The following is a 113,268-nucleotide window of genomic DNA, read 5'->3' on the forward strand; positions in this document are numbered from 1 at the left end:
CGCCGGCAGCGACGGCGGTCACCGTGGTGCTGGGCGGCAGAGCGACCGCGACCGGCGTACTGCGGTCAGCGAGAGTCCCATCACCCAACTGACCAAAGGAGTTTTCGCCCCATGCCAGCACAGTGCCGGCAGAAGTCAACGCCACACTATGCTGGCGGCCAGCGGCGACAGCGGAGACCGCTACCCCTGCAGGCAGGGTGACCGCAACCGGCGTCAAGCTGTCAGCGCCAGTCCCATCACCCAACTGACCGCGCGAGTTGTCGCCCCAAGCAAGGACGGTGCCGGCGGCGGTCAAGGCCACACTGTGGGCGTCACCGGCGGCGACGGCAGTGGCGTCTGCGGGCAGGCTGACGGCGACAGGTGTGCTGCTGTTGGTGGTGGTCCCGTTGCCCAGTTCGCCGAAGAAGTTACTGCCCCAGGCGAGGATGGTGTTCGAGGCGGCAACGGACGGTGCTGGCGTGTCCTGCGCGACGGCTGGCCACATGGTGACCGCCTGCGTGAGCATCACCGCTGAGACCAGAAGGAACCAGCCGCTGATCGTCCGGCCTGCTCGGCCGGCGCCATCGCCTGCCCATCGGCAGAGTCTCCCCACTGTTCCTACCTCCACGCCGGCGAAGACCGTCAATAGGGCAGGTGCAATTTTCCGTCAGCTATCGGCAGTATTGGTGGAGAAACACCCTCAATGAGGTATTCACCTTACGGCCGGTGTGCCGAGGAGGAAGCCCAGCCTCGGCGAGCAGCCCTCGGCAGCCACCCGGGTTAACCGTGGTGGTGACAGGGGTTGGGTCGCTGATTAGGCGTAGATCAGTCCAGGCCCATGATCTGCCGGGCCCGGGCGTGGAATTCGTCCTGGGCAGCCGACGGGGCGTCGAGGTCAACATGGTGCAGGTTGTAGTCGCTGCCCGGTGTCGGATGCTCGTCGGGGTGAAACGCCGCTGTGTCGGCGTGACGTGCCACCCATTCGCGGTGCCAATCCCCGAGTTCGGTCAGGCGGTGGACCCGGTCGGCGGAGGGCCGGACCGGGCGGCGGCGCGGTCGGGGCATGCGCGGGTCAGGGCCTGTCATAACCACTTCATCCTTCCCAGTCCGAACCAAGCATGGCGTACGTCTACCGAACCAGTCGCCGCCGGCGGCGGATGGGCCCATTGCCTCCCCTGTGGATGATCGACTTCATCGGCTATGGCCTGCTACCAGGGTAGACGCTGTGGTGCCAGTTGGCACCGGCCATACCGATCGATGGATTTACGGTCGGGGTACGGGACGTGGCGGTCCGTGACACAAGCCTCCAGGCCGCTGCACCCGGACCCGTTGGCGAACGCGAAGGAGTAGTCATGGAGCGCACACTCGATCCCGCGGCCGTTGGTACCCGCGCCGCAGAGATCCTGAGCCAGATGCAGGCTCATGATCTTTGGGAGCGGTTCACGACCAGCAGCATGAAGTACAGCCCGTGCTGGGCGACGTACACGGGCATGCCCTCGGTCAGCCGGTTCAACCTGGACTCGGACGGGCAGCCGCTGCTGGTCGAGGCCATGCGGGCGCTCGCACTCAAGGCTGCCGTGTTCGAGCTGTCGGGCGGCGACGAGCAGGCCGCCGAACTGTTGCTGCCGCTGCCTGTCGACGACATGCTCCACGCCGTCCTGGCCCAGCACACCGTCATGTCGTGGATCGAGCGCGATCTCGGGGTGTTGTTCCCGCACGACACCGACCTGGAGGACTTCACTTACACCCGTGGCTGCGTCACCGACGTGTACTACGCCGCGGCCGGCTGGGGCGAGCAGCCGCTGCGCTACTGGCTCGACTCCCGCGAGACCAACCGGCGCATCGCTCACCTCAACGAGCTGTACGGCGCCGTCGGCATCACGGCGGGCGGCCGGTCACACGACATCGACTTCGACACCATGTTCACCGATGACCCCAAGCCGGCGGCCGTCTAGACCCTGGCCATTTCGACCGACAGCACCCGGCGCAGGATCTTCACAACCTCGCCGGGTGCGAACCTTTCCCCAGCAGCCCGCTCCAGCCGAGCCACCGTCCTGAAGATCCGATCCGGATCGGTACTCCGCAGATGCGCCACCACCCACGCACTCAGATCATCCAGCGAATCGGGCAGCACCAGCGCTTCCTCCGGTGGCTCAAAGACGTGCAAATTCGCCAGGTCGGGCACCCGCTCACCAGCCGACGCGTACGCCCCAGGCGGCATCCCCACCCGGTACGGGTGCACGCACACCGGGGTCCCCGACGGGGTTGCCCGCCAGCCGAGCTGCCGATTGAACGCCAACTCGGTCGCCGGCCGGGCGACGACATGGAACCGACCGGGCGCGAGCGTCTGCGCGGGGCAGATCCCGCACGTCTCCTCGCACCAGCGCTCCAGCGGACCGTCCCACTCCACTCCCACATCGTGCGGGCTGAACAGGAGGTATTGGCGATGACGATTCTCGCGCCGCCCCGGGCGCCGATCAGAACGCCCTGGCCGTGGCCAAGCAATGGTGCGCGGGGTGCACGATCGACGACCGGCCTGCACTCACCCACGCCGCCAGAGTCGCCGTCACTGTCGGCGAACACCGACCTGACGTGGATGTCGATGTCGTGGCCGCCGCGCTGCTACATGACGCGCCCGAATTCGCGCCCATGTCCCTTAAGCTCGACCAATTCCTTGAGTACCGGTTCAGCCCGGAGGTCCGCCGACTGATTCGGGGCATGCAGTCCGAGCACGACGCCATGGACCGTGGAACGCCGTTCATCCCCGACCTCGCTGACAGCCACCTCATGCTGCTGTCAACAGCAGACATCGTGGCGCTGCGGTCGCTGCTGCGCCGAGCCGACCTATTCGGCGATGTCACGGCATTCTTCGCCCGCCGCCGCCCGCTGCTTGACCTGCTCGCCTTCTTCCACACCTACCAGCACACGAGCATCGGCGCCGTGCCCACAACCCTCAGCTTGGCCCTCGACGATGCCCTGGCCCACCTGGCCCAGGCAACGGCGACGGTCCCCAGGCCATGAGCCCACTCAATGCGCCCCAGCTCGACGCGGTCTGCGAGGACCTGTGTCAGCGTGCCGGCCTCGCCATCCCCACCATGCGTGCGGCTATCCGGGTATGGGAACTGTCCGGAGTGCAACGGCTCACCTTGGTCGACGGCCACACCGTGATCGTCAAATACGCCATGGCGCCGTACATGGGGGAGGCCCAGGTACTGACGGCCGCAGCCCACGCCGGTGTGCCCGTGCCCGCCGTACACGCCGCAACAATCCACAACAACCGGCTGATCATGATCGTGGAAGATCTCGGAGAGCCCGTCCGCGAGCCCAATGACATCGACGGTGCCGCAGCTGCCGTAGCCTTGCATCAATCGACGATCGAGCCCGGTGGCCTGCCCGTGTGGGGCGAAGCCCAACTCGCAGACATCCCGTCCAGTGCGGTCGCACTGCTGACCGGATTGCGCGCCGGTGGCCGGTTCGCCACCGCTGTGGACCTCCTGCGGCCCCTGGAACTTCTCGCTAGGGATGCCCCACGCCTGGCGGCCGGTGCCGAAACCCCGCCGTTCGGCGTCGTGCACGGCGAGTTCCACCCCACCGCGCTGCACATCGGGAGTGCCGGCCTACGCGTGATTGACTTCGCCATGGCCTTTGTCGGACCAGGCATCTTCGACCTCGCGGCCTGGCAAGGAACCCGACAGCCATCCGATCCCGCCCGAATCGACAGCCAGCTCCACGCCTACATCAACGCGGGTGGTGACCCACGTGTGCTCGACCCTCGCGGCGGACGACCCGCCGGTGTCTGGGCACTGGGCTGGCACCGCCTCTGGAGCACCGCATGGTTTCTACGCCAAGCCACTGGCGCCGCCAATGACAGCGATGACGTCCGCGTGGAACAGATCATCCGCCGACAGGTCACCAGCGCAGCCCGGCTGCTGAGTGACGACGAGCGCGCAGCCGGGAGGAGCGCTTGAGCAGGGGCCGAAAGGTGGGCTGGCCGCCCAGCCTGGGACTGAAGAACCAGTTCTCGGTGATGCCGCCGGCATCACCGAGAACTGGTTGCATTCGCGCCGCCGGCCGCCGGGACCGAGTCTCGCCTCGCTTCGGCCGCCGTTTGGGAGTCGCTGCAAGACGTGGCTACTGGGATAGGAGTGGCATAACGTGTGGGGTAGCTTTCGGCCATGGCTACGGCGCAGGCGAAGGCTGGTCGCCGCGAGTGGACCGGGCTCGCGGTACTCGTCATGGTGACACTGATCATCAGCATGGACCTGACCGTGCGTGGCCGGAGGCATCGACCCGGTTGACCTCGCCCCGCGCCCGCCCACGGGTACGCCGAGGCGTTCTGCTGGACGCCGACTCGGCGGTCGCGTCGGCACGGAAGTATCTCGCTCCAAACCTCCCGCTGCGGGGATATCCGCAGCGCCGATCCGCAAGGGACCAGTGATGACGGCAACGTTTGAGAGCGACCTCTGGGTACGGCGATTCCATCCGGCGCCGTCCAGCGCGATCCGGCTGGTGGCGCTGCCGCACGCCGGCGGTTCGGCCAGCTACCTGTTTCCGGTCTCCAAGGCCCTCTCACCCTCCGTTGACGTGCTGGCGATCCAGTACCCGGGCCGGCAGGACCGCCAGCATGAGCCGGTGCTGGATTCGGTCACCGACCTCGCCGACGGGGTGTTCAACGCGCTGCGGCCGTGGCTGGACCGGCCGGTGGCGCTCTTCGGCCACAGCATGGGCGCGGTGCTCGCCTACGAAGTGGGGCTGCGCCTGCAACTGCGGACGGGCCGGGCGCCGCGGCGACTGTTCGTCTCCGGCCGCCGGGCTCCGTCCCGGGTCCGTGCCGAGCGGTACGTGCACACCCAGGACGACGCCGGGGTGCTGCGGGAACTGGCCCGGCTCAGTGGCTCGGACCCGCGGCTGCTGGCCGACCCGGAGCTGCTACCGATGATCCTGCCCGCGGTGCGGGGGGACTACAAGGCGGTGGAGACCTACCGAGCTGACCCGGATCAGCGGCTGGACGCCCCGATCACCGTGCTCACCGGCGACGCCGACCCGTTGACCACCCTGGACGAGGCGCACGACTGGTGTCGGCACACCACCGCTGACTGCGACGTTCGGGTGTACCCCGGCGGGCACTTTTATCTCAACGACCATGTCGGCGACGTAATCCGGCTGATCGGGGCCGAGTTGGAGCGGCTGCCGCCCAGCGAGCCGACCAGACCCACCACGCCGGGTCACTAGCTCCATGGCGTGGCGGCCGCTCGATCCACACCGTGCACACGTACCCACCGCCGATCGGCGGCGTTTGCTGCGGGGAGCATGAGGTGAACAGGAATCAGGACCGGCGGACGTCGGTCGACGGCGTCGACGCGGTACGGCTGGACGACGTGCGCAGGACGTACGGGCGTGGCGGCAACCAGGTGCAGGCGCTGCGGGGCGTCACGATGAGCTGTACCCGGGGTAGGGTCACCTCGCCCAGGTGTACGAGTGTCCCAGTTCAGGGTGTATTTGGATGAGGTCGCATGGCTTTAGCCAACGGCCGCCAGGTAGTCCGAGTAGAATACTCCTAGGCCCATCGCCAGGCAGACACCGGCCACGGTCCAGAACCGGACCACAATGTTGACTTCGCTCCAGCCGCCCAGTTCGAAGTGGTGGTGCAGCGGCACCATCCGGAAGACCCGCTTCCCGGTGGTGCGGAACGAGACAATCTGGATCACCCAGGTGACGGTGATGATGACGAAGAGACCGCCGATCAGGATCGACAGCAGCGTGGTGCGGGTTGCCACCGCGAGTCCGCCGATCAGGGCGCCGAGCCCGAGCGCGCCGACGTCGCCCATGAAGATCCGCGCCGGGGACGTGTTCCACCACAGAAAGCCCACGCAGGCGGCGGCGGCCGCAGCCGCGATCATGGCTATTTCTAGCGGATCACGGACCTGGTAGCAGTAGTCGTTCGTCCGGACGTACGCCTCGTCGGCGCACCAGTGCCGGTACTGCCAGAACCCGATCAGCGCGTATGCGCCAAGCACCAGGGCGGACACGCCGGTGGCCAGGCCGTCGAGGCCGTCAGTGAGATTCACGCCGTTCGACATCGCCGTGATCACGAATACGAACACCATCACCGAGCCAACCTTGCCGACGTCGAGCCAGCTAATGTCTCGGACGAATGAGATGTGCTCGCTGGCCACGGTCTCGCCGTTCGAGCTCGCCACGTAGAGCGCGGCGACGCCAAATCCGGTGCCGATGATCGCCTGGCCGAGCAGTTTACCCCTGGCGGACAGGCCGTCGGAGTTGCGCTGGCGGACCTTGATGAAGTCGTCGACGAAGCCGAGCGCGCCGCAGAAGACGAAGAGGCCGAGCAGGACGAGGGCCGTCATGGTCGGCTTCACCTGCGCGATTTGCCCCTCGGGCAGCGTGACCAGTGCTAGATGCCCGGCGACGTAGGCGATGACCGTCGCCACGATGAACACGACGCCACCCATCGCCGGGGTGCCCTTCTTGCCCTCGTTCGAGGCGAGGCCGAGGGAGCGGATCGGCTGTCCGGCCTTGAGCGCGGTGAATACTCGGATCGCCACCGGCGTGCCGAACAGGGAAATGATGAACGCGACCGCAGCCGCGACGACGACCGCCCTCATGGGCGAGCCTCGACGAGATCAGCGTCTCGCACGGCATTCCCATTGTGCGACGGCCGAGGTCGTACTCGGACAGTCCATTGAGCTTGCACGGCGCCGGGCGAATCAACCGGAGCTTGCCGTGCCGGCAGTCCCTTCGCGAATTCATCGGTCACGGGACACGAGCTTGCCATCCGACAGCGAGCGAAGAACACTCGGGACCCCGGTCAGGTCACGTGCTCGTAGAGCACCCCGTGCTTGCTCCGCATGAGGGCTTCGATCGACGCGGCGAGGTTGGCGTCGTGCACCAGCAGCCCCAGTTCGATGTCGGTGTTCTCGGCGCTGTAGGAGAAGTTCACGCGGGTAAGCAGCGTGATCATGCGGTCGACGACGATGAACTTGGCGTGGCTGACCAGCGGATGGTGGCCTCCGGGCGAGGTCAGCGTCCGGAGTACGGTCGCCTTCGGTAGCTGGGCCGCGACGGCCGTCGGGGAGCCGGCGTGGGCGCCGAGGTACACCATGACGCTCAGGCCCGGTCGCACTGCTGCGCTCCTGAGGGCAGTCCACATGCTTGAGTGCGGCGTGAAGTTGAAGCTAGAGCAGACGATCGACATCCGTGCGTCGTCGATGATGCGCTGAGCTTCGCTGGTGAGACGGCCGGTCGTGGCTTCGGCGCCGGGCATGGTCCAGACAGGGGAGATGGCAGTCCGGACGGATCGTGCCACGGCGGGCCGCGTGTACTTCTTTCAGCGCCTGGCCCGTGGTGCCGCCCGCTCGTAGGACGGTGGCTGCGCTGGCTCGCTGGGTTCGACGTGTCGCTGGTGGGTGATCAGGTCTATTTCGTGGCGTTGGCCTGGACCGTTGCCCAGGTTGCCGGCGCCAGTGGGGCCGGATTGGTCTTGGCCACCGCGTCGGTGTCCCGGCTGGTGCTACTCCTGCTGGGCGGGGCGGTGGTGGACCGATGGGGTGCGCGGCGGCTGCTGCTCGGCAGCGACACGCTGCGCTGCGCGGTGCTGCCTGGCAACAGTGGCGGTGTCCCCGCTCGGCCGTCTTCCCCGCGCTGGCCTGCTCGTTGGCCCACTCGCCGTGCTGACCGGGGGCGCGCTCACCGCCGGGTTCGCCGCTCTGTCGAGCCCGGCGCTGCGCCGTGCCGTGCTCGTCGCGCATTGACCCTGCTAGCGGCGGTGCCTACTTCCGATCCAGGACGTACTCAGCCCAGCTGCTGGGCGTCTCCGAAACTCGGACAGCCGTCAGTCGACCCCCTACTGAATCCGTCAGGTGATCTTCCAGCCATCGCGCCAGATGACGCGCCAACTGCTCACTGGTTGGTGGTACATCTTCACCCAGCACTTCATTTAGGTATCGATGATCGAAATTGCTTTTGATGTACTGTTTGAATGGATCCAGGTTGCCGAAGTCGGTAACAAATCCGGGCCCAGTCAGTGAGTCATCCTCGAGTATGATCTCAACGGTGTAGGTGTGCCCGTGCAGGCGACCGCACTTGTGACCCTCGGGTAGCCCCGGTAGGCAGTGCGCAGCACTGAACGTGAACTGTTTCCCGATTCGCCACATATCGCTCACCGTCTCTCCGGTTCGGTCGGCTTGAGTCACGCTCCCGACCCTTGTTCGCGGCAGACTTCACAGCTCGTACGGCGAGTTCCCGCTCAACGCCGCCTCAATCGTGACCACCGTGAGTGTCGCCGCCGTTGCCCTACCCGGCGGTGGGGTGCTCGACGCGTCGGCACGTCCAGCGACACGATCGACTCCGTACGCGCACTGACGAATACCGGTACAGCATTCATTGAACTCAGGGGTTCAGTGTTCCATAAGGTGAACTGAATGGTTCACCAACATGTCCTGGACCAGGTGTTCGCCTCGCTGGCCGTCCCGACCCGCCGCGGCATTCTGATCCGGCTCGGTGATGGCCCTGGCGTCGTCGAAATTGAGGTCGATATTCGGGTTGGTGGACGGCGGTCGTCAGGTTCCACCACCAGCGCCCTGGCCGCCGCCGTTGCCGACCGACGCCGCGTCCTGGTCACCTACGGCGGCGAGAGCGGCGAGGAGCGGGACGCTGAGGTCGACCCGTGGGCAGTCGTCGTACGGCACGGACGTTGGTACCTGCTGGGTCACTCACATCGCGCGGGCGCGATTCGTACGTACCGTAACGATCGGATCTTGGCCGTGCGACAGTTGCCGCACAGCTACACGCCGCCCGACGACCTGGATCCAGTCGCCGTGCTTGAGGAGAGTCTCGGCACGGGCTGGGAGTACCCCACCCGTGTGGTGTTCCACGCGTCACGGGAGCAGGTGGCACCGTGGATCCGGCCGCCGATGGGCCGCCTCGAGCCGGACGGCGACCGCTGCATCCTGGTCGGCAGCACCCGAAACCCCACGATGTACGCCCAGGAGTGGCTGGCCGCTGTCCCCTTTGACTTTTCAGTCGAGGAAGGCCCTGAACTACGCGCCGCCGTGGCGACAGTCGCGGCCCGCTTCAGCACCGCACGTTCTCCCGTACGGCCCGAGACCCGGCCCGGTGACTAGCGCTAACAGGACGGAACAGGTCAGTGCAGAGGGTCATGAGGTTGCCGATTGTGGCGGGGTTGGCGGCTTTGATTTCTGAGGGTAGATCGTCTCGTGGCGGGCCAGCATGGCAACGAACTCGCCGATTTTGCGCTCGCGGGTCTGCGTCCGCTTGACGGCAGCTAGGCGTTGAATAAGAGCGAACCGGTTGGTCCTGGTGAGCACGTCGAACATGGCTTGGGCGGCTGGGTTGGCGGTGACGGCGGCGAGTAGGTCGTCCGGCACCTCGGCCTCCGACGACGGGGCATAGGCGGCCGCCCACCGCCCATCTGCCTTGGCAGCCTCCACCGCGACTCGGCCGGAGGGCATCATTCGCCCCTGCGCCTCCAGCCGGGCCACATGGCCGACGTTGCGTTGTGACCAGGAACTGCGGGGCCTGCGCGGGGTATACCGGATCCAGGATGTTTCCCGATCCCGCTTCCGGCCCTGCCCGTCAATCCAGCCGAAACACAGGGCTTCGTCAACCGCCTGCTGCCACGTCAGCGTGGTGGCGGTGCCGCCCTTCTTGGTCAGAGCGAGCCAGACACCCGGCGACGTGGCATGGTTGGTCGCCAACCACATGCGTAGTGCCTCGGCATCCTCGACAATCAACTCGTCCAGTTCAGCGCTCGCCATGACCGCAGGCTAGCCCGACTCGCCGGGCTGCCGGCGCGCCGGCCACTCGCCGGACGGTCAGGGCAGGGTGATCCACCCCAGACGCCGGACCGGGTGGATCATGGCGAAGCTGGACTGCGCCAACCGAGTGCAGGTGGCGATCCTGGTTCACCAGGCTCGGGAGTGAGCAGCGAAGAAGTGCTCGCCTGCGACGAGGCAGAGGTTGGAGGCTGTGTTTGGTGCGGACAGCAAGCAAGGGTTCCCGGCCAGCGAGGGGGGAACGCTGGCCGGGAACCGGTCAGTAGCGACGGAGCGTGCTCGTCGCCTACTTGAACTGGATGATCTGCAGGTAGTTGCCATCTGGGTCGCTGAACGTCCCGAACCGGCCGGAGGGACGGTCTGCCACAGGGGAAAGCCATTCCACACCGGCAGCTTGTAGCTGCGCCTCCACGGCATCGAAGTCATCCACATGGAAGTTGAGGATCATACGTCCGGGTTCATTGTTCTTTGTGTCGACGTCATCGCGGTTCTCGATAACCAGGAGGAAGCCGCCGAGGTTGATCGGCCCCTCCCCGTTGTAGTCCGGGGCAAGTGCCTTGCGGTACCACTCCTTGAGCTCATCTGGCCGGGTGGTGCCGAGCAAGATGCTACTTAGCTTCGATGTGATCACTGTAGATCTCCTTTGTCGTCTGGTGACGGTGCTGTCATCATCAGCCGCGCGGCCACGCACGGTAGCTGGCCGAGTCGACACGCCTTGCTGGCGGCGCTTCGCTCAGTGAGCTCAGTCCACAGACGCCGCCAGATGCTGACTAGGGTTCTGCTCCGTGGCGGGGTTCACCACAGTAGCTTCGCTGCCACCTCCCCGGGGGCGTAGTCCGAACCAGATGAGGACCACACTAACCAGGGTGACGGCGACGTTTACGCCCAACGCTAGGTGGATACCAGTCAATTCGACGCTCTGTGTCGCCGCGATCGAGACCATGATCGGAGCACCGATGGTAAGCGCTACCTGCTGGGTCATCGATGTCAGTCCGGTGGCTAGGCCCTGCTCCTCGTTCGGTAGACCGGACGTACCGACCACCGTGTACGACACGATACAGGTGACGTGGACGAAGAACCCGATGAACAGCGCGGGGATCAGGACCACGAGAGCGATTCGGTCGGTGCCGAGGAAAGCCAGCGGCAGGATCAAAAGGCCCTGCAGGGCCAGCCCGATACTAAGGACGTTGCGGCTACCGTAGCGCCCCAGGATGCGACCGGCGATCGGCCCGGCCGCCACCGCGGCAAGGCCCGGCACGCCGAAGGCGAGCCCCGTGGTCACCGGCGAGAAGTCCAGGACGTTCTGTAGGTAGAGCGTCATCAGAAAGATCATGCCGGTCTCCATGGCGAAGATCACCAGACCGGCGTAGTTGCCCCACTTGACGGTCGGCCGCTTGAGGAAGCGCACTGGTACCAGGGGAGCGGACGACCGGCTCTCGACGATCCAGAACGCGACCAGCAGCAGCAGACCGACGATGCCCCAGACAATGTTCTTCTCCATGACGGCGTAGACGACAGCCAGCAGACCACCGGTCATCGTTACCGCGCCTGGGATGTCAAGCTTCACCCGGTCAGGGATCCGGCTTTCCTTGATCAATATCGGAGTGACCACCAGAATCGCTGCCGCGATGGGGACGTTGACGAAGAACGCGGCTCGCCAGCTCAGCAGGCTGACGAGAGAGCCACCGAGCAGCGCCCCGGCGGTGAAGCCGCCAGACAGAATGGCGCCGTTGAGACCGAGCGCTCGCTCGCGCATGCCGCCTTCGGTAAAGGAAGTGGTGATCAGCGACAACGCCGCGGGCACGGCCATGGCGGTGGCAGTACCCTGCAGGGCCCGAGCGGCCAGCAGCATTTCGGGGTTCGTCGCGAAGCCGCCGAGCAGCGATGCGGCAGCGAGTAGCACGATGCCGGACAGGAACAGCCGACGACGGCCGAACAGGTCGGCCATTCGACCGAACAGAAGCATGAAGCCAGCTGCTGGCAGGGTGTAGGCGGAGACGATCCAGGGCAGCCCGGTAAGTCCCAGCCCGACGCCCGCACCAACCTCGGGCAGTGCGACGTTGAGGATTGAATAGTCGGCGGCGAATACGAAGGCGGCGGCCAGTAGGACCAGCATGATCAATCGTTGCCGGCTACTGAACCGTTGCGGTGCGGATGCCTCTGTAGTCAAGATGTGATCCATTCCTCGAGAAACGGAATTTTCGGCGATCAGCACGCTCTCCAGACTTGCCTGATGACTCAGCTGCGACCGCGGCTTACAGCACCACAGATCCGGAGAGCGTGGATCGGTCTCGCGTTGCGAGGCTGGCTACAGGCCGGCGAGGAACTTCAGCAGCTCCGCGTTAACCTCCCCGGGTGCCTCCTGCTGCGTCCAGTGACCAACGTTGGGCAGCACGGTGGTGCCCGTCAAACCGGGAACCAGATACTTCAGGTTTGGAATGAGCTGATCCATCCCTGGGAGCTGAGTGCTTCCGTCTCGGTCGCCATGGATGTATGTCGCCGGCGGCGTCATCGGTGCGCCCTGCCAGGGCGCGGTCAGCTCCCAGCTCAGGTCGATTGTCCGCCACCAGTTCAGGCCTCCGGTGAAGCCGGTCCGGCTGAACTCGGCCGTGTAGTGGTCGAGGTCGGTCTCGGTCAGCCAACCGGGCAGCGCCGCCCGCTCGGGCATGAGGTCGAACAGCTTCCCGTTGGCCGGTACAACCGGCATCACGGGTGTCGCCGCCTGTGGTGAGTTGCCGAATCCCCAGTGGAAGATGCGGAGGAGGGAGGATCGCACGTTCTGCTCCAGCTCGGCCTCGGCGATGCCGGGCTGCTGCAGATACTGCATGTAGAAGCCGTCCCCCAGTGCTCCGCGCATCGCGGTCAGCGCACTGACCGGTCCCCGCGGCAGGTAGGGAACACTCAGCGAGACAACACCGCGAATCCGATCGGGACGCATCAGGGCCGCGTTCCACGCCACCGAGGTGCCGAAGTCGTGGCCGACCAGCACCGCCTGCCGCTCCTCCAACACATCGAGCAGACCGATGACGTCGCCGACCAAGTGCAGCTGAGAGTACTGCTCTGCCGCGATCGGTCGGTCAGTCTGGCCGTACCCACGCAGGTCGGGAGCGACGGCGCGATATCCGGCGGCAGCCAGAGCGGGGAGCTGGTGGCGCCACGAATACCACGACTCGGGGAAGCCGTGCAACAGTACGACCAGCGGGCCCTCGCCCTGCTCGGCGATGTGCATCTGAATTCCGTTGGTCTGCACGGCACGGTGCTGGATTTGGTTCGCCACATTCTGACCGTTGGCGGACTGTTCGTTGCTCACGGTGCACCCTCCTTCTCGGCTCAACAGAGTGCCTTCAACGAAGAATCCTCCCTTCTGGGTCACCCTTGTTCCACTTCATTCTTGCCCACGCCGATGCCGCTTCGCCCAATCGCAACCGAGTCACCAGAAGCGAATCCCAGCCACGTGTTCGAGGCCGATTGTGCAGCGTGTTATGACACAGAGCCGAGGACCGTTGACACCCTGTTGCGACCTATTCCTTCGGTCAGTCAGGTGCGTAGGGACTGAGAACTACTGCCGGGTACGCGTGCTGTGTGCCCTCATACCCGGCAGCGGTAATGACTGATGCTCGTCCGCGTCGTTTTGTCCTGTCGACGGGGCACGATCACCGGGTCAGTTGTGTTTCTCTTCGGCTGATTCGGCTACTCGTTTGATGGTGGCCAGCCGTCGATCCCAGTTCGCGGCGATAGCGGTCATCCACTGTACGGTCACGTCCAATGCGGCTGGTCGTACGCCGTACCGTACCTCGCGGCCCACCCGGCGCCCGGAGACCAGTCCGGCAGCGTCCAGAACAGCGAGGTGCTTGACCACCGCCTGCCGCGATACGGGTAGCTGTTTGGCAAGGTTCGTCGCGGTGACCTCGCCCTGCGTAGCCAACAGGTCGAGTAGATGTCGCCGGGTCGCGTCAGCTAGCGCGACGAGAACGCCGTCGACGACATCAGGTTCGCCACGACGTTCTGTCGTCACACAGATGCCTCAGCGCGCTTCTTGAACGCGGCGAAGACCTGGGGCCAACCATTGTCGTTGTTCTTCAGGGCCTCGCTGCGCTGCTCCTCGGTGGCGGCCAGCGCGGCGAAGCCACTCTCCACCACGCGGAGCCGGGTCTTGTCGCCCTCGGCGGACAGGGTGAACTCGACCAGAGTGCTGTTGTCCTCGTGTAGATCCTCGCCGGGGAACGCACTCGCCCAGCGGTACGCCACGTAGGTCGGCGGCTGCACCTTCTCCACCCGGACCGGAAAGTCGCCGTACTCAGGGTTGCGAGCCGTCATGGACTCTCCCTCCTTGGCCACGGTTCCAGCAACCGTCGCCTCGTCGGCTACCCAGAATCCAGGCTGGGCCACCAGTGACCAGACCCGTTCCATGGGTGCAGCGATCAAGGTTTCCCGCTCAATCCGGTCCTCGCTCATCGGTGACTCCTGAACTCCGTCGGTGATTGCCACCACATAGTTGCACGTCACCCTAGGTCGCGCAACCAGTTGGTTGCGCGACACGCGGCATCCCACCAACTGGCGCGCATGCCATGTCGGCTCGGGCCTCATGCTTCTGTTGTCGTGACATGATCTCTGTGTCGTTGGCCGTGCTTCGCGGAGTTGATCTCGAATGAACTGGGGAAGCTTCGAACGTTGATCAACAGTGCTGAGGTGTCGCTGTGGTCGTTACTCTGAAGGCGGATTGTGTCGTGGCATGCCGAAGGTCGAATGAGGGAGGACCCCGCGGCATTGGCCGGGAAACCGACGCGGGCCCGGATCCAGGCCCGCGTGTTGGCGCTGAGCCGAACAGCCCCATCGACCAGCAGCGGCTGTCGCACTGGCTACGGCTCGTTGATCGGTGAAACGGCTCGGACTCGTGGTGGCCCCGACATAGGCGATCCCAATCGGGATCGACCGAGCCGGACACCGCCCTGACTACGCTGTCGACTTTCGATCAGCATCGACGACCGCGGGCGTGCTGACTTCTTCCATAGTGCCCACTACTCGGGTAGGCGAAGCGGGACACAGGCAACGGGCGAACGTTGCCGGATCTGGCAAGCCCGGCCAAAGCAGGACGCCTGCTGGAGTGGACATCGCTGGTGAATTCGGCCTGGGCAATATTTGCTGATCCGGCTAGCCGGAGGGTCGAAGTGATAGCTGCCGACAGTAGGCCAGTTGGGCTAGGCAACTTCAAAGAAGCGCCACAGATCTCCACTTGTGATGCTCGAACCGCGGCGGGCCCACAGGAGGCTGAACAGTCGACATCGGATTGTTCACCCAGGGGCCATGGTTGCGCGCGCCCCCTATTTGCCCGACTGACCGGAAAGAGGATCGAGATGATGGTGCTGGAGACCGTGAACCTTGAGATGGACGGCCCGGTGGCCACCATCTTTCTGAACCGACCGGCTAAGAAGAACGCCATGAACCCGCAGATGCACCGGGATATGAATCAGGTCCTCGACACGATCGAGGAGGCCGGCAACGTCAAGGCGGTCGTGGTGACCGGCATCGGCGACAGCTTCAGCGCCGGGATGGATCTCGAGGAGTGCTTCCTGCAGCCGTTCGACGACCCGCAGCTGTTCTACCGGACGAATCTGGTCGCGCTGAACTGGTTCAAACGGCTGAAGGCGTTTCCGGCGGTAACCATCGCCAAGGTCAACGGGTTCGCGTTCGGCGGCGGTGTCCTGGTTACCGGAATCTGCGACTTGGCGGTGACGACGGATACCGCACTGTTCGGCCTTTCTGAGATTAACTTCGGGATCTTCCCCGCCGGCGGTGCCACCTGGGCGGCGACCCATAACTTGCCCCGCAAGCAGGCGCTCTACTACATCCTGACCGGCGACACCATGACCGGCCAGCAGGCGCAGGAGTACGGCCTGGTTAACAAGTCCGTGCCGGCCGATCAGCTGGACGCCGAGACCGACCGGATCGTACGGAAGATTGTCAAAAAGAACCCGGTCACCCTTGAGCTGGCCAAGCAGGTCTACGAGCGGACCACCATGATGGACTTGCCCACCGCCATCGACTACGACCAGGCCAAGCTCTGGGAGCTGTCCCGGCTCAGCGGCAACGAATGGGTCAACGTCGCCCTCAAGCAGTTCGAAAAGCGCGCCTACCAGCCGGGGCTGACCACCTACAGCCGGGCCGAGGCCAGGTCATGACCGGGACGCCGAGGACGATCGGCATTCCGGATCTGTCGCTGCCGGCATTCGTGCTGCAGCAAGCCGAGCACTACGGCGATCGTATGGCGCTGGTTGACGTGTCAGGTGGGGACGGCTACACGTACCGCCAGCTGGTCGCGACGGTGCACCGACTGGCCGCCGGGCTACACGCGCGGGGCTTGCGCAAGGGCGACGTGCTGGCGGTGCTCGCGCCAAACGTGCCGGAGTACCCGATCGTGGTGCTAGCGGCCTCGTTGGCCGGCGGCACCGTCGTCGCGCTCAACCCGATCGACACGCTGGACGATCTCGCCGGCCATCTCACCGACGCGGGCGCGAAGCTGTTGGTGACCGTGCCGTCCGAAGTGCCCAAGGCTACGGCGCTGACCACCCGTACCACGGTCGAGGAGGTCGTGGTCATCGGCGCGGCGGACGGTGCTAGCTCGCTGTCCGAGCTGTTCAGCGAAGACCCGCTACCGGAGGTGACCATCGACCCTGCCCAGGATGTCGCGGTACTGCTGCACTCCAGCGGTAGCACCGGACATCCGAAGGGGGTCATGTTGACCCACCGCAACATCGTCGCCACCGTGCTGCAGACCAGGACGGTCACGCCGCTCGGCGCGGACGAGAAGGTACTGGCCATGCCACCGTTCCACCACGCGTTCGGTTTGATCATGGTGATGAGCGCCAGCCTGCTGCAGGGCGCGACCATCGTAACGATGCCGAGGTTCGACCCCCAGGGATACCTCGAGGCGATCCGCGACCACCGGATCACCCGCCTCTACATCGTCCCCACCCTCGCCGTCCTGTTGGCCAGGAGCCCGCTGCCGGACAGCTACGATCTCTCGTCGATCCGATCGATCGTCTCTGGCGGGGCCGCGCTCGACCCCGAGATCGCCCGGATCTGCCGGGAACGTCTCGGTTGCCACATCGCCCAGGGGTACGGCCTCACCGAGGCGATGACGTCGTTCATGCAGCTCGAGGAGCCATTGGTGCCCGCTTCGGTGGGCCGGACCGCGCCCAACGTCGAGTGCCGGGTCGTCGATGTGACCACCGGGGACGAACTCGGTGCCAACCACCAGGGTGAGATCCTGATCCGGGGACCGCACGTGATGAAGGGGTACCTCAACGCGGCCGAGGCAACTCGAAAGGCGCTTCGGCCGGATGGGTTCCTGCGCACCGGAGACCTCGGCTACCTCGACGACGACGGCGAACTGTTCCTCGTCGACCGGATCAAAGAGCTCATCAAGTACAAGGGACAGCAGGTGTCCCCGGTCGAGCTCGAAGCGGTCCTGATGACCCATCCCAAGGTGGCTGACGCCGCGGTCATCGGCGTGCCGGATGAGGACGCGAGCGAGATCCCGAAGGCTTTCCTCGTGACGAAGGAGCCGACCACACCAGAGGAGATCATGGCCTTCGTCGTTGACCGGGTGGCTCCGTACAAGAAGATTCGACAGGTCGAGTTCATTGACCAGATTCCCCGTACTCCGGTGGGCAAGATCGAGCGGCGCAGGCTGAAAGAGCGGACGTTCGTCCCGTAGCCGGTGCCGGAAAGCGGGAAGAAGTCCCGGGGACCAGTTACCTGTCATTCTGACGATGGATAGTTCCGGCTGAAGTTCTGAGGAGATCTGATGAACCCCCCAAAGGTTGTCTCCCGAAAAGAATGGCTGACGGCGCGAACCGCCTTGCTGGAAAAAGAAAAGGAAGTCACCAAGGCGCGGGATATGATCGCGGCGGAGCGCCGTAATCTCCCGATGGTCCAGGTAGAGAAGGAATACCGATTTGAGGGGCCGGACGGAGCCCTGAGCCTGCTGGACCTTTTCGAGGGGCGACGCCAGCTCGTCGTGCGACACTTCATGTATGCCCCCGGCGACAAGGAGGGCTGCATCGGCTGCTCGATGCAGGCGGACAGCGTCGGGGAACTGTCGCACATGTGGGCCCGGGACACCACCTTCGTGATGATCTCCCGGGCTCCGCTGGCCGATTTCCAGGCGTTCAAGGCGCGCATGGGCTGGGAGATCCCCTGGTACTCGTCGTTCGGCAGCGACTTCAACTACGACTACGAGGTCTCCACTGAGCAGGGCGAGTCGCCCGGCGTCAGTGCCTTCTACCGCGACGGCGACGATGTCTACTTCACCTACTCGATCTTCGATCGGGGTGGCGAGATATTCAAAAATTTCTACAATTACTTGGACATCACGCATCTCGGCCGGCGTGAGGACGAGCTCGAGCACCCGTGGGACTGGTGGCGCCACAAGGATCGGTACGACGTGGAGGACGCGACTGGTCCGGGAAGCAACTGGTGGAACGGCACCAGATTTAAGAAGTAGCCGCTGATCCCGGCAGGACGGCTCCGGCTTCTGGTGAATCCACGGGATCACCGGAAGCCGGAGCCGTGGGCCTGTCTCGGCGTTCGCGTCGATTGAGCCCGCCCAGCGTGCCGAAGCAGCTATTCACCAGCCACACTGTCATCCCAATCCGAGGGAGGAACCATGAGTGACATGTCGGGCCGGACCACGATCGTGGTCGGCGCGAGCCGCGGCCTGGGCTATGGGATCGCCACCGCATTCGCCGCCGCCGGCGCGCCGGTGATCGCGGTGGCCCGCAGCGCGATGGACTTCCAGGCACCTGCCAACGGTGCCGGATCGATCAGCCCCGAGGTCGCCGACGCTGGCGAAGCTACAGTGCCGGCCACTCTGATCGACGAGTACGAGCCGGAGGTGGTCGTTCTGGTCGCCGGGGCAACTCCGCATATGCGCCCACTGCAGGAGCAGACCTGGGAGACGTTCTCGGTCAACTGGGAGACCGATGTCCGAATCACCTTCCACTGGTTGCGTGAGATGCTGCTCAAGCCGCTACGCGCCGGTAGCCGGGTGATCGTGGTCAGCAGCGGGGCCGTACTCGCCGGATCGCCGCTCAGCGGCGGCTATGCCGGTGCCAAGGCGACCCAGCGTTACCTCACCAGCTACGCGCGAGGCGAGGCGAGGCGGGCCGGCCTGGACATCACCTTCACCACGGTGCTGCCGAGGTTCGCGCCGATGACCGGGGTTGGCCTGCCTGCGGTGCGGGCGTACGCAGCCCGGGCCGGCACGTCGACGGACGACTTCGTCAACCAGATCGGGCCGGTGCTGACTCCGCAGATCGCCGGTGCCGCCCTGGTGGATCTGGTCCGGGCCGATGCCACCACTGTCGCCTCGGACTACCAGCTCGACGGCACCGGGCTCCAGAAGCTGTCCTGACCCCGGGTATCCGAGGTACATGCCCCGCGGGTAGCGCGCTACCCGCGGGGCATGTGCTGTCACCCTGGTCGGTGCCGGCGGTCAGGACGTGTGCAGCCAGTCGGCGAGCCGTTCACCGATCATGATTGAGGTCAGGTTGGTGTTGCAATTGACGATTGATGGCATGACACCGGCATCGCCCACATACAGGTTTTCCGTGCCGTACACCCGCAGCCGTTCGTCAACGACGGCGTCGGCGTCGTCGGCGGTGCCCATCCGGGTGGTGCCGACCGGGTGGTAGCCGCTGTCCAAACTGAGCCGGACGTAGTGACCAAGGATGTCGTCGTCGGCGACCATGTCCTCGCCGAGCACAACGAATCGGTCGCCGCGGTCGACGATGCCCGGTGTCTGCATCAGTTGCCAGCAGGTACGGACCGCGTCGACCAGGATCGCGATGTCCTGATCGGTGGCGAGGAAGTTCAGGTCGATGTCCGGTGGTGAGGTCGGGTCGGCCGAGGTGAGCACCAGCCGTCCCCGGGACTGTGGCCGTTGGTGTACCACCATCACCCCGAAGATGGTCTTCGCCGCGGCGAGCATCCGCAACTCGGGGAAGAGTGTCAGATCGAAGTGATTGATCATGTAGTACTGCAGGTCATTGAACTCGGTCGAGCCCGGGGCGGTGGTGCGCACCATGCTCTGCAGGAAGGCGTCCTGCGGGTTGAACGTGCCTTCCTTCGGCACCATGAACGCGCCGGTGCGCGGGTGGTCGATCAGGGTGCCGCCGACCCCTGGGCGATCGAGCAGCACATCGATGCCGAGCCGGCGCAGATCGGCGGCCGGACCGATGCCCGACCGCATCAGGATGGCCGGCGAATTGACCGCCCCGGCGGCCAGCACGACATTGCGTCCATGGATCTCCTCGATGCCGCCGGCTGGATTGGTCACTTCCACGCCGTGTGCCCGGTTCCCGGTGAACAGCACCCGGTTGACCTGCGCTCCCGAGTAGATGGTGAGGTTAGCTCGACCGCGGGCCATGCCCAGATAGCCCATCGCGGTGGAGAACCGGGTGCGGGTGTCGTTGCGGTTCGACGGGATGGGACCGACCCCGGTGGCCTCAGGGTGGTTGTGATCTTCCACGTCGGGGAAGCCCGCCTTGAGCGCGGCTTCGTGGAAGACGCGCTGCACCGGGGCCAGCTCCTCGGGTCGCCACCGGCGGATCGGAATCGGGCCGTCCTGACCGTGGTACTCGTTAGTAAAGTCCAGGTCGTTTTCAAGCCGCTTGTAGTACGGCAGAACCTCGTTCCAGGCCCACGCCGGATTGCCCAACGACGCCCATTCGTCAAAGTTATTCGGCGTGCCTCGCAGGGCGATAGTCGCGCCGACGGCAGACGACCCGCCAGTCAGTTTTCCACGCGGGAAGATGATACGTCGGCGATCGGTGATCTCGGCATTGAAGTGCCAGTCGTACGTGGACATCGACATGGCGCTGCCGTCGAGAATCTCGGCCGGTGTCTCGGCGACCGCGGCGTAGTCCGGACCCGCTTCCAGCAGCAACACCCTGCGCTGCGGGTCCTCGCTCAGACGGGCGGCGAGTGCGGCGCCGGCGGATCCGGCTCCGACCACCACATAATCGAACTCGTTCATCAAAGGCATCCTTTGGCAGTGTCGAGTAGGCGATCCTGCTTGTCACTTTCGTAGGAGTGGATGCGCATCCGTCACAGGACCTTCACGTCTCCCGATGAGCATCACATTCCGCCAATTCGCGGTGCTTCTCCGCCGTTGCTCAGGGCGTTGGGGCGGGGCTGTCTCGGTCGCACACGGGGCCACTACCAGCGAGGCGCGGGCTGCCACCGGGCCTGCCCCATCCGACCGGACGATCGGTGTCGGTGATGCCCACCGCCGACACCGATCAGTCGGCTGGCACAGTCAGGGGATGGGGAAGAACGCGCGGACGAACCGGTCCCAGTTCCGATCGCCAATCGCCGCTCGCATCCGGGTCAGTAGCCGGGCAGGCACCCCGAGTCGGTACCGGATTCGTGGGTTGGGGTGGGTGACGGCGGTCTCGATTACCTTGGCGACGTGCTCGGCGCGAACCGCCATCTTGCCGCGCAGCGGCGGGTTGTCACTAAGTCGATACGCCTGGTGCCACTGTACGAAGTGGTCCCAGAAATTCTGGTAGAGCGCCGGGTTGCCGTGCGACTGCATGCCGAGGTCGGCGACGCTGTCCGGAACGAAGCCGCCGAGAATCGGCGACGGCTCGATCAGCACCACCTTGATGTCGAACCGGGCCACCTCGTGCCGCAGTGAGTCGCCGATCGCCTCCAACGCGTGCTTGGTGGCCTGGTAGTAACCCCGGCCCGGGGTGGCGAACATCCCGAAGATCGACGACATCAGCACCACCCGGCCGCTACCCTGCTCCCGCATCCCGGGCAGGACCATCTGGGTGAGCCGGCACAGGCCGAAGACGTTCGTCTCGAACTGGGCCCGTACCTCCTCCATCGGTGTCTCGCCGATGGTGCCGTTGAGGCTGTAAGCGGCGTTGTTGATGAGTGTGCCGACCGCGCCGTGTTTCTCGGTAATTCGTTTGACCGCGGCGGTCATCGACTCCTCGTCGGTGACATCGAGATGCATCACGGTGATGCCTTCGGCTGCCAGATCAGCCAGTGCCTCGACGTTGCGGCCAGTGGCGTATACCGGCCAGCCGGCCCGGTGTAGGCGCAACGCGGCGGCCCGGCCAGAGCCCGACGACATGCCGGTCCCCGACGACGCGCCGGTCAACAGGATCGCGCGGGATCGTGTCACGACCGGACTCCCTTCCGACCGGAGGTCACTCGTCGCCCTGGCGGGCGATTCGGCTGCGGTCGGTTGATGTGCCCAACCCGGTCGCGTCGACTAGCCGGTTGATGAAGGCGAACAGGCTGGCGCAGAAGACCGCTTCGAGGATCTCCGCGTCGCTCCAGCCGGCGGCGGAGGCGCGTTCCCAGTCCGCGTCGGTGATCTTGTACGCGCCGGTGCTCACTTTCTCGACCAGCTTCATCAGTGGCCGGGTCCGCTCGTCCACCGGCAGTTCCTCGGCGGTGGACGCGACTGAGACGGCCTCGACCAACTCCTCGCTGCCACCGAACTCGCTCAGGAACCAGCTGTGCGTGCCCACACAGTACGGGCAGCCGTTCAGCTTCGACGTCCAAGCCGAAATCAGCTCTTTGAGGTCGCGGGGCAGGGTATCGCCGTTGAATACGCCCCCGTAGCCGGCGACGACCACCTCGAGCAGCCGGGGGTTTGTCGAGGTAAGCCGGAACATGTCCGGTACGAACGGCAGCCGGGTGACTGCCTTGATCTGGTCGTAGAGTTCAGCGGTGCGGCCCTCCGCATGCTCCTCGTCAATCAGCGGGACCCGGATTCCCGGCTGCTTTGTCGTCGTTTCCATTGAGTGATCTCCTCAGTGGGTGAGCGGGTGCCCGGGTCTGCCTGCGCGTCGACTATTTCCACATCAGACCCGAACTGGGGACGACGCCGCCCGTGCCAGCCGTGCTCCACGACGTGACAGGCGGCATCTGCGGCAACGGTTGACAGGCATTTTGGTCGCCTCATGATGACATACACGACAGGGGCTCCTTCTCTCCCGTATTGCCTATTCGGGGCGCCATTTTTGAAGACGAGCGAGAGATGAGTTCGGTCGGTCCAACCACATGGCGGTAGCCACCTACGCCGTCCTAAACAAATGAAACGGATGAGGTCATGATGCTGGGAAGTCTGTTGCGTCCGATGCTGAGCGGCCTTGGGCTGACTCAGATTCGCTACGTCCCCGCAGTGCAGCGAGGGAGGGCGAGTGGTCTCGTGTCCCGGGGTGATGCTCCATGAGTCGCTGGTCGTGCCCGGATGGCGTCCTGGCCGGCTGAGGAGGCGGTGGCCGCAGCGGTGGCGGCCGGCAACGCCTGTCCGTACTGCACGGTGTTCCACAAAGCATGCTTGCCGCCCTGGGGCTGGGTAGCCCGAACAGGTCCACCTCGGACTGGACGCCGTCGTCGAGTAGGCGATATCAGTACATCACCTGGAATGATTGGACAATCCATGGATCTCGGCCGAGCAACTTCCCGACCTGGCCGGCGTCGCCGTGCTGCTGCACTACCTCAACCGGGTGACCAACGTGTACCTCCATGACATGCCACCCACGGTGCCGGAGCTCGCCCTGCCGCCGGTGTTGGGGCTACTCGACCTCCCGAAGGCCGCCACTGCCCGCAGAGCGCACGCACCAGATGTGGCGCTCGGACTGCTTCCCGTCGCTGAACCGCCTACCGACCTGTCCTGGGCGGTTGGCAACGAGGGTGTCTTACAGACGGTGGATCCGATGGTTACTGAGCGCCGTCGGCAGGCTGGTGTCGATGACCGTACGCTGCTCGAACTCTCCTTCTGGGCGGCGATGGCAGCGGCCCGTCGGGTGGGTAGTTTGCTCCCGATGCGGGGGTAGGTCACTTTCCGTTCGGACAGAAAGGGAATCGTTGAGTGTTGCGGGGTTTTCGCTACGGATGGCACTCGATGGTCAGTCATTGATTGAGCAATAATGTCGAGATCTCGCCGCACTTACTGTTCTCGATTACTGGTATGATCTGAAGTCATCCAGACCGGTCAGAGCCTAGATGTGGAGCATTGTTCAATTCATTACTTGCCCACGGTGAGTCGACACGTAATGAGCGGAGTGTAAGCAGTTACCTCAGTGCACTGTCCACGGCACTCTCATGTAAGGCGGAGAGGCACGTGGTGACGCTCCTTTCTTAGTGAGCGGATGATGTTAGTGCTTCCGGGAAATGCGTTGGAGTGGGTGACCAGCGCGCGAGCGCACTATTCGAGAGGCGACTTGGTCGCCTATAGCCGAATGGAGTTGAATCGCATTGCCTGACGCCGTCGAACGGGCTATTTCCATCATGTGGGACCGCTATCACGAACCACTCTCACTCGATGCTATGGCTGATTCTGCTTTTCTGAGTCGTTTCTATTTTTCTAGATTGTTTCGGTCTAAGACGGGCACATCGCCCGGCCGCTTCCTGACAGCGATCCGGCTGTACAAGGCGAAACACCTGCTGCTGGAGACCAACATGAGCGTCACCGACATCGCCTACGCCGTCGGATACAACAGCTTGGGCACCTTCATCAGCCGGTTCACCCGTAGCGTCAGGATCTCGCCGGCACGCTACCGATGGCTCGCCGAACACGGTATTCCGCAGCTCTCCCAGCCCCGTTCAACCAGCAGCCGGCGATCCGCCACGATCAGCGGAAAAGTGGTGCTGCCGCCGATCGACGTTCCGGTCAAGGTCTATGTCGGAGCGTTCGACAGCCCCATCGTGCAGGGGATGCCGGTGGCCTGCGACATCCTCGAGTCGTCCGGCGACTACCTGCTCACCGATGTTCCGGAGGGTGAGTGGTACCTGCGGGCGGCGGCGATCGCGCTGGAGTACACACCCACGCCACCGTCGACCCGCCGTCCGTTGGCGGTCGGCGGACATGAGCCGCTGTCGATTACGACCGACACCGAGCTGGCCGTGAACCTGGAACTACACGCGACCGGGGTCTTCGACCTTCCCATCCTGATCGCACTGCCCGAGCTCGACGGAGGCGTCCCCGGCGGCGCCCCGAGCCGTCGGTCCCGGGGCCGGGACGAGCGCCGGGCCAGCGGACAGACCCGGGCGATCGGCGCGATCAGGTCGTGACCCCGGTGGCTCACGGTCGCCTGGTCAATGGCGTACGCCGCCGGCCAGGCGACCGGTGGGTTCATTGTGCGGGGACGACGAACGGTCCCCAGGTGAATGCCCGAATCCAGGGTGTCGGGTCCGCGCTCCAGCGCAGCGTACGAATGCGCTCCTCGGTGAGCCGTCCGGACATCGCCAGGTAGACGTCGTACCAGGAGCCGGCGACGGTGGCCGCCGGATCACCCTCACCCACCAAGAACCGGCCAAGATCAGTCTCTACCTGTATCGCAGGTAGTCCGTGGCCACGGGTAGACGCGGAGAGTCCCTTCACCAGAATGCCCATCGCCACCGGTCGTGCCGGGTGGTCCGGTGAGGGTGGTGCCAACCGCAGCGCCCGACGCAGGTCCAACTCATGGGTGTACGCGTCCATGACCAGAATGCCGCGCCGGATACTGAACGGCTCGCCGAGAAGCTGCTCGACCGGCCCGCTCAATCTGGCCCAGTCGTCAAGGAGGGCGCCGATCCCGCCAGCCGGAAGCGGCGCGGTCGCGCGGTCCGCCGGCAGTAGCGAAAACTGGACGCCGGCCGGTCCGGCACCTGGACTCTCCGTAGTCGCGCTACCTGAGACGACCCGGTCGTGCACTCGCGCGCAGACCTGGACCAGGTGACTGGCCAGGTCTCCCACGGTCCAGTCCGGGCAGCTAGGCACGACCACCGTCAGGTCCGTTGAGTCGGTGAGGAGATCGGTCATGTTTCGGCGGACCTGCCGGTAGCCGGCTGCGGCCGGCTCAGCGGCCGTGGTGCCGGGTGCGACGCGTGGGCTGTCGCCTTCGGACATCCTTGCCTCCCTGTTTGGCCGTGTCACCACGGCAGTTCACTGCTGTTGGCAGCTGCCTACGTGCACGGTTCGGTCAACACGCGTCCGGCATTGCCCGCGGAGAGCCGACCGGTCCGGTGCAACCAGCGCACCGTGTCGGCGACCGTCCAGTCGAACGGACGGGCGGCCGGCCCGTGCGGCGGTACGTCCTGCGGCGGTCGTACCGCGCAGGCGCAGACGTAGCAGGCGCCATACTCGGCCGGGATATGCCACGGCCACACCCGCTGCGCCAGGTCGGTGAGTCGTGCGAACGGCAGCATCGCCCGAGCCGGCAGAAACAGCGTCGGTAGCCGTCGGCCGGTGACCGTACGGACAGTGGCTACATAGTCGCGGGTGCTGACGTAGCGCCCCGGTCCGAAGTATCGGTCCAGACCGTCGCTTGACGCGGTGAGCAGCGCCGCGTGCAAGGCGGCGGTGTCACGGACGTCACCGACCGGAAAGCCTCCGGTCGGCCACACCGGCATCATGCCGCGCAGCACGGAGCGCAACCGGGTGGTCTGGTCACCGAGCTTCGGATCGTCCGGACCGAGCAGCGCCGGCGGGTAGGTGATCACCACCGGTGCGCCCTGCTCCTGGTGACCGCGTGCGACCCGCTCAGCGGCGGCCTTGCTGGCCAGATAGGGTTCGCTGGCGGTGCCCACCGGCGAGTGCGGACCGATTGTCGAGGCCGTCGCCGGCAGCAACGCGCCGACCGTGGACACGTAGACCGTACGGGCCACCCCCGCGGCACGGGCCGCCGCCAGCACCAGTTCGGTGCCGCGGACGTTGGTCCGCCGGGTCGCGGCGTGCTGCCGGCTGTCGAACGAGTAGACCGAGGCGGCGTGCACCACCGCATCGGTGCCCCGGACCGCCCGGTCGACCGTGGCGGGATCGGTGACGTCCCCGACCACCACGTCGACCGCGTCGCCGGCAACCTTCAGCGGCGACAACGCTCGGGCCACCCCGCCGGGGTCACGGGCCAGTACCCGGACCCGGTGCCCGGCGGCGACCGTGGCCGCGATCGTATGCGCGCCAACGAAACCGGTGCCGCCAGTGATCAGGACCAGCATTCGGTCTCCCTTAACTCTGCGGAGTACACGGGGCGATAGTCGGGATATCGCCCTCCGTCCCACCAATGAGGTACGGCTGAGCGAAATGAAATTGATCCGATCGTCTCCCGCCAGGCACCGTCGGGTCTTCTTGCATAGTGCCGATTTGGATGGCCCCAATAGTGTAAGTCAGAGGGCAATCGAGGAGTGGCTATTCTACGGGCCGTAGCGGGACGATCAATGATGATGCTTGTCTGATCTGGATGAATGGGAGCAACAGTGTCCGGAATCATCCGAGGGTTCAGGCGCCGACTCCTGACCCCTGACATTTCACAGACCCGGGTATCCGTCCGTGGCTTCCATGTCAAAGGACCGGAATCACGTGACGTTCTGGAATCTGTCGGTGCCTCGTTTCTGGCCGGGCTCTCCTCGGCCGCTGGTGCCCGGCGGGTCACCGACATCGGCGTCGAGTTCGCTGGGCTACCGGCCCGTTTCCAGGGGTTCGCGTACGAGGGTGCAGCTATGGGCTTCGCGATGGTTGACGCGATCAGCCCCGGTACGCCCCGGCGTAGCCCCGAGTTCCTCGCCGGGAGCGGCGATCGGCACGTCTACATGGCGTACGTCGGAATCGGGTGGGCGATGGCCCGGCTGCCTCGGTTCTTGTGGGGCCGGGCCAGTGCGGGGGCCACCGACCCGCTGCTGCGCTGGCTGGTGCTCGATGGGTACGGCTTTCACCAGGCGTACTTCCGTACAGCCGAGTACGTGACCAACCGACGGTCGGTACGTGGCTTCCCCTGGCCTGCCGAAGGCCCGACATGGTACGCCGACCGGGTCGTCGACCAGGGTATTGGGCGGGCGATCTGGTTCGTCGCCGGATCCGACCCGACGCTCGCCGCCGATCTGATCGACGCCTTCCCCGTCACCCGGCACCAGGATCTGTACAGCGGTGCCGGCCTAGCCGCGACATACGCCGGTGGTGCCACCGCGGCGGAACTCGCCCTCTTCCTACGCAGATCCGGTGAGCACGCCCCGTTCGTCGCCCAAGCCAGCGCGTTCGCGGCCCAGGCCCGGGTCCGCGCTGGGTTGCTGACGGCGCACACCGAACTGGCCACCGACGTGTTCTGCCGGACCAGTGCCGTCGAGGCCGCGCGGATCACCGACGAGGAGATTCCGCCGGTCACGGCGGAATCCGACCTGCCGGCGTACGAGGTGTGGCGGCGCGCGATCGCGGCCCGGTTCCGCGTCGATGCCGGGGCGCAGTCGTGACCGCGCTCGCAGACCGGCCGAGCCGGCTGTATCCCCCCGGCCCGTCGCCATGGTCGGCACCATGGCTGCTGGCTCGGATGGCCCGCAACCGGCTCGACGTGATGCGCTCGGTGTCGGCCCGCTACGGAGACGCCGTCCGGCTGCCGCTGGGGCCGAAGACGTTGTACTTCTTTAACCATCCAGACCACGCCAAGCACGTACTCGCCGAGAATCCGGGCAGCTATCACAAGGGAATCGGTCTGGTCCACGCTCGTCGTACCCTCGGTGACGGCCTGCTGACCAGCGAAGGCGAGCTGTGGCGCAAACAGCGTAAGACGATCCAGCCGGTGTTTCAGGCCCGGCGTATCGCCCGGCAGGCCGGCGCGATCGCCGAGGAGGCGGTTGGCCTGGCCGATCGGCTGCACACCATGGTCGGCCGCGATGAACCAGTCGACATCCGGCACGAAATGACCGATCTGACTCTCGGTGTACTGGGCCGGACGCTACTCGACACGGATCTGGGAGAGTTCGGCGGCATCGGCGATGCGTTCGAGTCCGTCCAGGATCAGGCTATCTTCGAGATGATGTCGCTGGGGGCGGTGCCGACCTGGGTGCCGTTGCCCCGGCAACGACGGTTCCGTCGCGCCCGTGCCGAGCTGCAGGACGTCGTCGACCAGCTGGTTGCCCGACGGCGGGCGGCCGGCGGCGTCGAGGGACGCGACGACGTGGTGTCCCGGCTGATCGAATCGACCGGCGAGGAGACCGATCCGCAGGTCGCCCGGCAACGGATGCGTGACGAGTTGGTGACTCTGCTGCTGGCCGGCCACGAAACCACCGCGAGCACACTGACCTGGGCGTTCCAACTGCTTGATCAGCATCATGATGTCTGGGAACGAGTGCATGCCGAGGCAGTCGAGGTGCTCGGCGACCGAATACCTGTATACGAGGACCTGCATCGGCTGCGGTACACCGCGATGGTCGTTGACGAGGTGATGCGGCTCTACCCACCGGTCTGGCTGCTACCCCGGATCGCCCAGCGTGACGATGTCGTGGGCGGCTACCACGTGCCGGCCGGCGCAGACCTCGTGTTCTGCCCGTACACCCTGCACCGGCATCCAGAGTTCTGGCCAGAACCGGACCGGTTCAACCCGGACCGGTTCGACCCCGAGCTCGGCACCGACCGGCCCCGGTACGCGTACATCCCGTTCGGTGCCGGTCCGCGCTTCTGCGTGGGCAACACCCTGGGGCTGATGGAGGCGGTGTTCGTGATCGCCTGTGTCGCACGCCGGCTGCGGCTGTCGGTCCAGCCCGGCTACCGGCTGGTCCCCGAGCCGATGCTGACGCTGCGGGTCCGGGGCGGTCTGCCGATGCGGGTCCACGAGGCCTGACGCGGCCCACCCGTCCTGACGCGGCCCACCCGTCCTGACGCGGCCCACCCGTCCTGACGCGGCCCACCCGTCCTGACGCGGCCCACCCGTCCTGACGTGGTGGGCCGCACGAGCTACCGTCGCTGGCGCGGACAGGACGACAACATAGGACCGGGTGGCCCGCGTTCCACGGGGCCACCCGGTCCGAGGGCGAAGAGTCAGCCGCGCTTGGCGATCTCCGCAAACCGGCCACCGTGGAACAACAACGCGTCGTGGTTGTCGCCGCGGCCGGTGCCCAACACCGAGCCGAGGAAAATGGAATGGTCACCGCCGTCATACACTGCGGCTAGCTTGCACTCCACCCAGGCCAGGCTGCCGGAGATAATCGGGGCACCGGTGTGCCGCCCCGACCAGTGCCGCACCGTCTCGAATTCCCGCTCGTCACGTGGTCGCGACGAAGTAGCGAAGTAGCGAGCCAGTCCTTCCTGGTCGGAGCCCAGGATCGACACCGCGAAACTGCCCTGGGTCAGGATCGTCGAGTGGAGGACCGCGGTGCGCTTGACGCACACCAGCGCCAACGCGGGCTCCAGTGACACCGAGGTGAACGCGTTCGCGGTCATCCCATGCGGCAGGTCGGCCCCGGACGTCACCAGGGTGACGCCGGTGGCGAACATACCCATGACCGCCCGCAGCTCCGTGTGGTCCCCGGGGCCCTTGCCGTCGGGTCCGACCCGTGCCACGTCCGGTGTGGCCTGCTTGTCGCCAATCACGTTAGCCCTCCCTAGCCCCATCGAGCACCCGGCGCTTCCCGTTACCGTTGATGCCGGTTATGGCGTACTGCGACAGCGCGACCCGCAGCGAGTCCGGCACCAGAGCGGGCCGGGTGTCGGTGTTCGGTCCGCGCATGCAGGCGATGCGCTGCCGACCACGGGCGACCAGTTCCTCGAAGCCGTCCCGGAGCCGGACATAGTCGAACGCGAAGCCGATCTGGGTCTGGGTAAGGTCCTCCAAACGCATCCGGATCGACAGCTCGTCGAAGGCGCTGATCTCGGTGAAGAACTCACACTCGCATTTGAGGGTGAACAGCTTGAGATCATCCCGGATATCTGCCAACACCTCCGGAGCGCGGTCCCGAAGGAACATCTCCCGGCAGCGGCCCTGCCAGCGCAGATAGTTGACGTAGTAGACGTTTCCCACCAGGTTGGTTTCCTCGAAACCCACCAGGTGCCGGTACTCGTAGTAGGACTCCATGGCTCACCTACCTCCGTCGGCGGACATCGCGAAGACCACCGGATCGTCGACCGCCTGCAGCGAGGTGGCGAACGTGGCGATCCAGGTAGTTCCGGACCGCAGCGCCACCCAGCCGGCCGGTCGATCCGGCTCGGTAACCAGATCGACGCGCGCGTGGCCGTTCTTGCGCAGACACTCGATCGCGCCCCACACCCGGGTCGCCGATACCGACAACTCCTCGTTCTGCTCCCGGGCGATCAGCGCGGCCAGGGCCAGGTTCTCCGCGCCGAGCAGATCGGCCCACTCTTCGTCGGTCCGGGCGGCAGCCACCTCGACATCGCAGCCGACGGCCGTCGGCCCGGCTACCGCCATGGTCACAGCGGCACCGTGCGATACCGAGATCTGCGGTCCTCCGGTGACCTCCGGCTTGCCGTCCGGCCGGTAGTGCACCACCGTGTCGCCCCCCAGCGCCCAGCTGACCGCCTTGCGGGTCTGCTCCCGCCGGTCGGCCGGGCCGACCGCCTGCGGATCGTCCGGGCGTACCACCACCCGCAGGTCGTTCGGCAGGAAAGCGCCGATCCGCCGTTCCAGGTAGGGCCCGACTAACGCCGGTAGCCACGGTCCGGCACCGTCCAGTTTGCGTACGGCGTGCAGCCGCAGCCCCACCCACCGCTCGACGAGGTTGCCGTCCATGTCACGGACGTCTACGTCATACAGATACGTGTCGCCCTGGCGAGACCGCTCTACTGCCTGGATGGTGACGGTGTCCAGAGTGGCGGCGACCTTCGCCTCGGTGAGGTACAGCCGTTCGATCGCCCCCGGCAGCAGGGTGGCATCCGGCACGCAGCACTGCAGGGCGTGCATCACCGTATCCCGGGTGCCGGGGTCGCCGAGCACCAGTTCAGCCGGCCGGTAGCGAGCGAACCATGGTGCGACCGACCGGTTGGAGACCTGGGCCACACAACTCGTGGCCGCCAGATCCAGGTAGCCCTGTAGCCGTTGGAACCGCAACCCCTGGAACAGCACCGGCCCGTACAGTTCGTTGGCCGGATCGATGGGCAACAGCGATGTAGCCGCCGTCGCCGGCCGCACGTCGGCGCGCGCCGGCAGCTCGTAGCGCAACCGGGCTCGGAAATGGTCGGCCGCGAACCCGGTGTCGCTGCTGCGGACCACCGCGTCAACGGCACCGTCCGGTGCGGCGAGCACCGCGATCCGAATGGTGTTGCGGCCGTCCGGCGGCACCACGATCGGGCGGAGCAGCTCGACGTTGTCCAGCACCGGCGTCTCGGTCCGCCCGGTCAGTGCCCGTGCCGCCTGGGCCATCGCCTCCATCCCGAGCACCGCCGGCAGCAGCGTATCCCCGTCGAGCAGGTGGTCCGGCAGATAGAGGTCATCGTCGGCGGTCAGGTCGGCGTCAACAACCAGCTCGACGCCCGGGTAGTGCACCTGTGGCCGGTCGACGAAGCGTAGGAGCGGCAGCTCCCGCCGCTCCAGGGTGACCGTCGGCAGCCCTTCGGCCCGGCTCATCACCACCATCGCCTGCGGCGTGGACGGGCTGGCCAACACCTCTTTGAGAACCGCGATTCCGTCCTCGATCGGGATCGGCGAGATGCCCTCGCGGGTCAACGACTCCAGCACCCCGAGTCGTTCACCCATGCCGGCACCCGACCACACCGACCACTCCAGCGCGAGGCAGCGGATGTGCGGATGGTCCTCACCGACCCTGCGGGTCAGGTCGGTCATCCAGTCATTGGCGGTGGCGTAGTGCGCCTCGCCGCGCAGACCGGCCCGGCCGATGATGCTGCCGAAGGTCACCAGCAGCCGCAGCGCCCGCGGGTCGGTCGCGGTGAGCACCGAGTCCAAGCCGTCGATCTTCGGGGCCAGGGTACGCCGGAACGTCGCCTCGTCGAGCGCGGCCAGCGGTGTCGGTTCATTGCGTCCCGCGCCGTGCAGCACCCCGGTGACCTGGCCGAGCGCCTGCTCGACCGCGTCTACCGCAGCCTTGACCTGGTCCAACGCGGTGATGTCGGCCCGAGCATAGTGGAACCGGACGCCTGCGGCCCGTAGCCGCTCCAGGTTGGCGGCCAGCTCGGGATCGTCGGCCGGGTCGGAGCGGCTGAGCAGGCCGACGGCGGCGCCGGTGTCCCGACCCAGGGCCAGCGCACACTCCGCGGTGATGCCCTTGCCGCCACCGGTGACCAGCAGCACGTCGTCTGGGCCGAGTCCGGGTCCGCCGTTGGACGGTAGCTGGATCGGACGCAGCACCGGCTCGTGCCGCTCGCCCCCGGCGTCGTAGTGCACCTCGCTGAACCCGGTCGTCGCACCGACATCGGCGACGATCCGGCGCACCACGTCGTCACCGATCGCCGGATCGTCGTCCGTCAGGTGCTCCGGCAGCGGCAGCAAGACCACTGTCGTGGCTATCTCCGGATGCTCCTGGTGCAGCGTCTTGGCCAACCCCGCGGCCGACTGCCGGTCACCGACCGCGACGAACCGTACCGGCCCGCCGGCGGACAGGGCCGCGCGGGCGGCCTGCAGCAGCACCGGAACGTGCTCCTGCTGGCCTTCATGGGGCAGACAGAGCAGTACGCCGTCCCCCACTCCCGCCTGCCGTAGCGCCGCCGCCAGCGGATCGGCGAGCGGGTTGAGGCCAGCGGCGAAAACCTGCCAGTCACCGTCGACTCCCGACCCGGCGAATGGGGCGGCACCGGTCGGCACCAGGTCCACGGCGAATGCCCGTACCCAGGGGGCAACCCCGGCGGCGACCGGCTCCGTGTCGTCGGCTGGTGCGGCACTGGCGTCGTCGTTGAGGATCTGGGCGATTTCCTCCATTGTTGCGGTCGCGTAGCTAGAGGTCAGCGTCGGTGCTGGTACGTCGAGCTCGCGGGCCGCCTGGTTGACGATCTGGCCGACGGTGATCGAGCTCAGGTGCAGCTCGTCGAGGGGCCGGCTGCCCGGGCGTACCGCCTCTAGCGGCAGTTCGGCCCGTTCGGCGGCAAGCCGCCGGAGCACCTCGAGCGTGTCCCCGTCGGAGCGCGCCGCCGCGTCGTGCCGGGAGCCGTCAACGGATCCCGGGGCTTCCTCGGCCGGCCGGGCGTCGGCCTGCCGGGCCACGGCGAAGTCGCCGGCCGGGGCCGACTCGGCCGGGCTGGCAAGGAAGCGCAGCGGCCGACCGGGTTCCAGCGGACGGGTGAACCGGCCCTGAAACAACGCGTCGTGGTCGACCGGAGCACCCAGCGCGTATGCTGCCCCGACGGTGTTGAGCAGTCCGGACAGCGACAGGCTGTCGGTCTCCAGGGAAACGGTCGGCACGTCCGGGGCGATTTCGCCGGCCAGGCCGCGCAGGATCCGACCCGGGCCGACCTCCACCAGCAGGTCACTGGTTTCGGCCAGTCGGCTGACCGCCTGGGTGAACCGCACCGGGTCGAGCACCTGCCGACGCAGCAGGTCGACGACATCGGTGTCGGCCGGCAGTGGCTCACCGGTGACAGTGGAGACCATCGACTTGGCCAGTGGGGTGAACGACTGGCCCGCCAGATGTTCGCCGAACGCCACGGCCGCCGGGGCGACCGCCTCGGAGTGAAAGGCGTGCGACACGGCGATCCGGGTCCAGAACACCCCTTGCCGTTCGGCTTGGGCACCGACCTGCTCGACCGCGGCGACCGGGCCGGAGACCGCGGTCTGCCGTGGGCTGTTGTAGCCGGCGATGACCACCGCGGTGCCGGCCAGCAGCGGCTGCACCACGTCGGGCGCGGCGGAGATGCTGGCCATCGTGCCGTCACCGGCGCTGGCATCGGCCATGATCCGACCCCGGGCGGCGGCCGTTGCCAGCAGCGTCGGCTCGTCCATGGCCCCAGCCCAGTGCAGCGCGGTCAACTCACCGAGGCTGTGCCCGGCCGCGCCGGTCGCCTCGATGCCCAGCATGGACAACACCCGTAGTCCGGCGACCGATCCGGTGACGATCCGGGGCTGGGCGGCCGCCGTGGCCACCAGGTCCGTACCAGTGGGTGGCTGGTACGTCCGGTACAACGTGTCGACCTCGTCGAACCGACGACGCAACGCGCCACCGTCGGACCGACGGCCGGCTCCCTGTCCGGGGAACAGGTAGCCGATGCGTGGGTCACCGCTGGCGGCACCGAGGAACAGGCCTTCGGTGGAGTTGATCACCGTCCGCTCGCCGGCGGCCACCGCCTCCGCCAGCCGGCTGAGCCGGCTGGCGGCCTGCTCGGGCGAGGCGGCGACTACCGCGGCCCGGATCGGCTGGCCAGCCAACTGCCCGGCCAGTGCGGCGGCCAGGTCGCCAAGCTCGGCGTAGGACAACCGGGCCACCCACGGGGCCAGCCCGGCGAGCCGTTCGCCGAGTTCCTGCGGGGTCCGGGCGTCGAACAGCAGTAGCTCGGTGTCCTGCCGGGAGCGCACCAGCGCCGCGGTTGCGGTGCCGACCCTGGTCCGCCGGCTGGTCTCGGCCGTCTCCAACACCACGTGGGCGTTGATACCTCCGAAGCCCATCGACGAGACCGCGGCCCGGATCGGCTTGTCCGCCGGCCACAGCTCGGCGGTGGCCGGCACCCGCAGGGCAGGCTGCTCGACGTCCAACTCCGGGTGGGTCTCGACGTGCCCGGTCGCTGGCGGGATCACCTGCTGGCGGACCGACAGGATCGCCTTGAGGAGACCGGCCACGCCAGCGGCCGCTTTGGTGTGGCCGAAGTTGCCCTTGACCGTGCTGATCGCGGCCGGCTCGGCATCCGGGGCGGCCGTCTGGCGGGCTTCGGTGAACGCCCGCAGTTCGGTGGCGTCGCCGACGGCGGTCCCGGTGCCGTGCCCTTCCAGGTAGGCGACGGTATCGATGCCGAAACCCGCCCGTTGGTACGCGCGACTGATGGCCAGCCGGTGACCGCTGGCTTCCGGCCGGGTGATCCCGCCCTTACCGTCGGAGGAGTAGCCCCACCCGGCGATGACCGCGTGCCTGCGCAGACCCCGGGCAACGGCGTCCTCGTCGCGCATCAGGACCAGCATGCCGCAGCCCTCGCCGGGCCAGAAGCCGTTGGAGTTGCGGTCGTACACCCGCATCTCGGCGGTAGCCAGCGCACCGGTCTTGGCGAACCCAATCACCTCGAACGGGTCGATGCTCAGGTCCACGCCCCCCGCGATCGCCGCGTCCAGCTCGCCGTTGCTCAGCGAGTTGCAGGCGGTGGCGACCGACAGGAGCGACGACGAACAGGCACCGTCGACCGTGTATCCGCCACCCTTGAAGTCGAAGTGGTTGCAGATTCGTCCGGCGATCGTGTTCGCCAGCCCGCCGGCGAGAGTGTCCTCGTCGATTGGTGGGAACGGTGCCTTGTAGCGCGGCTCCAGATCGTCCAGGAAGGTTGTCACCGCTGTGTCGTCCCAGCCCTGCTCCCGCAGGGCCGCGCCTACCGTGCGCCGGACGTACGGCCAGCGCAGCCGCAGCAGGTTCGCCCGGCTGAACTCACCCGTCAGGGTGTTGCCGATGATCACACCGGTCCTGGCTTCCGGCAGTCCCTCGCCGTCAGCGAAGCCGGCGTCGGCCAATGCCCGGGCGACGGTATCGAGGGCCAGCCAGTGGGTCATGTCGGTGGATCGGAAGGTGCTGCCGGCGATGCGGTACTTGACTCGGTCGAACTCGAACCCCTCCAGCACCGCCGCCTTGGCGGAGTAGAACCGGTCCGGCGCGGCCGGGTCCGGGGAGTAGTAGTCCTCGTGGTTCATTCGCTCGTCCGGCAGCCGGCGGAAGGCCCGGCGGCCGGTCAGCACGTTCTCCCACAGCTGGTTGGGCGACTCGGCATCGGGGTACCGGCATGCAATCCCGACCACCGCGATACGGTCACTCATCTCTGCCCCTTCCTCACGCTGCCGCGCCGGCTACCGGCGCGGGGGCGGGTGTCGTGGCCGACTGTTGCTGCGCCCGTTTGCGCAGATGGACCATCCACCAGTAGATGCCGCGAGCGCCGCAGACCACGACGACGGCGAAGAACAGCGTGTAGACGACGTTGAACAGCATCAGCACGCCGTAGACCATGGCCACTGACGAACCGAACATGAACTGGTGGATCGGCTTGATCGGGGTGGTCCCCGGGTCGGTGATCATGTAATTGGTGAACAGCACGAACGCCACCCCGGCCATCACGCCGAGCGCGGAGAACAGTGCCACGTCCCAGATCCAGTGCCGCAGGAGCGCTTGGATGGCGAAGCCGCCCAGCCAGCCGACGATCAGCGCCACCTTGCGGGTGAGCAGGGCGTTGATCACCGTGCCGGCGGTGACGATGATGATCGGAATCATGATCCGGAAGAAGGTGTTGGCGCCCTCGGTGAACTGGTACGGCGGGGCGATCGAGATCCAGGAGCCGAAGCAGAGCAGGGCCACGGCGATACCCAGATTCGATGGGTTCATGTAGTGCCGCATCCGGCCGTACACCGGGGCCTGGAAGACGTACTTGCCGGTGACACCGACGATCACCGCGAACGCGATCGGCAGGAACATGTCGTTGGCGTACAACAGCATGTTGCAGGCCAGTGCGGTGATGTGCGCGGGGAGCAGGAATTCGTACATGCCGCGCCCACCGCGTCCGGCGTACCGTGGTACCCGCTGCTGCATCCGGGCGCTGAAGGTCTCGAAGACCAACTCGGTGACGTAACCCACCAGCACCGCCAGGATCGGCCACAGCCACGGCTGTTCGAAGCCCAGGACGGTGTACCCGAGAATGTTGAACACGGTCATGGAGATGGCGAAGTTGCGCAGCGCCAGGTACCGGCGGTCCGGCTCCTTCGCCGCCGACGTGGGTGGTTCGGCGGAGGCCGTCGTCGTGCCGACGGTCTGTTGGCGTTGGGCGATGGTGCTCATCGGTTCGGGACCTCCTGGACGCGGTCGGTCAGCACGAGGGTGTGCGTGCCGGGCGACAGCTGCTGGGTGGTGCTGTGCAGGTCGCCGCCGAGGTCACGCCAGCGCAGATCGACGGTGACCGGGCCGGCGGCATCGCCGAGTCCTACGTGTACTTCGAAGCTGCGCTTGCCGCCGTGGCCGCTGCCGCCGTCGAGCTGAGACACCTGCCGGCGTCCGTCGGCGGTGGTGACCGTGACAGTCGCCCCGTAGGCCGGTGTGCCGGAGAGGTCGGCGTCGGTGCCGTCTAGCGTCGGCCGGTACAGCCGCAGGTTGAGGTAGTCTCCGCGGTCCGGTGCCTCGTTGCTGTAGAACGCCGGGGCGGCCCACTGTCGGGCCACGGCCATATCGAGGGTGCCGGTCGCCCGGGTATCCGCCGTCGCGATGCCGCGGGTCGGGATCGGCACATCCAGGCCCAGTTGCTCGGTGATGTTGGCGAACTCGCCGCTGTCGGTCCGAGCGAAGAAGGCGATCGGCTGGTCGCCGGCGATGTCGTCGCCGGGCTGCATGTTCGGCCACATCGCCGGGTTGGACAGCAGGTTGTCGTTGGACATCGCCATCTCCTGCAGCCACGGCCACCGGCCGATGTCGCCCTTGACGAAGCCAAGCGTCTGTACGACCTCCAGGTCACCGTCGTTGCGGAAGTCGGCGAACTTCACGTCCCACCCCCAGCCGCTCCAGGCCATGCCCAGCGGTCGGGCCTGCTGGACGAACGGTGCGGTACCGGTGGCCAGGCTCTGCAACGCCTCCTGTTCGGAGTCGGCCTGGTTCATCCAGACGAAGTTGCTCTCCTCCAGCCCCCAGGCAGTGGTGATGTTGGAGACCACCATGTCAAAGCTGCCGTTGGCGTCCAGGTCGCCGAAGTCGACGCCCATGCCCTTGAACGAGTCCTTGCCCAGTTGGAACGACTTCGGTGTGCCGTGGCTGCGCTCGCCGTACACCGCGGTGAACTTGATCTTTCCGGGCTGGGAGACATTGTGCAGCAGGTGGTCGAAGGTGAAGTCGTTCGCCACGTACAGGTCCGGTAGGCCGCGACCGGTCAGGTCGGCGGAGCCGAGCGCCAGGGTCCAGCCGGCGCTCTTGGCGAACGGGACCGCGCCGTGCTCCGGCACGAAGGTTACCGACGGATTCTCGCCGGCGGTCGCCGCGTGCCAGCGCAGGATCTGTAGGCCGCCGCCGTTGGAGGCGGTGGACAGCGAGTCGTTCATCTCGACGTTGTCCTGGCCGTCTGGATCGAGCACATCGGACTCGGGGAAGTAGTTGCCGATCACCACATCTGGCTTGCCGTCGCCATCGAAGTCATTGACTGCAGCGGCGTTGGTGTGCCACTTCGGCCCGTGGTAGCGGCCGTCCGGTGAGTCCTGTGGCAGGATCTCCTGCCGGTGGTACGCCTCGTTGGCGGGCAGTGCGGTGTCGGCCTTGCGCAGGAACAGGATCGGTACCCGCCCCCAGTAGGTCACCATGATGTCCATCCGCCCGTCCAGGTTGTAGTCACCTGGCACGCACCCCATCGGGGCCATCGTGCGGTCGACCGGCAGTGGTGCCGGGTCGAGCAGGAACGGTTCGAAACGGTCGGCGGCCGGCGCGGTTGGCGCGTAGGTGACCACCACTTTGTTGGTTCGTACATCGACGAAGCACAGGCTGTTGGCCACCCCGTGGCCGGTCAGGTCGTTGATGGCGATACTCGCGCCGACCGAGGAGATCCAGGACCGGATCTTGTGGTACGACTCGTTGACCTCACGAATGTTCCGTTTTGGTAGTTGGTCGTAGCCTTCCGGATAGTCGATTGAATGTTCGGTGAACCGATACTTGTGGGCAACCTCGTCAGCGCCAGCCACCGACACGCGCGCGTCGATGACGAAGAACATCGTAACCAGGAGCAAAATCGCCGTTAATCCGGGACTGATCGAGCGCAGGCGTCTACCCAGCACGGTCTGGTCTCCTTACCGCGGGAACCCGTCGGCCGTTGTTCAACCGATGGAATTGACAGGGTGTGCATCATTTTGCTGCAGATCCGATCTGTGAAATTTTGGGAATGGCGGGCCGTGAAACCGAGACCATCCTGGCTCCCGACTCGCCGGATGTTCCTCCTTGAAAGGACGGTGGCGGGTGGAGACGGGTAGGCCACACCGCGCGGCTGGCCACCGGGATCATCGTCCGATGCCAGCGCCGCGAACTGCTTCTTTCACATTGCCTCTGGTGATTCGAGGGTCTTTTACACCTACGGCAATCTGCCGCCGAGCCCAACTCGGCGGCAAGACGGCAATATGGCGACACTCCTGACCACGAGTACCGGCTAGCCTGGTGAGGAGCTGCACGTGGCGTCAATTGAGACGCCGCGTCACCTGGTGTTTGTTGTGGGGCGCACCGTACAGAGAGGAACTGTCGTGTCTGTCGAAGGATTCTGGAAGGTCGCCGTGTCGACCCCGCTGGGGACCCGTCACACCGTGCTCGAACTGTCTACCAAAGATGGTGTACTACAGGGCATCTCCCGTGGCGAAAAAGAGGAACTGGTACTGAACGACCTTCGACAGTCCGGCGACCGGTTGTACTGGTACCAGTCAATAACCAAGCCTATCAGAATGAAGCTTGTGTTCGATGTGACAATCGACGGTGACGATATGTCCGGCACCGCTAAGGGTGGTCCGATGCCCCCGGCGGAAGTCAGGGGACACCGCGAACCGGCACCCCAGGCGGCCTAGACGCTCTAGGTGCCGAGAGATCGTTCACACCACCGGCCACATTGACGCGCCCGGCCGCCGAAGAACGCGACTGACGGGCCTGGTACGGCAGCCGCATTCCGCTGGTTGACCAGGGCGTAGTGGTGGTTGAGTCGGGCGCGCTGGGGGACCAGCTGGCGCGGGCCTGGTGTCGGCTTCGCCAGGTGAGCCAGTCGAGGCGCGATTGGGTGGTGAAGTCAGAAGGGCACCAGGCGCCACCGGAGTTGTATGACGGGGTGAGCCCGCCGCCTAGTTCTTTGGGTTGCTCTTCTGGTTCTGCCGAACATGGGCGACTGTGAACGGCCAGACCGTGGCCGATGATTCAGGGAATACTGCGGAAGGCGGGACGGCGGAAATGGTACGAGTGCCCAGGGTTTTGTTGGTTAACGCCGTTCTCGCGGCGATCGTGTGGCTGATCTGGGCAGCGATTTGGGGGTCGGGCTACTTCACTCGACTCGAAGAGCACTGGCCGGTGGCGCTAACCATGGTGTTCGGGTCACTGGTCGGCGGTGGGACCAGCGAGGGCGGTGGTGCGATCGCCTTTCCGGTGATGACGAAATTGCTGACCGTGCCGCCGGATCAGGCCCGTATTTTTACCTTCGCCATCCAATCGGTCGGCATGACGGCAGCTTCGCTGTCAATCCTGTTGTGCCGGGTACCGATCGAGCGGCGGGTGGTGCTGTACGGATCGACCGCGGGAATGCTCGGCGTGGTGCTCAGTGTAACGATGATCGCTCCACATGTGCCGCTGAAGCTGGTGCGGGTGTTGTTTACGATGCTCCTCGTGGCGCTCGCGGTGGCATTACTCATGCAACTGCGTCAGCGTGGATATCGGCGAAACTTCACGGTGCCGATCTGGACCGGGCGGGAGCGCAATCTGGTCATAGCCGCCGGATTCGCCGGTGGATTGCTCAGCGGCGTGGCCGGGGTGGGTGAGAACTGCGTCATGTTCTTGCTGCTCGTGTTGCTCTTTCGGGTGTCGGAGAAGGTGGCTACCCCGACTACGGTGGTGATGATGACGCTGGTGTCGATCGCTGCGTTTCTGACGCACGTGCTCGTCGTCCGCGACTTCACCGGGTTCGTGGTTGACTACTGGATCACTGCCGCGCCGGTGGTGGCCGTGGGAGCGCCATTGGGGGCTTGGATCTGCACTCGGTTGACACCCTTGACGATCCGCGGGGTGCTGTTCGTGTTGATTTTCGCGGAGTTGGTCAGCACCCTCCTGCTGGTGCCGTTCACTCCCGCTATGGCCGTTGGCAGCGTCGCCGTTCTTCTGTTGTTTACGATCGTCTGCCTGGTCCTCATCCGTCAGGACACGTATGCCCGGCCAGGGCCGAGCCAATTCGGCGATGTCACCCGGGCGGACGCGAGCGTCGGGGTCGCGGGACGGCCGGCTGGACCCAGTGCCGCAGCCCGTACCCAGGAGGATCTGCAGGATGTCGGGTAGGTGCCCGGCCGGCGTTCCGGCCCCGCTCCCAGCTCTACCGCACGTGGTGGCTGAGGGCGGGGTAAGCCGGTTGCCACCGCCCGAGCCGATTGGGTAGATAGCACCATGACACTGTGGTCCGTGGCTGCCGAGGCCATCGATTGGCCCAAAGCTGGCGGTTTGCGTCGTGACTACTAGTCGAGGCGTTCGACGTTTTCGAACCGGTGGTGGGTATGGCTGGGGCGTACCGGTGGCTGGCCGGTCCCGAGCGATTCAATACCGGCATCGGCAGCCACCCGTGGTGTCTCAGCCGCTCCGGCCGAAGACACCTCCACTGTCGAGGCTGTCCGCGGCCGAACGCCAGTTGGTGCTGGATGTGCTGCATTGGGATGAGCACGCGGAGATGTCCGTGGCGCAGGTCTGGGCCCATGAACTCGACGAGGGCCGCTACCGGGAATCGCCGTCCAGGATGCATCGGATCCGGCGTGAGGCAGGGGAGAGTCAAGAACGCCGCCGGCAGGCCACCCCCCCACCCACCCACCCGCCGCGGATGAGCCCGCCGTTGGCCGTGACCGGGTCGTTGCAGGTGTGGTCGTGGGACATTGCCCGACGCCATCGCCCGCCTCAGTATGACGTGACAAACTACCGAACCGGCGCAGTGGCGGGTCCGGCTGGTATCAGCGGGAACGATCCCAGCGGCAGGGGTTGACCGCTCAGGAGCGAGCCACGCGGGGTCACCGCCGATCGGCGGTGACCCCGGCCCTTCACTAGATGAACATCGTGTTGGGCGGTAGCCCGCAGAGCACCCGCCCGTACGTCTCAGTGTTGCTGTCCGGGCTGAACATCGGGTGCACGCTGATCGCGTGGATGTCCCGCACGATCCGCTGGATCGGCTCATTGCGGTAGATCGAGGAGCCACCACTGGCCGCCGCGTAGATGTCGACGGCCTCCTTGGATAGCTTGGTGGCCCAGCCCTCGTCGGCGCGTACCCGCGCACGCTCTTCGGTCGTCCACGGCTCACCGCTGGCGGCCTTGGCGTCCACCAGTGAGGCCGCGTGGTACGCGTGGTATTCGGCCTGCTCGGTCTTCATTACCGCGGTACCGACCTGGATGTGCGTCACCGGCGCCTCTGCTTGGTGCTCGTAGTCGGTGTACCTGATCGGCCGGGACGGCATCCGCTCGAAGAATGCCTCGCGAGCCGCTTTTGCCATTCCGACCAGGATTCCGACCGTGGCCGCCGAGCCAGCAAGAATCGTCGGGCTTCGGTAGATCGGCGAGTCCGCACCGAGCTTCGAGAGGGTGTTCGGTCGAATCGCCGAATCCATCGGGATGATGTGTGTCTCAGGAACGAACACGTCTTTCGCTGCCGTGGTGACGCTGCCACTTGCTGCCATTCCGGAGGTGTGCCAGTCATCGACGATCTGCAGACTCGACATCGGCACCGCGGCGATAACCGGCTCCGGGTCCGCGCCCGGCCGCAGTCGGATAGTAGCCAGTTCCTGCCAGTCCGCGTGCAGTGCCCCGCTGACGAAGTGCCACGAACCGTTCAGCACGGCACCACCATCGACCGGCACCAGGCTGCCGCTGGGGCTGACTGCACCACATATCCGTACGTCAGGTGAGGCGAAGACCTCATCCTGCGCCCGGTCTGGAAACAAGCCCACAATCCACGAGGCGATCCAGTACGTCGATACGGTCCACGCCAACGCGCCGTCCGCCCGGCCGAGTTGGATACCGACGTCCACCAACGTACGGGTGTCAGCTTCGAGACCTCCGTAGCGGAGCGGCATCCGAAGTTTGAATACCCCAGCATCGGCGAGAGCCTGGAGGGAGTCATCGTGCAGGCGCCGGTTCTCCTCCGACCATTGCGCCTTCTCTCTCAGCATGGGCACCAACTCCGACAGGGAGCTCTTCACCTGTTCGAGAGTCGGTTGAGTTGTCGATAGTTCGGTGATCGACACCTTTGTCCTCCAGAGGGATAGCCTGCGACGTGAATCGACCATCGCATATGCGGGGCGATTACGCCTCTTCCGGGTTGCCGCGAGGCAGCGGTAGCAGATGGCCGCTGCCGACATTTGGCTCACTGGTTCGGAGGAAGATCCCTCTTCGCCCGCCACACGGTCAAAACGGGCCAACCTGAACGCCCGGCCGACCGGCCGGTCACTGCGTGCACGGTGCTCGGGCGCGTGGACCGTGGACCCAGCGATCGGCGCCGGCCTTCATGTCGGCTACCGGCCTGGGAGATTCGGGCGCACTGACCGGAGGTCATTCGGCTTGGGCGTGCACTGCGCTGGGTCGTGGGAGGACAGCCTGTTTGGGCTCCGGTCGCTGACCTGGGCCGGCTGATGTGCGGGCGGGCAGTCCGCCACCTCTGCGCGATATCGGTGTTCTCCAGTAATGCGGCAGGATGGTTTCCGCGATCGCTGACATGATCGGGGACGTGTTGGAGACCTCGGCTCGCCTGCTCGAATTGCTGTCACTGCTTCAGCTCAAGCGTGACTGGACGAGCGCCGAGCTCGCCGGCCGGCTGAAGGTGAGTACGAGGACGGTGCGCGCCGACGTCGCCAAGCTGCGGTCGCTCGGCTATCCCGTGGACGCGCGTCCGGGCGTCGCGGGTGGGTACCGGTTGGCCGCCGGTACGGCGATGCCGCCACTGCTGCTGGACGACGACGAGGCGGTCGCAGTCGCGGTCGGGCTGGGTGCGGTCGCGACCCAACGGCTCGGCGTCGAGGAGACATCGCTGACCGCGCTCGCGAAGCTGGAGCAGGTGCTGCCCGCGCGCCTCCGTCGGCGGGTTGCGGCGGTGCGGGAGGCGACGAGCGTTGTTCCGGGGGCGCGACCGCCGCTGGATCTGTCGGTCCTCGGCGCGGTCGCCGCCGCGATCCGCGGCAACGAGCGGCTGCGGTTCGGCTACACCACGTCGGGCGGCAGCGAAGGGGTTCGGCATACCGAGCCGCAACGGCTGGTCAGCTGGGGGGCAATCTGGTACCTGCTCGCCTGGGATCTCGACCGGGACGACTGGCGGGTCTTCCGGGTCGACCGCATGGTGGTGCAGGCGCCGACGGGGGTGCGGTTTCAGCCGCGTGCGATCCCGGCGGACAACGTTGTCGAGTACGTCGTCTGGCGGGTCAGTAAGGCGGCCTGGACGTATCGCGCCCGGGTACTCGTACACGCTCCCGCCGCTACCGTCGTGGCGAAGTTCCGCATCCCGGTCGACATCGAGGTGGTTGACGAGTTCACCTGCCAGGTCGAAGTGGGTTCCGACCACCCCGATCGGCTCGCGCTGTGGATGACGCAGCTCGACCTCGACCTTGAGGTGATCGACGGAGACGAACTCGCGGCGGCGTTCGAGCGCCTCGCGACGCGGCTCCGCCGGGCGGCGGGCGGCGCAGCCACCGCCTGAAGCTCGACGCCCGACTATCCGCGGGAAAGGTCGACGTACCCGCTGACGTCCCGTTCGTAGTGGCAACGTTCGATGAGCCGGTTCCGCCGGTCGGTGATTTCCTCCGGGTCGAGGTCGAGGCTCTCGCACAGGTCGCGGTGGGCACACAGAAGTGGAGCGGTGATCTCTTCCGGTTCGGTCCGGGCGATGTAACACGCGTCGCGGAGGTGCCCGGAGAGGTCATCCCAGACGAGGTCGGCCACCTCAACCAGGTCGGGCATCGCAGGACTGGCGGGCCGGGCGCACAGGATCTCGACCTCGGCGGCCAGCCGGTGACCAGCGGCCTCCACGTCGGAGATATCCCACCTGCCGGTGGTGGCGTTCGAGGCGTCACGGAGGACGGCCCGGAAGTCCTGCAGCCCCGTTCGATCCGCGCTCGACAGCATTCCGGCCTCATCCAGCAGTCGGGTGGCGAGGAGGCGGTCGCGGACCGCGTGCCCCACGATGAGGTTGGCCAGCTGCCGGGGCGCCAGCCGTTGCACCGCCCGCAGGTAGTCAGCGTGGTCGGGCGGCACCGAGCCGGCGCTGGGTGGGGTGGCGGCACCGGAGAAGGCGACCGCATTGTCGAAGGCGGTGTACGCGACCGCGCCCGGCGTGATCCACCGGGTGCTATGTCCCGGTCCCGGATGGTAGTTCGACGGCCGGTCCGCCCCATCCGCGGCGGACCGGCCGTCGAACCCGGGCGTTCGGGACCTGTCTCGGGTGGGGACAGGTCAAACGGCCCTAGGTGCTCCGGGTTTATCGGGCCAAGGTGGATGCATTCCCCACATCATGGTCGGGAGGTCGGATCATGTGTAACTACTGCGGCTGTCGGGAGTTCCCGCTGATCGGGCAACTGACCGCCGAACACGAGGCGATCGCCAACGCTGCCGGACGCCTGCGTACGGCGATCACGGCCGGTGCCGGTAACCGCGTTGATCTCCTCGACGACCTGCTCGCGCTGTTGATGCCGCACACCGAAACCGAGGAACGCGGCCTCTTTCTCGAGCTGCGCGCCGAGGGTAGCCTCACCGAGGCGGTGGAGCAGCTCTGCGACGAGCACGACGACATCCACGGCGTCCTCAGTACCGTCGACCGTGCGGCACCGGACTGGCCGGCGGTGCTGGCCGCCTTGGACCGGCTGCACCGGCACATCGACAACGAGGAACATGGGTTGTTTCCCGCCGCGGTCATCGCGCTGCCGATCTCCGCCTGGGACCGGCTGACCCCACAGCAGTCGGACACAGCGGCCTAGCCGGCATGATGCCACCGCCGACCGGGCGGCAGCGCCCGATCATGACGAGCCGGCAGCAGGCGCCGCGCCGGAGCCCGGGTGCGCCGGTACGGACACCGAAGCAGAACGTCGGGGAACGCCCCTTCATCGTGATCTGGGAGGCCACCCAGGCGTGCCCGCTCGCCTGCCTGCACTGCCGGGCCTCCGCCCGCCCCGACCGGGACCGCGGCGAGCTGGACACCGAACAGGCCACCGCACTGATGATGCAGGTTGCCGAGTTCGGACGGCCCGCGCCGCTGTTCGTGATTACCGGCGGGGACCCGTTCCAGCGCCCCGACCTGGAGCTGTTGGTCCGGCGCGGCACTGAGCTCGGCCTGCCGGTGTCCGTCTCGCCATCGGGCACACCCACGCTCACCCGTCCGGCGCTGGCCGCCTTGCACGCTGCCGGGGCACGGGCGGTTTCGCTGAGCCTCGACGCGGCCACTGCCGCCGGACACGACGGCTTCCGGGGCGTCCCCGGCGTGTGGGACCTGACCATGCGGGCCTGGCGCGACGCCGCCGACATTGGCCTCAAGGTGCAGATCAACAGCACCGTTACCAGGGACAACGTCCATGATCTGCCCGATCTGGCCGCCCAGGTACGTGACTTCGGCGCCCTGCTCTGGAGTGTCTTCTTCCTCGTTCCGACCGGGCGGGGCCAGGCGCTGCGGAGCCTGGACGCCGCCCAGACCGAGGATGTGCTCAACGTGCTGTACGACCTCGGTGAGACCATCGCGGTCAAGACCACCGAGGCGCACCACTTCCGCCGGGTCTGTCTGCAACGTGAGGCGCTGGCCCGGCGGGGCGACGATCACGTCCGTCTCCTCGGCCTCGGGCAGTTGTACCGGCAACTGCGCGACGACCTCGATTCGCGCGGGCTGACCGGTACCGCCGGTCGGGTCCGCCGCGCCCCGCTACGGGTGAGCGCCGGCAACGGGTTCGCCTTCGTGTCCCACCGCGGCGATGTGCACCCCAGCGGCTTCCTGCCGGTTTCGGCCGGCAATGTGCGGGACCAATCGCTCCGCGACATCTACCGGGATTCGGCGCTGTTCACCGCGTTGCGTGATCCGGATCGACTCCGTGGTCGCTGTGGTGTCTGCGAGTTTCGCACCGCCTGCGGCGGATCACGGGCCCGGGCGTACGCGGTGACCGGTGAGATCTGGGCCGAGGAACCGTCCTGCGGCTATCAGCCCGGCTCCTTTCCATATCAGACGGAGCTGGCTCTCTCCGGGCGGTTGTAACGGGAGCCGGCGCATACTAAAGCAATACGCCCACAAACCGGGTCGCTGTCAGTGCGTCGGAGGCGGTGGCCCGCTAATCCGATTGGTGGGTTGCGCCGCGGTCCGCTTAGGATCCCCCGCATGTCTACCGCGCCCGCGCTCACCACCGACCTCGCTGTCGCCTACCGCGAGCTCTCCGACCTGCGCGCTGGCGTGCTGGATGGTGACTGGATCGCGCTGCGACGTGTGGTCGACGGCCAGCGCCCGGCTACCCGGACCGGGATGATCGTTTACGCTGGCTCGCTGCCACCGGCCGCGGCACTCGCCCAGCGTCAGGTCGAGGCCGACCCGGCCGACGGGCTCGCCGCCGCGTTGCTCGGCAACTGCTTGATCGAGAAGGCCTGGGAGGTACGAACCGGCTATCGGGCCCAGCACGTCAGCCAGGACCAGTTCCGCGAGTTCCATCGGATCCTGCGTGACGCCGAACGGATGTTGATTGACGCCGCCGCACACCAGCCGGGTGACCCGGCGATCTGGTATTGCCGCCTACTCACCGCCCGGGGTCTGGAACTTGGCCTGGCTGAGGCACGTCGCCGCTACGACCGGCTCGCCGACAGCGACCCGCACCATCTGCCGGGACAGCTGCAGTATCTGCAGCAAATCTGTCCGAAATGGGGCGGCTCGTTCGATGAGATGCACTCCTTCGCCTGGACGGCGATGCTGGCTGTGCCGGAGGGCGCGGCACAGGGCAGTCTGGTCGCCCAGGCCCACTTCGAGCACCTGATCGACCTGGAGGGCTCCGAACAGGCCGACTACCGCAAGGACCAACGGGTCCGGGAAGAGCTACACGAAGCCGCCGCCCGATCGGTGCTGCACCCGGCGTTCGGCACGGAACACGGCTGGGTCGAGGCGGTAAGCCGATTCGCGCTGATCTACAGCGTCCTCGGCGACCACGCCCTCGCGGCCCCGTACTTCGCCGCGGTCGGCAATCTGGTCAGTGAAAGCGTCTGGAGATACTTCGGTGAGCCAGTGGAAATGTTCGACAATTTCCGCCGTGAAGCGATGAAGAAGGGTGACTGGCGATGATCCGGCAGCTGGAGGTTGACGGGGTGCCGGCGTTGCTTGCCCCGACTACGGGGACCCCGCACGCCGGACTGATGTTTCGGGTCGGTCAGGCCGACGAGACCCTGGCGCGCCGGGGGATCACCCACCTGCTGGAACATCTCGTGTTGCACCCCCTGGGGACCGCCGACTATCACTACAACGGCACCACCGGTAGCGTCGTTACCCACTTTCACCTACAGGGGTCGGTTGACGACATCTCCACGTTTCTGACCGGTGTGTGCGAAAGTCTGCGCGAGTTGCCGGCCAGTCGGCTGGAGACCGAAAAAGCGATTCTGCGCACCGAGTGGAACAGCAAGTCCGGCTCCAGCCTGGACGGCTTGCCGCTGTGGCGATACGGTGCCCGTGGCCACGGCCTGCTCAGCTATCCCGAGTGGGGCCTGCACGCGGTCTCCCTGGCAGACCTGCAGGACTGGACCCGGCGCTACTTCACCAAAGAGAACGCGGTGCTGTGGCTGGCAGGGGCGGAGATACCGGCCGGGCTGCGAATCGACCTTCCATCCGGCCAGCGGACGCCGGTCCCAGCGCCGTCGTCGGCGCTGCCCCAGACGCCGGCGTTCTTCTCCGGCTCCGGCGGCCTAACCGCCGTCAACGCCATTGCCCCCCGTAGCGTCACCGCCAGCGTCTTCGCCGGGGCGCTGGAGCGGGAACTCTTTCAGGCGCTGCGGCAACGGGACGGGCTGTCCTACACCGCTGCCACCAACTACGAACCGCGTGGCGACGGGTACGCGACCATAACCGCACTCGCCGACGCCCTGCCCGAGAAGCAGGACGCGGTGCTCGGCGGATTCATCGACGTACTGGCGAAGGCCCGGGTCGGTCGGATTGACGAGGCGAACATCGCCGCGGTGATCGGCAAGGCCACGGAGGCGCTCTCCGCCGATGACGTTGACAGCGCCCGGCTGGCCTCAGCCGCGTTCGACCTGCTCACCGGGGAGGGCTTTACCGCCAGCGACGACCTGCTACGACAGGTCAAGGAGGTTACCCCGGAAGCGGTGCACGAGGTCGCGACGGAGGTACTCGCTGACTCGTTGCTGATGACGCCGCACGGGCGTACCGCGGACTGGGCCGGATTCGTCGCCGCGCCGACCTCCTCGACCACCGTGGTGACCGGCACCGAGTATTCCGGGAAAGGCGGACTGGCACAGCGAATCATCGTCGGAACCGACGGGGTGAGCCTGGTCGGCAAGGGCGGTGACGAGTTCGCCACCGTCCACTACGATACCTGCGCCGCGCTGCTCACCTGGCCGGACGGCGGCCGACAACTCCTTGGTGCGGACGGCATCTCGATTCGCCTCGAGCCGACCCTCTATCAGGGCTTGACCACCCAAGCGGTGGATCAGGGGGTATCCGAGCAGGTTCGGGTGGACCTGCCGGCCCGCGACCCAGCGGAGATCCCACAGCCGCCCCCGGTCTCCCGGCGACCCGGGGTCTTCCGTCGTTTCACCGCTCTCAGCCGGCGGAAGAAGATTCGGATCGTCACCCGCAGCTGCTTGGCGGTGGGAGTTACCGGCCTGTCCGGGGCGATGTTCATCGGCACGATGACCGGCCACGTGGAGCTGAGGGCGTTGACAGTCATCGGCGGCGTGGTGGGCCCCGCTCTGCTTGTCAGGTCGGTCGTCCACGCCTGGAAGGAGCCGGGCTGAGTCACCCCACGTCCGCCGGTGGCCGAGTCACACCGGCCCCTCGCACAGGGTGAGCTCTGTTCGCGCAGGAGGGGTCGTACGCCTGCTCGGGGCGCAGCCCCGCGCCCCGGTCGAACTCCGCGGCGAACTCCGGGGCACCCAGCGCGGCGCGGGCGGCGGCGGTGATTCGGTCCACGTCTCCCCGCTCCCCGGCTGGCAGTGGCGCGCCCACCGAGTCGCGCGCCATCGCCGCTGCGCCGAGCAGCCGGGCCGCCTGCGTGGGGCGGCCGTCGATGGTCGCCGCGCCGGCCAGTCCCTCCAGCGCCAGCGCCTGCGCCCGCGGGTCGCCGACGGCGCTCGCCAGGGCGAACGACTCGGCGTGCAGGTTACCCGCGGCGGGGGCGGACCCCCGGAGCTCGGCGATGAACCCCAGCTCCGCCAGGAGCAGGGCCCGCACCACGTCGGCGTCCAGGCCCGGCCGCCGGGTCCAGTCCAGGACGCTCCGCAGCAGCCGCTCCGCATCGGCGAGGCGACCCTCGCGGCGGGCACCGAGCCCCAGCCCGATCTGCGCGTACAGCTCCGCCGGTTTGCAGCTCTGCTCAGTGGCCAGCCGCAGCGCGCGCTCGTGGAATTCGCGGGCCCGGTCGTAGTCGCCGGCGAGGAGCGCGATGCGACCCAGGCCGGAGAGGCGGTCCGCGGCCTCCAGCCACAGCCCCAGCTCCTCGGCGAGCGCCAGGCCTTCCCGGTGCAGCCGGGCCGCTTCCGGATAGTCCCCGGTGGCCTCGGCCCGGTTGGTGAGCGGGAAGGACGCCTGCAACTGGCCCCACCGGTCGCCCAACTCGCGGAAGAGGGCGACGGCACGTTCGCCGTCCCGGTGTACCGCCGCCAGGTCGCCGTGCGCCAGTGCCTGGCTCGCCCGCAGGCTCAGCGCGGCGGCGACGCCCCACCGGTCGCCGAGCCGCTCGAACTCCGGCAACACCTCGTGGACCAGGGTCGTGCTGCCGGCCACATCGCCGATGTTGAGCAGGGCGAGCCCGAGGAAGGCCACGGCCCGCGCCCGCGCCGCCAGCTCCTTCCCGGCCGGCCAGTCGCTCAGCGCGGGGGCGACCAGCGGTGCGTGTTCGCCGCCGCGCTCCAGCAACGCGAGCCCGGTGCGCCAGCAGGCGGCGGCGGCCCGCGGCGCCGCCGGCGCGGGACCGGCGACAGCGAGCGCGGCCTCGATTGATCGGCGCGTCTCCCGCAGCCGGCCCCGCAGGTAGCCGTACCATCCCAGCGCGGTGCTCAGGTCAAGCGCCCCCGCAGCGTCGCCGTCGGCGATCGCGTCGTCCAGCGCCTGCCGCAGGTTGGCGGTCTCCTGGTCGAGCCGGGCCAGCCACCGCCGCTGCTTCGGGCCGCGCAGTTCCTCGTCGGCCCGCCGGGCCAGCGCGGTGTAGTACCGCCGGTGCCGGCGGCGGACCGTCGTCACCTCGCCTGCCTCCCGCAGCCGCTCGGCGCAGTAGGCCGCCACCGACTCGAGCAGCCGGTGCCGCGGACCGACCGGCGTCTCGGCCATGACCACCAGCGAGCGGTCGACCAGGCGGGCCAGCAGCTCGAGAACTCGGTCGACAGGAAGATCATCGTCGGCGCACACCACCTCGGCGGCCTCCAGCGTGCAGCCGTCCGCGTGCACCGCGAGCCGCCGCAGGACGAGCTGCTCGGGCTCGCCGAGCAGCTCCCAACTCCAGTCGATCATCGCGCGGAGGGTCTGCTGGCGGGGTGGTGCGCCCCGGTGCCCGCGGGTCAGTACCCGGAATCGGTCGTCGATCCGGGTCAGTAGACCGTGGACTCCCAGCGCGCGGACCCGGGTCGCGGCCAGCTCCAGCGCCAGCGGGATACCGTCAAGCCGATGGCACAACTCGGCGATGTCCCGGGCGTTCGCCTCGTCGAGCGCGAACGCGGGCGCGGCGGCTCTCGCCCGGGTGACGAAGAGCCGGACCGCGCTCGCCCGGGTGAGCAACACCGGGTCGCCGACCGTGGGATCCGGCAGGGCCAGTGGAGGTACGGCGCACACCTGCTCGCCGGCGACGCCCAGCGGTTCCTGGCTGCTCGCCAGCAGGCGGACGCCCGGTGCGTGTCGCAGTACCCGGTCGGCCAGCTCGGCGACGGGCTCGATGACGTGTTCGCAGTTGTCCAGGAGCAGCAGGAGCCGGCGGCCGCGCAGCGCCGCCAGTAGCCGTTCGGCCGGCGTGACGGGCGGTGTCGCGGGCGAGCGCTCCGCGTTCTCCCGGACGCCGAGCACCGCGAGGATCGCCTCGGCCAGGACCGCCGGGTCGGCTGCCAGAGCCGCGAGCTCGACCAGCCACACCCCGTCCGGGTACGCCCCGGTTACCTGGTGGGCCGCCTCGACCGCCAGGCGGGTCTTGCCCACCCCACCGGAGCCCACCAGCGTTACCAGCCGACCGGCGTCGAGTAGGCGGTGGAGGTCGTGTACCGCCGTCTCCCGGCCGATCAGCTCGGTCAGCGCGACGGGTAGGTTTCCGCGTACCCGGGCTGGAGGCACCGCGCCCGACGGCGGTGGCGCGATGGTGACCGGGCTGCCCGTCGCCGGTGGGGCGAGCAGCGCCGGGTCCTGCGACAGGATCGCCCGGTGGAGGGCGACCAGCTCGGGGCCGGGATCGACGCCCAACTCGTCGGCGAGCTGTCGGCGGAATCGGTCGTAGCAGTCCAGCGCCTCACCCTGTCGGCCCGCGCGGTACAGCACCCGCAGGTGCACGGCGCGCAGGCGCTCCCGGTACGGGTGGCGGGCCAGCAGGTCGGCGAGCTCCCCGCTGTGCAGGTGGTGCTGGCCGAGGGCGAGCTGGGCCTCGGCCCGATCCTCGGTGGCGGTCAACCGTTGCTCCGCCAGCCGCGCGGCCAGTGCCGTGGCGAACGGGGCCTCGGGGAAGTCGGCCAGCACCGGGCCCCGCCACAGCCCGAGCGCCTCGTCGAGGAGCGCAGCGCGGTGATGCGTGGCGGTGGTGTTGGCGGCCCGCTCCAGCAAGGCGGTGAACCGTTCGGCGTCGGTCGGCTCCGGGCCGGTGCGGAGCAGATAACCCGGTGGGTGGGAGACCACCCGGTCGCGGGCGCCGGATGTCGCGGCGTTCAACGCACGCCGCAGCCGCCAGACCTTCGTCTGCAGCGCTCCGGTCGGATTGGCCGGTGGAAGGTCCGCCCACACGTGCTCGAGGAGCCGGTCGATCGACACCGGTTGTCCCTCGTGGGCCAGCAGCGCGGCGAGCAGGAGCCGGACCTTCGCATCGGGCACGGTGACCGGTGCGCCGTCCGCCGTCCAGACGCCGAGCGGACCGAGAAGCCCGAAACGCATGCTGTCACCGTAGTCCAGCGCCCGACGATCGGCCGTGATCTCACCGGGAGTGGACTGGGAGTGGACCGAGAGCGGCGCCGGACAGGGTGGGCCAGAGAGCCGGGTCGACCGGCCGCACCCATGAACGGAGAAAATCGTGAACCTGCCACCGGTTGTGTCCACCCAGGAGTGGCAGGCCGCGCGCGAGCGGCTGCTGGTCAGGGAGAAGGAGGCGACCCGAGCCCGGGACGCGCTCGCCGCGGAGCGCCGCCGGATGCCGATGACCCGAATCGAGCAGGAGTACGTCTTCGACGGGCCCGCCGGCCCCGTCGGCCTGGCCGACCTGTTCGAGGGGCGGCGGCAGCTGGTCGTCTACCACTTCATGCTCACGCCCGGCGCGTCGCACCACTGCGAGGGCTGCTCGATGTTCGTCGACAACCTCGGGCATCCGGCCCACCTCAACGCGCGGGACACCACACTCGCGTTGATCTCACGGGCACCCCGGGCCGAGATCACGCCGTTTCAGGAGCGGATGGGCTGGACGTTGCCCTGGTACTCGTCCTACGGCACCGACTTCAACCCCGAATTCGGGCTGACCTCGGAGGCGGGGGAGTCCTTCGGCCTGAGCGTCTTCCTGCGCGACGGCGACGACGTGTACCGCACGTACTTCACCACCGGGCGTGGCGTCGAGGCCCTCGGCAGCAACTGGACGCTGCTCGACCTGACCCCGCTGGGCCGGCAGGAGACCTGGGAGGACACCCCGGCCGGGCGGCCGCAGGGCACGCCGTACAGCTGGTGGCGGCTGCACGACGACTACGACGGGTAGAGCTGGGGCCGGTGCGCGTACTCGACGAAGGACCTTGATGGACATCAACGAAGACCGGGCTGGCCGGCGGGAGTGGGCCGGGCTCGCGGTGCTAGCCCTGCCCACGCTGCTGCTGGCACTCGACCTGAACGTGCTCTACCTGGCGTTACCGCAGTTGAGCGCCGACCTGGCGCCGGACGCCGCCCAACTGTTGTGGATCATGGATAGCTACGGGTTCATGATCGCCGGATGAGCGTCGTGCTCTCCCTGGCCACCGTCCTGCCGGTTGTCTGGGGTCTCAAGGAACTGGCCAAGGACGGCCTCGGCGGGGCACCGCTGGTGGCCATGGTGGTCGGCCTCGTCGTCGGTGCGGTCTTCGTCCGCCGGCAGCGCCGGCTCGTCCACCCGCTGCTGGAGGTCCGCCTCTTCACCAACCGCACCTTCAGCGCCGCTCTGCTCATCATGCTGCTCGGTGGGACCACCCTTGGCGGCATCGCGCTGCTCTTCGCGCAGTACGCCCAGTTCGTCGCGGGCCTCTCCCCGCTGCGAGGCGGCCTGTGGATGGTGCCGTACGCGATCGCCATGCTGGTCGGGTCGATGCTGGCGCCGCTGTTCGCACGGCGCGTCACACCCGGGTACGTGGTGGCCGGCGGCATGGCGGTCGCGGCGGCCGGTTACTCGCTGATCGGCCTGGTGGGCAGTGCCGGCGGGCTCGGCCTGGCAGTGTTCGGTCTGGTGTTGGTCTACCTCGGGTTCGGCCCCGGGGCCGTGTTGGGTACCGACCTGATCATCGGTGCCGCCCCACCACAGCGGGCCGGGTCCGCGTCGTCGATCTCCGAGACCAGCACCGAACTCGGTGTCGCGCTCGGTGTCGCGCTGCAACACCGCCGGCGGGGTGAGTGCTGGGCTGGCGGTGCTCCTCGCCGTGCTGTCGGCGTCGCTGCTACGCCGGGTTCGCCCGACGGCGGAGCGGCCGGCTTCCGCCGGCTCGGCCCCACCGCACATCGAGCAGGAGGACGCGGTCCCTACTGGCCGACCCAGCCCTGGGTCTCCCCCAGGACGGCCGAACCATTGAGGTCCGACAGCGACTGGCCCACAAAGTCACGCGCCTCGTTCGAGGTCTGCGTCCGGAAGGGCATCTCCGGCGCGGTCAGAACCTCCATGACCACCGCCGCAACGTCCTCGGGTGTCTGGGGCTTGCCGGTCTCCGCCTCGTACCTGGCCATGGTCCGCTGCACGTACGCGGTCAGCGCCGGCGCGTACGGCCCGGCCTGCGCCACCATGGCAGCGACGTCCACGTTGGCGTTGGCCACGAATTCGCTGGTCACTGCGGCAGGCTCAATGACACCGACCTGCACGCCGACCGTGCGGGCGACCGGCGCCAGTGACTGCATGAAGCCCTCGACGGCGAACTTGGCGGCGCAGTATGCCTCGTTGAAGGGCTGCCCGACGCTGCCGCCGACGCTGCTGATGGTCAGTAGGCGGCCGCCGCTGGCCCGTAGGTGCGGCATCGCCGCATGGGACACCTGGACCACGCCGAAGAAGTTCACTTCGACGCTGGCGCGGATGTCGGCGAGGCTGTCGTTTTCCAGCGTACCGAGGTGGGCGGCACCGGCGTTGTTGACCACTGCATCGAGCCGGCCGTGCTCGGCTGCCACTGCGTCGATACCTTCCCGGACCGACTCGTCGTCGGTGACGTCGAGGACGCGGATGTCCAGCGACACCCCGGCGGTCTCCGCCGCGGTGTTCAACGCCACCGCCCGCGTGGTGTCCCGCATCGTGGCCACGGTCGTCCAGCCCGCTCGGGCGCAGGCGATGGCGGTGGCCAACCCGATGCCGGAGGACGTTCCGGTGATCAGGACGCAGCGATTCGTACCCGTACGCAAGTCGTACTCCCAGTCGGAATTGAGCTTCCGGTTGCTCGACAAGCGCCCCTCGCCTGCCATGTTCTTCTGTTCAGGAAGACAGTACGCGGTGGGCCTGGCCGAGGTCGCCGGGATGCGGTTTCCGACGGCCGCCTGGGCGCAAAGACACGGGTGGATCGTTCGGCAGCAGCCGTGAACGGGCACGCGGGCAGCCTGGCGGCCAGCAGCATTGGCACCTCAACACCGACTACCTACAAGCCACCTGATCACCCAACGTCACGACCCGCTACGGGGAAAGGCTTGGCGGACGACGCCGTTGCGGTACGCCCAGATCACGATGGTGACGTGGTCCCGTACGCCGAGTTTCGCCAGCACTCGGCCGACGTGGGTCTTCACCGTGACCTCGGCGAGGTGTAGCCGTTGGGCGATCTCGGCGTTGCTCGCTCCCGCCACGATCAGGTGGAAGACTTCGCGCTCCGGTGGGTGAATTCATTCATGGCCGTGTTCTTCTGGGCCGGTCGCGGCTCGGCCTGACCGGCTGCCAGGCGTCGGGTGGTTGCGGGTGCGAGGACGACCTCCCCATGGTGCACGGTGCGAATGGCTGCGGTGAGCGCCTCGGCGATCGAATCCTTGAGCGGGTAGCCGCTGGCGCCGGCATTGAGGATTCAGGTCGCGTAGTCGTCGCTGTCGTACGTGGTTAGCGCGATGAGTTTCGGGCTGGGACCAGAAGGTGGCGAGGATGGCCCGGGCGGCGGTAATTCCGTCGGTGTGGGGCATTCGGATGTCCGTCAAGATGACGTCCGGCTGGTGCGTGGCGGCAAGGGGAACCGCTTCCGCGCCGGTGGCGGCGGTGGCGACCAACGGCAGGTCGGCGGCCGAGTTGAGCTGGCTCTGCTACTGGTCGCAGCGGTGGTGACCGGGGTGCTGGCCAGCATCGTGCCGGCATGGCGGGCGGCGCGGATCTCCCCGGCGCAGAGCTGGACACGTTAGGTTCGCCTTGGGCGACACCATCACCTCAGCGAGAGGAGCTTCGCGTGTCGGATGTGCAGCGGTCGGAGTTGGTTGCGCTGCTCGACCTCGCGCCCCACCCGGAGGGCGGCTGGTTCCGAGAGACGTGGCGCTCGACGCAGACGCTGCGTCCCGCCGGGTACGACGGGAGCCGTAGCGTGGCTACGGCCATCTATTTTGTGCTGCACCCCGGTGAGCGCTCCCGGTGGCATGTGGTGCGCTCGGACGAGCTGTGGTTGTGGCACTCGGGCGGTCCGCTGACGCTGCGGTCCGGCGGTTCTGGCGAGCAGCCGGCGGACGAGTCCAGGGACGTTACTCTCGGCGCGGATGTCTCCGCCGGGCAGCGTCCGCAGGTGCTGATTCCGGGTGGGACGTGGCAGGCAGCGAGCCCAGCGGGCGACGAGCCGGTCCTGGTCAGCTGTGTGGTGGCGCCCGGGTTCGACTTCGCTGACTTCAAGCTGGAATAGGTCTCCCCGGGGAGCGAGTGCCGCCGTGTCGTACCTGCGGGGGAGGATCGCAGGCGTGTACGAGGAACGGGCATCGCCGCTGCCGTACGTCGTCGCGTGGCGTAGCGTCACGGCACCTGGTGGCGCTCCGCCGTGGGTGCTGCCCGACGGCTGCCTCGACCTGATCTGGCAGGACGGTGCGGTCTTTGTCGCCGGGCCGGGGAGCCGCACCCCGTCTCAACGGGCGAGCCGCACCGCCACCGCGGATGTCCAGATGAACAGGGGGAGGACGGCTACTCGTTCCATGCCGCCGACGCCGACGCCGATGCCGGGGTCAATCTGGGCCAGGAACAGGGCCGTACCGCCCAGTCCGACCAGGCCCAGGGTGAGGCTGAGGTGACGCATCGAGGTCAGCACCGGTGAGCGGCGGGCCAGCGCGGCCACAAGCATGCCCACATTGGCTAGGAAGAAGATCAGTATCGCCCCGAGGAAGTGTTTGTTCTCGTTGACATCCGCTGGGTACGCCCCGGCCAGGAGGTAGCCGCCTGCGCCGGCGAGCGTCAGCAGCTGCACGGTCCGTGCGGCGATTCCGGGCCCGAGTGCTGACCAGGTGAGAAGGACCCCGAGCGCGAGCAGCACCCCAGTGCTGATCATGGCGCTGTTCATCGCAACATGCCAGGGCGAGCACACTTCACGGGGCCGAGTTGTGTCCCACATCCCGCAGGTCACATTGCCCAGATCGCTGATGTTGTTGGTGCGCCAGCTAAATCGGGGCTGACGCCAGGCCAAACCGGTAGTCAGGTTTGCAGCGAGGAAGATAGGGGCAGCGAGCAGCCAGCTGTGGGCGCCAAGGCGGTGTAAACCCATTCGGCAAGTCCAGCGCGTCGCGGTGGGCTTCGCACTGGGCTTGGTCAGTCAGGCTGAGGTAGGGCTAGGTATACCCGTGGAATACACCTACGCAGCTGGTTCGACCTAACTGTCCTGGTTAGCGTTGCCGCATGACCGTGGACAGACCCCGACACCTGGCGGCGGCGCTCCGCCGGCGTGGCTACCTGCTCTCTCCCTGGCCGTGGCGTGCCCTGGTGTACGCCGCCAGCACTCTCCCGATCGCCGGTACCCTCTTCGTTGGGCTGCTCGTTGTCGCCGCACCTCTGTTGGCGGTCATCAATGCGGTGCGGCAGGGACGATCGGTGGAGCTTCTTCTGGTGGTGCCAGCCCCGGCCACGGCAGCGGCCTGACCGGCCTCGCCGACCGGGTCGCTGCGGTCAACGGTCGGTTGTTGCTCGCCAGCCCGGCTGGCGGCCCTACCGTGTTGCGGGTGGAGCTGCCATGCCAGCTATGACCCGCGTTGTGCTCGCCGAGGACGAGGTGCTGCTGCGCGAGGGGCTCGTCGGCCTGCTGACCAGATTCGACTTTGAGGTGGTCGCCGCGATCGGCTCCGCGCCAGCATTGCTGGACACGGTCCGCGCCCACCAGCCGGACCTGGTCGTGACCGATATCCGCATGCCGCCCGACCACCGGGATGACGGTCTCCGTACGGCCGTCGCGTTGCGTGCTGAACAACCACACCTAGCGGTCGTGGTGCTCAGCCAGTACGTGCAGAGCGAGTACGCGTCCGCGCTACTCAACAGCGGCGACGGACGCCAGGTCGGCTACCTGCTCAAGGACCGGGTCGCCGACGTCGCCGAGTTCGTTGGGACGCTGCGTCGGGTAGCGGCTGGCGGCACAGCCATCGACCCCGACGTCGTACGGCAGCTGTTGCGTCGCCCCCGCGACCCGCTCGCCGCGTTGTCCACCCGGGAACGTGAGGTACTCGCACTGATCGCCGAAGGGCACTCCAATGCGGCGATCGCCGGGAAGCTCTTCATTACCGAGGCGGCGATCGGCAAGCACGTCGGCAACATCCTTACCAAGCTTGAGCTGCCACCCAGTGATGACACCAATCGTCGAGTGTTGGCTGTCCTCACCTACCTACGCATGGGCTCGCCGCACGCCTCGTAGGGACGACTTTCTCGCCAGCCAGCCGCTACGCGAGCAGCGGCTCCAGGATGCTGGGGGCGGTCGCCTCGGTATTGCTGAGCACCACGAGCCGCCGGTTCAGTCGAAGGTCTGGGTAAGGCCGAGGCGGTCGAAGATGCGGTCTGCCAGGAAGGCTCAGTAGGGCGTGTCGGCGGATCGTTGGACGATCTGCGCCAACAGCACGTACGCCGGGCTGCTGTATCTCCAGCCCTGCCCGGTTGGGTATTGCAGCGGCACGGAGTGAAAGGTTTTCAGTAGTTCCCCCGGCTCAACCCGCTGCCCCAGGTCGATCATGGGGTAGTCGTCCCAGTGGCCGAGGCCGGAGGTGTGGCTGAGCAGGTGGTGCAGCGTGCTGTCCCGCCACTGTTATGTCCACTTGGGCCATGGGCTCACCCTAGCGGTACCGGGGCCGTCACGCCGGGGTGCCGCGGGCACTAGCCCTGGTCGGGTGACAGCGAACAGGGAAGTTTCGAGAATGTTTCCGAAAACTCTTGCAAAATCTTTCAGGGATGCCGCATCGTGTTCGCTACCGGGACGGCCGTCCGCCCTTGCCGAGCGCCCCTTCGCACGAGAGGTCCCCGTCATGGAAACCGCGAGACCCCATCCGATTGGCCGCATCGGCCGTCTGGTGCTCGCCGCCGCGCTGGTCGCGGTGGGCGGCACGGCGGTCGTCACCGCCGCGACCACCGCCAGCTCCGCCCGTGCCGCGGTTGTCCTCAACGACAGCGAGGTGACCGCCAACCTGTGGCAGTGGAACTGGAACTCGGTCGCCACCGCCTGCACCGACCACCTCGGCCCCGCCGGCTACGGCGCGGTACAGGTGGCCCCGCCGCAGGAGTCGGTGTACCTACCCAACAGCGCCGACGGGGTGCACCCCTGGTACGAGGTCTACCAGCCGGTCTCGTACCAGTTGGAGAGCCGGTTCGGTAGCCGGGAGCAGTTCGCCAGCATGGTCACCACCTGCCACGAAGCGGGCGTGCGGGTCTATGTGGATGCGGTGGTCAACCACATGGCCGGCACCAACAACCCGGCGGGGACGCGCGGCTACGCCGGCACCGAGTTCTCTGGCTACAGCTACCCCGCGGTTCCCTACGGTGGGGGCGACTTCCATCGCCCGGGCGACAACTGCCCGACCGACGGCTCCATCAACGACTGGGACAACGAGGCCCAGGTGACCAGCTGTGAGCTGCTCTCCCTGGCCGATCTCTACACCGAGAAAGAGTACGTCCGAGACAAGATCGCGGGGTACCTGAACGACCTGATCGGCCTCGGCGTCGACGGCTTCCGGGTGGACGCGGTCAAGCACATCCGCAAGGACGACTTCGCGGCGATCCTCAGCCGGCTGGACGACACCGTCGCGGAGGGGCGGCGCCCCTACGTCGCCCAGGAGATCTTCGACGGGGCCAGCAACCCTGCTCTGCAGGCTCGGGCGTTCATCGGCAACGGCGACGTGCTCGACTTCGCGTACGCCAAGGGTATTCGCTCCGCCTTTCAGGGCTCCATCTCGGCGCTGCAGAACATCCCGAACTGGAACCTTGACGCCCCGAGTGCCAACGTCTTCTCGATGGTCACCAATCACGACCTGGAGCGCGACGGCGTGGTGCTGTCGTACAAGGACGGCACCGACTACGTGCTCGCCAACTACTTCGCCCTGGCCTACCCGCACGGCAAGCCGTCGGTCTTCGACAGCTTCACCTGGTCGGACCGGAATCAGTCCCCGCCGCACGACGGCGGTGGGTATGTCACCGACGCGGTCTGCGGCGGCGCCTGGAACTGTCTGACCCAGAGCACCGGCATCAAGGGCATGGTGGGCTGGGCCAACGCGGCGCGTTCGGTCCAGAGCGTCGCCGACTTCACCGTGGTCAACGACAACGTGATCGGCTTCCACCGTGGGGACCGGGCCTGGATCGGCATCAACGACTCCGGTGCCACCGCCACCGCCACCTTCACCACCGGCCTCGCCGACGGTGACTACTGCGACGTCATCTCCGGCACCGCCGGCGGTGCCGACTGCACCGGCGCTACGGTGAGTGTTACCGGCGGCCAGGCCACCGTGAGTATCCCGGCGAACAACGCCGTCGCCCTCCACGTCAACGCCCGGCCCGGCGCGACCCCGTCGCCGACGGTCAGCCCCACTGGCGACCCCACCGACGAGATCGCCACGACCTTCACGGTCAGCGCGACGCCAAGCGCCGATCAGGACGTCTACGCCGTCGGCAGTATCTCCGAGCTGGGATCCTGGGCTCCGGCCGCTGCGGTGCGGCTGACCCCGCAGGGTGGAAACACCTACCGCGGCACGATCGATCTGCCCCCGTCCACCGCGGTCGAGTACAAGTTCATCAAGGTGACCGGCGGGGGAGAGGTTACCTGGGAAGCCGGCGAGAACCGGAGCTTCACCACCCCCGCCTCCGGAACGTACGCGGTGACGGAGACCTTCCGGGGTGATGTGGTGTCCGGCCCAGCGATCGCCAGTTCGTTCCACGCCACCGTCCACACCTACTTCGGGCAGAACGTCTTCGTGGTCGGGAATGTCGCGGAGCTGGGCAGCTGGAATCCGGATCACGCCATCGCGCTCTCCGCGGCCGACTACCCGGTCTGGCGGGCGACCGTCGACCTGCCGCCGAACACCCACATCGAGTACAAGTATGTGAAGAAGAACCCGGACGGTTCGGTGACCTGGGAGTCCCAGTCGAACCGAAGCTTCACCACCCCGGCCACCGGGACCCACACCAATACCGACACCTGGCGATAGCCGCAGCAAGGCCCACCCGCGAGTGACTTCCGTGGGTGGGCCTTGGTGATGGCGCAGCCGCCGTAGGTGGCGTCTCGTCGCCGCTGAACCGGGTGGCCCACCTGCGGTGAGCGTCCTACCTGCGCGCTAGTTCCGCCTCGATTCGGCGGACCAGCGTCTTCCGGCTCTTCCCGGCGCGTTCGCGCCGTAGCGCCGAGCGCAGTTGGCGGGTGTCGAGACCGGTGAGCCGTTTCGCCGCGTCGGGGACCCGTAGGTCGAGCAGGCGGTCGATCGACGTGGTGTCGCGGCGGGCACGGCTGGCCGGCCCGGTGTTGGCGACGTACTGCCGGCCGCTCCTCGACGCCTTGCGCTTCTTGGTGTCGGTGGCACGGCGCTCCCTTTCGGGGAGTTCCTTCCACGCGCGTTCGGGTAGGTAGCGCTTGGTCTCGCCGTCCTGGCGCGCCCGGGTGTCACCCTCTCGGGTTTGCCACTTCTCTCGGCCCCACTGTCGCAGGGACCGCTGCCGTTCGTCTCGTGGCCCCTGGTAGCCCCCGCCCTGCTTCTCGTACTCCTTGACCAGTAGTTGAGACTTTCGGGCCGACCACTGTCCGGGCCGGGCGCCCTTGTCGGAGGCCTTGAGCTCGTCTTTGATCTTTCTTCGTAGCTTCGGATCGGTGTACCGCGCCATGCCTTCGGCTACCCGGTGCCGGCGCACCCTATGCCCCGCATCGCCGTCGAGCGACGAGTCGGGTTACGCCTCATCCGTTAAGCAGCGATTACGTGAAGTTTACTCTTCCGTTACGTCACCAGTCAGCTTAATCTATTTCTGGAAGCGCTCCCAATCGCCCACCGTCGCCACTAGGAGCTTCCCGTGTCTGTGAAACCAAGATTGTCGGCTGCCGCGGTGGCAGCCTGCGTAGCTCTCGGGCTCACGGCCGCCGCCCCGGCCGCGTTCGCCACCACCGCACCCCAGCCGGAGGCGCAGGTCGTCTCGACCACCCCGACGGCCGACTGGCTGCACACTGACGGCAACAAGATCGTGGACGAGGCGGGCAACCAGGTGTGGTTGACCGGCGCGAACTGGTTCGGCTACAACGCCACCGAACGGGTCTTCCACGGACTCTGGGCCGGCAACATCGAGACCATCACCCGGCAGATGGCCGAGCGTGGCATCAACATCGTCCGGGTACCGATCTCCACGGAGCTGCTGCTGGAGTGGAAGGCCGGCCAGACGGTGCTGCCGAACGTGAACCTGTCGGTCAACCCGGAGTTGGCCGGCCTGGACAACCTGCAGATCTTCGACCATTGGCTGGCCCTCTGCGAGGAGTACGGGCTGAAGGTCATGCTCGATGTACACAGTGCTGAGGCGGACAACTCTGGCCACTTCTATCCGATGTGGTACAAGGGGGAAATCACCCCGGAGCTGTTCTACCAGGGCTGGGAGTGGGTCGCCGCTCGGTACCAGAACAACGACACGATCGTCGCGATGGATATCCAGAATGAGCCGCACGGCACCCCGGACAACCCGCCCCGGGCCAAGTGGGACAGCAGCAGCGACATCGACAACTTCAAACACGCCTGTGAGACAGCGGGTAACCGAATCCTCGCGATCAACCCGAACGTGCTGATTCTCTGCGAGGGCATCGAGGTCTACCCACGCCCGGGGGAGGGCTGGGAGTCACCCAACACCGACCCGGACCAGAGCCCCAACTACTACTACAACTGGTGGGGCGGCAACTTGCGGGGAGCGAAGGACCATCCGATCAACCTGGGCGCCCACCAGGACCAGTTAGTCTACTCGCCGCACGACTACGGGCCGCTGGTGCACGAGCAGCCGTGGTTCCAGAAGGACTTCGACAAGACCACGTTGACCGACGACGTCTGGCGACCAAACTGGCTCTACCTGCACGAGGAAGACACCGCGCCGCTGCTGGTCGGCGAGTGGGGCGGCCGGTTCGGGCAGGACGAACGACAGGACAAGTGGCTGAAGGCGCTGCGGGACCTGATGGCCGAGATGGCGATTCACCATACCTTCTGGTGCCTCAACCCGAACTCCGGCGACACGGGCGGCCTGCTGCAACACGACTGGCAGACCTGGGACGAGGTCAAGTACGAACAGGTGCTCAAGCCGGCGCTCTGGCAGTACAACGGCAAGTTCGTCAGCCTGGACCACCAGGTACGCCTCGGTGGCGACGCCTCGACCACCGGCATCAGCCTCACCGAGCGCTACGCCGGCGGTGGGAACGACACCGTCGCGCCAACTGCCCCGGGACGTCCCGTGGCCAGTGACCTGACCTCCGCCACGGTCACCCTGACCTGGGGCGCTTCCACGGACAACGTCGGGGTCGTCGGCTATGAGGTGCGGAGCGCGACCGCCGGCGGTCCGCCGAGCACGGTCGCTACCGTCGCCGGCACCACCTATCAGGTGACCGACCTCGCGGCCGAGACCGAATACACCTTCACCGTACGGGCCCGGGACGCGGCTGGAAATGTCTCCGCCGCCTCCCCGGCCCGTACCGTCACCACCCCACCCGGCGGTGGTGGCGGCAGCGGTTGTACCGCCACGTACCTGCTGACGAACACGTGGCCGGGCGGTTTCCAGGGTGAGATCACCGTGGCGAACGCCGGTACCGCCGCCATTGCCAGCTGGCAGGTGACCTGGACCGACCCGGGCGGGACCGCGATCACCTCGCTGTGGAATGGCAGGTGGACGGTCACCGATGGTGTGAATGTGGTGCTCAACGAGGCGTACAACGGTCAGTTGGGGGCCGGGAGTAGCACCACGTTTGGCTTTACTGGCACCGGACCGGGCACCGCGCCGGCCGGGCTGACCTGCTTCGCCCGCTGACCCCGGTGGACCGGGCCGCCAGAAGGGAGGACTTGCGCGGCTATCGTGGGTGCACGGTGTAGGTCAGGTGGGTCACCCGTGCCGACGATTCCGAACGGACTGGCTTCAGCGCGATCCGGGAGGCGTCGATGCCCTCGAAGAGGCGAGTGCCGGCGCCGAAGAGCACCGGTGCGAGCGAGATCGACAATTCGTCGACCAGGCCCGCGTTGAGGTATGCCAGGACCGTCTCGCTGCCGCCGGAGATGCGGATATCCCGCTCGCCGGCGGCCTCGCGGGCCAGATCCAGCGCGTGGTGAATGCCATCGTTGACGAAGTAGAACGTGGTCCCGCCGGGCCGTTTCCAGGGAGAGCGCTGCTGGTGGGTGAGGACGTATACGGGGCCGTGGAACGGCGCCTCCTCCGGCCATGCCTGCTCACCGAGTTCGAACATGCGTTTGCCCATGATGTTCGCGCCGGTCCGTTCAAACGTCTCTCGGACCACGTCATTGTCGCCCCCCTCCTCACCGCCTTCCCCCAGGTGGAGCCGTTCCCGGAAGAACCGTTGCGGGAAGAGCCACCCCTGAAGCTCCATCCACTGGGCCATCCAGTAGTCCAGCCGCGGGTCCCGCTCTCGCTCTTCGGGCGTGGCGTGGAGACCCGCCATCGACTCGGGGGCGCTGAAGCCGTCGAGCGACATGGAGATGCTGATGAACACCTTGCCCGGCATCAGCGGGCCCCCTTCTGGATCACCTCGGTGACGTAGGCGCCCAGCTTGCCCAGCGTCTGCTCGCCACCCTCGATCGCGTGGTACTCCAGCACAACCCGGTCTCGTTGTTGTCGGGTGGGGAAGATGCTGCGCATGACAATCCGGGTCGCCGTGCCATGTGGCGTGAAGTCCAGGATCGACTCGAAGGTCTCCGGGTCGTCGCGGTACGCACCATGCAGCAGCGTGATCCGCTTCGGTGGGACGATCTCAGTCCATGTGATCCACTGGGGGTAGTCGGCCCCGTCCGGCCCGTGCATCACGTAGTCCCAGACTCCGCTTTCGCGGAACTCGAAGGAGTGCGTGGTGGTGGTGAAGCCCTCCGGGCCCCACCACCGGGACAGGTGCTCAACCTCGGTGAACGCCTCGAACACCAGCTCCTGCCGAGCGTCGATGAGCCGGGAGACCACAATCTCCCGGTCGGTCGTTGCCGGCTGCGTGTTTTGCCATGTCCCAGTCATTGGCTACTCCTCCTGTCGTGCCTGCTTGAGGTCCTGGACGTAGCTGTTCAGTCGGTCGAAACTCTCGTTCCAGAACTGTTCGAATCCGCCGACCCACTCGTGGATCGGCCGCAGCCCGTCCGCGTCCAGGCTGTAGCGGCGCTGCCTGCCCACCCCACGGACCCGCACCAAGCCCACCTCCCGGAGCACCCGCAGATGCTTGGAGGCCTGTGGCTGGCTCATCCCCAGTTCCTGGGCCAGATCGGTCACTGGCCATTCACCGGCCCGCAGCAGCCCGAGGATGTCTCGACGCTGCGGCTCCGCGATCGCGTTGAACGCGTCCGATGTTGTCGCTGCTCGCGCCATGACGGCCATCGTATTCCCATAACGGAATGCGTCAAGCTGGCGGGAGGGGTGTGTCCTGGTCGGGTGGCTGCCGGTGGCGACGGTGGTCGGTTAGCTGCCGGCGGCAGCGGTGGTCGGTGGCTGCCGGTGGTGGAATCAATGTCGCTGTTATAACCTGTTCTAGATTCATCTCGAAGAGGAGGTCACGATGGCTACAGTGACGGTCGAGGCCGACGCGAAGGCGGATCCGACGCAGGTCTGGAAGCTCGTGGTGGCCCTGCCGAGGGTTGGCGAGTGGAACACGATGCATGAGGGCTTCACCGGCGAGGTGCCGGAAACCCTCGGCGAGGGGACTACATATCAGCAGCGGGTAAAGCTGATGGGAATGCCGGCCGAGATGGCCTGGCGGGTGACGAAGGCGGAGGCGCCGGGGCGCCTCGAACAGGCGGGCGACGGCCCCATGGGTGTCAAGGCGAAGATGGTGATCGCGGTCGAGTCGAGCGATGGGGGCTCGCACATCACGTACGGGATGGAGTTTGCCGGCCCTGCGCTGAAAGGCGCGATGGACGGCATGCTGCAGAAGCAGGCCACTGCGGCATGTCAGCAGGCGTTGGTGAAGCTCGTCGCGCTGCTGGACTGAGGTCATTTCCGGGCTGGCCATACCGTTGTTCGCGGGTCCTGCGGCGCTGGATCGCGGTATGGCTGGTCGTCGTGTTCGGCGCCCGCCCTGGTGATCAATAAAGGGTAGCTGTCGACCTGAAATGAAACGTGTTCTAATGGAGAAATGGCGCCGAACTTTGAGCTCGACGATGCCCAGCAGTCGATCGTTCGTCTCGCCGACGAGGTGCTGAGCGACAGCGAGGGAACGCCGGAGCGCTTGTGGAAGGCCCTCGGTCAGTCCGGCCTGCTCGGCCTCGCCGTGCCGGAGAGGTGGGGCGGCGCTGGATTGGGCGCGATGGCGATCGGCGTGCTGCTCACCGAGATCGGGCGGCGCACCGCCCGGGTTCCCGCCTGGTCCACGCTGTCGCTCGGTGTCCTCCCGGTGGCCCGAGCAGGCAGTCCTGCGCAGCAACGCGAGCTGCTGTCGGGTGTGCTCGAGGGGCGGGTTCTGACGGCTGCCCTGGGGGTGCCGCTGCCGGTCACCGACGGCTGGCGGATCACCGGAGCCTGCGGCCCGGTTCCAGACGCTGACGCGGCCCACCGGGTTCTGGTCCCGGTGCGAGTGCGCGGGGGTGGGCCGACGGTCGCCCTGATCGACCCGGCCGCGCCGGGTGTGACGCTGCTGCGCACCCCGACCTCCGCCGGGACCGACGAGTTCATGTTGCGGCTCGAGGACGCCGCGGCGGAACCGCTGGGCGACGCCGAGGCCGACCTGCGCCGGTTCGCAGTCGCCGGAGCCTGTGCGCTGGGCGACGGCGCGCTGGCCGGTGCCTTACAGCTGACCGCCGACCACGTGCGCGACCGACAGCAGTTCGGTCGCCCGCTGGCCACCTTCCAGGCGGTCGCCCAGCAGATCGCCGATGTGTATGTCGCCGCTCGCACGATGCATCTGGCCGCCCTCGCCGCCAGCTGGAGCGCCGAGGTGGGCCAGGACGCCGACGGGTGGACCGGAGCGTACTGGCTAAGTAGCGCGGTTCTGCCGGCGCTGCGCACCTGCCACCACCTGCACGGGGGGTTGGGGCTGGTCGCCGACTACCCGCTACACCGACACACCGCCCTGGTCCGGGACCTGGTCCGGCACCTTGGCGGCACCGAGTACTGCCTGCAGCAGCTGGGAGCCCATGGTGTTCATCGATTTGACTGAGGAGCAGCACGCGCTGCGGGCGCGGCTGCGCACGTACCTCGCCGAGGTGTTGTCACCAGCGGAGCGCGCCATCCTGCTGCGCGAGCGGCACGGCGCGGTCTACCGCGAACTGATCCGTCGACTCGGCCGGGACGGCTGGCTGGGCCTGGGCTTCCCGACCCGGTTCGGCGGCGGTGGGCTCGGTCCCGTAGCGCAACAGATCTTCGTGAACGAAGCAGCCCGCGCCGACGTCCCGCTGCCCGCGGTCACCCTGCAGACCGTGGCGCCGACGCTGCTCGCCCACGGCTCGCCCGAACAGCAGGAGTTCTTCCTGCCCCGCATTCTGGCCGGGGAGCTCCACTTCGCGATCGGCTACACCGAACCCGAGGCCGGCACCGACCTCGCCGCGCTACGCACCCGGGCGGTGCGCGACGGGGACGCGTACGTGGTGAACGGTCAGAAGACCTTCACCACCGGGGCGCACGACGCGGACTACCTCTGGCTCGCCTGTCGCACCGACCCGGGGGCGTCCCGGCACCACGGCCTCTCCATCCTCATCGTGGATACCAAAGATCCCGGCTATTCCTGGACGCCGATAGTCACGTGCGACGGGGCGCACCACGTCAACGCGGTCTATCTGACTGATGTACGAGTGCCGGTAGTCCGGCGAGTGGGTGCCGAGAACGACGGCTGGCGACTACTGACCACGCAGCTCAATCATGAGCGGGTGATGCTGGGCCCGGCCGGGCGGCTCGGTGCCCTCGGCGAACGGGTGCACGACTGGGCGTACTCAAGGAGTCTGCGTGAAGCCCCGGATGTGCGACGCGTCCTCGCTCGTGTCGCCGCCTGCCAGCGCATCAACGAACTGCTCAACTGGTCGGCGACCGGGGACGAACCTAACGCGGCGGACGCATCGGTCACCAAGGTCTTCTCGTCGGAGTGGCTGCTGCGGCTCAGCCAGGAGCTCGAAGAGGTCGTGTGGCGCCGCGGCGACCCCTCCGACCCGGCGACCGCCGAGCTGCTGACCTGGCTTGACGTCCAGACCAAGCGGAACCTGGTGCTGACCTTCGGCGGTGGGGTCAACGAGATCCAGCGGGAACTGATCGCCTCCGTGGGGCTCGGGTTGCCCCGGGTGCCGAGGTAGTCCTCAGCGGAGGGCGATGCGCACGTCGGAGAGGGCCGGGGCGTTGTCCCGGTCGGCAACCGAGGCACGTAGCACCAGCTGACCGTCGTCCCGCCACATCTCGGTGCGCAGGGTTTCGCCAGGAAAGACGACCCCCGCGAAGCGAGCCTGGTAGCCGGCCACCCGTTCCGGATCGCCGTCGAGCAGGGCGTCGATCGCCGCCTTCGCCACGATTCCGTACGTGCAGAGCCCGTGCAGGATCGGGCGGGGGAACCCAGCGTGGGCGGCGAAGGCCGGGTCGACGTGCAGCGGGTTGCGATCCCCGCAGAGCCGGTACCAGAGGGCCTGCCGCGCATCGGTGGGGGAGAGCACCACCGCGTCCGGTGCCTGGTCGGGCACCGGCACCCGAGTGGTCGGCCCACGTTCCCCGCCGAATCCGCCCGCGCCCTTGACGAAGATGCTGATCCGACTGGTGAACAGCTCGGTGCTGGTCTCGGTGACGATGACCGCCGCGCTGCCCTTGTCATACACGGCGGCGATCCGCGAGCGGGCCGCACAGCGGCCCTTCGCCGGAATCGGCTGGTGCAGCTCGAGCTCCTGTCGACCGTGGACAACCCGGGCCAGGTCCACGTCGATGCCGGGCATCGTCACCGTGGGTGGTTCGGTATCCCGCAGGGTGGTGGCCACCGTGGCGAAGGTGGGCAGGACCCCACGCAGCGCGCCTTCGTAGACGTAGGACAGCTCGTCTGGACCAGCCCCGACGGCCAGGTGGTACAGCAGCACGTCGGTGCTGTCCCAGCTCAGGTCCCGGCCGGGAAGTTCGGCGCCGACGGCGACAGCGGGGTCGATGGGCATCAGTCCTCCTGGAGGGGGGTGGGGATGGCGGCCGTGGTGGCCAGGTCGAGTGCCGCCAGGTAGCCGAAGGCGAGGGCTGGGCCGAGGGTCGCACCGGCGCCGGCGTAGCTGCGCCCCATCACCGAGGCGCTGACGTTGCCCGCCGCGTACAGCGCGGGTATGACCGTGCCGTCCGGGCGCAGCACCCGGGCTCGTTCGTCGGTCCGTAGGCCGCCCTTGGTGCCCAGGTCACCGGGGACCATGCGGAACGCGTAGAACGGGGGCCGGGCCACGGCACCCAGGCATGGGTTGGGCCGATGCCGCGGGTCGCCGTAGTAGCGGTCGTAGGCCGAGTCCCCGCGGTGGAAGTCGTCGTCCCGGCCGCGCTGCGCGAACTCGTTGAACCGGCGCACGGTGCTATCCAACGCGGTGGCGGGCACACCGATCTGCGCGGCCAGGTCGTCCAGGGTGTCGGCGCGGTGCGCTGCCCCCGAGGTGAACCAGCGCCGCGGTAGCGGGGAGCGTGGGGCCCGGCCGCCGAACAGGTAGCGGTCCCGGTAGGTCTGGTCGGCCACCAGCCACGCCGGCTGGCGCACATCCGGGCTGAGCATGGCGTGCACCGCGTCCACGTAGGGGGCCGCTTCGTTGACGAAGCGTCGGCCGTTGGCATCAACCATGAGACAGCCGGGCTGGTTGCGTTCGGCGAGGCAGAAGTAGGGTCCGCCGGGGAGCGGAATCGACGGCCCCCACCAGGCCTCATCCATCAGGTCGAGGGCGGCGCCGAGCCGTTTGCCCGCCTCGATGCCGTCACCCGTGTTGCCGGCCGCGCCAGCGGTCCACTCCGTGCCGATCCCGGCCTGGTACTCCTGGCGCATCAACTGGTTGTGCTCAAACCCACCGTTGGCTAGCAGCACACCTCGTCGGGCGTGGAAGAGTGCCGGGGTGCCGGCGTGCTGGGCGGTAACCCCGGTGACCCGGCCCCGTTCGATGAGCAGGTCGGTCATCGGCGTGTTGAGCCGGACTGGTACGCCGGCGCTGCGCAGGCCGGCGCGGAGCCCGGCGGCGAGTGCCTGGCCCATGGTGAGCATCGGCCGACGCCGGATCCGGGCGCTCAGGCCGCGGGCGGCGAGCCGGGCCACGGTGCGGATCGCCCGCGGATGTCGCAGGCCCAGCGACAACCACCGGTAGTCGACCTGGGTGACCGCCACCCCGTCCGGCGCTGCCCGGTACGGCGCGGCCAGGGTCGCCAGGTCAGCTTGGACCAACTCGGTGTCGAGCAGGAGCGGCTCGATGCTGCGCCCGCCCGGAAGCCCACCGGGTGCTTCGGGGTAGTAGTCCGGATAGCCGGGCACCCAGGCGAAGTCGAGTGGGGTGTGGTCGCGGACGAAGGCGAGAACCTCCGGTGCGGCGGCGAGGAACGCGTTCTGCCGGGCCGGGGTGGCGTCGGCTCCGGCGACGTACGCCAGGTAGGTGCGCGCGTCTTCGGCCCGGTCGGTGACCCCGGCCCGGGCCAGCACCTCGTTGCCGGGAAGCCAGAGCCCGCCGCCGGAGCGGGCGGTGGAACCGCCGTATGTTTCGGCCTTCTCCAGTACGACCGCGCTCAGCCCCTGGTGCGCCGCGGTGAGTGCCGCGACCATGCCGGCACCGCCGCTGCCGACGACGACAACATCGAATTCTCGCTCCGGTATCGACACGAGAACAGGTTATAGTTTTATCCGGCTCACCACCACCGATCGTCGAGGGTGTCCGCCTCGTGGTCGGCGCAGCCGACCACGTTGAGCCGCGGAACACTACGGAGGAGCGGTGACTGAGGAGTGGGACCAGGCAGCTGACGTCGTGGTGGTCGGCTTCGGCGCGGCCGGGGCCTGCGCCGCGGTCGAGGCCGCCGACGCGGGAGCGCGCGTCCTGGTGCTCGACCGGTTCTCCGGTGGCGGCACCACCGCGATGTCCGGTGGGGTGATCTATGCCGGCGGTGGCACCGCACAGCAGCGCGCGGCCGGGGTCACCGACACACCCCAGGCGATGCTGGACTACCTGCGCGAGGAGGTCGGCGATGCCGTCTCACCCGCGACCCTGCGCCGGTTCTGCGAGCAGAGCGCCGACGCGATTGACTGGTTGGCCGGGCTCGGCGTGCCCTTCGAGCCGAGTCTCTGTCCATACAAGACCTCCTACCCGACCAATCGGCATTACCTGTACTACTCGGGAAGCGAGCAGTCCTTCGCGCACCGGGCGCCACCGGCGCCACGCGGCCACCGGGTGCACGCCCGCGGCACCTCCGGCCGGTTGCTCGCGGCCCGGCTCGCCGCTGCCACCCGGGCCCGCGGTGTCCCGCTGCTCCCGCAGACCCGTGCCGAGCGGCTCGTCACCGGTCCCGACGGCCGGATCATCGGAGTCGAGTGCCGGACCCTGCGCGGTGCCGCACGATGGGTCCGGCTCACCCACCGTCTCCTACACCGTTGCTCGGTCCGGCCCGGTGTCTACCTACCGGCCCTGGGCCGCGCGCTGCACCGGCCCGTCGCTTGGCTGGAGCGGCGGTACGGCCGTCGGCTACGGGTCCGGGCGGACGGCGGTGTCGTGCTCTGCGCCGGCGGATTCGTATTCGACCGCGAGATGCTTCGTACCCACGCGCCGGAGTATCGCGGTGGGCTGCGGCTGGGCACGCCCGGTGACGACGGCTCCGGGATCCGGCTCGGCGTCGCGGCCGGCGCGGACACCGCCCACCTCGACCGGATGAGCATCTGGCGCTTCCTCGCCCCACCCGCGGCAATGCTCGGCGGCCTGCTCGTCGACCGGGACGGCCGACGGATCTGCGACGAGTCCCGCTATGGCGCGGCCGTCGGCGAGGCGGTCCTGCGCGCTCCGGGCGCGCGGGCCTGGCTGCTGCTCGACGCGGCGTTGCGGTCCGAGTGCCGCCGGCAGCTGCGGGCCCAAACTCTGTGGTTCCAGCGCTGGCAGGCCCGGTGGTTGCTGACGTTCGGCCAGGTCACCGGGGCGACACCAGCGGCGGTCGCGCGCCGCGCCGGAGTGAATCCCGAGCGGCTGGCCGACACGCTCGCGGCGTATCAAGCGGCTGGCCCCGACCCGGCTGGCAAACCCACCGACCAGGTTCGGCCCTTGGCCGTTGCGCCGTACTCGCTGGTCGATGTCTCGGTGCGGACCCGGCTCCTCGCGCCCGCACCCATGCTCACCCTCGGTGGCCTTCGGGTGGACGAAGATACCGGGCAGGCCCTGGGCCCCGACGGCCTCGGGGTACCCGGCCTGTACGCCGCCGGCCGTACCGCGGTCGGTGTCTGCTCCCGCAGCTACGTCAGTGGGCTCTCGTTGGCCGACTGTGTCTTCTCGGGCCGTCGGGCGGGCCGGAACGCCGCGATCCGGGGCCAGGAACGTGGCGGTTGATTGCCGGGCGGCCCGCTAACCGCCCCTCGTGGCCCCGCCGCCGAGGAGGTGCTTGCCGTGCCGTGGAGGCGGTTGGCCGCCGGTCAGTAGTAGGTGACCGACACCTCGTCGCTCCGGGCGACGGCCTGGCAGGCGAGAATGTAGCTCTCGGCGAAGTCTTCCTCCTCCAGGATCTCGTTGTGCACGAGGTCGACCTGACCGTCCAGCAGCCGGCAGGCGCAGGCACCGCAGTGGCCCTGGCGGCAGGAGAACGGTGCGTTAAGCCCGGCTGCGATCAGCACGTCCAACAGGCGGGCGCCGGCCGGCCAGGGCAGTCGGTGGGTCTGGCCGTCGAGTTCAACTTCCAGGGTGGCGTCGCGGTCGTCAGCCGAGCGCTCTTCGACCTCGAAGCGTTCGACCCGGATGCGGTCGGTCGGCACGCCAGCGCGCTGTAGCGTGTCGTGGGCTACCACGACGAAGGGCACCGGACCGCAGACGTACGCCTCCTGTCCGGCGTAGGCGCTGATCAGGGCCGCCAACGTGGCCGGGTCCGGGGTGCCGCGTTCGCTGTCCAGCCAGTGGGTCACGCTGAGCCGGTCCGGGTGTTGTTCGCTGAGCGCAGCCAACTCGGCGGCGAAGATGACCGAGTTCTGGTCGCGGTTCGCGTACAGCAGGGCAACACGGCCACGACCGGCCGCGAGTACGGATTTGATGATGGACATCGCCGGGGTGATGCCGCTGCCGCCGGCGAGCAGTAGGAGGTCGTCGTCGAGCGAGTCGGGGGTGAACGAGCCGGCCGGCGGCAGGAGCTCCAGGCTGGCTCCAGCGCGAATGTCGTCGCAGATCCAGTTCGATGCCGGCCCGCCGGGTACGCGTTTGACGGTGATCTTCAGGTCGGTCTCGGTGTACGGAGAACTGGAGAGCGAGTAGCAGCGGGCCACGATTCCCTGGCTGTGCGGCACGCGGAGAGTGAGGTACTGGCCGGGGCGATAGGCGAACTCGGTGGCCAGCTCCGGTGGCACGCTCAGGACCAGCGAGTGCGCATCGGGCGTCTCTTCGATCACGTCGGCGACGCGCAGCCGGTGGTACATCAGGCCACCCCCAGGCTGCCGGTACGCACCGCGTGCTGAATGCTTGCGCGCAGGTCGGGGCAGGTGGGCACCGGTGCGTGCGGCTGCTCGTCGCTGGTCAGCGCGGGGCATTGGCGGGTGGTCCGGGTGCTCCACTGCACGCTGGTCTGCTGCGGGCTCGACTTGCGTACCCGGACCTGGGCAGCGCAGCGGGCGCAGGACAGCTCCACATAGCCGCCGATCAGATACTCCTGCCGCTCGGTCAGCGGGTCGGTGCGGTTCATGACGCGGAACCGGCTTGTCGATCGAGGTTGGTCGCCACCTCGGCGGTCCAGGTCTCGACAGCTCTGCTGGTGTCGACCTCGAACTCGTAGCGGGCCACCATATCTTCGGTGACCTCTTCAACATCCACGTAGAACTGCTCATACCAGCGGCGGAGTTGGTAGACCGGACCGTCTTCGGCGCAGAGGAGCGGATTGTCGATCCGGCTCTTGTTTCTCCAGATCTCGACGTCCTGTTGGAAGCCGATTCCGATGCCGGCCGCGAACTTCGCTGCCGCCTTGTCAGCCTGGGCGGTGGTGAGGCCGGGTAGTCGCTTGACGATGATGCCCCACTGCAACATGAACGAGTTGGCCGAGATGGGGTAGTGGCAGTTGATCAGTACGGACTCCACCCCGATGCCGTGGTAGTCGGTATAGAGATAGTCGATCATGTAGGCGGGTCCGTAGTAGGCGGCTTCCGAGCGGAGCGTCGCATCCCCGGACTGCCGCGCGGTGACCGGCACGTCCGGTCGGGGTCGGGTCTCCAGGAACTGCGCGGCCACCTGGCCCTCGAACACGTTCTTGAAGAACGTCGGGAACGCGAAGTGGATGTAGAAGAAGTGCGCCATGTCCACGACGTTGTCGATGACCTCCCGGCAGTTGGCACCGTCGATCCGGATGGAGTCCCAGGTCCAGGCGGTCCATTCGGAGGAGAAGGCGCCTTCGATGCGAGGGATCGTGGCCTCCGGTGGTGGTGGGGCGCCCTGCGGGTCGTGCCAGATGAACAGCTGACGGTTCTCCTCGCAGGTGGTCCAGGAGCGGGTACGGGCGCGGGGCGGAACCCGATGTGCGTACGGCACTGCGGTGCAGCGACCGTCCCCGCGCCAGCGCCAGTCGTGGAACGGGCAGGCGATCTCGTCGCCCTTGATGGTGCCCATCGTCAGGTCGCCGCCCATGTGGCGGCAGTATCCGTCGAGCACGTGCAGGGTGCCCGTCGAGTCGGCGAAAACCACGAGCTTGGTGTCGAATGCCTCGACGGCGTGCGGTTTGCCGTCGCGGAACGAGTCGGCCAGTCCCAGGCAGTGCCAGCCGCGGGCAAACCTGGTGGGCAGAACCCCGCTGTCGATCGTGCGTACTGCCTCGACGTTGGTCATGTCGCTCCTCAGCTGTGATGGAACGTGTTGCAGGTCCTGCTGCTCGCATAGTAGCCGCCAAGTAGAACGTGTTCTATTATAGGGATCGTCACGTTCGTCAGCCAAGCCACCGGAGGGGATCTCATGGAGGGCGCCGAACTGGTCGCACGGGGGGTGCGGGAGCTGTTACCCGTCCTACGGGAGGGGGCCCAGGAGACAGAGGACCGCCGAACGCTCTCCGCCGAGCACTTCAAGTCACTGGCCTCCACCGGTTTCTTCCGGCTGCTACAACCGGCCTGGTGCGGCGGGCTCGAGGCCAACCCGACGGCCTTCTTCAGCTGCGTCCGCGACATCGCCAGCGCCTGCGGATCGACCGGCTGGGTCGCATCGGTGATCGGGGTGCACAACTGGCAGCTGGCCCTCTTCCCCGAACGGGCGCAACAGGACGTCTGGGGCGCTGACCCCAGCACCCTGATGTCCTCCTCCTACGCCCCCACCGGCAAGATCCAAGAAGTCGACGGGGGATACCGGGTCAGTGGGCGGTGGAGCTTCTCGTCCGGATGCGACCACGCCACCTGGGTCCTGCTCGGCGGCATCGTGCCCGGCCAGGACGACAGCCCCGCCGACTTCCGCACCTTCCTGCTCCCCGCGGCCGACTACACGATCGAGGACGTCTGGCACACGATCGGTCTGCGGGGCACCGGCAGCAACGACATCGTCGTCTCCGACGCGTTCGTCCCGGCGTATCGATCGCTCAGCTTCGGTGACACGGCCCGATGCGTCTGCCCTGGCCAGGAGCGCAACCCCGGGCCGCTCTACCGCATCCCGTACGGCTCGATCTTCCCGTACACGATCACCGCCCCGATTATCGGGATGGCGACCGGGATGTACGACGCACACGTGACCCACATGCGCGAACGCGTCCGCGCCGCCTACGCCGGGGTACGGGCCGCTGAGGACCCCTACTCACAGGTACGGGTCGCGCGGGCGGCCGCCGACGTGGACGCGGCCTGGCTCACCCTCACCGCCGACATGAGCGAGCTGATGGAGCTGGCCACGGCGGGGAAGAAGTTGCCGATGCGGCTACGCCTGCGGGCACGTCGGAACCAGGTTCGGGGCACCGAACTGGCGATCCAGGCCGCGGATCGGCTCTTCGAGAACTCCGGTGGCCGGGCGATCTATGCGAGCCACCCGATGCAGCGCTTCTGGCGCGACGCGCACGCCGGCCGGGTGCACGCTGTCAACGACCCCGAACGCGCCCTGTCCATGTACGGCAGCGGCGAGTTCGGGCTGTCCATCGCGGACGCGATGGTGTGAGGACGCCATGACGACCAACACAGTCTTCGAAGCCACCGCCGCCGGGCTGCACTACCACCGGGCCGGACCGGCGGGCGTACACCCGGTCGTGCTGCTGCACGGCGGCGGGCCGGGCGCCTCGGCCTGGAGCAACTTCGGGCGGACGGTCCCGGTCTTCGCCGAGCGATTCGACACCCTCGCCGTGGACCAGCCGGGATACGGCGGGTCCGAGAGTTGCCCGAGTGGCCGGCAGTACTTCACGCACTCGGCCGACCGGCTGGCGGCCCTGCTCGACGAGGTGGGCCTGGACCGGGTCGACTTCATCGGCAACTCGCTCGGCGGTGGCACCGCGGTCCGGTTCGCCCTGCGCTACCCGGAGCGGGCCGGCCGGCTGCTGCTGATGGGCCCCGGCGGGCTCAGCCTCAACGTCTTCGCCTCCGACCCGACCGAGGGGGTCAAACGGCTGACCGCGTTCGGCGCTCCACCCGGTCCCAGCCGGGAGAAGCTGGCGGAGTTCCTGCGCACGCTCGTCTACGACCAGTCCTTCGTCACCGACGAGCTGATCGATGAACGGATGCGCGCCGCGACCGACCCGGCCACCCTGCGCGGCATGCGTGCGATGGGGGCCTCGTTCGCCGACCCGGACCTCTACGAGGAGGGCCTGCTCTGGCGTGACGCCCACCGGCTGCGCAACGAGGTCCTTCTGGTCTGGGGTCGGGAGGACCGGGTCAACCCGCTCGACGGGGCGCTGGTAGCGCTCAAGCTGATCCGCCGCTGCCGGCTGCACGTCTTCGGCGGCTGCGGACACTGGGCACACCTGGAGAAATTCGACGAGTTCAACCGTCTCGCCTTCGATTTCCTGGAAGGAAACCGCCCGTGAGTCTCATTCGATCCCTCGGCTACCTCCGGGTCGAAGCCACCGACGTTCCCGCGTGGCGGGAGTTCGGCGTCAAGGTGCTCGGCATGACCGAGGGCCGTGGCCCCGACCCGGAGGCCGCCTACCTACGTATGGACGACCTGCCCGCTCGGATCCTGGTGGTACCCGGCGAGCGGGACCGGTTGGCCGCCAGCGGCTGGGAACTGGCTGATCCCGCCGCGCTCGACCAGCTGACCGGCGTCCTCGAGGGCGCGGGCACCGTGGTCAAGACGGCCGAGGTCGACGAAGTGGCCAACCGTCGGGTGGCGCAGATGATCAGCGTTGACGACCCCTCCGGCAACCGCCTGGAGTTCTACTGCGGCGCCGAGCTCGACAGCCGTCCGGCGCACAGCCCGTACGGCACCCGCTTCGTCACCGGCGCGCAGGGCATGGGGCATGTGGTGCTACCGACCTTCGACGACGCCGCCGGGCTGCGCTTCTGGTCCGAGGTGCTCGGCTTTCGGCTGCGCGACTCGATGCGACTGCATCCCGAGGCCATCGGCCTGCCGCCCAGCGACAAACCACTCTGGATGCGCTTCCTCGGCTGCAATCCGCGCCACCACAGCGTCGCCCTGGCCCCGTTGCCAGCCCCCACTGGCCTGATCCACCTGATGATTGAGACCGAGACGATCGATGACGTCGGCCGCGCCCTGGACCGTGGCCTCCGAAACAACACACCGATGGTCGCGACCCTGGGGCGGCACGCCAACGACGGCATGATCTCGTTCTACCTGCGCACACCGAGCGGTTTCGACATCGAGTACGGCACCGACGGTGACACCGTGGACGACCGCACCTGGATCGCTCGGCAGACAACCGCGCACAGTGTGTGGGGTCACCAGTTCCAGAGAATCGGGTGACCACCGCGGCCGTGGTCGACACCCAGCAGTTCCGGCGGGTGTTCGGCCACTTCTGCACCGGCGTGACGGTCATTACGACGTTCGACGATGAAGGCCCGGCGGGTTTCGCCTGCCAGGCCTTCGCCCCGCTGTCGCTGGACCCACCACTTCTGTTGTTCTGCCCCCAGGCGGGCTCCACCACCTGGCATCGGATCCGCGACGCCGGGGTGTTCGGTGTCAACGTGTTGGCGGAGGCGCACGGGCCGCTGTCCCGCGTCTTTGGCGCATCGGGGGCGGACAAGTTCGCCGACGTCGCCTGGACTCCCTCCCCGACCGGTATGCCGATCCTTGCCGGGGCGTTGACCTGGGCAGACTGTCAGGTCGAGGCGGTGCATCCGGGTGGCGACCACGCGATCGTGGTGGGCCGGGTGACCGCGCTCGGCGAGTGCCGCGACGACGGCCCGCTGCTGTTTTACAAGGGCCGCTACTGCGCCGTCGCGCCGATGCCACCTGGTGAGCCGCCCGAGGTGGTCGACATGCTGCTGGCGTGGCCCCGGCACACCGACTGGATCTAGTGAGCCTCGGCGGTCTCCGCGCGGAGTAGATACTTGAGGACCTTGCCCGAGGCGTTGTGTGGCAGCTCGGACCGGATTTCCACCGACCGCGGCACCTTGTAGTTGGCGAGTCGGCTCCGGCAGAACTCGATTACCTCCGCCGCGCTGAGCGAGTGACCCGGGCGGCAGATCAGGTAGACCTTGCCGACCTCGCCGAGCCGTGGATCGGGTACGCCGATCACCGCGGACTCGGCCACTCCTGGAAGCTGCGCGAGCGCCCGCTCGACCTCAGCCGGGTACACGTTGAAGCCGCCACAGACGTACATGTCCTTGAGTCGGTCGGTGATGGTCAGGTAGCAGCGTTCGTCGAGGTGTCCGATGTCGCCGGTGTGCAGCCACCCCTCGATGTCGATCGCCGCCGCGGTGGCGGCCGGGTCGTCAAGGTAGCCCAGCATCGTGTTCGGCCCCCGCAGCAGCACCTCGCCGCCCGGGTCAGCGATGCGGACCTCAAATCCGGCCGCGGCGCGCCCGCAGGTCTGCGCCACGGTCTGCGCGTTGTCGCCGGGCCGGCACATCGTGGCGACCACCGCCTCGGTCAGCCCGTACGCGGTGAGCACGTCCGCGCCGAGCTCCGTGCGGATCTGATCGACGAGGGCCGGTGGCACGGTGGCCGCTCCGGTCACGGCCAGGCGCAGACTCGACAGGTCGAATCGCTGAGCGTCGGGATGACCGATCAGGCTGGTGTAGAGGGTGGGCGGCCCGGGTAGGACGGTGATCCGCTGGTCGGCGATCAGGGCCATCGCCTGGGGCACGTCGAAGACCGCCTGCGGCACGATGGTGGTCCCGCTGACCACACAGGCGAGGATGCCGGCCTTCAGACCGAAGCTGTGAAAGAAAGGGTTGATCACGAGGTAGCGGTCGTCGGGGGCCAGTCGCGCGATGTCGGCCCAGGCGGCAGCCACGGCCATCGACTGCCGGTGCGCGCTCATCACGCCCTTGCTGCGCCCGGTGGTGCCCGAGGTGAACAGGATGTCGCTCAGGTCGTCGGGGCTGACCGCGGCGGCGCGGGCGTCAGCCTCCACCTCGGGAACCGACCCGCACTGGGAGACGAACTCGTCCCAACCGGAGGGCACCCGCACGACCAAGCGGGGGAGTTGCTTTCCTTCCGCCGCGGCGGCGGCTCGCAGCGTGGCGAGTCGGTCGGTGCCGAGGAACGGGTCCACCACGACGAGGCCGCTGGCGCCGCTCCGATGGATCACGTCGAGCGCCTCGATCCCGGTGAATCGGGTGTTGACCGGCACCAGGGTGAGGCCCGCGTAGCTCGCGCCGAGCGCGGCCAGCACCCACTGCGTCGAGTTCGGTGCCCAGAGTGCGAGCCGGTCGCTTGGGCGCAGCCCGGCGGCGATCAGTGCCTGTGCCACGCGCCGCACCTCGGCGAGGAGCTCTGCGTAGCTCAGCTGCGCGACGCCGGGCTCCACCAGGGCCGGCACCGAGCTGAACTCACGCGCCGCCCGGTGCAGGGCCGCTGGGATTGACAGCATCATCGGGACCTCCCGGCACGAGGGGGCCAAGCAAGTGCTTGGTCAGCCTACGCGGGGGTGAATATCGGCGCTAGTGGATGGGATGGCGCGGCGAAAGGCGTGTCGCCGGGGCTTTCCTTGCCGGGCTGGCGGCAGTAGATTAGAACAAGTTTCACCTCAAGGAAGGGTGTGCTGATGCGACAGAAAATCGGCGCGGCTCTCTTCAGTCTGGGGCTACTCTGTGTTGTCGCAGCCGTTGGGCTGGTATGGCTGATCGTGCCCGCGCTCAAGCAGGTGCCCTACGATGTGACACCGCCAGATATCGTGGTGGTCGCCCCATCAGCCACCTTCGTCAGTGCGCGGACGCTGCCCAGCGGCGACCCCGCGGTGACCGTCGAAACCGGCACTCTGCGTTCAGCGACCGGCATCAAACCAGACAACGAGGCCGCTGCGGAGCTCACCGGAAGCCTTGCTGGCGAAACTCTGATCTGGAACGTGTATCAAGCTACTGACTGGGTGGATCGTGATCTGCCGGTCAACCGGGCCGAGAGTCGTATCGCCCTCGACCGGGTGTCCGGTGCCGCCGCCGAGTGGGACGGCCAGTGTTACAGCGACACGGAGGCCGTGGAGTTGGGCACCACCGGCTGCGAGGCGGGGAGCATCACGTACGCCGGGCAGCTCTACCTGTTCCCCTTCGACACCAAGAAGCAGACCTACCAGTACTTCGATGGCATCTTGCGGCAGTCGCTGCCGATGCTGTACCAGGGCGAGGAAGAGGTCGCCGGCCTGGAGACGTACCGGTTCGAGCAGACCGTCCCCCAGCGGGAGCTCGACCTGGACGAGGAGACGCTGACCCAACTGCTCGGCTTCCTGGCACCGGAGGCGACGACCGCGACGATGACCTACCAGGCGTCTCGCACGCTCTGGGTGGAGCCGATGACCGGTGGCATTCTGGGCTACCGCGAGCAGCAACACCAGGAGCTAGTGCCAGACGTCGGGCCGCCGGTGGTCATCCTCGACGCGACCTTCCAATACGACGACGCCACCGCCGACGCGGTAATCGAACAGTCCAGAGATGGGCGGGCGCAGTTGCTGCTGCTCGGTCGCAACCTGCCGATCGGCCTACTGGTGGCAGGGTTCCTCGCTACCGCCGCCGGCTTCACGCTGGTGTTCGTGCGCCGGGCCACGGCAACCCGGCCGGCGGATACCCCACAGACATCTTGACCAGCTCCGTCCGGCGTTCGGTGCCCCCAGCCGCAACATCGCGGTGGGCTGGGGCTGAGGCGGTTCAGGGCGACGCCGGCCGAGCATGGCGTCGTTGGGTGGTGCGGTGGAAGCCGGGGGCCTGGGCGGCGACCCTCGTTCGTCTCGGTTACCCGGCAGCGGGGACGTGCTCCCGGTGCTATGGAGCGCGGAATCATGGACCATCAGCGGAAAGCCGCTCCGTGGGCCAACAACCCGATAGTAATCTCTGGGCTCAAGACGCCTCGCCTGGCACACACCGTTGCTAGCGTCGGGGTATGCCCGCCCCTGGGTCCCGTTGGTCGGCACTGCCGCGGGCCGTGTCGGCGCCATCTGACATCCTGACATTCGTCCTCTCCGGAGTGGTGACGGTATTGCTCACCCGAGCCTTTCTTCAGGCGACCGGTTTTCCTCAGTTCGGCACGGGCGGGCTACGCATCGCGCACGTACTCTGGGGCGGTTTGCTCCTGACCGTTGGCTTTGGTGTCGTGCTGGTGTTTCTCGGCAGCAGGGCCCGCTTTATCGGCGCAGCCCTGGGCGGGATTGGGTTCGGGCTCTTCATCGATGAGGTCGGCAAGTTCGTCACCGCCCAGGGCGACTACTTTTATGCACCGGCGGCCGGCATAATTTACGTGGCATTCGCCCTGCTCCTAGTCCTCACTCAGGCGCTCCGGGAGCGGAAACAATTCTGCCGCACAGAACGTATGGCGAATGCCCTCGACACGGTGATCGGTGGCCTTGACCGGGGATTGACCGAGCAGCGTAGACGCGCAGTGCTGCGGCTGGTCAGCGACTACGGTCCGGAGGTGACGGAGGCGGTGGCCCGGCTGTTGGAAACCGTACCCCGGCGGGAACCGCACCCTACCCCGCTCAGGCAATCATGGGCACTACGTGCCCGCCGAGCGACGGACTGGGTTGTCAGCCGTCGTTGGGTGGTCGTCTTGGTGGTGGTGTACCTGCTTGGCGAGCCGCTCGTCGTCTTATTGCGGGTCGGGGTGGATGCGGTCAATGGGGACTTGTCGAACCAGCAGGAATGGGGTGCGGTATTGGGGATTGCGTTCTCCGCGTTTATCTCCGCGGCGTTCAGTATTCGTGGGGCTCTGCTGCTGCACAGCGACCAGGCGAGCGCCTTCCGGCTGTTCAGAGTCGCAATCCTGGTGGACCTGCTGTTCGGTCAGGTCTTCAGTTTCACCGTCAACCAGTTTGGGGCACTCATCGGGCTCGCCGTCGGCCTGTTTCTGCTTGCGGTGGTGACTGCCGAGTACCGTCGACTTTGCCAGCAGACATCGGCGTCTGGCCCCTGAGCCGTAACCCCGAAGATCGCGCAGCTGACCTTGGATGCGGATGACCGATACTTCCTGCCGCCTGGTCTCGCCGGGAAGGAAAAGAGCAGGCATTGCCGGGTGGCGCTCCGGTAGCGTCGCTGGGCGTGATTGAGCTTGTCGAGCGGCGTACCGTCCTCGCCGTCGTGGTCGGATCACGGGCGTACGGACTGCACGGCCCGGATTCCGACTACGACCGGCGTGGTGTGTTTGCGGTGCCGACCCGCGCGTTCTGGCACCTGGACAAGCCGCCCACCCACGTTGACGGGCCGGCGGCGGAGCAGTTCTCCTGGGAGTTCGAGCGCTTCTGCCTGCTTGCTCTGCAAGCTAACCCGACGGTTCTGGAGGTGCTCTGGTCCCCGCTGGTCGAGACGACTACTCCCGATGGGGAACGGTTGCTGGCGGCGCGGCAGGCGTTCCTGTCGCGGCGGGTGGCCGAGACGTACGGCGGCTACGCCCGGGATCAGCTGAACCGGGTGGCGTCTCGCCGTGGTCGCACCGGCGAGACGAACCACAAGCAGGCCATGCACATGATCCGGCTGCTGGTGGCCGGTGCGCACGTACTGCGTACCGGGGACGTCCTCGTTGACGTGCGGCATCTGCGCGACGAGCTGCTCGCGGTGCGGCGCGGCGAGCTGCCCTGGGAGACGGTCACCGCCTGGGCGACGGACCTGCTCGCCGAGCTCGCCGACGCGGCCGCCGCCACCGCGCTACCGGAACTGCCCGACCGCGACGCCGTGGACCGGCTGCTCATCGCCGTACGGGAAAGGAACCTGTAGTGACCATCGATGTGCCGAGGTGGGCCGCTGTGGCCGCGCGCATGCTGCCTCGGCCGCTGCTGTTCGCCACCGTCAGCGGTGCGCACCTGTACGGGTTCGCGTCCGTCGACTCCGACCTCGATCTGCGCGGCGCGCACCTACTGCCGCCAGCAGAGGTGGTCGGGTTGCGTACCGGGCCGCAGACGTTGCAGTACACCGACGTACGCGACGGTGTCGAGCTGGACGTGGTCAGTCACGACCTGCTGAAGTTTGCCAAGCTGTTGAACAGCCGAAACGGGTACGTCCTGGAGCAGCTGCTGTCGCCGTTGGTGGTCGTCACCAGTCCGGTGCACGCCGAGCTTACGTCGCTGGCCCCGCAACTGATCACCCGTCACCATGCGTACCACTACCTCGGATTCGCGGCCACCCAGCACAATCTGTACGCCAAGACCGGGAGGCTCAAACCCGCGCTGTACACGCTGCGCGTTCTGCTCACCGGGATCCACTTGATGCGGACCGGCCGGCTCGAGACCGACCTCGGTGTGCTCGGGACTGGGTTGCCGTACGTGCCTGACCTCATCGCCGCGAAGCGGGAGGCCGAGCTGGGACCGTTGCCCGCCGGCGCCGCGCCGCGACTCGCCGCCGACGTGCCGCGGCTTCGGGCCGAGCTGGAGGCGGCCCGAGACATGTCGGTGCTGCCCGACTCCCCAGACCCGGCAGCGGTGGACGCCCTGCACGACCTGGTGGTGCGCACCCGCCTGGCGACCTCGTGCGCCGCTGCGAACCTTTGAGCATGGGTCCCGCCGAGCAGTGTTTGGTCGTCTGTACCCGCAGCGCGGCGACCGCCTGTCTGCTGAGCCTTCCAGATTGGAATAGCTTCCACTCCACATAAGAGGGCGGTGGGTGGTGCGTAGGCGGTATTTGATCGGCAAGCCGACAGTCGAGACCCCGACGCGATCCTTTTCCGTAGATTGATCGCACCGCTCGTGCAGGAGGTTGGATGTCTCGCGTCCGGATTCGGATCGATTTCACGCCGCGTACCGACGACGACGAGTTCGTCCTCGGTGAGCTGACCGGTGAGCTGGCAGAGAGTCTCCGCGAGATCGGCGGTGAGGTGGAGCGCGTTGTTCGTCCCGCTATCGACCCGGACGCCAAAGGCGCGGCAGAGCTGTTGCTCGGCGTGGTAACCGTACTGGCGGGCACCGACCCCGGCTACGTCCAGGCGCTGGTTGACGTGGTCTTGAGCTTCCTCCAGCGCAACACCGGCCGCCGGGTACACCTGCGGGTTGGGGACATCGAGTTGACTATCGACCGGCCCACCCACGCCCAGACCGATGAATTGGTCAGAACAGTGCGGGCCGCAATCGAACGGGCCCGTCTCTGATGGGACGGCACGCCCTGCTGCTCGGCACCGTCACCTGCCACATCGGCAGTGAGCTCGCCCCCCTTCCCTCGGTACGCCAGGATGTGGCGCAGCTCAAGACGCTGCTGGACGGTGCCGGGGAATTCGACACCGTACGCGCCGCACTGGACCTGCCAGCGGCGCACCTGCGTCAGGTCGTCGAGGAGTTCTACGGCGCGCGACGCACGGGTGACCTGGCTCTGCTCTACTACTCCGGCCACGGGGTACTGCACGGCGATGGTCAGTCGCTGTTCCTGGCCGCGACCGACACGGTCACCGGGCAGTTGCACACAACGGCGTTCGACACCGACGGCATGCTGCGTCATCTACTCAACGACACCAAGGCCAGTCAGAAGGTGGTCCTGCTTGACTGCTGCTTTTCTGGCGCATTCACGGCGCGGCACCGGTTCCGGGGCGGAGTGCGGGAAGAGCCGCGTCGCCTCAAGCGTCAGCGCGGCACCTTCATCCTGACGTCGAGCACGCACCTGAAGGCGTCGAAGGCGCAGGGGCCGGACCACCCGTCCGTCTTCACCGAGGTGCTGCTCAATGGTCTGCGGGGTGCGGCCGAGGGGCCCTCGGACGACGGTTGGATCACCACCAACGACCTCTCCCGGTACGCCCCGACGGAGATGGCCCGGCGCCGCCAGCACACGCCGGTTGAGTCGAGTGAGGGTGTCACCGAGCCGATCCGACTGGTGACGGCGCCGGGCTCCGCCGCTGCGGCACGGCAGGTCACAGCCGTTACTTCGAGCCCGACGGACGAGGCGCCGTTCGACGCGGATCAGTGGCGTCGCCTGGTGACCTATTACATCAACTGCATGCAGCGTTCAACCGTGTTGCAGTCGTTCATCGACCCGCAGGCGACCGGGACGTACGTCGCGGCACCGCCGGGGTCCGAGGCGGTCTTCGCCTCGGCTACGCCCGTGCAGCTGGCCGGTTCGGCAGCCAAACTCGCCGCTCGGGCCCGGGCCGAGGGCCGGGAGCTGCAATACGGCTATCCAGTCGTCGCCGTTCGGCCGGCCCGGCAGAAGCCACTCCGGCTCGCTCCGCTCCTGGTCTGCGATGTCACCGTTGGCGCCGACAACGTCCTGCACGCCTCCTTCCCGCCCCGTCCCAGCGCCGCACTCGTTGACCTGTTCCAGCTCTCTGAGGTGGAGGGCGACGAACTACGGCAACGTGTTGAGCAGGCATTCGCACCGGGCGATCGGACCTCTCTCGCTGCCACCGTTGACGTGCTCGTGAAGACGTTCGGGCTGAGACCGGTCACGGAGTTGGACCCGGCGGTGCTCGGCGGCACCATCAGGTCGGGACCGGTGAACGGGGTGCAGAACGTCGCGATCCTCTACACCGTCGATGCTGCCGAGTCGCCGCAGCGGCAGCTCGCCAATGACTTACAGGGCATGGTGAAGAATCCGCGACTCATCCAGGGGACGGCGCTGGGCGCGCTGGCTCTCCGCCCGGACGAGGCCGCGGCGACGCCAGTCGTGACGGTGGCGATGAGCGCCGCGAACGAGGCGCAGGAAGAGATCATCCAGGCGGCGATGTCGCAGCCGCTGACGGTGGCCCAGGGGCCGCCCGGCACCGGCAAGAGTCAACTCGTCACCGCCTTGCTGGCCACCGCCACCGCCGCCGGACAGAGCGTGCTGATCGGCTCTACCAGCAACCAGGCCGTCAACTCGGTGCTCGACCGGGTGACCGACCTGATCGGCCCGGGTCTGCTGATACGCACCGGCAACAAGGAACACCGGATGCAGGAGCCGAAGCACGTCGCCGACATTCTCGCGGCGTACCCACCGGCGGCGCGGCCCACCACGGCGGACGACGGTACGCTCCAGCATGAACTGCGGCTTCTGGGCGAAGAAGCTGCCAGGCTCCGTGCGACGCTCGACCAACAGCGGCTGCTCGAACGCGATCTCGCCGACCTGGCTGTTGAACGTGGGGCCGACCCCGGCGGCGGTGCGGTATCGCTGCCCGCCGACGACAGCGCCCTGGCACACCTCGTCCAGCTGACCGACCGCGCGCTCGCCAGTAGGTGGTTCGGCTGGTGGTACCGGTGGCGGCTGCGGTCATACCAGGTCGCGGACCGCCACGCGGTCGAGGCGCTCGCGGAGCGGGCGGTGCTCGAGCTGCGCTGGCGGGAAAGCCGGCGGCTCCTCACTGAGCTGCCCGACACCGAGGCTTCCTGGCAGCGACTGGCCGATCTGATCGGCACCGAGCGGCCGCACCTCAGCGTGAACCTGCTGCACGCCCAAATCGCCCGCAGGGTGGCTGCGGGAGCACGTTTGCTGCAGGACCGGGCCGACGAGATGGCCAAGCCGCAGTCGGACAGTTGGGCCTACTTCCCGGAACTGCTCCGGGTGCTGCCGGGCTGGGCCGTGACCGCCCTGTCCGCCCGGCGGTTGGAGCGGAGTCCCGCGTTGTACGACCTCGTGGTGATCGACGAGGCGGCGCAGTGCACAATTCCCGCGATTCTGCCCATGCTCTACCGGGCCAAGCGTGCACTGCTCATCGGTGATCCGCGTCAGCTCGCACCCGTCGTGGACTTGTCCGAGGCCGACGACGTCACGGAACGGGCCCGAGCGGACCTGAGCAGCGGTTGGCTCACCGCCCGGCGGCTGACCTACACCGCCCATTCCGCGTACGACGCGTTCGTCACCGCTGCGGGCGCGACGTACCTCCTGGACGAGCACTACCGGTGCCACCCAGACATCGTGCAGGTGCCAAACCGCGAGGTCTATCAGGGTCGGCTCACCGTGCTGACAGACCCTGCCCGACTGGCCGCTGCGGCCGATCCCGCAGTTCGTTGGCGCCACGTGCCCGGCCAGTTCAGCCGCGGCACAACCGGATCCGGGTTCAACCAGGTCGAGATCGACGCGGTCGTAGCCGAGGTGACGGAGCTACGGACGGCGTACCCCGATGTCTCGATCGGGGTGGTCACGCCGCTCGCTGCGCACCAGCGTCGCCTGGTCGCGGCCCTACACGACGCCGGTCTCACGGACAACGTGCTCTGCGCAACGATTCACAAGTTTCAGGGCAGCGAACAGGACATCATGGTCGTCTCACCGGTCGGGGCGCATGGCATTCCGGACCGCACTCGGGGCTGGCTGGTACACCAGACCAACTTGTGGAACGTCGCCATCACCAGGGCACGATCTCAGCTTGTCGTGGTCGGTGACCGGTCGTGGTGGTCGGGGCAACGCGGCCTGCTGACCGCCCTGGCGGTGGTCCCTGACCCTGCCGCCGATGCTCCATCAGGGACCGCGGCCTTGCCGGTGGACCGACTGCACCTGGCACTTCGGAGCATCGGTCTTACCGTGCGACGCGACGTCCCCGTGGCTGGGCGGGTTGTTGACCTCGTGGTGGGGCGGGGAGATGCCGAGCTGGCCGTCGTCGTTGACGACCCGGCGGGCGACCCCGCCGGCCGGGGACTACGTCGGGTACTCGCTCAGATCGATGTCATCGGTGGTGCCGTGCCGGTTCGTCGGGTGCCGGCATGGCGGTGCCTGGCCGAGCCGGAGCAGGTGGCGGCAGAGTTAGTCGACACTCTGACGCGGTCCGGGCAGGAACAGAACGATGACGAAATCGGGGGATAGCGCCGCGGCTTGCGCTGGCGCGGTTAGTAGGAAGCAAGCCCCGTGAGTCTGGGCGCCATGCCAGCGTCCAACCACGGGCGCGCATCGAATCGTCCCCCAGCGAAACAGGATTGCTTCGGTCTCATCGACCCTGCCAGGATGCCGGCCATGTCAATTGCCGAAGCCTCCGCCGAGGATGCCATGGTCGCGCTGCACACATCGCTCGATGAGCGGCGCCGGCCGGAGGAGGTCGCGCATCTTGTGTTTCGGGTGCTGGGCGGCCAGCTGGGGCTTCGCGACCGAATGACGTTGGGGCGGGCGGCTCGGGCAGCGTCGCGTTGGAATGGGTGGAGCTCGATGCCGACAGACTTCGCGCGGCCGGTTGGGGGTGCTCGCCAGATTGATGCTGCGGTGCGGCTGTTTGAGCTGTCGCCAGCTGGCATCGACCCGGATGACTCCGTCTCGCTGCTGGATTTCGCTGCCCGCCTGGGGGAGTCCCTTGGCGCCGTCGATCCGGCCCGCCTGAACTTCCTGCATGATCGGTTGAATCGGGAGGGCCGGGCGGCGGCCGGAATCGAGCTTTCGAAGCGGCAGTACAACCGGCGTTTCCGGGTGACGCAGCGGCTGTCGGCGAAGGCTGACAGGTTGGCGGTTGAGCAGACTAAGCGGCAGTTGACGATGGTCGCGCGGGCCGGGTTTGCGACGAGCATCGAGCGGGGTGCGTTTCTGGCTGATCCGTGGGCAGGGTGTTTCGTGGCGTATGTGACCGCCAAGCGCAAAATGCGGCGGGAGTTCACGCTGTCAGGGCGGGACAACCCGTACGACGACGTTGCTGATGTGCTCTTCGAGCGCTGCGTCGCCAACCCGACTACGGACTGGTGGATGATCGCGCAGGCATATCCGACGCCGGCCGTCCTGGCGCGGCTGACTGACGCCCAGCGCGGTGAGTTACTGGGTCGGTGGTGGGCGACAATGCGCCAGGTCGCGGCCTTGCTCAGGCGGGTCTGGACGGCCAGCGCGTTCGACCGTGCCACCATGGTCGTAAGGCGAGGCAATGACTCGTCAACGTGGAACCTCCTCTGCGGCGCGTACAACGCCGCGCGGGCGGCATGGATTGCGACGCTGGACGCTTCCGGCAGTCTTGGGATTCTTGATACCTTCTGCCCAGGCAAGGCGATGATGTTGATCGCGGCGGACCTGGTGGCGTGGCACCGGTCGACTGGCGGCGACCTGCACCCCGACGTGGGAGTGTGGGCTCGGCTGCCACTGCCGTGGGACGTGCTCGACGGCGCCGCCGCATGCACCCGTACGGACGTGGAGGTGGCATGCGCCGATGGTGGAGTTGACCCGATCAAGTCGGGTTGGGTGGGGTCCCGAGCGCTGGGAGCCGTTGGGGAGTTCCGGCCCACGCCTGAGTTGGTGCACGGGATATCGATCGCCGACCCGCTCTGGGCGTCGATGCTGCGTGCCGGTGGGGCGTTCTCGGGAAAGGTGAACAAAAGTGGTGTGGATTGGTCGCGGATTCCCGGCGAGGTCGTGGTGAGCGAGCTACCGGAACTGGGTGGACACGACGGGCGGTGATCGGGCAGCATGACTGCGCCCGCCGTAGCTCAGTGGTAGAGCACCCGGCTCTTAACCGGGAGGACGTTGGTTCGAGCCCAGCCGGCGAGCCTGGGGAGATCCGTTGTAGCTCAGTGGTAGAGCACCCGGCTAGGGACCGGGAGGACGCCGGTTCGAGCCCGGTCATCGGATCTCCCGCCGCAGTCCTGGCATGTTGGGCCGCGTGCGGAACGGAATTCGACGGGCCGGCAGGCAGAGTCGGCAATGAGGTCGGAATGCGACCCGACGCACCGGAAAGTGTTCCCACCGGGGCGCTCCGTCAACCGCACGGGTGCTTCCTCGCTCGCGTACCGCCATCAGGGCCACCGGGGCTACGAGACGTCCGTTAGGGCGAGGTAGCCGGGTGGCACATGCGCTACGAGCCACACACCGTTGGCAGCGAGTAGGAAGGAGTGACCATTTGCGTACATCCGCTTTGCGTCGATCTCCAGGACAACAGGGGCTCCGCGACGCTTGCCGACCTGTCTCGCAGTAGACGCGTCCGCTGAAAGATGGACGTGCGTCCGCTCTCCGGGCCGAAGTCCCTCCCTTCGAATCGCTTCAAGAAAGCGGGCGACCGTCCCGTGGTAGAGAACCGCAGGGGGAATTGTCGGTTCGAGTCCAAGCTCCACACGCACCGAGTGGCCTTGCGCTGCGCGAATTCGCCCCGCTCGTACCTCGTAGCGCTTCTTGTCGGAACCTGCGACGATTCGATCGAGGTCAGCCTCGCCGATGGTGTGCCCGGCGTCGGCCATCGCTGAGAGGAGGACGGGGATCTCAACCCAGCCCGCGGAGTCGAGTTGGAGCCCGACTGCGTCTGGTCGGTGCCGGAGTACATAGGCGAGCGCCTTGCCCAGTCGAGTGAGTAGATCATCCATTCGAATCGACCTCGCGCAGCAACTCGTCGACAATTGCTCGGCGTTGCTCACGCCAAGCGAGCCAGTAGCCCACGCGGGGAAGATCCTGAATCTCAACGGCTCTGAGTGGGCTTGGGACAGGGACGGATCCGTTTACCACCGCTGCACCAACGCCGAGCCACACCAAGTGAACGATCAGGTCCCATCCGTCCGCCTCACTCGCCACGTGCCAGGTGACGCCGGATGCGTGGAACGCACGCTCGAGCGACTGGCGATGCGGTCTTCCCTCTGGCGGGACCACGAGACCAAGACCATTCAGATCACGCAAACGTACCTGCCTCTCCGACAGCAGTGGGTGGGACTGATGGGCGACGAGGACTTGCGGGACGTCGGCTACCTGGACGGATCGAAGGCGCCGCGGCGGTGGGTCGTAGGCGATCGTCGCGACGTCTGCTTCTCCCTTGTCGACCATGCAGACCGCCGTCGAGCGGTCTGCAGGTATCACACGAAGATCGAGCCCTCTACGGACGACAGCACGGAGTGGCCGGTCAAGCACCCACTGGATCGCTGCTCGCCCTGCAGCCAATCGCATTGATCGCCTGGGCCCACCCAATCGGGCCAGGAAGTCGCCGACCGACCGCTCCTGATCAGCGGCGAATGCTGCCAACTCTTCACCGGCTTGTGTGAGGCGCAGCTGTCGACCGACCCTTTCGTACAGCTGCGCGTCAAGCGATCGACTAAGCTTCGCCACTTTCGCATGGAGCGATGGCTGTGCGATGTGGAGTTCCTCAGCTGCTCGCGTGAAGTTCAAGTGCCGGGAGAACACGGCGAACGCCGCCACAGCATCTGCCGTCAAGGCCTCGCGTGCTTGCATAGCCCACAACTATAGTTGATCACCCGATTGGTAGTTCTCTCATGGCAGCCCTTCAGCGATCGTCAGACCATGGGACGAGAACAAACTCCACGACTCGGCATCGACATCGGGCGGGTCATCATCGATGGATCCTCCCACCCGAACGGCGGCGACACCACATTCATCGACGGAGATGAACAGGCGATGCTCGACACGCCAGAGATAAATGGCGCCTTCGACGCAATCACCCGACTCGTCGAAGCCTTCGACGGGCAGGTGTGGCTGGTTTCGAAGTGCGGCCCACGGGTTCGAGCCCGCACGAGACGATGGCTCGCAGCCCGCGGCTTCCATACACACACGGGCATTAGTCCAGCCAGAATGCGGTTCTGCCGGCGACGACCAGAGAAGCGCAAGCACTGCCTCGACTTACAGCTCACTCACTTCGTTGACGACCACCCTGCGGTCCACCAAGCGATCCGAGGCGCCGTTCACTATCAGTTCTTCTTCGGACCGCAGCGCATGCCTGTGCCTGACTACGGCACACACGTACACGACTGGCCGGCGGCGCAGGCCGCGATCCTTGACACTTTGCCAACGCGAGCTGCCGTCACCGACTGACAACCGTTCGGCCGACGACGCGCTCCGGGAACATTCACATGCGACCATGATTCATGGTAGGCGGATAGGCTGGGGATCACTACTAACTTGATCTTGAGCTTGCGGTGCGATGCGGTGGACGTGACCTGCTGGCTGCGACCGGAGGTGCGCATCTGTCCGGAGCGCGTGGAGGCCTGAGCTTGAGGGGTAGAGGTGCATGGCTGAGACGAGACGCCGGTTCGGTCCGGAGTTCCGCGCGGGCGCGGTCCGGAATCATGCGGGTCACGCCGGACCTTCCCACTCCTTCTTCCCTGGAGGCCCGCTGCGCGGGATGTGCTCAGGAGCTTTGCCGGTCAGGGTCTTGGCGCCGGATCACCTCAGCGAGCGCGGGGATGGCCTCCAGTTGCTCGGGTCGGAGTTTGCTGACCATGATGCCGGCAGGCCGGGGCTGGTCGGGAGTGAAGGACAAGATCCTGGTAGGGGTGATCCCGAGGTCGATGCTGAAGTCGTGCTTGCCGTGGGGCAGGACATCGTCAATGACCTGTAGTTCGTGCACGGTGGTTGCGATGGTGGTGCGTTCGGTGATGAGACCGGCATCGGTGAGGAGGGCCAGTCCGAGGTCCGAGTAGCCGGCGCCTTTGCCGATTCTCACGCCGTCGGGTCGGCCGATAGCGACGCTTCCGCAGACAACGAGGTCCACCGGGCGCATCTCCCGCGGTCCGACCAGGGGAGCGACGTCGGCAGCACCGGTGCTGGTGGCGGCGATCTCGAAGGGCACGGTGAGGGCTGCGGGATCAAGCAGGTAGAACGGTTTGGTCGTGGCGAGTTTTGGTACCGCCATGTAGAGCAGTTTGCCTGCATGGAGCGCTTGCACCCGAACGGGCAACTGGGCGCGGTCGGGGTTGCACTTGATGACGCGGGCGTCCCTCCATTGGTCGTGCTCGGCCAGGCGAGCTGCGGCGTGTTCCTTCCCGGCAAAGTCGGGGATGTGACCATGCACGCCGGACGGGGCGGCGTTGCCGTGTTCGAGGAGATCTCAGACGCGTTGCCGGATGACGTGCTTCGCGTGGTCGAGGTCGTCGGGGTTGGTCACGCTGCGTCTCGTCCTTCGCCGCTACCGATCTTCGGTCGGACGTGCGTCACGCCAGGCGTCGGTAGTGCACCCGACCTCGAACGCCCACCAGCCAAGGTTCTGCCCCGACTGCAGTAGCGCCTTGATAGCGGCCAGGTCGGCATCGGCGGGCACGGTTAGGGCCACGAACGGGAACTCTTCATTGAAGGACTCACCGCCAAGGCCGAAGCCCACGAACTGCTCGTGCACCGCACCTGCGTTCCGTCCGAGCGGGCCATTCGGCAAGGGCAGGACCCGGATCGTGCAGTTGCCTGACGCCTGGACACGCTCGGCTGCCCAGCGCACACCGCTGTCGTCGGTCGTGAAGCGGACGACGTCTCCCTCCGCGATGCCGTCCTGCAGAAACGGCGCGCTCTGAATCCGCGCAGTGTCCCCGGTTTCCGGCCGCGCCCACAAGCCCTCGATGTCATAGGGTAGCCAGCCCTCGCGTGGACGGAACCGAAACATGATCTTGATCAGGCCCGCTTCATCCCGAACCTGCCTGTCTGGCGCTATCGATGCCACGCCGTATTCACCTCACGAGTAGCCGAAGTGCCGGATAGACCATGCTTACGGGTATGAAGGATAGGCGCCGCGCAGCGCGCTGGATCCTCTCGGCCCAGCGCCAAGCCCATGGTGGCCCCCTGGTTTCGTCGGCCGCCTGTGGTCGTGGCGTTCGCACGGCGCTGAATACGTCCCGTAGGTAGGCCACGGTGACGGTCGACAGTGGCAGATAGCTGTCAGCGGGTGCCGTAGAAGGCGGGTGGGGCGGCTGGGTCGGAGCCTTCCTCGCTGGCCATCTCCCTCGCGACCTCGGCGGCGGTCGGGCTGAGGGCTGCCATGGTGGCCGCGAGGCCGAGGGCGGCGATCGCTACGCCGATCGCCGCACTGAGGAACAGGGTTTTGAAGGTGTTCATCTGGACCTCCCCATCGGAATGAGAACCTGCACCTACTTCATCGACCCGCGGTGTCGCTGACGACCCACATCGAGAAGAACTGCGACCCGCCGCCGTACGCGTGACCCAGCGCCGTCTTCGCTCCGGCTACCTGGTGCTCGCCGGCCCGTCCCATCACCTGCCTGGCCGCCTCGGCGAAGCGCAGCATGCCGGAGGCGCCGATCGGGTTGGAACAGAGCACGCCGCCGGACGGGTTGACGGGCAGGCGCCCGCCGATCTGGGTCTCGCCCGACTCGGTGAGCTTCCAGCCGTGCCCGGCTTCGGCAAAGCCCAGGTTTTCCAGCCACATCGGCTCGAACCAGGAGAACGGCACGTAGATCTCCGCCACGTCAACCTCGGCGAGTGGGTCAGTGATCCCGGCCGCCTGCCACAGCGCCTGGGCGGCCTCGGCGCCGGCCCTTGGGTTCACGTGGTCCTTGCCGGCGAAGTAGGTCGGCTCGGTGCGCATCGCCGTCGCCCGGATCCAGGCCACCGGCCGCTCGCTCGCCTCGGCTGCCGCCTGGTCACCGATCACCATCGCGCAGGCGCCGTCGGAGGAGGGGCAGGTCTCGTCGTACCGGATCGGGTCCCACAACATCGGCGAGGCCTGCACCGACTCCAGCGTGATCTCCGGCTGGCGCAGGTGCGCGTTGGGGTTGAGCGCACCGTTGCGCCGGTCCTTCACCGCGACCATCGCCCCGACGTGCTCGGGCGCGTTCGAGCGTCGAATGTAGGCGCGGACGTGCGGCGCGAAGTAGCCGCCGGCCCCGGCCCCGATCGGCGCGGTGAAGGGCGGCTGGATGGAGAGCGCCCACATGGCGTTGGACTCCGACTGCTTCTCGAACGCGACCGCGAGTACGCGTTGGTGCACACCGGCCCGCACCAGGCTGGTCGCCACGACCCCGGTGGCGCCGCCGACCGAGCCCGCCGTGTGCACCCGCAGCAGCGGGCGCCCGGCGGCTCCCAGCGCATCGGCGAGGAACAGCTCCGGCATCATCACGCCCTCGAACAGGTCCGGCGCCTTGCCCAGCACGACCGCGTCGATCTGCGGCCAGTCAACGCCCGCGTCAGCCAACGCGCGATCGATCGCCTCCCGGCACAGCCCGGCCATCGACACGTCGGTACGGCGCGTCTGGTGCTGCGTCTGCCCGGTACCCAGCACGGCTGCTCGTCTCATGACCTCGCCTCCAGCAGACAGATGAGGTTTTGCTGCAACGCCGGCCCGCTGGTGGCGTGTCCGGCCGCCCGCCGTGCCTGGCCGCTCATGACCTGTTCGGCGGCGGCGCCGATGCGCGCCAGCCCGGCCGAGAACATGGGGTTGCCGCAGAGCGCACCCCCGGATGGGTTGATCCGGACCCGGTCGCCGAGGCCGAGCGCCGTGCGCAGCAGCAGCTCCTGGTGGGTGAAGGGGGCGTGCAGCTCGGCCACGTCGAGGTCCGCCGGCAGGGACACGGCCTCGGCCGCGGCGGTCGCGGACGGCACCGTGGTCAGGTCCCGTTCGCCGAGCCCCTGCGGATCGACCCGGTGTGCCACGCCGCTGATCCAGGCCGGCTGCTCCCGGTGCCGGCGGGCACGCTCGCCGGCGGCCAGCACCAGCGCGGCGGCGCCGTCGGAGACGGGTGCGCAGTCGTGCGCCCGGAGCGGATCGGCGACGTAGGGCGTGGCGACCAGGTCGTCCACGGTGAGCTGGCCGGACACCTGGGCGTAGGGGTTGGTGCTGGCGTCGGCCTGGCTGCGGGCCGCCACTTCGGCCATCGCCTCCTCGGTGACGAGCCCGGCGTCGATGGCGAGCCGGGCCTGAAGCGCGGCGACACTCACTGAGTCGGGCCAGAGCGGCGCGGCCACATACGGGTCGAGTTGGAGCGCCAGCACTCGGCGCAGCAGACCGGCCGAGGACTTGCCGAAGCCGTAGACCAGCGCGGTCTCCGCCTCGCCGGCCAGAATCTTCACGTACGCCTCGTAGAACGCCCAGGCCGCGTCCATCTCCACGTGCGACTCACAGATCGGCGGGTACGCCCCGATCGCGTCGATCGCGCTGACGAAGGAGAACGCCCGGCCGGCGAGGTAGTCCGAGGAGCCGGAGCACCAGAAGTCCACCTCACGTCGGTCGAGGCGGGCCGCCGACAGGGCCTGATGGAAGAGCGGGACGAGGGTTTCGACGCCACTGGTGGTCCCCGCGGACGGTCGGCAGGGTGCCTGGGCGAAGCCGATGATGGCGACAGCCGGGTTCACAGGTGCTCCTGGTAGGACTCGTACGGCGCATCCGGTTCGCCGGTGGGGCGGAAATGCGCGATGTTCTCCGGGGTGGTGGACCAGGTCGCCGGGTCCCGCCAGACCGCGGCCACCCGCATGCCCATCCGGACCTCGCCGGCCGCGCCGAGGATCAGGTGGGGGATCGGGATGTCGGCGCCGTCGAGGAGGACCTGGGCGACCACGTACGGCGGGTCCAGTCGCTGCCCGGCGAAGGGAACGTTGACCACGCAGAACGTGGTGACCGTGCCGTGGTCGTGGACCGGCACCTCCTCCTCGGTCGGTACCCCGTCGGCCGGACAGACCCGGGGCGGTACGTAGACCTTTCGGCAGGCCGGGCAGCGCTGGCCGAGCAGCCGTCCTTCGGAGAGTGCGTGCAGGTATCGACTCTCCTCGGCGGAGGTGGTGTGCGTGTAGGAGAGCCGAATCGGCGTCGTTATGCCGGTGACGAGCTCACCGCTGGTGCTGAGATCGCCGCTGGTGCCAGCACCGTTGCTGGTGTCGGGGTCGCCGCTGGTGTCGAGGTCGCTGGCAGTGGCGGGATCGCCGCCGGTGGCGCTTCCGGACGCGCGGGGTGGGCCCGGGTCGGGCTCGAAGCAGGCGATGTCGCGGATGTGTCCGGATCGCTCCGCGGCCCAGCGGATGCGGACTCGCATGCCGGTCCGCATCGACTCCCGGGTGCCGGCATCGACGGCGTGCAGCAGCGCCGTGTCGGCTCCGTCGAGCCGGATCAGTGCCCAGCCGAACGGTCGGTCGAGGGGCTGCCCGTCGAGTGGTTGGTCGGTCCAGGTCCAGCTGGTCACGGTGCCGGTGGGCGGGACGGGAACGAGCTCGGTCACCGGGGCGTGGGTCGCCGGATCGTATTCGAGCGGGGGAACGTGGACACGGCCGTCGGCGGTGCGGGCGCCGAGCACTCGACGGTCGCGCAGGCCAGTCATGAATCGCCCCAGGACCGGGCCGAGGGAGCGGGTGTAGTCGAAGGCGATGTCCAGCGGGGCGGCGAGCGGGGGCGCCGAAGCGGTATCCACGAGAGTCAGTGAAACATGTTCTAGCGAGGCGAATCAAGGTCGCTCCTCGGCTGCTGTTCAGGAAGTGGAACACGTTATAGAGTCTGGTTCATGACTGGCATCGGGCTGTGGAACATCGCGAGTCAGGATCCGGATGGGATCGCCGTCGTTGACCCGGATGGCCGGGTCGTCACGTATGGTGAGCTGGCCGCCGAGGCCGACCGAATCGGGCGCGGCTTCCAGGCGCTCGGGCTGGCACCCGGGGACACCGTGGCGATGCTGCTGCCCAACAGCGCAGACCTGCTCGCCGCCGAGTTCGCGGCCCTGGAGACGGGGTTGTACTCGGTGCCGCTGAACTGGCACCTGACCGCGGCCGAGATCGCCTACATTCTGCGCGACAGCGGCGCCCGAGCGTTCGTCGCGCACGGTCGATTCGCCGAGGTCGCCGCGGCTGCCGCTGCCGAGGCCGGTATCCCGGCCGACGGATGCTTCGCCACCGCCGGTGGGGTTCCCGGGTTTCGTCCGCTCGCCGACCTCGGCGCCGACAGCTCCGCTCGCCCCGCGCCGCGCACACTCGGTGCGTTGATGGTCTACACCTCCGGAACGTCCGGGCGGCCCAAGGGCGTACGTCGTCCGCTGACCGGCGCCGACCCGGACACCGTTCCGCCGGTGTCGCTCTGGTTCTTCGGGCTGTTCGGTCTCGAACCCTTCGATTCCCATGTGCACCTGTGCTGTTCGCCGCTCTACCACACCGCGGTGATGAACTTCGCGGTCATCTCGCTGCAGCTCGGCCACCCGGTGGTGCTGATGGACCGGTGGGACCCGCACGAGATGCTGCGGCTCATCGAACGACACCGGGTCACCCACAGCCACATGGTGCCGACCCAGTTCCGTCGCCTGCTCGCCCTGCCGGAGAAGGTTCGGACGGCGTACGACCTGTCGTCGATGCGGGTGATGATCCACGGCGCGGCGCCGTGTCCGCACGAGGTCAAGCGTCGGATGCTCGACTGGTGGGGGCCGGTGGTGGTGGAGTACTACGCCGCCAGTGAGGGCGGCGGCACCCTGATCACCGCCCAGGACTGGCTGGCCCGGCCCGGCTCGGTCGGGCAGGCTTGGCCGGGCTCGCAGGTGCGGGTGCTCGACCCGGACGGCAACGACGCGCCAGCAGGTCAGCCCGGGACCGTGTATCTGCAGATGGGCGAAACGACCTTCGAGTACCTCGGGGACGCCGAGAAGACCCGGCAGTCCTGGCGCGGCCGCATGTTCACCGTCGGGGATATCGGCTACCTCGACGACGATGGCTACCTCTACCTCTGTGACCGGATGAGCGACATGATCATTACCGGCGGGGTGAACGTCTATCCGGCCGAGATCGAGGGGGAGCTCGCTGCTCATCCGGCGGTAGCGGATGTCGCGGTCTTCGGCATCCCGCACGACGAGTGGGGTGAGGAGATCAAGGCCGTGGTGCAGCCGGAGCTGGGGGTGGTGACGGGCCCGGCGCTGACCGGTGAGCTGCTGGAGTTCCTGACCGGCCGGCTGGCCCGTTTCAAGCTGCCCCGGAGTGTGGACTACGTCGAGGAGTTGCCCCGCGACCCGAATGGAAAGCTCTACAAGCGACTGCTGCGCGACCCGTACTGGGCCGCGCAGCAACGCTCGATCTGACCTGGCTACCGCCCATGGAACTGGGGGGTGCGCTTCTCGACGAAGGCGCGTGGGCCCTCCTTGGCGTCGGTGGTGCGGAACACCGCCGTCCCGATCGGGGCCTCCAGGGCGAACGCCTCGTTCTCGGCCAGGCCCTCGGTCTCCCGCATCGTGCGCAGGATCGCCCGCACCGCCAGCGGGCCGTTCGCGGCGATCATCCCGGCCAGCTCGAGGGCCTTGTCTAGGGCCTGCCCGTCCGGCACGACGTGACCGATCAGGCCCACGTCCCGGGCCTCGTCGGCACCGAGCTGACGTCCGGTGAGCAGCATCTCCGCCGCGACGGCGTACGGGATCTGTCGGACCAGCCGGACGGCGGAGCCGCCGAGCGGGAAGAGGCCCCAGCAAACCTCGGAGACCGCGAAGCGGGCGCTCGCCCCGGCCACGCGGAGATCGGTTGCCTGCAGGATCTCGGTGCCGCCCGCCACCGCCGGCCCCTCTACCGCGGCGATGAGCGGTTTGGTCAGCCGCCGTCCCTTGAGTAACGCGTCGATCCGGGAGAGGTCAGCGCCGTTGAACCGGTCACCGGGGTGGGACTGGGTCATCGCGCGGAGGTCGGCGCCGGCGCAGAAGGCGCCCCCGGCCCCGGTGAGCACGCAGGCCCGGATCTCCGGATCGTTGTCCGCGCGGTCCCATGCGTCCCGCATGATCGCGAGCATCTCGGGGGAGAGCGCGTTACGGACCCGTGGCCGGTTCATCGTCACGATCAGGATTTGTCCACGTTGCTCCACGAGTGCGTGTGGCTGGTCGGCTGCCGATTCCACGGGCGCCTCCTTCGACGATTTCCAAGGCTTGTCAGCAACGATAACAGGTTCTACTTTTAAGTGATGGTGGCAAATATCGCAGACCTGTTTGAGCATGCGGTTGACGCCTTCGGTGACCGTCCCGCCGTGTTCCTCGGCGAGCAGGCGATCAGCTACCCGGAGCTCGAGGAGCGCGCCAACCGGCTGGCCCACTTCCTCCGTGACCGCGGCGTGCGCCCCGGTGACCATGTCGGCCTCTACGCTGGCAACTCGATCGAGGCCGTGGTGGCCATGATCGCCGTCTACAAGCTGCGTGCCGCGGTCGTCAACATCAACTACCGGTACGTCGAGAACGAGCTACGCTTCCTCTTCGCCGACGCGGAGTTGTCGGCGCTGATCCACGACCGTCGCTTCGCGCCCCGGGTCGCTACCGTGCTCGCCAGCGACTCCGGTCCGCACACCGTGGTGGCCCTGCCCGACGGTTCGGCGGAGGAGATCGGTGGGTACGGCGGCGTGCCGTACGCCGACGCGCTCGCCGCCGGCGACCCGGCTCGGGACTTCGGCGAGCGCTCGGCCGACGACATCTACCTGCTGTACACCGGTGGCACCACCGGCTACCCGAAGGGTGTGCTCTGGCGGCACGAGGACGTGTGGCGTGCCCTCGGTGGCGGCGTCGACTTCATGACCGGTATTCCGCTCGAGGACGAGTGGGCCCAGTCCGCCCGGGGCGCCAGCGCCACCCCGATGGTCCGCCTGTGTATGGCACCACTGATCCATGGCAACGCGCAGTGGGCCGTACTCGCCGCGCTCTTCGCCGGTGACACCGTGGTGCTGCTGTCGCACTTCGACCCGGAGGAGGTCTGGCGGACGGTCGAGCGGCGCCAGGTGAACGTGATGGTGCTGATCGGCGACGCGATGGCCCGTCCGATCATCGAGGCGTACGCCGCCGGTGGCTTCGACGGCTCGTCGGTGGCCGCGGTCTCGTCCAGCGGTGCGCTCTTCTCCCCGGGGGTCAAGCGGCAGTACCTGGAACTGTTGCCCGACGTGCTGGTCACCGACGCGATCGGGGCGTCGGAGACCGGCTTCATCGGGCTGGGTGTGGTCGCCGAGGTGCCCGGCGGCGCGGTGCAGGACCCGCGGGTCACGCCCGGGCCGAGCACAGTGGTGCTTGGCCCGGACGGGCGACCGGTGCCGCCGGGCGGGGAAGGTCGGCTGGCGAAGACCGGCTTCCTCCCCCTGGGCTACTACAAGGACCCGGTCAAGACGGCCGCCTTGTTGATCGAGGTGGACGGTGTGCGGTACGCGCTCCCCGGTGACCTCGCCCGAGTAGAGGTTGACGGCACTATCACGCTGCTCGGTCGAGGTAGTACCTGTGTGAACACCGGCGGTGAGAAGGTCTTCCCGGAGGAGGTCGAGGGGGCGCTGAAGACGCACCCCGACATCTTCGACGCGCTGGTCGTCGGAGTGCCCGACGAGCGGCTCGGGCAGCGGGTGGCGGCGTTGATCCAGCCCCGGGCCGGCGGCACGCTCGACCTGGCGGCGGTCCGAACGCACCTGCGGGAGCAGATCGCCGGCTACAAAATGCCGCGGTCGATCTGGCTGGTGGACGAGATCTCCCGCACGATCAGCGGTAAGGCCGACTACCGGTGGGCGCAACGGCACGCGGAACAACATCCGGCGGAGGAGGTCAGCCATGCGGACTGAGTTGTGTGATCGGCTCGGCATCGCGCATCCGATCGTCGGCTTCAGCCCCTCCGAGCATGTGGTCGCGGCGATTAGCCGAGCTGGCGGCCTGGGCGTGTTGGGCTGTGTGCGATTCAACGACCCGGACGAGCTCGACGCGGTCCTCACCTGGCTTGACGAGCAGACCGGGGGGCAGCCGTACGGCGTGGACGTGGTGATGCCCAGCACCGAGCCGGCCGAGGGCGCCCCGGCCGACCTCGACCGACTGATTCCGCCGGGCCATCGTGACTTTGTGGAGCGAACCTTGCTGCGCCTCGGCGTGCCGCCGCTCGGCGGCAGCGGCTCGCACCAGTCCGGCGTGCTCGGTTGGCTGCACTCCGTGGCCCGTACCCACGTCGAGGTGGCGTTGAGGCATCCGGTCCGACTGATCGCCAACGCTCTCGGTCCGCCGCCGCCCGATGTGATCGCCCGGGGGCATGCCCAGGGCGTGCTGGTGGCCGCGTTGGCCGGCCGGGCCGACCACGCCCGTGGGCATGTGGCGAGCGGGGTCGATCTGGTGGTCGCCCAGGGATACGAGGCCGGCGGCCATACCGGTGAGATCGCCAGCATGGTGCTGGTGCCGGAGGTCGTCGACGCGGTCGGCGAGCAGGTACCGGTGTTGGCCGCGGGGGGCATCGGTAGTGGTCGCCAGATCGCGGCGGCGCTCGCGCTCGGCGCGGGTGGTGTCTGGATGGGCTCGGTCTGGCTCGGCACTGCCGAATACCAGAGCACCTCCGCGCTGCGTACCGCGCTGCTCAGGGCCGGGTCGGCGGACACGGTCCGCAGCCGGATCTACACGGGCAAACCGGCCCGGCTGCTGCGCAACCGGTGGACCGAGGCGTGGAGCGAGGAGGGGGCGCCCCGGCCGCTGCCGATGCCGCTGCAGAACCTGCTGGTGGCGTCGGCGCACAGTCGGCTGATGGATTCCGATGACCCGACTGTCGTTCCGATGCCGGTCGGGCAGATCGTGGGTCGGATCAATGAGGTGCGTCCCGTCGCCGACGTGCTGGCGGATCTGGTCGCCGAGGCGGAGGAGAGACTGGCCCGCCTTGGGACGCTGCTCTAGGGGTTACATTGACGGAAAAGTAGAACGCGTTCTACTATCGTTTTGTGCTTACTCAGCCGTTTGTCAACGCCATTGCGGAAGCCGAGCGCGTCATCGCCGAGGCGGCCCACGTCCGCGGCCAACAGGATCTGGTCGAGGGCTACGACTACCTGGCTGGCGGCGTGCGGAGCTCGATCCAGATGGCCTGGGCCTACGACCGCGAATTCCCCTACTTCGTCCGCTCCACCGGCCCGTACACGAAGATGGGCCTCGACAACCCAGACACCCTCTACTTTCACGCGTGGCTGCGCGACGACGCGGAATACGTGGTGACCGGCCGTCGGGGCAGCACCGCCGACCTGAGCTTCCAGATCCTCGACGGCTCCTACTCTCCGGTCAACGTCCCGGGCAGCCTCACCGCCTTCGACGACCGCGAGATCGAAATCGGTGCGGACGGCACCTTCGAGATTCGGTTCGGGCCGGGGCTCTCCGGCCCGAACGCGTTCCCGCTCGCCCCTGGCTCGGCCATGCTCGTGGTGCGCGAGGTGTTCAGTGACTGGACGACCGAGCGCCCTGGGATGCTGCGTATCCACCGCCCCGACACCATCGGCGTGGCTCCGCCACCGCTGACCGAGGAGACCCTGGCCAAGCGCTACGCCGTTGCCGGCAAGATCCTCACCGGTCGGATCCACACGTTCCTCGCGTTCGCCAAGCGGTTCTACCTGAACCTGCCGGTGAATACCCTGACCCCACCCCGGCTCACCCCCGGCGGGCTGGCGACCCAGTATTCGTCGGTGGGCCACTACCAGCTCGCCGAGGACCAGGCCATGGTGCTCACCGTGCCGGTCTCCGACGCGCCCTACCAGGGCATCCAGCTGGGCAGCATGTGGTACATCTCGCTGGACTACAGCAACCACCAGACGAGCCTCACCGTGCCCCAGGCCCGGATCGATCCGGACGGCATGATTCGGTACGTGATCAGCGAGCGCGACCCGGGGGTGGCGAACTGGCTGGAGTGCACCGGGCACGATCGCGGCTACGTGCAGCTGCGCTGGCAGCGGCTCTCGCACGCGTTGACCGCCGCCGACGGGCCGCGGGTGGAGGTGGTCGCGGTGGACGACCTACCCAAGCAAATGCCGTACTACGAGCGGATCGGGCGGGCGGAGTGGCAGGCACGCATCGCCGCCCGACAGGCCGCGACCGCGGCCCGGATGCTGGGCTGAGCCGTGCTGCTCGCGGAGAAGATCGTCGTGGTGGCCGGGGTCGGCCCCGGGCTGGGTCAGGCCATCGCGGTGCGGGCCGCGCAGGCCGGCGCCGACGTGGTTCTCGCCGCCCGCACCGGGTCCTTCCTCACCGAGGTGGCCGGCACGGTGCGGGCGGTGGGTCAGCGGGCCCTGGCGGTACCCACCGACCTCACCGACGGGGAGTCGAGCGCCGCGCTCGTGCGGGCCGCCCTCGCCGAGTTCGGCCGCGTTGACGTGCTGGTCAGTAACGCCTTCGAGATGCCGCCGATGCGCGGTCTCGGGAAGGTCGAACTGGCCGACCTGCGATCGAGCTTCGAGGTCAACGTGCTGGCGGCGCTGCGCCTGACGCGGCTGCTGACGCCCGCGCTGGTGGAGTCCGGCGGCGCCGTGATCATGGTCAACTCTGCGGTGCTACGCCACTCCCGGCGGGGGTTCGGCCCATACAAGCTGGCCAAGGCCGCGCTCCTCGCGGCCGCGCAGAATCTCGCCAGTGAGCTCGGGCCGAAGGGCGTGCGGGTCAACTCGGTGGCACCCGGCTGGATCTGGGCCGACAGCCTGCGACTCTGGTTTGACTACCAGGCGAGCCAGCGTGGCGTGCCGCCCCAACAGCTCTACGACGAGGTCGCGGCCACCACCGACCTGCGCCGGCTGCCGGTGCCGGACGAGGTCGCCGACGCCGTGCTGTTCCTCGGCTCCGGCCTGGCTCGGGGCATCACCGGCCAGTGCCTCGACGTCAACTGTGGCGAGTTCCATCACTGAACCCCGGGAGCGAGCATGCGCAGCACCCGTACGGACGTCGGAACAATCGAGGACCTACACGCCTCGGCGACCCGGCTCACCGGGCTCGACGACTTCGGCGACGACGACTACCGCGAGGGGATGGGCGAGCTGCTCGCGGCGTACCGGGATGAAGCGGCCCTCACGCCCACCGGCAGCAAGGTCTCCCGGGCATTTCTCCGCGCGGCATTGGTGTCCCGGCTCCTCAGCGAAGCCGCGTGGCGGCAGTTCCCGGAGTACGCCGAGGTCCCGGTCGCCCGGCCGGTCTTCGTGACCGGCCTGCCCCGTACCGGAACCACCGCCCTGCATCGGCTGCTGGCCGCCGACCCCGCGCACCAGGGGCTCGAGCTGTGGCTGACCGAGGTCCCCCAACCCCGTCCGCCGCGCCACACCTGGGAGTCAAATCTCGGCTACGCCAGCCTGCAGGCCGGCTATGAGCAGTACCACGAGACCAACCCGAGCCTGCGGGGCGCGCACTACACCGCGGCCGACCAGGTGGAGGAGTGCTGGCGGTTGCTGCGGCAGTCCATGATGTCGGTCTCCTTCGAGTGCCTGGCGTACCTGCCGAGCTATTCGCGGTGGTTGAGTGCGCAGGACTGGACTGCTGCCTATCGGCGGCACCGGCGCAACCTCCAGCTCATCGGTCTGTACGACCGAGATCGTCGCTGGGTGCTGAAGAACCCGAGCCACCTGTTTGCCCTGGACGCGCTGCTCGCCGTCTACCCCGACGCCGTGGTGATTCAGACGCATCGTGCGCCGCGGGAGGTTGTCGCCTCGGTCTGCAGCCTCAACGCGCAGGCGTGCGAGGGCTGGTCGGAGTTGTTCCGCGGGGAGGTGCTCGGTGGGGCGCAGGTGCAGCTCTGGTCGCGTGGGCTGCGGCGGTTCATGGCCGACCGCGAGCGACACGACCCCGCACACTTCATCGATGTCAACTACGACGACTTCGTGGCCGACCCGATCCGGGTCGTGGCGGGGATCTACGACCGGTTGGGGGTCCGGTTGACCGCTGTCGCGCGCGCCGCGATGCTCTCGCTGCATCAGCAACGAGAGCGTCCCGCGCACCGTTATCACCTGGCCGATTTCGGGCTGACCCCGGCTGCGGTGGACGCCGCCTTCGCTTAGTGGACTTTGCTGATGACCTCGTCGGCGAAGCGGCGGATGCCGTCCCGCTTGGCCGCGAGTTCGCCGTCGAAGCCGACGCCGTAGAAGCGCCAGGGCACCACGATCGCGTCGGTCACGCCGGCCTCGGCCTGTTGCTGGAAGCCCGCCAAGCCGAATCGGTCAATGCAGACCGCCTGGATCTCGAACGGCTGGTCGGCTCGGTCGTACTCGCGGCGTAGCCGGGCAAGTTGGTCGATCGCCGTGCGTAGCTCGTCGAAGCGCATCATGGCGGAGGACCAGCCGTCGCCCAGCCGGGCCGCACGGCGCAACGCCGCGTTGCTGTGGCCACCCACGTAGATCGGGATCTGCTCGGTCGGGGCCGGGCTCATCTGTAGCCGGCCGAAGTCGAAGTGCTTGCCGTGGTGCTCCACCATGCCACCGCCCAGGATCAGCCGCAGCACTTCAATCGCCTCATCGCCCCGGGTGCCGCGGGCGGTGAACGGCACGTCGCACCAGAGTGACTCCTCTGGCGACCAGCCCAGCCCGACGCCGAGCCCGAACCGGTTACCGGTCAGGTTCGCCACCGAGCCGACCTGCCGTGCCAAGAGCACCGGGTTACGGGGCCCGAGTTTGAGCACCTGGGTGTGAAACCGGATCCGGCTGGTGGCGGCACCGAGTACGGCGGCGGTCACCAGCGGGTCAGCCCAGGGGGTCTGGGCGTCCCAGAATCGACTGCCATCCGGAGTGTATGGATACCGGGCGCTGACCTCCTCGGAGTAGAAGAGGGAGTCGGGGAGGGCGATGGCCGAGAACCCACACTCCTCAGCGGTTTGCGTCAGGTCGACGAGCTGGTCGAGCGGGCTGAGCGCGATACCGAGGCTGAATTTCATCTACAAACTGTAACGTGTTCTATTCTCTGGCGGGAAGGCCTGGGGTGGTCCTTTCGGGTCGCATTCAGGGTCGACCAAGCGTTTGCTCGCGGGTTAGCATCGGTCAATGGAGCCCCTCGATTTCGCCGGTCGTGCTGTGGTTGTTACCGGGGGGACGCGAGGCGTCGGTGCCGCGATCGCCGCGGCATTCCGCGCGGCGGGCGCTCGGGTGCTGGTCTGTGGCCGGACCCAGCCGTCCTCGGTGGTGCCCGACTTCGTCCCGGCTGATGTCCGTGATCCGGAACAGGCCGCCGCGTTGGTGGCGGCGGCGGTCGACCGGTTCGGCCGCCTCGACGTGCTGGTGAACAACGCAGGTGGTGCGCCGCCAGTGGCGGCCGCCAGCGCCTCGCCCCGGCTGCACGCCAAGATTGTTGAGCTCAACCTCGTTGCCCCGTTGCATGTTTCGCAGGCGGCCAACACGATCATGCAACAACAGCCCGGTGGCGGGGTCATCGTCATGGTCGGGAGTGTCAGCGGCACCCGCCCGTCGCCCGGCTCCGCGGCATATGGTGCCGCCAAGGCCGGTCTACACAATCTGGCGACGAGTCTGGCCGCCGAGTGGGCGCCGGCGGTGCGGGTGAACAGTGTCGTCCCTGGCCCGGTGACTGGTGACGCGGGCCTCCAGCTGGACCCGGCGGCGGTGGCACGCACCGTACCCCTGGGGCGACCCGCGACGCCGGCCGAGGTCGCCGGAGTGTGTCTGCTGTTGGCCTCCCCGCTGGCCTCCTATGTGTCCGGGGCGGCGGTGGCGGTGCACGGCGGTGGCGAGTGGCCGGGCTATCTTGCGGATCTGCGGGCACAGGTGCCGCCCCCGGCCCAGCGGTAGCTCCGCCACGGCGCTCCGGACTCGCTCCCGGCCCAGCGGTAGCTTCGCCACGGCGCTCCGGACTCGCCGTCGGACTACGGCTCCGTTCCGGGCGGCGCGGCCGAACGGCTCAGGTCACCAGTCGGCGGTGATCCCAGCTGACCACCCGCCGCGGCTCGACCAGATAGGCCGCCCGCTTGGCCGCCGTGTGCGCGACATAACCGTCGAGCGCCGCTGCCACCTCACCGGGGGGCAGGTCGCCCGCCGCCAGGGGGCTGGGCATCCGCGCGGCGATCAGGCGGCCGACTGCGGTCACCTCCGCCAGGTCGTCGATCCGGGTGACCTCACCGGTCACCTGAACACCGCGCAGCTCGAAGTAGCCGTCGCCCTCCTCGACCAGGCAGGTCACCCGTGGGTCCCGGGACATGTTCCGGGCCTTCTGCGAAGCGTGATAGGTCCAGAAGGCGATGCGTCCGTCGTGCATCGCGTAGAACATGCTGACCAGGTGTGGCGTGCCGTCCCGGTTCACGGTCGCGAGCTGGAGCTTCCGGCTCCGGGCCAAGTGTTCTGCGATGGCCGCGGGCGGCATCGCTACCGTGGCGCGTTGGTTCACGAGTCCTCGCCTTCCGTACCGCTGCTCTGGTCGGCCACGGCCGCCCCTCGAGCCAGAAAGGTCATCTCAATATCCTGGCCCGGACAGGAGCCCGCCGTCAGCCACGAACTCGGCCCCCGTGGTGTACGACGACTCGTCCGAGGCGAGGAATGCCACCAGTCGGGAGATCTCCACCGGCTCGGCGAAACGGGCGATCGGCAGCGATTTGAGGAACGCATCCGAGTCGACGGCGGGCATGGTTTCGGCGGCGGCCAGCGCCATTCGGGTCAGCACGCCGCCGGGGTGAACTGAGTTGACCCGGATGCCGACCGGCCCGAGCTCCTGGGCCGCGGACTTGGTGATGCCGCGGATCCCGAACTTGCTGGCGCTGTAGGCCGAGAGGCCGGCCGCGCCGACGAACCCCTCGATCGATGACACGTTGACGATCGATCCACCGCCGGCCCTCGTCATCGTCGGCGCCACGGTGTGGATGCCGAGCCAACAGCCGGTGAGGTTGACGTTGATCACGCGGCGGAACTCGGCCGGATCCATCGTGGCGATTGGTGCGTGCCGGAAGACGCCGGCGTTGTTGACCAGCACGTCGAGTCGGTCGAACGCCGTCAGCGCGGTGGCGACCGCGGCGGCCCACTCCTGTTCGCTGGTGACGTCGTGGTGCACATAGCGGCAATGATCAGGACCGAGGCCGTCGGCGACGGCAGCGCCACGGTCGTCGAGGATGTCGCCGATGACCACCCGGGCGCCCTCGGCCACGAACTGCCGGGCATGTGCTTTGCCCATGCCGCGTGCGCCGCCGGTGATGAGCGCCACCTTGCCGTCCAGTCGCCCCATCAAGCCCTCCTGCCAAGCGCTTGCTTGGTAGCATAGCATCGGCGCGACACCGGTGCCGCAACAGAAAACGGCCGCCGCGGCTCCAGCCGCAGCGGCCGTGGACAATCGCGTTGTCGCTGGACCTGATGGGGATTCCTCAGGGGACGAGGACCACCTTGCCGACGTTGCGGCGTTCGCCGATCCGGCGGTGTGCCGCGGCGGCCTCCTCGAACGGAAACACCTGGTCGATCCGGGGTTTGATCGCACCCTCGCGCCACAGGTCCAGCAGCGCCGTCAGCTCCTCACGCAGCAGGTCGGTGCGTTCCCACAGGTGCCCCAGATTGACGCCACTGACCGTGTGGTTGCGGTCCATCATCCCGTACGGCGTCAGCAGCGGTACGCCGGTTAGCTGACCGAGGAGCCGGCGATAGCTGCGCCGTTCCCCGGTGGACAGGTTGGCGAAGCCGTACGCGATGAGCTGCCCAACCGGCCGGAGCAGGCTGATCCCGCGCTTCCAGTCGCGACCGCCCAGCGAGTCCAGCACCAGGTCGAGCCCTTCGCCGCCGGTGAGCTCCCGTACCCGCGCGACGTAGTCCTCAGTGCGGTAGTCGATGGGATGGGTGCAGCCCTCCTCGCGGAGCACGGCGTGTTTGGCCGCCGAGGCGGTACCGAAGGTGACGACTCCCGGTACGGTGCGGCACAGCTGCAGCACCGCGGTGCCGACCCCACCCGCGGCCATGTGCACCAGGACGCGGGCCTCGGGGCGGAGGTTCGCTACCCGAAAGAGCATGTGGTAGGCGGTCAGGTAGTTGACCGGGATCGCGGCTCCCTCGATGAAGTCGAGATCGTCGGGCATCGGCAGCACCCGCTCGGCGGGCACGCAAACGGTGTCGGCGTGGCCACCGAAGCGCACCAGGGCCAGCACCCGCTGCCCCACCTCGAGGCCGGTGACCTCGGCGTCGACGGCGTCCACGACCCCGGCTACCTCGTAGCCCACCACGGACGGCGGCTTCGGAGCGTCCGGGTACAGCCCTTGCCGGGCCATGACCTCGGCAAAGTTCAATCCGCAGGCGCGGACCGCGATGCGCACCTCACCGTGTCCCGGTTGCGGATCGGGAGTTTCCCGTACCGCAAGGACCTCGGGCCCACCCGCCTTGGTGATCCAGACAGCGCGCATCGATTCCTCGACCTCCAACGGTTACGCCGACTACTCCGCCTGCGGTCACCCGCTCGCCCGGGTGTTGGCCGCCTGGGCTACCCGGGCGAGGCGGTGACTGCTGAAGGCCAGCGTAGGGGGTGTTGGTGGGCCCGAGACGGTGGGCCGTCAGCCGTGGGACGGCTCGGCGATGTCCAACGCGGCCAGGTACCCGAAGGTCATTGCTGGGCCGAGCGTCGACCCTGCTCCGGCGTAGCCCTTCCCCATGACGGCCGCGCTCGCGTTGCCCGCGGCGTAGAGGCCGGGAATGACCGTGCCGTCTTCCCGCAACGCCCGGCCCCGCTCGTCGGTTCGGACGCCGCCGTTGGTGCCGAGGTCGCCGGGGACGATCCGCATCGCGTAGAACGGTGGCAGCACCAGTGCGGCCAGACATGCGTTCGGTTTGTTCGTCGGATCGGCGTAGTAGTGGTCGTAGTCGCTCTCGCCCCGATGGAAGTCCGTGTCGTTACCCGCCTCGGCGAAGGTGTTGAAGCGTTTGACGGTGTTGCTCAAGGCCGTTGCGGGGACGCCGATCTTGTCGGCCAGGCCCTTGATGGTCCAGGACCAGAACAGGGCGCCGGAGTCGTACCACTCGCGGGGGTAGGGCAGCAGCGGTGGGAGGTCGCGGAACAGGTAACGGTTGCGGTACCGCTGATCCGTGATCATCCAGGCCGGGAAGGCGTCCTGCGCGTACATGGCGCGCACCACGTCGCCGTACGGGGCGGCCTCGTTGACGAACCGCTCCCCGGCCGGGTTGACGAAGATGTTCCCCGGCAGCGTCCGTTCGGAGAGACAGAAGTAGGGGCCGGTCGGCAACGGGATCATCGGCCCCCACCAGGCGCTGTCCATGAGGTCCAGTGCGGCGCCGACCTCGGCGCAGGCCCGGATGCCGTCCCCGGTGTTCGATGCCGCGCCGACCGTCCAATCAGTGCCGGTGGGAGCTTCCTGGTACTGCTTGCGCATCGCCTCGTTGTGCTCGAAGCCGCCGGACCCGACGATGACTCCGCGCCGGGCGGTGAGGAGTAACTCTTCGCCGTCCCGGATCACCCGTACCCCGGTGACTCGCCCTTCGGTGACGACCAGTTCGGTCAGGGGGGTGTTCAGCCAGACCGGTACGTCGGCGGCGAGCAGGCCGGCCCGCAGCCCGCCCGCGAGCGCCTGGCCCATGGTTATCGGCTTCTCTCCCTTGGCCCATGCCGCCAGGTAGCGCTGGACGATCTCCGTGGCCGTTGCCAGCCCGCGGGGGTGGCGGGCGATGAGGGCCAGCCACTTGTAGTCGACGTCCATGACCACGGTGCCCGGCGGAGTGGCCATGTAGGGCGGGTTCAGGGCGGCGTACTCGGCGCCGAGGACATTGGCGTCGAGCGGTTGCGGCTCGATCGACCGACCGTTGGGCAGGCCGCCGGGCAACTCGGGGTAGTAGTCGGAGTAGCCCTCCATCCAGGCGAACCGCAGCGGTGTGTGCTCCAACAGGAAGGAGATCATGGCC

The 113,268-nt window shown here is 67.9% G+C and carries 99 protein-coding genes, 2 tRNA genes and 13 pseudogenes (1 of these 114 running past the window's edge); 61 read left to right on the plus strand and 53 right to left on the minus strand.

The features are described 5' to 3' along the window. Together B116_RS25455 and B116_RS0119050 are read right to left on the minus strand one after the other, a co-directional pair. A partial coding sequence (locus B116_RS25455; protein WP_033667734.1) for an RCC1 domain-containing protein occupies nt 1-592 on the minus strand: 592 nt, incomplete at its 3' end. Nucleotides 593-804: 212 nt separating this feature from the next. Next, complete coding sequence (locus B116_RS0119050; protein ID WP_223874620.1) at nt 805-1,065, minus strand: hypothetical protein; 261 nt, start codon at nt 1,063-1,065, stop codon at nt 805-807. 266 nt (nt 1,066-1,331) lie between these two features. On the opposite strand from B116_RS0119050, the gene B116_RS0119055 reads away from it, so the two are divergent. Further along, entirely contained in the window at nt 1,332-1,934 is a 603-nt protein-coding gene (locus B116_RS0119055) for a hypothetical protein (RefSeq protein WP_027660986.1), read from the plus strand. Here B116_RS0119055 and B116_RS0119060 read toward each other — a convergent pair. Then, nucleotides 1,931-2,389 (minus strand): hypothetical protein, encoded by a 459-nt coding sequence (locus B116_RS0119060; RefSeq protein ID WP_027660987.1) that lies wholly within the window; start codon nt 2,387-2,389, stop codon nt 1,931-1,933. The genes B116_RS0119055 and B116_RS0119060 overlap by 4 nt on opposite strands. A gap of 36 nt (nt 2,390-2,425) precedes the next feature. On the opposite strand from B116_RS0119060, the pseudogene B116_RS25460 reads away from it, so the two are divergent. From B116_RS25460 to B116_RS28815, 5 genes and pseudogenes are all read left to right on the plus strand, one after another. Next, nucleotides 2,426-3,000: pseudogene (locus tag B116_RS25460) on the plus strand (HD domain-containing protein). Further along, a complete protein-coding gene (locus B116_RS0119070) occupies nt 2,997-3,947 on the plus strand; it encodes a phosphotransferase (protein ID WP_027660988.1) in 951 nt (316 codons plus the stop codon). The pseudogene B116_RS25460 and the gene B116_RS0119070 overlap by 4 nt, the downstream one beginning before the upstream one ends. A gap of 207 nt (nt 3,948-4,154) precedes the next feature. Further along, complete coding sequence (locus tag B116_RS28695; RefSeq protein WP_263404930.1) at nt 4,155-4,277, plus strand: hypothetical protein; 123 nt, start codon at nt 4,155-4,157, stop codon at nt 4,275-4,277. Nucleotides 4,278-4,416: 139 nt separating this feature from the next. Next, complete coding sequence (locus B116_RS0119080) at nt 4,417-5,211, plus strand: thioesterase II family protein (protein ID WP_027660989.1); 795 nt, start codon at nt 4,417-4,419, stop codon at nt 5,209-5,211. An 83-nt stretch (nt 5,212-5,294) separates the two neighbouring features. Further along, nucleotides 5,295-5,444 (plus strand): annotated as a pseudogene (locus tag B116_RS28815) (ABC transporter ATP-binding protein); the annotation flags it as partial. A 54-nt stretch (nt 5,445-5,498) separates the two neighbouring features. Here B116_RS28815 and mraY read toward each other — a convergent pair. Both mraY and B116_RS26935 read right to left on the minus strand, forming a co-directional pair. Further along, nucleotides 5,499-6,602: a phospho-N-acetylmuramoyl-pentapeptide-transferase gene (mraY, locus tag B116_RS0119085; RefSeq protein ID WP_018719913.1), complete on the minus strand. Its 1,104-nt coding sequence runs from the start codon at nt 6,600-6,602 to the stop codon at nt 5,499-5,501. Nucleotides 6,603-6,805: 203 nt separating this feature from the next. Continuing rightward, complete coding sequence (locus tag B116_RS26935; protein ID WP_082312844.1) at nt 6,806-7,261, minus strand: phospholipase D-like domain-containing protein; 456 nt, start codon at nt 7,259-7,261, stop codon at nt 6,806-6,808. A 105-nt stretch (nt 7,262-7,366) separates the two neighbouring features. On the opposite strand from B116_RS26935, the pseudogene B116_RS26940 reads away from it, so the two are divergent. Together B116_RS26940 and B116_RS27915 are read left to right on the plus strand one after the other, a co-directional pair. Next, nucleotides 7,367-7,594: pseudogene (locus tag B116_RS26940) on the plus strand (MFS transporter); the annotation flags it as partial. A gap of 10 nt (nt 7,595-7,604) precedes the next feature. Continuing rightward, nucleotides 7,605-7,748: a hypothetical protein gene (locus B116_RS27915; RefSeq protein WP_223874636.1), complete on the plus strand. Its 144-nt coding sequence runs from the start codon at nt 7,605-7,607 to the stop codon at nt 7,746-7,748. A gap of 18 nt (nt 7,749-7,766) precedes the next feature. On the opposite strand, the gene B116_RS0119100 is transcribed toward B116_RS27915, so the two are convergent. Beyond that, nucleotides 7,767-8,150 carry a 6-pyruvoyl trahydropterin synthase family protein gene (locus tag B116_RS0119100; RefSeq protein WP_018719916.1) on the minus strand — a complete coding sequence of 128 codons (384 nt, stop codon included), beginning with the start codon at nt 8,148-8,150 and terminating at the stop codon, nt 7,767-7,769. Nucleotides 8,151-8,417: 267 nt separating this feature from the next. On the opposite strand from B116_RS0119100, the pseudogene B116_RS29150 reads away from it, so the two are divergent. Both B116_RS29150 and B116_RS25470 read left to right on the plus strand, forming a co-directional pair. Next, nucleotides 8,418-8,516: pseudogene (locus B116_RS29150) on the plus strand (ArsR/SmtB family transcription factor); the annotation flags it as partial. A gap of 33 nt (nt 8,517-8,549) precedes the next feature. After that, nucleotides 8,550-9,119, plus strand: a pseudogene (locus B116_RS25470) (helix-turn-helix transcriptional regulator); the annotation flags it as partial. A 33-nt stretch (nt 9,120-9,152) separates the two neighbouring features. Here the strand turns inward: B116_RS25470 and B116_RS0119110 are convergent. Next, complete coding sequence (locus B116_RS0119110) at nt 9,153-9,773, minus strand: YdeI/OmpD-associated family protein (RefSeq protein ID WP_027660990.1); 621 nt, start codon at nt 9,771-9,773, stop codon at nt 9,153-9,155. A 97-nt stretch (nt 9,774-9,870) separates the two neighbouring features. Here B116_RS0119110 and B116_RS28420 point away from each other — a divergent pair. Continuing rightward, nucleotides 9,871-9,939, plus strand: a pseudogene (locus B116_RS28420) (LuxR family transcriptional regulator); the annotation flags it as partial. A 138-nt stretch (nt 9,940-10,077) separates the two neighbouring features. On the opposite strand, the gene B116_RS0119120 reads toward B116_RS28420, so the two are convergent. The 5 genes from B116_RS0119120 to B116_RS0119140 all read right to left on the minus strand — a co-directional run bounded on the left by B116_RS0119120 (nt 10,078) and on the right by B116_RS0119140 (nt 14,246). Beyond that, entirely contained in the window at nt 10,078-10,422 is a 345-nt protein-coding gene (locus tag B116_RS0119120) for a VOC family protein (RefSeq protein ID WP_018719921.1), read from the minus strand. A gap of 111 nt (nt 10,423-10,533) precedes the next feature. Next, nucleotides 10,534-11,907: an MFS transporter gene (locus B116_RS0119125; RefSeq protein ID WP_018719922.1), complete on the minus strand. Its 1,374-nt coding sequence runs from the start codon at nt 11,905-11,907 to the stop codon at nt 10,534-10,536. A 192-nt stretch (nt 11,908-12,099) separates the two neighbouring features. Then, a complete protein-coding gene (locus tag B116_RS0119130; RefSeq protein WP_188116049.1) occupies nt 12,100-13,101 on the minus strand; it encodes an alpha/beta fold hydrolase in 1,002 nt (333 codons plus the stop codon). Between the two features lie 351 nt (nt 13,102-13,452). Then, nucleotides 13,453-13,806 (minus strand): ArsR/SmtB family transcription factor, encoded by a 354-nt coding sequence (locus tag B116_RS0119135; protein WP_027660992.1) that lies wholly within the window; start codon nt 13,804-13,806, stop codon nt 13,453-13,455. Continuing rightward, nucleotides 13,803-14,246, minus strand: a complete 444-nt coding sequence (locus B116_RS0119140; RefSeq protein ID WP_026321303.1) for an SRPBCC domain-containing protein — start codon at nt 14,244-14,246, stop codon at nt 13,803-13,805. Before B116_RS0119140 ends, B116_RS0119135 begins: the two co-directional genes overlap by 4 nt. A 902-nt stretch (nt 14,247-15,148) precedes the next feature. On the opposite strand from B116_RS0119140, the gene B116_RS0119145 reads away from it, so the two are divergent. The 4 genes from B116_RS0119145 to B116_RS0119160 all read left to right on the plus strand — a co-directional run bounded on the left by B116_RS0119145 (nt 15,149) and on the right by B116_RS0119160 (nt 19,206). Beyond that, a complete protein-coding gene (locus tag B116_RS0119145) occupies nt 15,149-15,970 on the plus strand; it encodes a p-hydroxycinnamoyl CoA hydratase/lyase (protein ID WP_223874622.1) in 822 nt (273 codons plus the stop codon). Next, nucleotides 15,967-17,508: an AMP-binding protein gene (locus B116_RS0119150; RefSeq protein ID WP_027660993.1), complete on the plus strand. Its 1,542-nt coding sequence runs from the start codon at nt 15,967-15,969 to the stop codon at nt 17,506-17,508. The genes B116_RS0119145 and B116_RS0119150 overlap by 4 nt, the downstream gene beginning before the upstream one ends. A gap of 90 nt (nt 17,509-17,598) precedes the next feature. Continuing rightward, nucleotides 17,599-18,297 carry a DUF899 domain-containing protein gene (locus B116_RS0119155; RefSeq protein ID WP_027660994.1) on the plus strand — a complete coding sequence of 233 codons (699 nt, stop codon included), beginning with the start codon at nt 17,599-17,601 and terminating at the stop codon, nt 18,295-18,297. A gap of 162 nt (nt 18,298-18,459) precedes the next feature. Next, complete coding sequence (locus tag B116_RS0119160; protein ID WP_027660995.1) at nt 18,460-19,206, plus strand: SDR family NAD(P)-dependent oxidoreductase; 747 nt, start codon at nt 18,460-18,462, stop codon at nt 19,204-19,206. An 81-nt stretch (nt 19,207-19,287) separates the two neighbouring features. Here B116_RS0119160 and B116_RS0119165 read toward each other — a convergent pair whose 3' ends face one another. From B116_RS0119165 to B116_RS0119175, 3 genes are all read right to left on the minus strand, one after another. After that, on the minus strand, nt 19,288-20,829 hold the full coding sequence (locus tag B116_RS0119165) for a GMC family oxidoreductase (RefSeq protein ID WP_027660996.1): 1,542 nt from the start codon (nt 20,827-20,829) through the stop codon (nt 19,288-19,290). 282 nt (nt 20,830-21,111) lie between these two features. After that, the gene (locus B116_RS0119170) at nt 21,112-21,987 is read right to left on the minus strand and encodes an SDR family NAD(P)-dependent oxidoreductase (protein WP_018719931.1); all 876 of its coding nucleotides are present in this window, start codon (nt 21,985-21,987) and stop codon (nt 21,112-21,114) included. 25 nt (nt 21,988-22,012) lie between these two features. Next, nucleotides 22,013-22,612 carry a carboxymuconolactone decarboxylase family protein gene (locus B116_RS0119175; RefSeq protein ID WP_018719932.1) on the minus strand — a complete coding sequence of 200 codons (600 nt, stop codon included), beginning with the start codon at nt 22,610-22,612 and terminating at the stop codon, nt 22,013-22,015. 633 nt (nt 22,613-23,245) lie between these two features. On the opposite strand from B116_RS0119175, the gene B116_RS0119180 reads away from it, so the two are divergent. Next, a complete protein-coding gene (locus tag B116_RS0119180) occupies nt 23,246-23,653 on the plus strand; it encodes a hypothetical protein (protein ID WP_027660997.1) in 408 nt (135 codons plus the stop codon). Between the two features lie 454 nt (nt 23,654-24,107). Further along, complete coding sequence (locus B116_RS25475; RefSeq protein ID WP_082312847.1) at nt 24,108-24,890, plus strand: helix-turn-helix transcriptional regulator; 783 nt, start codon at nt 24,108-24,110, stop codon at nt 24,888-24,890. Between the two features lie 61 nt (nt 24,891-24,951). On the opposite strand, the gene B116_RS0119190 is transcribed toward B116_RS25475, so the two are convergent. Next, entirely contained in the window at nt 24,952-25,707 is a 756-nt protein-coding gene (locus tag B116_RS0119190) for a maleylpyruvate isomerase family mycothiol-dependent enzyme (RefSeq protein ID WP_027660998.1), read from the minus strand. Between the two features lie 56 nt (nt 25,708-25,763). Beyond that, the gene (locus tag B116_RS0119195; protein WP_027660999.1) at nt 25,764-26,795 is read right to left on the minus strand and encodes an SDR family NAD(P)-dependent oxidoreductase; all 1,032 of its coding nucleotides are present in this window, start codon (nt 26,793-26,795) and stop codon (nt 25,764-25,766) included. A 246-nt stretch (nt 26,796-27,041) separates the two neighbouring features. Here B116_RS0119195 and B116_RS0119200 point away from each other — a divergent pair, with 246 nt between their 5' ends. Beyond that, nucleotides 27,042-28,040 carry a DUF1702 family protein gene (locus B116_RS0119200; RefSeq protein ID WP_033667737.1) on the plus strand — a complete coding sequence of 333 codons (999 nt, stop codon included), beginning with the start codon at nt 27,042-27,044 and terminating at the stop codon, nt 28,038-28,040. Next, nucleotides 28,037-29,407: a cytochrome P450 gene (locus B116_RS0119205; RefSeq protein WP_050591895.1), complete on the plus strand. Its 1,371-nt coding sequence runs from the start codon at nt 28,037-28,039 to the stop codon at nt 29,405-29,407. Before B116_RS0119200 ends, B116_RS0119205 begins: the two co-directional genes overlap by 4 nt. A 197-nt stretch (nt 29,408-29,604) precedes the next feature. Here B116_RS0119205 and B116_RS0119210 read toward each other — a convergent pair whose 3' ends face one another. The 5 genes from B116_RS0119210 to B116_RS0119230 are packed head-to-tail and all read right to left on the minus strand — an operon-like array spanning nt 29,605 to nt 39,382. Beyond that, the gene (locus tag B116_RS0119210; RefSeq protein WP_018719940.1) at nt 29,605-30,156 is read right to left on the minus strand and encodes a flavin reductase family protein; all 552 of its coding nucleotides are present in this window, start codon (nt 30,154-30,156) and stop codon (nt 29,605-29,607) included. Between the two features lies 1 nt (nt 30,157). Then, a complete protein-coding gene (locus tag B116_RS0119215) occupies nt 30,158-30,637 on the minus strand; it encodes an acyl-CoA thioesterase (RefSeq protein ID WP_018719941.1) in 480 nt (159 codons plus the stop codon). Nucleotides 30,638-30,640: 3 nt separating this feature from the next. Then, on the minus strand, nt 30,641-36,469 hold the full coding sequence (locus B116_RS0119220; protein ID WP_027661002.1) for a type I polyketide synthase: 5,829 nt from the start codon (nt 36,467-36,469) through the stop codon (nt 30,641-30,643). A 13-nt stretch (nt 36,470-36,482) separates the two neighbouring features. Continuing rightward, nucleotides 36,483-37,478, minus strand: a complete 996-nt coding sequence (locus B116_RS0119225) for a hypothetical protein (protein WP_018719943.1) — start codon at nt 37,476-37,478, stop codon at nt 36,483-36,485. Beyond that, nucleotides 37,475-39,382 (minus strand): CRTAC1 family protein, encoded by a 1,908-nt coding sequence (locus tag B116_RS0119230; protein ID WP_018719944.1) that lies wholly within the window; start codon nt 39,380-39,382, stop codon nt 37,475-37,477. Before B116_RS0119230 ends, B116_RS0119225 begins: the two co-directional genes overlap by 4 nt. A gap of 450 nt (nt 39,383-39,832) precedes the next feature. On the opposite strand from B116_RS0119230, the gene B116_RS0119235 reads away from it, so the two are divergent. Continuing rightward, complete coding sequence (locus B116_RS0119235; protein ID WP_223874624.1) at nt 39,833-40,216, plus strand: hypothetical protein; 384 nt, start codon at nt 39,833-39,835, stop codon at nt 40,214-40,216. Between the two features lie 373 nt (nt 40,217-40,589). Beyond that, the gene (locus B116_RS0119240) at nt 40,590-41,681 is read left to right on the plus strand and encodes a sulfite exporter TauE/SafE family protein (protein WP_027661004.1); all 1,092 of its coding nucleotides are present in this window, start codon (nt 40,590-40,592) and stop codon (nt 41,679-41,681) included. Between the two features lie 746 nt (nt 41,682-42,427). Here B116_RS0119240 and B116_RS0119245 read toward each other — a convergent pair. Then, nucleotides 42,428-43,663, minus strand: coding sequence for an acyl-CoA dehydrogenase family protein (locus B116_RS0119245; RefSeq protein WP_050565567.1), 1,236 nt, complete (start codon nt 43,661-43,663; stop codon nt 42,428-42,430). Between the two features lie 437 nt (nt 43,664-44,100). Between B116_RS0119245 and B116_RS0119250 the strand changes: the two genes are divergently transcribed. Beyond that, nucleotides 44,101-45,063 (plus strand): helix-turn-helix transcriptional regulator, encoded by a 963-nt coding sequence (locus B116_RS0119250; RefSeq protein WP_027661005.1) that lies wholly within the window; start codon nt 44,101-44,103, stop codon nt 45,061-45,063. A gap of 14 nt (nt 45,064-45,077) precedes the next feature. Here B116_RS0119250 and B116_RS25480 read toward each other — a convergent pair whose 3' ends face one another. Continuing rightward, a complete protein-coding gene (locus B116_RS25480; protein WP_027661006.1) occupies nt 45,078-45,617 on the minus strand; it encodes a hypothetical protein in 540 nt (179 codons plus the stop codon). Nucleotides 45,618-45,892: 275 nt separating this feature from the next. Between B116_RS25480 and B116_RS0119260 the strand changes: the two genes are divergently transcribed. From B116_RS0119260 to B116_RS0119275, 4 genes are all read left to right on the plus strand, one after another. Then, nucleotides 45,893-46,336: a hemerythrin domain-containing protein gene (locus B116_RS0119260; protein WP_018719951.1), complete on the plus strand. Its 444-nt coding sequence runs from the start codon at nt 45,893-45,895 to the stop codon at nt 46,334-46,336. A 41-nt stretch (nt 46,337-46,377) separates the two neighbouring features. Further along, on the plus strand, nt 46,378-47,595 hold the full coding sequence (locus B116_RS0119265; protein WP_050591896.1) for a TIGR04053 family radical SAM/SPASM domain-containing protein: 1,218 nt from the start codon (nt 46,378-46,380) through the stop codon (nt 47,593-47,595). 120 nt (nt 47,596-47,715) lie between these two features. Further along, nucleotides 47,716-48,660: a tetratricopeptide repeat protein gene (locus B116_RS0119270; RefSeq protein ID WP_027661008.1), complete on the plus strand. Its 945-nt coding sequence runs from the start codon at nt 47,716-47,718 to the stop codon at nt 48,658-48,660. Beyond that, nucleotides 48,657-50,342, plus strand: a complete 1,686-nt coding sequence (locus B116_RS0119275) for a peptidase M16 family protein (RefSeq protein ID WP_027661009.1) — start codon at nt 48,657-48,659, stop codon at nt 50,340-50,342. Before B116_RS0119270 ends, B116_RS0119275 begins: the two co-directional genes overlap by 4 nt. A gap of 1 nt (nt 50,343) precedes the next feature. Here the strand turns inward: B116_RS0119275 and B116_RS0119280 are convergent, their stop codons facing one another. Next, nucleotides 50,344-53,664: a BTAD domain-containing putative transcriptional regulator gene (locus B116_RS0119280; RefSeq protein WP_027661010.1), complete on the minus strand. Its 3,321-nt coding sequence runs from the start codon at nt 53,662-53,664 to the stop codon at nt 50,344-50,346. A gap of 136 nt (nt 53,665-53,800) precedes the next feature. Between B116_RS0119280 and B116_RS0119285 the strand changes: the two genes are divergently transcribed. Further along, nucleotides 53,801-54,469: a DUF899 domain-containing protein gene (locus tag B116_RS0119285; protein ID WP_027661011.1), complete on the plus strand. Its 669-nt coding sequence runs from the start codon at nt 53,801-53,803 to the stop codon at nt 54,467-54,469. 37 nt (nt 54,470-54,506) lie between these two features. Continuing rightward, nucleotides 54,507-55,523, plus strand: a pseudogene (locus B116_RS25485) (hypothetical protein). Here B116_RS25485 and B116_RS0119300 read toward each other — a convergent pair. Together B116_RS0119300 and B116_RS25490 are read right to left on the minus strand one after the other, a co-directional pair. Then, entirely contained in the window at nt 55,474-56,334 is an 861-nt protein-coding gene (locus B116_RS0119300) for an SDR family oxidoreductase (protein WP_027661014.1), read from the minus strand. The pseudogene B116_RS25485 and the gene B116_RS0119300 sit on opposite strands and share 50 nt — an antisense overlap. A 255-nt stretch (nt 56,335-56,589) precedes the next feature. After that, nucleotides 56,590-57,198, minus strand: a pseudogene (locus B116_RS25490) (response regulator); the annotation flags it as partial. On the opposite strand from B116_RS25490, the pseudogene B116_RS29045 reads away from it, so the two are divergent. The 3 genes and pseudogenes from B116_RS29045 to B116_RS26960 all read left to right on the plus strand — a co-directional run. Further along, nucleotides 57,193-57,303: pseudogene (locus B116_RS29045) on the plus strand (ABC transporter permease); the annotation flags it as partial. The pseudogenes B116_RS25490 and B116_RS29045 sit on opposite strands and share 6 nt — an antisense overlap. Nucleotides 57,304-57,347: 44 nt before the next feature. Then, nucleotides 57,348-57,788 (plus strand): cupin domain-containing protein, encoded by a 441-nt coding sequence (locus B116_RS0119315; RefSeq protein WP_018719962.1) that lies wholly within the window; start codon nt 57,348-57,350, stop codon nt 57,786-57,788. Between the two features lie 55 nt (nt 57,789-57,843). Further along, nucleotides 57,844-57,993 (plus strand): annotated as a pseudogene (locus tag B116_RS26960) (AraC family transcriptional regulator); the annotation flags it as partial. 11 nt (nt 57,994-58,004) lie between these two features. On the opposite strand, the gene B116_RS0119320 reads toward B116_RS26960, so the two are convergent. Continuing rightward, a complete protein-coding gene (locus tag B116_RS0119320; protein ID WP_027661016.1) occupies nt 58,005-58,634 on the minus strand; it encodes a DUF998 domain-containing protein in 630 nt (209 codons plus the stop codon). A 131-nt stretch (nt 58,635-58,765) separates the two neighbouring features. On the opposite strand from B116_RS0119320, the gene B116_RS0119325 reads away from it, so the two are divergent. The 3 genes and pseudogenes from B116_RS0119325 to B116_RS0119330 all read left to right on the plus strand — a co-directional run bounded on the left by B116_RS0119325 (nt 58,766) and on the right by B116_RS0119330 (nt 59,768). Continuing rightward, entirely contained in the window at nt 58,766-59,005 is a 240-nt protein-coding gene (locus B116_RS0119325; protein WP_027661017.1) for a hypothetical protein, read from the plus strand. Then, nucleotides 58,972-59,109 (plus strand): annotated as a pseudogene (locus tag B116_RS29050) (sensor histidine kinase); the annotation flags it as partial. The gene B116_RS0119325 and the pseudogene B116_RS29050, both read left to right, overlap by 34 nt. After that, nucleotides 59,097-59,768 carry a response regulator transcription factor gene (locus B116_RS0119330; protein WP_027661018.1) on the plus strand — a complete coding sequence of 224 codons (672 nt, stop codon included), beginning with the start codon at nt 59,097-59,099 and terminating at the stop codon, nt 59,766-59,768. The pseudogene B116_RS29050 and the gene B116_RS0119330, both read left to right, overlap by 13 nt. 156 nt (nt 59,769-59,924) lie before the next feature. On the opposite strand, the pseudogene B116_RS25500 reads toward B116_RS0119330, so the two are convergent. Then, a pseudogene (locus B116_RS25500) lies at nt 59,925-60,152 on the minus strand (serine hydrolase); the annotation flags it as partial. A gap of 217 nt (nt 60,153-60,369) precedes the next feature. On the opposite strand from B116_RS25500, the gene B116_RS0119340 reads away from it, so the two are divergent. Beyond that, nucleotides 60,370-62,538: a carbohydrate-binding module family 20 domain-containing protein gene (locus B116_RS0119340; protein WP_027661019.1), complete on the plus strand. Its 2,169-nt coding sequence runs from the start codon at nt 60,370-60,372 to the stop codon at nt 62,536-62,538. 115 nt (nt 62,539-62,653) lie between these two features. On the opposite strand, the gene B116_RS0119345 is transcribed toward B116_RS0119340, so the two are convergent. After that, entirely contained in the window at nt 62,654-63,205 is a 552-nt protein-coding gene (locus B116_RS0119345) for a DUF5872 domain-containing protein (protein WP_027661020.1), read from the minus strand. Nucleotides 63,206-63,421: 216 nt separating this feature from the next. On the opposite strand from B116_RS0119345, the gene B116_RS0119350 reads away from it, so the two are divergent. Further along, complete coding sequence (locus B116_RS0119350) at nt 63,422-65,365, plus strand: cellulase family glycosylhydrolase (protein ID WP_027661021.1); 1,944 nt, start codon at nt 63,422-63,424, stop codon at nt 65,363-65,365. A 40-nt stretch (nt 65,366-65,405) separates the two neighbouring features. Here the strand turns inward: B116_RS0119350 and B116_RS0119355 are convergent, their stop codons facing one another. The 3 genes from B116_RS0119355 to B116_RS0119365 are packed head-to-tail and all read right to left on the minus strand — an operon-like array spanning nt 65,406 to nt 66,913. Further along, nucleotides 65,406-66,071 (minus strand): dihydrofolate reductase family protein, encoded by a 666-nt coding sequence (locus tag B116_RS0119355; protein WP_027661022.1) that lies wholly within the window; start codon nt 66,069-66,071, stop codon nt 65,406-65,408. Continuing rightward, a complete protein-coding gene (locus B116_RS0119360; protein ID WP_027661023.1) occupies nt 66,071-66,568 on the minus strand; it encodes an SRPBCC family protein in 498 nt (165 codons plus the stop codon). Before B116_RS0119360 ends, B116_RS0119355 begins: the two co-directional genes overlap by 1 nt. Before the next feature lie 3 nt (nt 66,569-66,571). After that, nucleotides 66,572-66,913 (minus strand): ArsR/SmtB family transcription factor, encoded by a 342-nt coding sequence (locus B116_RS0119365; protein WP_018719972.1) that lies wholly within the window; start codon nt 66,911-66,913, stop codon nt 66,572-66,574. 187 nt (nt 66,914-67,100) lie between these two features. Between B116_RS0119365 and B116_RS0119370 the strand changes: the two genes are divergently transcribed. The 3 genes from B116_RS0119370 (at nt 67,101) to B116_RS0119380 (ending at nt 69,819) form a co-directional block, all read left to right on the plus strand. Then, nucleotides 67,101-67,532 carry a type II toxin-antitoxin system Rv0910 family toxin gene (locus B116_RS0119370; protein ID WP_027661024.1) on the plus strand — a complete coding sequence of 144 codons (432 nt, stop codon included), beginning with the start codon at nt 67,101-67,103 and terminating at the stop codon, nt 67,530-67,532. A gap of 144 nt (nt 67,533-67,676) precedes the next feature. Next, nucleotides 67,677-68,696: an acyl-CoA dehydrogenase family protein gene (locus B116_RS0119375; protein ID WP_027661025.1), complete on the plus strand. Its 1,020-nt coding sequence runs from the start codon at nt 67,677-67,679 to the stop codon at nt 68,694-68,696. Next, nucleotides 68,677-69,819, plus strand: coding sequence for an acyl-CoA dehydrogenase family protein (locus B116_RS0119380; RefSeq protein WP_027661026.1), 1,143 nt, complete (start codon nt 68,677-68,679; stop codon nt 69,817-69,819). Before B116_RS0119375 ends, B116_RS0119380 begins: the two co-directional genes overlap by 20 nt. 3 nt (nt 69,820-69,822) lie before the next feature. Here B116_RS0119380 and B116_RS0119385 read toward each other — a convergent pair whose 3' ends face one another. Next, a complete protein-coding gene (locus B116_RS0119385; RefSeq protein WP_018719976.1) occupies nt 69,823-70,653 on the minus strand; it encodes a MaoC/PaaZ C-terminal domain-containing protein in 831 nt (276 codons plus the stop codon). Beyond that, the gene (gene kstD, locus B116_RS0119390; RefSeq protein WP_027661027.1) at nt 70,653-72,326 is read right to left on the minus strand and encodes a 3-oxosteroid 1-dehydrogenase; all 1,674 of its coding nucleotides are present in this window, start codon (nt 72,324-72,326) and stop codon (nt 70,653-70,655) included. The genes B116_RS0119385 and kstD (B116_RS0119390) overlap by 1 nt, the downstream gene beginning before the upstream one ends. A 109-nt stretch (nt 72,327-72,435) precedes the next feature. On the opposite strand from kstD (B116_RS0119390), the gene B116_RS0119395 reads away from it, so the two are divergent. Further along, complete coding sequence (locus tag B116_RS0119395) at nt 72,436-74,028, plus strand: FAD-binding protein (protein ID WP_027661028.1); 1,593 nt, start codon at nt 72,436-72,438, stop codon at nt 74,026-74,028. An 83-nt stretch (nt 74,029-74,111) separates the two neighbouring features. Here the strand turns inward: B116_RS0119395 and B116_RS0119400 are convergent, their stop codons facing one another. The 3 genes from B116_RS0119400 to B116_RS0119410 are packed head-to-tail and all read right to left on the minus strand — an operon-like array spanning nt 74,112 to nt 76,491. Beyond that, nucleotides 74,112-75,098: a ferredoxin--NADP reductase gene (locus tag B116_RS0119400; RefSeq protein WP_033667740.1), complete on the minus strand. Its 987-nt coding sequence runs from the start codon at nt 75,096-75,098 to the stop codon at nt 74,112-74,114. Continuing rightward, a complete protein-coding gene (locus tag B116_RS0119405; protein ID WP_027661030.1) occupies nt 75,098-75,361 on the minus strand; it encodes a hypothetical protein in 264 nt (87 codons plus the stop codon). The genes B116_RS0119400 and B116_RS0119405 overlap by 1 nt, the downstream gene beginning before the upstream one ends. Then, the gene (locus B116_RS0119410) at nt 75,358-76,491 is read right to left on the minus strand and encodes a Rieske 2Fe-2S domain-containing protein (protein ID WP_027661031.1); all 1,134 of its coding nucleotides are present in this window, start codon (nt 76,489-76,491) and stop codon (nt 75,358-75,360) included. The genes B116_RS0119405 and B116_RS0119410 overlap by 4 nt, the downstream gene beginning before the upstream one ends. Nucleotides 76,492-76,614: 123 nt before the next feature. Here B116_RS0119410 and hsaA point away from each other — a divergent pair, with 123 nt between their 5' ends. The 4 genes from hsaA to hsaB are packed head-to-tail and all read left to right on the plus strand — an operon-like array spanning nt 76,615 to nt 80,096. Continuing rightward, the gene (gene hsaA, locus B116_RS0119415) at nt 76,615-77,787 is read left to right on the plus strand and encodes a 3-hydroxy-9,10-secoandrosta-1,3,5(10)-triene-9,17-dione monooxygenase oxygenase subunit (RefSeq protein ID WP_027661032.1); all 1,173 of its coding nucleotides are present in this window, start codon (nt 76,615-76,617) and stop codon (nt 77,785-77,787) included. 7 nt (nt 77,788-77,794) lie between these two features. Continuing rightward, nucleotides 77,795-78,646 carry a 4,5:9,10-diseco-3-hydroxy-5,9,17-trioxoandrosta-1(10),2-diene-4-oate hydrolase gene (hsaD, locus tag B116_RS0119420; RefSeq protein WP_018719983.1) on the plus strand — a complete coding sequence of 284 codons (852 nt, stop codon included), beginning with the start codon at nt 77,795-77,797 and terminating at the stop codon, nt 78,644-78,646. Next, on the plus strand, nt 78,643-79,542 hold the full coding sequence (hsaC, locus tag B116_RS0119425) for an iron-dependent extradiol dioxygenase HsaC (protein WP_027661033.1): 900 nt from the start codon (nt 78,643-78,645) through the stop codon (nt 79,540-79,542). Before hsaD ends, hsaC begins: the two co-directional genes overlap by 4 nt. Next, nucleotides 79,539-80,096 carry a 3-hydroxy-9,10-secoandrosta-1,3,5(10)-triene-9,17-dione monooxygenase reductase subunit gene (gene hsaB / locus B116_RS0119430; RefSeq protein WP_027661034.1) on the plus strand — a complete coding sequence of 186 codons (558 nt, stop codon included), beginning with the start codon at nt 79,539-79,541 and terminating at the stop codon, nt 80,094-80,096. The genes hsaC and hsaB overlap by 4 nt, the downstream gene beginning before the upstream one ends. Here the strand turns inward: hsaB and B116_RS0119435 are convergent. After that, entirely contained in the window at nt 80,093-81,619 is a 1,527-nt protein-coding gene (locus B116_RS0119435; protein WP_027661035.1) for a FadD3 family acyl-CoA ligase, read from the minus strand. The two genes, hsaB and B116_RS0119435, sit on opposite strands and share 4 nt — an antisense overlap. A 171-nt stretch (nt 81,620-81,790) precedes the next feature. Here B116_RS0119435 and B116_RS0119440 point away from each other — a divergent pair, with 171 nt between their 5' ends. The 9 genes from B116_RS0119440 to B116_RS0119480 all read left to right on the plus strand — a co-directional run bounded on the left by B116_RS0119440 (nt 81,791) and on the right by B116_RS0119480 (nt 91,643). Beyond that, nucleotides 81,791-82,819 carry a DUF3068 domain-containing protein gene (locus tag B116_RS0119440; RefSeq protein WP_027661036.1) on the plus strand — a complete coding sequence of 343 codons (1,029 nt, stop codon included), beginning with the start codon at nt 81,791-81,793 and terminating at the stop codon, nt 82,817-82,819. A 296-nt stretch (nt 82,820-83,115) separates the two neighbouring features. Further along, nucleotides 83,116-84,141, plus strand: coding sequence for a hypothetical protein (locus tag B116_RS0119445; RefSeq protein WP_033667742.1), 1,026 nt, complete (start codon nt 83,116-83,118; stop codon nt 84,139-84,141). Nucleotides 84,142-84,266: 125 nt separating this feature from the next. Then, the gene (locus tag B116_RS0119450) at nt 84,267-84,938 is read left to right on the plus strand and encodes a nucleotidyltransferase domain-containing protein (protein WP_027661038.1); all 672 of its coding nucleotides are present in this window, start codon (nt 84,267-84,269) and stop codon (nt 84,936-84,938) included. Continuing rightward, nucleotides 84,938-85,708 (plus strand): nucleotidyltransferase domain-containing protein, encoded by a 771-nt coding sequence (locus B116_RS0119455; protein ID WP_027661039.1) that lies wholly within the window; start codon nt 84,938-84,940, stop codon nt 85,706-85,708. The genes B116_RS0119450 and B116_RS0119455 overlap by 1 nt, the downstream gene beginning before the upstream one ends. Nucleotides 85,709-85,917: 209 nt before the next feature. Beyond that, nucleotides 85,918-86,301, plus strand: coding sequence for a hypothetical protein (locus B116_RS0119460; RefSeq protein WP_027661040.1), 384 nt, complete (start codon nt 85,918-85,920; stop codon nt 86,299-86,301). Continuing rightward, the gene (locus B116_RS0119465) at nt 86,301-89,912 is read left to right on the plus strand and encodes an AAA domain-containing protein (RefSeq protein WP_027661041.1); all 3,612 of its coding nucleotides are present in this window, start codon (nt 86,301-86,303) and stop codon (nt 89,910-89,912) included. Before B116_RS0119460 ends, B116_RS0119465 begins: the two co-directional genes overlap by 1 nt. A 147-nt stretch (nt 89,913-90,059) precedes the next feature. Then, nucleotides 90,060-91,472 (plus strand): hypothetical protein, encoded by a 1,413-nt coding sequence (locus tag B116_RS0119470; RefSeq protein ID WP_033667743.1) that lies wholly within the window; start codon nt 90,060-90,062, stop codon nt 91,470-91,472. Between the two features lie 18 nt (nt 91,473-91,490). After that, a tRNA-Lys gene (locus B116_RS0119475) sits at nt 91,491-91,562 on the plus strand. A 9-nt stretch (nt 91,563-91,571) separates the two neighbouring features. Further along, nucleotides 91,572-91,643: transfer RNA gene (locus B116_RS0119480), tRNA-Pro, on the plus strand. A 179-nt stretch (nt 91,644-91,822) separates the two neighbouring features. Here B116_RS0119480 and B116_RS25505 read toward each other — a convergent pair. Together B116_RS25505 and B116_RS26965 are read right to left on the minus strand one after the other, a co-directional pair. Further along, nucleotides 91,823-92,368 (minus strand): RNA 2'-phosphotransferase, encoded by a 546-nt coding sequence (locus B116_RS25505; RefSeq protein ID WP_033667744.1) that lies wholly within the window; start codon nt 92,366-92,368, stop codon nt 91,823-91,825. Continuing rightward, a complete protein-coding gene (locus tag B116_RS26965) occupies nt 92,361-93,221 on the minus strand; it encodes a LysR family transcriptional regulator (RefSeq protein WP_082312852.1) in 861 nt (286 codons plus the stop codon). Before B116_RS26965 ends, B116_RS25505 begins: the two co-directional genes overlap by 8 nt. Before the next feature lie 15 nt (nt 93,222-93,236). Here B116_RS26965 and B116_RS0119490 point away from each other — a divergent pair, with 15 nt between their 5' ends. Then, the gene (locus B116_RS0119490) at nt 93,237-93,818 is read left to right on the plus strand and encodes a hypothetical protein (protein ID WP_223874625.1); all 582 of its coding nucleotides are present in this window, start codon (nt 93,237-93,239) and stop codon (nt 93,816-93,818) included. A 316-nt stretch (nt 93,819-94,134) separates the two neighbouring features. On the opposite strand, the pseudogene B116_RS25510 reads toward B116_RS0119490, so the two are convergent. From B116_RS25510 to B116_RS0119520, 6 genes and pseudogenes are all read right to left on the minus strand, one after another. After that, nucleotides 94,135-94,890 (minus strand): annotated as a pseudogene (locus tag B116_RS25510) (5-formyltetrahydrofolate cyclo-ligase). 21 nt (nt 94,891-94,911) lie between these two features. Next, on the minus strand, nt 94,912-95,433 hold the full coding sequence (locus B116_RS0119500) for a DUF4265 domain-containing protein (protein ID WP_027661044.1): 522 nt from the start codon (nt 95,431-95,433) through the stop codon (nt 94,912-94,914). Nucleotides 95,434-95,648: 215 nt separating this feature from the next. Beyond that, nucleotides 95,649-95,825, minus strand: coding sequence for a hypothetical protein (locus B116_RS27920; RefSeq protein WP_018720005.1), 177 nt, complete (start codon nt 95,823-95,825; stop codon nt 95,649-95,651). 37 nt (nt 95,826-95,862) lie between these two features. Further along, a complete protein-coding gene (locus B116_RS0119510) occupies nt 95,863-97,020 on the minus strand; it encodes a thiolase domain-containing protein (protein WP_027661045.1) in 1,158 nt (385 codons plus the stop codon). After that, nucleotides 97,017-98,075 (minus strand): thiolase domain-containing protein, encoded by a 1,059-nt coding sequence (locus tag B116_RS0119515; RefSeq protein WP_027661046.1) that lies wholly within the window; start codon nt 98,073-98,075, stop codon nt 97,017-97,019. Before B116_RS0119515 ends, B116_RS0119510 begins: the two co-directional genes overlap by 4 nt. Beyond that, nucleotides 98,072-99,121 (minus strand): Zn-ribbon domain-containing OB-fold protein, encoded by a 1,050-nt coding sequence (locus B116_RS0119520; RefSeq protein ID WP_027661047.1) that lies wholly within the window; start codon nt 99,119-99,121, stop codon nt 98,072-98,074. The genes B116_RS0119515 and B116_RS0119520 overlap by 4 nt, the downstream gene beginning before the upstream one ends. A gap of 90 nt (nt 99,122-99,211) precedes the next feature. On the opposite strand from B116_RS0119520, the gene B116_RS0119525 reads away from it, so the two are divergent. Beyond that, complete coding sequence (locus B116_RS0119525) at nt 99,212-100,762, plus strand: acyl-CoA synthetase (protein ID WP_027661048.1); 1,551 nt, start codon at nt 99,212-99,214, stop codon at nt 100,760-100,762. Between the two features lie 5 nt (nt 100,763-100,767). Here the strand turns inward: B116_RS0119525 and B116_RS0119530 are convergent, their stop codons facing one another. Continuing rightward, nucleotides 100,768-101,562 (minus strand): crotonase/enoyl-CoA hydratase family protein, encoded by a 795-nt coding sequence (locus tag B116_RS0119530; RefSeq protein ID WP_018720010.1) that lies wholly within the window; start codon nt 101,560-101,562, stop codon nt 100,768-100,770. 63 nt (nt 101,563-101,625) lie between these two features. On the opposite strand from B116_RS0119530, the gene B116_RS0119535 reads away from it, so the two are divergent. From B116_RS0119535 to B116_RS0119555, 5 genes are read left to right on the plus strand one after another with little or no spacing between them, the layout of a single operon-like run. Further along, entirely contained in the window at nt 101,626-103,245 is a 1,620-nt protein-coding gene (locus tag B116_RS0119535; RefSeq protein WP_027661049.1) for an acyl-CoA synthetase, read from the plus strand. Further along, the gene (locus B116_RS0119540; protein WP_027661050.1) at nt 103,235-104,329 is read left to right on the plus strand and encodes an NAD(P)H-dependent flavin oxidoreductase; all 1,095 of its coding nucleotides are present in this window, start codon (nt 103,235-103,237) and stop codon (nt 104,327-104,329) included. Before B116_RS0119535 ends, B116_RS0119540 begins: the two co-directional genes overlap by 11 nt. Before the next feature lie 44 nt (nt 104,330-104,373). After that, a complete protein-coding gene (locus tag B116_RS0119545) occupies nt 104,374-105,531 on the plus strand; it encodes a hypothetical protein (RefSeq protein WP_027661051.1) in 1,158 nt (385 codons plus the stop codon). Between the two features lie 3 nt (nt 105,532-105,534). Then, nucleotides 105,535-106,311 (plus strand): SDR family oxidoreductase, encoded by a 777-nt coding sequence (locus tag B116_RS0119550; RefSeq protein ID WP_027661052.1) that lies wholly within the window; start codon nt 105,535-105,537, stop codon nt 106,309-106,311. Between the two features lie 15 nt (nt 106,312-106,326). Next, on the plus strand, nt 106,327-107,451 hold the full coding sequence (locus B116_RS0119555) for a sulfotransferase family protein (protein ID WP_027661053.1): 1,125 nt from the start codon (nt 106,327-106,329) through the stop codon (nt 107,449-107,451). Here the strand turns inward: B116_RS0119555 and B116_RS0119560 are convergent. Beyond that, nucleotides 107,448-108,320, minus strand: a complete 873-nt coding sequence (locus B116_RS0119560; RefSeq protein ID WP_018720016.1) for a TIGR03619 family F420-dependent LLM class oxidoreductase — start codon at nt 108,318-108,320, stop codon at nt 107,448-107,450. The genes B116_RS0119555 and B116_RS0119560 overlap by 4 nt on opposite strands. A 106-nt stretch (nt 108,321-108,426) precedes the next feature. On the opposite strand from B116_RS0119560, the gene B116_RS0119565 reads away from it, so the two are divergent. Continuing rightward, nucleotides 108,427-109,185 (plus strand): SDR family oxidoreductase, encoded by a 759-nt coding sequence (locus tag B116_RS0119565; RefSeq protein ID WP_018720017.1) that lies wholly within the window; start codon nt 108,427-108,429, stop codon nt 109,183-109,185. Nucleotides 109,186-109,294: 109 nt separating this feature from the next. Here the strand turns inward: B116_RS0119565 and B116_RS0119570 are convergent, their stop codons facing one another. The 4 genes from B116_RS0119570 to kstD (B116_RS0119585) form a co-directional block, all read right to left on the minus strand. Then, complete coding sequence (locus B116_RS0119570; protein ID WP_026321321.1) at nt 109,295-109,777, minus strand: pyridoxamine 5'-phosphate oxidase family protein; 483 nt, start codon at nt 109,775-109,777, stop codon at nt 109,295-109,297. A 66-nt stretch (nt 109,778-109,843) separates the two neighbouring features. Next, a complete protein-coding gene (locus tag B116_RS0119575) occupies nt 109,844-110,605 on the minus strand; it encodes a glucose 1-dehydrogenase (RefSeq protein ID WP_018720019.1) in 762 nt (253 codons plus the stop codon). 136 nt (nt 110,606-110,741) lie between these two features. Beyond that, entirely contained in the window at nt 110,742-111,761 is a 1,020-nt protein-coding gene (locus tag B116_RS0119580) for a synaptic vesicle VAT-1 family membrane protein (RefSeq protein WP_018720020.1), read from the minus strand. A 147-nt stretch (nt 111,762-111,908) separates the two neighbouring features. After that, nucleotides 111,909-113,268 carry the 3' portion of a 3-oxosteroid 1-dehydrogenase gene (kstD, locus tag B116_RS0119585; RefSeq protein WP_027661054.1) on the minus strand. It continues 290 nt past the right edge of the window, so only the last 1,360 of its 1,650 coding nucleotides appear in the window; its start codon lies beyond the right edge, outside the window — the gene reads right to left on this strand; the stop codon is at nt 111,909-111,911.

This window comes from Salinispora fenicalii, assembly GCF_000514815.1.
In the GTDB taxonomy this organism is placed as follows: Bacteria; Actinomycetota; Actinomycetes; order Mycobacteriales; family Micromonosporaceae; genus Micromonospora; species Micromonospora fenicalii.

What these genes read in the sequence shown, in the direction of transcription:
- B116_RS0119050 (WP_223874620.1), bottom strand. Translation starts at nt 1,065, where the DNA reads ATGACAGGCCCTGACCCGCGCATGCCCCGACCGCGCCGCCGCCCGGTC.
- B116_RS0119055 (WP_027660986.1), top strand. Translation starts at nt 1,332, where the DNA reads ATGGAGCGCACACTCGATCCCGCGGCCGTTGGTACCCGCGCCGCAGAG.
- B116_RS0119070 (WP_027660988.1), top strand. Translation starts at nt 2,997, where the DNA reads ATGAGCCCACTCAATGCGCCCCAGCTCGACGCGGTCTGCGAGGACCTG.
- B116_RS28695 (WP_263404930.1), top strand. Translation starts at nt 4,155, where the DNA reads ATGGCTACGGCGCAGGCGAAGGCTGGTCGCCGCGAGTGGACCGGGCTC.
- B116_RS0119080 (WP_027660989.1), top strand. Translation starts at nt 4,417, where the DNA reads ATGACGGCAACGTTTGAGAGCGACCTCTGGGTACGGCGATTCCATCCG.
- mraY (WP_018719913.1), bottom strand. Translation starts at nt 6,602, where the DNA reads ATGAGGGCGGTCGTCGTCGCGGCTGCGGTCGCGTTCATCATTTCCCTG.
- B116_RS26935 (WP_082312844.1), bottom strand. Translation starts at nt 7,261, where the DNA reads ATGCCCGGCGCCGAAGCCACGACCGGCCGTCTCACCAGCGAAGCTCAG.
- B116_RS0119100 (WP_018719916.1), bottom strand. Translation starts at nt 8,150, where the DNA reads ATGTGGCGAATCGGGAAACAGTTCACGTTCAGTGCTGCGCACTGCCTA.
- B116_RS0119110 (WP_027660990.1), bottom strand. Translation starts at nt 9,773, where the DNA reads ATGGCGAGCGCTGAACTGGACGAGTTGATTGTCGAGGATGCCGAGGCA.
- B116_RS0119125 (WP_018719922.1), bottom strand. Translation starts at nt 11,907, where the DNA reads ATGCTGGTCCTACTGGCCGCCGCCTTCGTATTCGCCGCCGACTATTCA.
- B116_RS0119140 (WP_026321303.1), bottom strand. Translation starts at nt 14,246, where the DNA reads ATGAGCGAGGACCGGATTGAGCGGGAAACCTTGATCGCTGCACCCATG.
- B116_RS0119145 (WP_223874622.1), top strand. Translation starts at nt 15,149, where the DNA reads ATGGTGCTGGAGACCGTGAACCTTGAGATGGACGGCCCGGTGGCCACC.
- B116_RS0119150 (WP_027660993.1), top strand. Translation starts at nt 15,967, where the DNA reads ATGACCGGGACGCCGAGGACGATCGGCATTCCGGATCTGTCGCTGCCG.
- B116_RS0119155 (WP_027660994.1), top strand. Translation starts at nt 17,599, where the DNA reads ATGAACCCCCCAAAGGTTGTCTCCCGAAAAGAATGGCTGACGGCGCGA.
- B116_RS0119160 (WP_027660995.1), top strand. Translation starts at nt 18,460, where the DNA reads ATGAGTGACATGTCGGGCCGGACCACGATCGTGGTCGGCGCGAGCCGC.
- B116_RS0119165 (WP_027660996.1), bottom strand. Translation starts at nt 20,829, where the DNA reads ATGAACGAGTTCGATTATGTGGTGGTCGGAGCCGGATCCGCCGGCGCC.
- B116_RS0119175 (WP_018719932.1), bottom strand. Translation starts at nt 22,612, where the DNA reads ATGGAAACGACGACAAAGCAGCCGGGAATCCGGGTCCCGCTGATTGAC.
- B116_RS25475 (WP_082312847.1), top strand. Translation starts at nt 24,108, where the DNA reads ATGTGGGACCGCTATCACGAACCACTCTCACTCGATGCTATGGCTGAT.
- B116_RS0119190 (WP_027660998.1), bottom strand. Translation starts at nt 25,707, where the DNA reads ATGTCCGAAGGCGACAGCCCACGCGTCGCACCCGGCACCACGGCCGCT.
- B116_RS0119195 (WP_027660999.1), bottom strand. Translation starts at nt 26,795, where the DNA reads ATGCTGGTCCTGATCACTGGCGGCACCGGTTTCGTTGGCGCGCATACG.
- B116_RS0119200 (WP_033667737.1), top strand. Translation starts at nt 27,042, where the DNA reads ATGGGAGCAACAGTGTCCGGAATCATCCGAGGGTTCAGGCGCCGACTC.
- B116_RS0119215 (WP_018719941.1), bottom strand. Translation starts at nt 30,637, where the DNA reads ATGGAGTCCTACTACGAGTACCGGCACCTGGTGGGTTTCGAGGAAACC.
- B116_RS0119220 (WP_027661002.1), bottom strand. Translation starts at nt 36,469, where the DNA reads ATGAGTGACCGTATCGCGGTGGTCGGGATTGCATGCCGGTACCCCGAT.
- B116_RS0119225 (WP_018719943.1), bottom strand. Translation starts at nt 37,478, where the DNA reads ATGAGCACCATCGCCCAACGCCAACAGACCGTCGGCACGACGACGGCC.
- B116_RS0119230 (WP_018719944.1), bottom strand. Translation starts at nt 39,382, where the DNA reads ATGTTCTTCGTCATCGACGCGCGCGTGTCGGTGGCTGGCGCTGACGAG.
- B116_RS0119240 (WP_027661004.1), top strand. Translation starts at nt 40,590, where the DNA reads ATGGTACGAGTGCCCAGGGTTTTGTTGGTTAACGCCGTTCTCGCGGCG.
- B116_RS0119245 (WP_050565567.1), bottom strand. Translation starts at nt 43,663, where the DNA reads ATGGTCGATTCACGTCGCAGGCTATCCCTCTGGAGGACAAAGGTGTCG.
- B116_RS0119260 (WP_018719951.1), top strand. Translation starts at nt 45,893, where the DNA reads ATGTGTAACTACTGCGGCTGTCGGGAGTTCCCGCTGATCGGGCAACTG.
- B116_RS0119265 (WP_050591896.1), top strand. Translation starts at nt 46,378, where the DNA reads ATGACGAGCCGGCAGCAGGCGCCGCGCCGGAGCCCGGGTGCGCCGGTA.
- B116_RS0119270 (WP_027661008.1), top strand. Translation starts at nt 47,716, where the DNA reads ATGTCTACCGCGCCCGCGCTCACCACCGACCTCGCTGTCGCCTACCGC.
- B116_RS0119275 (WP_027661009.1), top strand. Translation starts at nt 48,657, where the DNA reads ATGATCCGGCAGCTGGAGGTTGACGGGGTGCCGGCGTTGCTTGCCCCG.
- B116_RS0119280 (WP_027661010.1), bottom strand. Translation starts at nt 53,664, where the DNA reads ATGCGTTTCGGGCTTCTCGGTCCGCTCGGCGTCTGGACGGCGGACGGC.
- B116_RS0119320 (WP_027661016.1), bottom strand. Translation starts at nt 58,634, where the DNA reads ATGGGTTTACACCGCCTTGGCGCCCACAGCTGGCTGCTCGCTGCCCCT.
- B116_RS0119325 (WP_027661017.1), top strand. Translation starts at nt 58,766, where the DNA reads ATGACCGTGGACAGACCCCGACACCTGGCGGCGGCGCTCCGCCGGCGT.
- B116_RS0119330 (WP_027661018.1), top strand. Translation starts at nt 59,097, where the DNA reads ATGCCAGCTATGACCCGCGTTGTGCTCGCCGAGGACGAGGTGCTGCTG.
- B116_RS0119340 (WP_027661019.1), top strand. Translation starts at nt 60,370, where the DNA reads ATGGAAACCGCGAGACCCCATCCGATTGGCCGCATCGGCCGTCTGGTG.
- B116_RS0119345 (WP_027661020.1), bottom strand. Translation starts at nt 63,205, where the DNA reads ATGGCGCGGTACACCGATCCGAAGCTACGAAGAAAGATCAAAGACGAG.
- B116_RS0119355 (WP_027661022.1), bottom strand. Translation starts at nt 66,071, where the DNA reads ATGCCGGGCAAGGTGTTCATCAGCATCTCCATGTCGCTCGACGGCTTC.
- B116_RS0119360 (WP_027661023.1), bottom strand. Translation starts at nt 66,568, where the DNA reads ATGACTGGGACATGGCAAAACACGCAGCCGGCAACGACCGACCGGGAG.
- B116_RS0119365 (WP_018719972.1), bottom strand. Translation starts at nt 66,913, where the DNA reads ATGGCGCGAGCAGCGACAACATCGGACGCGTTCAACGCGATCGCGGAG.
- B116_RS0119370 (WP_027661024.1), top strand. Translation starts at nt 67,101, where the DNA reads ATGGCTACAGTGACGGTCGAGGCCGACGCGAAGGCGGATCCGACGCAG.
- B116_RS0119375 (WP_027661025.1), top strand. Translation starts at nt 67,677, where the DNA reads ATGGCGCCGAACTTTGAGCTCGACGATGCCCAGCAGTCGATCGTTCGT.
- B116_RS0119385 (WP_018719976.1), bottom strand. Translation starts at nt 70,653, where the DNA reads ATGCCCATCGACCCCGCTGTCGCCGTCGGCGCCGAACTTCCCGGCCGG.
- B116_RS0119400 (WP_033667740.1), bottom strand. Translation starts at nt 75,098, where the DNA reads ATGTACCACCGGCTGCGCGTCGCCGACGTGATCGAAGAGACGCCCGAT.
- B116_RS0119405 (WP_027661030.1), bottom strand. Translation starts at nt 75,361, where the DNA reads ATGAACCGCACCGACCCGCTGACCGAGCGGCAGGAGTATCTGATCGGC.
- B116_RS0119410 (WP_027661031.1), bottom strand. Translation starts at nt 76,491, where the DNA reads ATGACCAACGTCGAGGCAGTACGCACGATCGACAGCGGGGTTCTGCCC.
- hsaA (WP_027661032.1), top strand. Translation starts at nt 76,615, where the DNA reads ATGGAGGGCGCCGAACTGGTCGCACGGGGGGTGCGGGAGCTGTTACCC.
- hsaD (WP_018719983.1), top strand. Translation starts at nt 77,795, where the DNA reads ATGACGACCAACACAGTCTTCGAAGCCACCGCCGCCGGGCTGCACTAC.
- B116_RS0119435 (WP_027661035.1), bottom strand. Translation starts at nt 81,619, where the DNA reads ATGATGCTGTCAATCCCAGCGGCCCTGCACCGGGCGGCGCGTGAGTTC.
- B116_RS0119440 (WP_027661036.1), top strand. Translation starts at nt 81,791, where the DNA reads ATGCGACAGAAAATCGGCGCGGCTCTCTTCAGTCTGGGGCTACTCTGT.
- B116_RS0119445 (WP_033667742.1), top strand. Translation starts at nt 83,116, where the DNA reads ATGCCCGCCCCTGGGTCCCGTTGGTCGGCACTGCCGCGGGCCGTGTCG.
- B116_RS0119460 (WP_027661040.1), top strand. Translation starts at nt 85,918, where the DNA reads ATGTCTCGCGTCCGGATTCGGATCGATTTCACGCCGCGTACCGACGAC.
- B116_RS0119465 (WP_027661041.1), top strand. Translation starts at nt 86,301, where the DNA reads ATGGGACGGCACGCCCTGCTGCTCGGCACCGTCACCTGCCACATCGGC.
- B116_RS0119470 (WP_033667743.1), top strand. Translation starts at nt 90,060, where the DNA reads ATGTCAATTGCCGAAGCCTCCGCCGAGGATGCCATGGTCGCGCTGCAC.
- B116_RS25505 (WP_033667744.1), bottom strand. Translation starts at nt 92,368, where the DNA reads ATGGATGATCTACTCACTCGACTGGGCAAGGCGCTCGCCTATGTACTC.
- B116_RS26965 (WP_082312852.1), bottom strand. Translation starts at nt 93,221, where the DNA reads ATGCAAGCACGCGAGGCCTTGACGGCAGATGCTGTGGCGGCGTTCGCC.
- B116_RS27920 (WP_018720005.1), bottom strand. Translation starts at nt 95,825, where the DNA reads ATGAACACCTTCAAAACCCTGTTCCTCAGTGCGGCGATCGGCGTAGCG.
- B116_RS0119510 (WP_027661045.1), bottom strand. Translation starts at nt 97,020, where the DNA reads ATGAGACGAGCAGCCGTGCTGGGTACCGGGCAGACGCAGCACCAGACG.
- B116_RS0119525 (WP_027661048.1), top strand. Translation starts at nt 99,212, where the DNA reads ATGACTGGCATCGGGCTGTGGAACATCGCGAGTCAGGATCCGGATGGG.
- B116_RS0119535 (WP_027661049.1), top strand. Translation starts at nt 101,626, where the DNA reads ATGGTGGCAAATATCGCAGACCTGTTTGAGCATGCGGTTGACGCCTTC.
- B116_RS0119540 (WP_027661050.1), top strand. Translation starts at nt 103,235, where the DNA reads ATGCGGACTGAGTTGTGTGATCGGCTCGGCATCGCGCATCCGATCGTC.
- B116_RS0119555 (WP_027661053.1), top strand. Translation starts at nt 106,327, where the DNA reads ATGCGCAGCACCCGTACGGACGTCGGAACAATCGAGGACCTACACGCC.
- B116_RS0119560 (WP_018720016.1), bottom strand. Translation starts at nt 108,320, where the DNA reads ATGAAATTCAGCCTCGGTATCGCGCTCAGCCCGCTCGACCAGCTCGTC.
- B116_RS0119565 (WP_018720017.1), top strand. Translation starts at nt 108,427, where the DNA reads ATGGAGCCCCTCGATTTCGCCGGTCGTGCTGTGGTTGTTACCGGGGGG.
- B116_RS0119575 (WP_018720019.1), bottom strand. Translation starts at nt 110,605, where the DNA reads ATGGGGCGACTGGACGGCAAGGTGGCGCTCATCACCGGCGGCGCACGC.
- B116_RS0119580 (WP_018720020.1), bottom strand. Translation starts at nt 111,761, where the DNA reads ATGCGCGCTGTCTGGATCACCAAGGCGGGTGGGCCCGAGGTCCTTGCG.